Origin of the sequence: Mycobacterium sp. TY815, from assembly GCF_030755135.1 — a bacterium.
Lineage (GTDB): Bacteria > Actinomycetota > Actinomycetes > Mycobacteriales > Mycobacteriaceae > Mycobacterium.
Map to the genome: position 1 here is coordinate 171626 of NZ_JAUFRX010000001.1, position 115343 is coordinate 286968.

Annotated in this window: 94 protein-coding genes and 3 pseudogenes (2 of these 97 running past the window's edge); 53 read left to right on the forward strand and 44 right to left on the reverse strand. The window is 65.7% G+C overall.

Annotated features, from left to right (window positions below; translation table 11 throughout):
* Positions 1 to 256, forward strand: the 3' portion of a protein-coding gene (locus QXK92_RS00700) for an SDR family oxidoreductase (protein ID WP_306244065.1). The gene continues 515 nt to the left of window position 1, outside the view; the window shows 256 of its 771 coding nt (coding positions 516-771); the start codon falls outside the window, past its left edge; its stop codon occupies positions 254 to 256.
* Here QXK92_RS00700 and QXK92_RS00705 read toward each other — a convergent pair.
* Complete coding sequence (locus tag QXK92_RS00705; protein WP_306239759.1) at positions 253 to 771, reverse strand: hypothetical protein; 519 nt, start codon at positions 769 to 771, stop codon at positions 253 to 255. The two genes, QXK92_RS00700 and QXK92_RS00705, sit on opposite strands and share 4 nt — an antisense overlap.
* Positions 772 to 911: 140 nt before the next feature.
* On the reverse strand, positions 912 to 1520 hold the full coding sequence (locus tag QXK92_RS00710; RefSeq protein ID WP_306239760.1) for a PaaI family thioesterase: 609 nt from the start codon (positions 1518 to 1520) through the stop codon (positions 912 to 914).
* 150 nt (positions 1521 to 1670) lie between these two features.
* Between QXK92_RS00710 and QXK92_RS00715 the strand changes: the two genes are divergently transcribed.
* The 5 genes from QXK92_RS00715 to QXK92_RS00735 all read left to right on the forward strand — a co-directional run bounded on the left by QXK92_RS00715 (position 1671) and on the right by QXK92_RS00735 (position 5666).
* The gene (locus QXK92_RS00715; RefSeq protein ID WP_306244067.1) at positions 1671 to 2282 is read left to right on the forward strand and encodes a PadR family transcriptional regulator; all 612 of its coding nucleotides are present in this window, start codon (positions 1671 to 1673) and stop codon (positions 2280 to 2282) included.
* 184 nt (positions 2283 to 2466) lie between these two features.
* On the forward strand, positions 2467 to 3600 hold the full coding sequence (locus tag QXK92_RS00720; RefSeq protein WP_306239761.1) for a Rieske 2Fe-2S domain-containing protein: 1134 nt from the start codon (positions 2467 to 2469) through the stop codon (positions 3598 to 3600).
* On the forward strand, positions 3597 to 3869 hold the full coding sequence (locus QXK92_RS00725) for a ferredoxin (protein WP_306239762.1): 273 nt from the start codon (positions 3597 to 3599) through the stop codon (positions 3867 to 3869). The genes QXK92_RS00720 and QXK92_RS00725 overlap by 4 nt, the downstream gene beginning before the upstream one ends.
* Positions 3870 to 3880: 11 nt before the next feature.
* Complete coding sequence (locus QXK92_RS00730) at positions 3881 to 4864, forward strand: NAD-dependent epimerase/dehydratase family protein (RefSeq protein WP_306239763.1); 984 nt, start codon at positions 3881 to 3883, stop codon at positions 4862 to 4864.
* 4 nt (positions 4865 to 4868) lie between these two features.
* Entirely contained in the window at positions 4869 to 5666 is a 798-nt protein-coding gene (locus QXK92_RS00735; protein WP_306239764.1) for an SDR family NAD(P)-dependent oxidoreductase, read from the forward strand.
* On the opposite strand, the gene QXK92_RS00740 is transcribed toward QXK92_RS00735, so the two are convergent.
* The 7 genes and pseudogenes from QXK92_RS00740 to QXK92_RS00770 form a co-directional block, all read right to left on the reverse strand.
* Complete coding sequence (locus QXK92_RS00740) at positions 5656 to 6657, reverse strand: acyl-CoA dehydrogenase family protein (RefSeq protein ID WP_306239765.1); 1002 nt, start codon at positions 6655 to 6657, stop codon at positions 5656 to 5658. The genes QXK92_RS00735 and QXK92_RS00740 overlap by 11 nt on opposite strands.
* A complete protein-coding gene (locus tag QXK92_RS00745) occupies positions 6654 to 7793 on the reverse strand; it encodes an acyl-CoA dehydrogenase family protein (RefSeq protein WP_306239766.1) in 1140 nt (379 codons plus the stop codon). The genes QXK92_RS00740 and QXK92_RS00745 overlap by 4 nt, the downstream gene beginning before the upstream one ends.
* Entirely contained in the window at positions 7793 to 8569 is a 777-nt protein-coding gene (locus tag QXK92_RS00750; protein ID WP_306239767.1) for a crotonase/enoyl-CoA hydratase family protein, read from the reverse strand. The genes QXK92_RS00745 and QXK92_RS00750 overlap by 1 nt, the downstream gene beginning before the upstream one ends.
* A gap of 157 nt (positions 8570 to 8726) precedes the next feature.
* Positions 8727 to 9647 (reverse strand): alpha/beta hydrolase, encoded by a 921-nt coding sequence (locus QXK92_RS00755; protein ID WP_306239768.1) that lies wholly within the window; start codon positions 9645 to 9647, stop codon positions 8727 to 8729.
* A complete protein-coding gene (locus tag QXK92_RS00760) occupies positions 9644 to 10444 on the reverse strand; it encodes an IclR family transcriptional regulator (RefSeq protein WP_306239769.1) in 801 nt (266 codons plus the stop codon). The genes QXK92_RS00755 and QXK92_RS00760 overlap by 4 nt, the downstream gene beginning before the upstream one ends.
* Before the next feature lie 167 nt (positions 10445 to 10611).
* Positions 10612 to 10788: pseudogene (locus tag QXK92_RS00765) on the reverse strand (2,3-dihydroxybiphenyl 1,2-dioxygenase); the annotation flags it as partial.
* Between the two features lie 19 nt (positions 10789 to 10807).
* Complete coding sequence (locus QXK92_RS00770; protein WP_306239770.1) at positions 10808 to 11992, reverse strand: acyl-CoA dehydrogenase family protein; 1185 nt, start codon at positions 11990 to 11992, stop codon at positions 10808 to 10810.
* A 74-nt stretch (positions 11993 to 12066) separates the two neighbouring features.
* Between QXK92_RS00770 and QXK92_RS00775 the strand changes: the two genes are divergently transcribed.
* Genes QXK92_RS00775 through QXK92_RS00785 form a run of 3 tightly spaced genes read left to right on the forward strand, consistent with a single transcriptional unit; the run spans position 12067 to position 15004 of the window.
* The gene (locus tag QXK92_RS00775) at positions 12067 to 13737 is read left to right on the forward strand and encodes a flavin-containing monooxygenase (protein ID WP_371934250.1); all 1671 of its coding nucleotides are present in this window, start codon (positions 12067 to 12069) and stop codon (positions 13735 to 13737) included.
* Positions 13734 to 14528 carry an SDR family oxidoreductase gene (locus tag QXK92_RS00780; RefSeq protein WP_306239774.1) on the forward strand — a complete coding sequence of 265 codons (795 nt, stop codon included), beginning with the start codon at positions 13734 to 13736 and terminating at the stop codon, positions 14526 to 14528. Before QXK92_RS00775 ends, QXK92_RS00780 begins: the two co-directional genes overlap by 4 nt.
* Positions 14529 to 14530: 2 nt before the next feature.
* The gene (locus QXK92_RS00785; RefSeq protein WP_306239775.1) at positions 14531 to 15004 is read left to right on the forward strand and encodes a nuclear transport factor 2 family protein; all 474 of its coding nucleotides are present in this window, start codon (positions 14531 to 14533) and stop codon (positions 15002 to 15004) included.
* Here QXK92_RS00785 and QXK92_RS00790 read toward each other — a convergent pair.
* Positions 15001 to 15864: an alpha/beta fold hydrolase gene (locus tag QXK92_RS00790; RefSeq protein ID WP_306239776.1), complete on the reverse strand. Its 864-nt coding sequence runs from the start codon at positions 15862 to 15864 to the stop codon at positions 15001 to 15003. The two genes, QXK92_RS00785 and QXK92_RS00790, sit on opposite strands and share 4 nt — an antisense overlap.
* 133 nt (positions 15865 to 15997) lie before the next feature.
* Here QXK92_RS00790 and QXK92_RS00795 point away from each other — a divergent pair, with 133 nt between their 5' ends.
* Positions 15998 to 18307: a heavy metal translocating P-type ATPase gene (locus tag QXK92_RS00795; RefSeq protein WP_306244068.1), complete on the forward strand. Its 2310-nt coding sequence runs from the start codon at positions 15998 to 16000 to the stop codon at positions 18305 to 18307.
* A gap of 6 nt (positions 18308 to 18313) precedes the next feature.
* Here QXK92_RS00795 and QXK92_RS00800 read toward each other — a convergent pair whose 3' ends face one another.
* The gene (locus QXK92_RS00800) at positions 18314 to 18778 is read right to left on the reverse strand and encodes a hypothetical protein (RefSeq protein WP_306239777.1); all 465 of its coding nucleotides are present in this window, start codon (positions 18776 to 18778) and stop codon (positions 18314 to 18316) included.
* A 186-nt stretch (positions 18779 to 18964) separates the two neighbouring features.
* Between QXK92_RS00800 and QXK92_RS00805 the strand changes: the two genes are divergently transcribed.
* Complete coding sequence (locus QXK92_RS00805) at positions 18965 to 20395, forward strand: bifunctional lysylphosphatidylglycerol flippase/synthetase MprF (RefSeq protein ID WP_306239778.1); 1431 nt, start codon at positions 18965 to 18967, stop codon at positions 20393 to 20395.
* Here the strand turns inward: QXK92_RS00805 and QXK92_RS00810 are convergent.
* From QXK92_RS00810 to acsA, 5 genes are read right to left on the reverse strand one after another with little or no spacing between them, the layout of a single operon-like run.
* Positions 20371 to 20631, reverse strand: a complete 261-nt coding sequence (locus tag QXK92_RS00810) for a phosphopantetheine-binding protein (protein ID WP_306239779.1) — start codon at positions 20629 to 20631, stop codon at positions 20371 to 20373. The two genes, QXK92_RS00805 and QXK92_RS00810, sit on opposite strands and share 25 nt — an antisense overlap.
* Before the next feature lie 3 nt (positions 20632 to 20634).
* Positions 20635 to 21879, reverse strand: coding sequence for a dihydrolipoamide acetyltransferase family protein (locus tag QXK92_RS00815; protein WP_306239780.1), 1245 nt, complete (start codon positions 21877 to 21879; stop codon positions 20635 to 20637).
* The gene (locus QXK92_RS00820; RefSeq protein WP_306239782.1) at positions 21876 to 22853 is read right to left on the reverse strand and encodes an alpha-ketoacid dehydrogenase subunit beta; all 978 of its coding nucleotides are present in this window, start codon (positions 22851 to 22853) and stop codon (positions 21876 to 21878) included. The genes QXK92_RS00815 and QXK92_RS00820 overlap by 4 nt, the downstream gene beginning before the upstream one ends.
* The gene (gene pdhA / locus QXK92_RS00825) at positions 22850 to 23824 is read right to left on the reverse strand and encodes a pyruvate dehydrogenase (acetyl-transferring) E1 component subunit alpha (RefSeq protein WP_371934477.1); all 975 of its coding nucleotides are present in this window, start codon (positions 23822 to 23824) and stop codon (positions 22850 to 22852) included. Before pdhA ends, QXK92_RS00820 begins: the two co-directional genes overlap by 4 nt.
* Positions 23821 to 25614 (reverse strand): acetate--CoA ligase, encoded by a 1794-nt coding sequence (gene acsA / locus QXK92_RS00830; protein WP_306239784.1) that lies wholly within the window; start codon positions 25612 to 25614, stop codon positions 23821 to 23823. Before acsA ends, pdhA begins: the two co-directional genes overlap by 4 nt.
* A 229-nt stretch (positions 25615 to 25843) precedes the next feature.
* Between acsA and QXK92_RS00835 the strand changes: the two genes are divergently transcribed.
* The 4 genes from QXK92_RS00835 (at position 25844) to QXK92_RS00850 (ending at position 30859) form a co-directional block, all read left to right on the forward strand.
* Entirely contained in the window at positions 25844 to 26821 is a 978-nt protein-coding gene (locus QXK92_RS00835) for an NAD(P)H nitroreductase (protein ID WP_306239785.1), read from the forward strand.
* 137 nt (positions 26822 to 26958) lie between these two features.
* A complete protein-coding gene (locus tag QXK92_RS00840) occupies positions 26959 to 28986 on the forward strand; it encodes an erythromycin esterase family protein (RefSeq protein WP_306239786.1) in 2028 nt (675 codons plus the stop codon).
* Positions 28987 to 29022: 36 nt separating this feature from the next.
* Positions 29023 to 30057, forward strand: a complete 1035-nt coding sequence (locus QXK92_RS00845) for a 1-phosphofructokinase family hexose kinase (RefSeq protein ID WP_306239787.1) — start codon at positions 29023 to 29025, stop codon at positions 30055 to 30057.
* Between the two features lie 25 nt (positions 30058 to 30082).
* Positions 30083 to 30859, forward strand: a complete 777-nt coding sequence (locus tag QXK92_RS00850) for a universal stress protein (protein ID WP_306239788.1) — start codon at positions 30083 to 30085, stop codon at positions 30857 to 30859.
* 62 nt (positions 30860 to 30921) lie between these two features.
* Here the strand turns inward: QXK92_RS00850 and otsB are convergent, their stop codons facing one another.
* Positions 30922 to 34608 carry a trehalose-phosphatase gene (otsB, locus tag QXK92_RS00855; protein ID WP_306239789.1) on the reverse strand — a complete coding sequence of 1229 codons (3687 nt, stop codon included), beginning with the start codon at positions 34606 to 34608 and terminating at the stop codon, positions 30922 to 30924.
* A gap of 142 nt (positions 34609 to 34750) precedes the next feature.
* Between otsB and QXK92_RS00860 the strand changes: the two genes are divergently transcribed.
* The 6 genes from QXK92_RS00860 (at position 34751) to QXK92_RS00885 (ending at position 42491) form a co-directional block, all read left to right on the forward strand.
* Positions 34751 to 35653 (forward strand): universal stress protein, encoded by a 903-nt coding sequence (locus QXK92_RS00860; protein WP_306239790.1) that lies wholly within the window; start codon positions 34751 to 34753, stop codon positions 35651 to 35653.
* A 3-nt stretch (positions 35654 to 35656) separates the two neighbouring features.
* Entirely contained in the window at positions 35657 to 37186 is a 1530-nt protein-coding gene (locus tag QXK92_RS00865) for a bifunctional aminoglycoside phosphotransferase/ATP-binding protein (RefSeq protein ID WP_306239791.1), read from the forward strand.
* Positions 37183 to 39465, forward strand: coding sequence for a phosphoenolpyruvate synthase (gene ppsA / locus QXK92_RS00870; protein ID WP_306239792.1), 2283 nt, complete (start codon positions 37183 to 37185; stop codon positions 39463 to 39465). Before QXK92_RS00865 ends, ppsA begins: the two co-directional genes overlap by 4 nt.
* Before the next feature lie 60 nt (positions 39466 to 39525).
* On the forward strand, positions 39526 to 40629 hold the full coding sequence (locus tag QXK92_RS00875; RefSeq protein WP_306239793.1) for a 3-oxoacyl-ACP synthase III family protein: 1104 nt from the start codon (positions 39526 to 39528) through the stop codon (positions 40627 to 40629).
* On the forward strand, positions 40613 to 41503 hold the full coding sequence (locus QXK92_RS00880; protein ID WP_306239794.1) for a 3-oxoacyl-[acyl-carrier-protein] synthase III C-terminal domain-containing protein: 891 nt from the start codon (positions 40613 to 40615) through the stop codon (positions 41501 to 41503). Before QXK92_RS00875 ends, QXK92_RS00880 begins: the two co-directional genes overlap by 17 nt.
* Before the next feature lie 106 nt (positions 41504 to 41609).
* Positions 41610 to 42491: a universal stress protein gene (locus QXK92_RS00885; RefSeq protein ID WP_306239795.1), complete on the forward strand. Its 882-nt coding sequence runs from the start codon at positions 41610 to 41612 to the stop codon at positions 42489 to 42491.
* On the opposite strand, the gene QXK92_RS00890 is transcribed toward QXK92_RS00885, so the two are convergent.
* The 4 genes and pseudogenes from QXK92_RS00890 to QXK92_RS00905 form a co-directional block, all read right to left on the reverse strand.
* Entirely contained in the window at positions 42488 to 43282 is a 795-nt protein-coding gene (locus QXK92_RS00890) for a glutamate racemase (RefSeq protein WP_306239796.1), read from the reverse strand. The two genes, QXK92_RS00885 and QXK92_RS00890, sit on opposite strands and share 4 nt — an antisense overlap.
* Positions 43279 to 44049 (reverse strand): class I SAM-dependent methyltransferase, encoded by a 771-nt coding sequence (locus tag QXK92_RS00895; protein WP_306239797.1) that lies wholly within the window; start codon positions 44047 to 44049, stop codon positions 43279 to 43281. Before QXK92_RS00895 ends, QXK92_RS00890 begins: the two co-directional genes overlap by 4 nt.
* Positions 44050 to 44729: 680 nt before the next feature.
* Positions 44730 to 45215, reverse strand: a pseudogene (locus QXK92_RS00900) (cysteine dioxygenase family protein); the annotation flags it as partial.
* Between the two features lie 117 nt (positions 45216 to 45332).
* Positions 45333 to 46388: a cupin domain-containing protein gene (locus tag QXK92_RS00905; protein ID WP_306239798.1), complete on the reverse strand. Its 1056-nt coding sequence runs from the start codon at positions 46386 to 46388 to the stop codon at positions 45333 to 45335.
* A gap of 139 nt (positions 46389 to 46527) precedes the next feature.
* Here QXK92_RS00905 and QXK92_RS00910 point away from each other — a divergent pair, with 139 nt between their 5' ends.
* On the forward strand, positions 46528 to 46884 hold the full coding sequence (locus QXK92_RS00910; protein ID WP_306244071.1) for a VOC family protein: 357 nt from the start codon (positions 46528 to 46530) through the stop codon (positions 46882 to 46884).
* Here QXK92_RS00910 and QXK92_RS00915 read toward each other — a convergent pair.
* Positions 46881 to 47273, reverse strand: coding sequence for a hypothetical protein (locus tag QXK92_RS00915; protein ID WP_306239800.1), 393 nt, complete (start codon positions 47271 to 47273; stop codon positions 46881 to 46883). The two genes, QXK92_RS00910 and QXK92_RS00915, sit on opposite strands and share 4 nt — an antisense overlap.
* A 124-nt stretch (positions 47274 to 47397) precedes the next feature.
* Here QXK92_RS00915 and QXK92_RS00920 point away from each other — a divergent pair, with 124 nt between their 5' ends.
* Both QXK92_RS00920 and QXK92_RS00925 read left to right on the forward strand, forming a co-directional pair.
* Complete coding sequence (locus QXK92_RS00920; protein ID WP_306239801.1) at positions 47398 to 47844, forward strand: SRPBCC family protein; 447 nt, start codon at positions 47398 to 47400, stop codon at positions 47842 to 47844.
* Positions 47845 to 47971: 127 nt separating this feature from the next.
* Positions 47972 to 48758: pseudogene (locus QXK92_RS00925) on the forward strand (SDR family NAD(P)-dependent oxidoreductase).
* Position 48759: 1 nt separating this feature from the next.
* Here the strand turns inward: QXK92_RS00925 and QXK92_RS00930 are convergent.
* A complete protein-coding gene (locus QXK92_RS00930) occupies positions 48760 to 49944 on the reverse strand; it encodes a serine/threonine-protein kinase (protein ID WP_306239802.1) in 1185 nt (394 codons plus the stop codon).
* Positions 49945 to 50058: 114 nt separating this feature from the next.
* Here QXK92_RS00930 and QXK92_RS00935 point away from each other — a divergent pair, with 114 nt between their 5' ends.
* Entirely contained in the window at positions 50059 to 51243 is a 1185-nt protein-coding gene (locus tag QXK92_RS00935; RefSeq protein ID WP_306239803.1) for an acyl-CoA dehydrogenase family protein, read from the forward strand.
* 87 nt (positions 51244 to 51330) lie between these two features.
* On the opposite strand, the gene QXK92_RS00940 is transcribed toward QXK92_RS00935, so the two are convergent.
* On the reverse strand, positions 51331 to 52224 hold the full coding sequence (locus QXK92_RS00940) for a haloalkane dehalogenase (protein WP_306239804.1): 894 nt from the start codon (positions 52222 to 52224) through the stop codon (positions 51331 to 51333).
* Between the two features lie 122 nt (positions 52225 to 52346).
* On the opposite strand from QXK92_RS00940, the gene QXK92_RS00945 reads away from it, so the two are divergent.
* Positions 52347 to 53081 (forward strand): 3'(2'),5'-bisphosphate nucleotidase CysQ, encoded by a 735-nt coding sequence (locus QXK92_RS00945; RefSeq protein ID WP_306239805.1) that lies wholly within the window; start codon positions 52347 to 52349, stop codon positions 53079 to 53081.
* Between the two features lie 34 nt (positions 53082 to 53115).
* On the opposite strand, the gene QXK92_RS00950 is transcribed toward QXK92_RS00945, so the two are convergent.
* From QXK92_RS00950 to QXK92_RS00960, 3 genes are all read right to left on the reverse strand, one after another.
* Positions 53116 to 54522, reverse strand: coding sequence for an MFS transporter (locus QXK92_RS00950; protein WP_306239806.1), 1407 nt, complete (start codon positions 54520 to 54522; stop codon positions 53116 to 53118).
* A complete protein-coding gene (locus QXK92_RS00955) occupies positions 54519 to 55763 on the reverse strand; it encodes a hypothetical protein (protein WP_306239807.1) in 1245 nt (414 codons plus the stop codon). Before QXK92_RS00955 ends, QXK92_RS00950 begins: the two co-directional genes overlap by 4 nt.
* A 61-nt stretch (positions 55764 to 55824) precedes the next feature.
* Complete coding sequence (locus tag QXK92_RS00960; RefSeq protein WP_306244073.1) at positions 55825 to 56586, reverse strand: hypothetical protein; 762 nt, start codon at positions 56584 to 56586, stop codon at positions 55825 to 55827.
* A gap of 172 nt (positions 56587 to 56758) precedes the next feature.
* On the opposite strand from QXK92_RS00960, the gene QXK92_RS00965 reads away from it, so the two are divergent.
* Positions 56759 to 57283, forward strand: a complete 525-nt coding sequence (locus QXK92_RS00965) for a PadR family transcriptional regulator (protein WP_306239808.1) — start codon at positions 56759 to 56761, stop codon at positions 57281 to 57283.
* A gap of 145 nt (positions 57284 to 57428) precedes the next feature.
* Here the strand turns inward: QXK92_RS00965 and QXK92_RS00970 are convergent, their stop codons facing one another.
* Both QXK92_RS00970 and QXK92_RS00975 read right to left on the reverse strand, forming a co-directional pair.
* Positions 57429 to 58592, reverse strand: coding sequence for a MalY/PatB family protein (locus tag QXK92_RS00970; protein ID WP_306244075.1), 1164 nt, complete (start codon positions 58590 to 58592; stop codon positions 57429 to 57431).
* Between the two features lie 133 nt (positions 58593 to 58725).
* Positions 58726 to 59961 (reverse strand): IS256 family transposase, encoded by a 1236-nt coding sequence (locus tag QXK92_RS00975; protein WP_306239809.1) that lies wholly within the window; start codon positions 59959 to 59961, stop codon positions 58726 to 58728.
* A 302-nt stretch (positions 59962 to 60263) separates the two neighbouring features.
* Between QXK92_RS00975 and QXK92_RS00980 the strand changes: the two genes are divergently transcribed.
* The 3 genes from QXK92_RS00980 (at position 60264) to QXK92_RS00990 (ending at position 63226) form a co-directional block, all read left to right on the forward strand.
* On the forward strand, positions 60264 to 61118 hold the full coding sequence (locus QXK92_RS00980) for a hypothetical protein (protein ID WP_371934277.1): 855 nt from the start codon (positions 60264 to 60266) through the stop codon (positions 61116 to 61118).
* A gap of 86 nt (positions 61119 to 61204) precedes the next feature.
* Entirely contained in the window at positions 61205 to 62146 is a 942-nt protein-coding gene (locus QXK92_RS00985) for an LLM class flavin-dependent oxidoreductase (RefSeq protein ID WP_306239811.1), read from the forward strand.
* A 9-nt stretch (positions 62147 to 62155) separates the two neighbouring features.
* On the forward strand, positions 62156 to 63226 hold the full coding sequence (locus tag QXK92_RS00990; RefSeq protein WP_306239813.1) for a dihydrodipicolinate reductase: 1071 nt from the start codon (positions 62156 to 62158) through the stop codon (positions 63224 to 63226).
* Between the two features lie 153 nt (positions 63227 to 63379).
* Here the strand turns inward: QXK92_RS00990 and QXK92_RS00995 are convergent, their stop codons facing one another.
* On the reverse strand, positions 63380 to 64225 hold the full coding sequence (locus QXK92_RS00995) for an SDR family oxidoreductase (protein WP_306239814.1): 846 nt from the start codon (positions 64223 to 64225) through the stop codon (positions 63380 to 63382).
* Positions 64226 to 64367: 142 nt separating this feature from the next.
* Here QXK92_RS00995 and QXK92_RS01000 point away from each other — a divergent pair, with 142 nt between their 5' ends.
* From QXK92_RS01000 to efeO, 3 genes are read left to right on the forward strand one after another with little or no spacing between them, the layout of a single operon-like run.
* Positions 64368 to 65387, forward strand: a complete 1020-nt coding sequence (locus QXK92_RS01000) for an LLM class flavin-dependent oxidoreductase (protein WP_306239815.1) — start codon at positions 64368 to 64370, stop codon at positions 65385 to 65387.
* A gap of 3 nt (positions 65388 to 65390) precedes the next feature.
* Complete coding sequence (locus QXK92_RS01005) at positions 65391 to 66587, forward strand: cytochrome P450 (protein WP_306239816.1); 1197 nt, start codon at positions 65391 to 65393, stop codon at positions 66585 to 66587.
* A gap of 39 nt (positions 66588 to 66626) precedes the next feature.
* Positions 66627 to 67790, forward strand: coding sequence for an iron uptake system protein EfeO (gene efeO, locus QXK92_RS01010; RefSeq protein ID WP_371934528.1), 1164 nt, complete (start codon positions 66627 to 66629; stop codon positions 67788 to 67790).
* A 39-nt stretch (positions 67791 to 67829) separates the two neighbouring features.
* On the opposite strand, the gene QXK92_RS01015 is transcribed toward efeO, so the two are convergent.
* Positions 67830 to 68813: an alpha/beta fold hydrolase gene (locus QXK92_RS01015; protein WP_306239818.1), complete on the reverse strand. Its 984-nt coding sequence runs from the start codon at positions 68811 to 68813 to the stop codon at positions 67830 to 67832.
* A gap of 13 nt (positions 68814 to 68826) precedes the next feature.
* Positions 68827 to 70125, reverse strand: coding sequence for a M23 family metallopeptidase (locus QXK92_RS01020; RefSeq protein ID WP_306239819.1), 1299 nt, complete (start codon positions 70123 to 70125; stop codon positions 68827 to 68829).
* Between the two features lie 52 nt (positions 70126 to 70177).
* Here QXK92_RS01020 and QXK92_RS01025 point away from each other — a divergent pair, with 52 nt between their 5' ends.
* Both QXK92_RS01025 and QXK92_RS01030 read left to right on the forward strand, forming a co-directional pair.
* Positions 70178 to 70582, forward strand: a complete 405-nt coding sequence (locus QXK92_RS01025) for a hypothetical protein (protein ID WP_306239820.1) — start codon at positions 70178 to 70180, stop codon at positions 70580 to 70582.
* 206 nt (positions 70583 to 70788) lie between these two features.
* On the forward strand, positions 70789 to 71799 hold the full coding sequence (locus QXK92_RS01030) for a hypothetical protein (RefSeq protein WP_306239821.1): 1011 nt from the start codon (positions 70789 to 70791) through the stop codon (positions 71797 to 71799).
* Positions 71800 to 71890: 91 nt separating this feature from the next.
* Here QXK92_RS01030 and QXK92_RS01035 read toward each other — a convergent pair whose 3' ends face one another.
* Positions 71891 to 72712 carry a sulfurtransferase gene (locus tag QXK92_RS01035; protein WP_306239822.1) on the reverse strand — a complete coding sequence of 274 codons (822 nt, stop codon included), beginning with the start codon at positions 72710 to 72712 and terminating at the stop codon, positions 71891 to 71893.
* 43 nt (positions 72713 to 72755) lie between these two features.
* Here QXK92_RS01035 and QXK92_RS01040 point away from each other — a divergent pair, with 43 nt between their 5' ends.
* Positions 72756 to 73223, forward strand: a complete 468-nt coding sequence (locus tag QXK92_RS01040) for a hypothetical protein (RefSeq protein ID WP_306239823.1) — start codon at positions 72756 to 72758, stop codon at positions 73221 to 73223.
* Here the strand turns inward: QXK92_RS01040 and QXK92_RS01045 are convergent.
* Together QXK92_RS01045 and QXK92_RS01050 are read right to left on the reverse strand one after the other, a co-directional pair.
* Positions 73220 to 73951 carry a hypothetical protein gene (locus tag QXK92_RS01045; RefSeq protein ID WP_306239824.1) on the reverse strand — a complete coding sequence of 244 codons (732 nt, stop codon included), beginning with the start codon at positions 73949 to 73951 and terminating at the stop codon, positions 73220 to 73222. The genes QXK92_RS01040 and QXK92_RS01045 overlap by 4 nt on opposite strands.
* On the reverse strand, positions 73948 to 74814 hold the full coding sequence (locus tag QXK92_RS01050) for a TIGR03619 family F420-dependent LLM class oxidoreductase (protein ID WP_306239825.1): 867 nt from the start codon (positions 74812 to 74814) through the stop codon (positions 73948 to 73950). The genes QXK92_RS01045 and QXK92_RS01050 overlap by 4 nt, the downstream gene beginning before the upstream one ends.
* A 46-nt stretch (positions 74815 to 74860) precedes the next feature.
* On the opposite strand from QXK92_RS01050, the gene QXK92_RS01055 reads away from it, so the two are divergent.
* Complete coding sequence (locus QXK92_RS01055) at positions 74861 to 75325, forward strand: TetR family transcriptional regulator (protein WP_306239826.1); 465 nt, start codon at positions 74861 to 74863, stop codon at positions 75323 to 75325.
* A gap of 75 nt (positions 75326 to 75400) precedes the next feature.
* Positions 75401 to 76651 (forward strand): cytochrome P450, encoded by a 1251-nt coding sequence (locus QXK92_RS01060; RefSeq protein WP_306239827.1) that lies wholly within the window; start codon positions 75401 to 75403, stop codon positions 76649 to 76651.
* Here the strand turns inward: QXK92_RS01060 and budA are convergent.
* Genes budA through QXK92_RS01085 form a run of 5 tightly spaced genes read right to left on the reverse strand, consistent with a single transcriptional unit; the run spans position 76648 to position 83337 of the window.
* The gene (gene budA / locus QXK92_RS01065; RefSeq protein ID WP_306239828.1) at positions 76648 to 77409 is read right to left on the reverse strand and encodes an acetolactate decarboxylase; all 762 of its coding nucleotides are present in this window, start codon (positions 77407 to 77409) and stop codon (positions 76648 to 76650) included. The genes QXK92_RS01060 and budA overlap by 4 nt on opposite strands.
* Positions 77406 to 79070 carry an acetolactate synthase AlsS gene (gene alsS / locus QXK92_RS01070; protein WP_306239830.1) on the reverse strand — a complete coding sequence of 555 codons (1665 nt, stop codon included), beginning with the start codon at positions 79068 to 79070 and terminating at the stop codon, positions 77406 to 77408. The genes budA and alsS overlap by 4 nt, the downstream gene beginning before the upstream one ends.
* A 10-nt stretch (positions 79071 to 79080) precedes the next feature.
* Positions 79081 to 80580: an FAD-dependent monooxygenase gene (locus QXK92_RS01075; protein WP_306239831.1), complete on the reverse strand. Its 1500-nt coding sequence runs from the start codon at positions 80578 to 80580 to the stop codon at positions 79081 to 79083.
* Between the two features lie 11 nt (positions 80581 to 80591).
* A complete protein-coding gene (locus QXK92_RS01080) occupies positions 80592 to 82187 on the reverse strand; it encodes a Na+/H+ antiporter (protein WP_306239832.1) in 1596 nt (531 codons plus the stop codon).
* 49 nt (positions 82188 to 82236) lie between these two features.
* Entirely contained in the window at positions 82237 to 83337 is a 1101-nt protein-coding gene (locus QXK92_RS01085; protein ID WP_306239834.1) for a DUF5685 family protein, read from the reverse strand.
* Between the two features lie 141 nt (positions 83338 to 83478).
* Between QXK92_RS01085 and QXK92_RS01090 the strand changes: the two genes are divergently transcribed.
* A complete protein-coding gene (locus QXK92_RS01090; RefSeq protein WP_306239835.1) occupies positions 83479 to 83898 on the forward strand; it encodes a protease inhibitor I42 family protein in 420 nt (139 codons plus the stop codon).
* Positions 83899 to 83965: 67 nt separating this feature from the next.
* On the forward strand, positions 83966 to 84661 hold the full coding sequence (locus QXK92_RS01095) for a DsbA family protein (protein ID WP_306244077.1): 696 nt from the start codon (positions 83966 to 83968) through the stop codon (positions 84659 to 84661).
* A gap of 307 nt (positions 84662 to 84968) precedes the next feature.
* Here QXK92_RS01095 and QXK92_RS01100 read toward each other — a convergent pair whose 3' ends face one another.
* A complete protein-coding gene (locus tag QXK92_RS01100) occupies positions 84969 to 86114 on the reverse strand; it encodes an acyl-CoA dehydrogenase family protein (RefSeq protein WP_306239836.1) in 1146 nt (381 codons plus the stop codon).
* A gap of 25 nt (positions 86115 to 86139) precedes the next feature.
* The gene (locus tag QXK92_RS01105) at positions 86140 to 86682 is read right to left on the reverse strand and encodes a TetR/AcrR family transcriptional regulator (RefSeq protein ID WP_306239838.1); all 543 of its coding nucleotides are present in this window, start codon (positions 86680 to 86682) and stop codon (positions 86140 to 86142) included.
* A 30-nt stretch (positions 86683 to 86712) separates the two neighbouring features.
* Here QXK92_RS01105 and QXK92_RS01110 point away from each other — a divergent pair, with 30 nt between their 5' ends.
* From QXK92_RS01110 to QXK92_RS01115, 3 genes are all read left to right on the forward strand, one after another.
* Positions 86713 to 88134, forward strand: coding sequence for a serine/threonine-protein kinase (locus tag QXK92_RS01110; protein ID WP_306239840.1), 1422 nt, complete (start codon positions 86713 to 86715; stop codon positions 88132 to 88134).
* Positions 88135 to 88200: 66 nt separating this feature from the next.
* Positions 88201 to 88431, forward strand: coding sequence for a hypothetical protein (locus QXK92_RS34000; protein WP_371934252.1), 231 nt, complete (start codon positions 88201 to 88203; stop codon positions 88429 to 88431).
* Positions 88418 to 88813, forward strand: a complete 396-nt coding sequence (locus tag QXK92_RS01115; RefSeq protein ID WP_306239841.1) for a type II toxin-antitoxin system VapC family toxin — start codon at positions 88418 to 88420, stop codon at positions 88811 to 88813. The genes QXK92_RS34000 and QXK92_RS01115 overlap by 14 nt, the downstream gene beginning before the upstream one ends.
* Before the next feature lie 4 nt (positions 88814 to 88817).
* On the opposite strand, the gene QXK92_RS01120 is transcribed toward QXK92_RS01115, so the two are convergent.
* Positions 88818 to 90194, reverse strand: coding sequence for an FAD-binding oxidoreductase (locus QXK92_RS01120; RefSeq protein ID WP_306239842.1), 1377 nt, complete (start codon positions 90192 to 90194; stop codon positions 88818 to 88820).
* A gap of 87 nt (positions 90195 to 90281) precedes the next feature.
* On the opposite strand from QXK92_RS01120, the gene QXK92_RS01125 reads away from it, so the two are divergent.
* Entirely contained in the window at positions 90282 to 91682 is a 1401-nt protein-coding gene (locus QXK92_RS01125) for a wax ester/triacylglycerol synthase family O-acyltransferase (protein ID WP_306239843.1), read from the forward strand.
* On the opposite strand, the gene QXK92_RS01130 is transcribed toward QXK92_RS01125, so the two are convergent.
* Positions 91679 to 92926, reverse strand: coding sequence for a cytochrome P450 (locus tag QXK92_RS01130; protein WP_306239844.1), 1248 nt, complete (start codon positions 92924 to 92926; stop codon positions 91679 to 91681). The two genes, QXK92_RS01125 and QXK92_RS01130, sit on opposite strands and share 4 nt — an antisense overlap.
* Before the next feature lie 78 nt (positions 92927 to 93004).
* On the opposite strand from QXK92_RS01130, the gene QXK92_RS01135 reads away from it, so the two are divergent.
* The 9 genes from QXK92_RS01135 to drmA all read left to right on the forward strand — a co-directional run.
* The gene (locus QXK92_RS01135) at positions 93005 to 94249 is read left to right on the forward strand and encodes a Xaa-Pro peptidase family protein (protein ID WP_306239845.1); all 1245 of its coding nucleotides are present in this window, start codon (positions 93005 to 93007) and stop codon (positions 94247 to 94249) included.
* Positions 94250 to 94287: 38 nt separating this feature from the next.
* On the forward strand, positions 94288 to 95403 hold the full coding sequence (locus tag QXK92_RS01140; RefSeq protein ID WP_306244079.1) for a Xaa-Pro peptidase family protein: 1116 nt from the start codon (positions 94288 to 94290) through the stop codon (positions 95401 to 95403).
* Positions 95403 to 95858 (forward strand): VOC family protein, encoded by a 456-nt coding sequence (locus tag QXK92_RS01145; protein ID WP_306239846.1) that lies wholly within the window; start codon positions 95403 to 95405, stop codon positions 95856 to 95858. The genes QXK92_RS01140 and QXK92_RS01145 overlap by 1 nt, the downstream gene beginning before the upstream one ends.
* Before the next feature lie 1260 nt (positions 95859 to 97118).
* On the forward strand, positions 97119 to 100484 hold the full coding sequence (locus QXK92_RS01150) for a DEAD/DEAH box helicase (protein WP_306239847.1): 3366 nt from the start codon (positions 97119 to 97121) through the stop codon (positions 100482 to 100484).
* Entirely contained in the window at positions 100481 to 102433 is a 1953-nt protein-coding gene (locus QXK92_RS01155; RefSeq protein WP_306239848.1) for an AAA family ATPase, read from the forward strand. The genes QXK92_RS01150 and QXK92_RS01155 overlap by 4 nt, the downstream gene beginning before the upstream one ends.
* A 105-nt stretch (positions 102434 to 102538) precedes the next feature.
* Positions 102539 to 106204 carry an ATP-dependent RecD-like DNA helicase gene (locus tag QXK92_RS01160; RefSeq protein ID WP_306239849.1) on the forward strand — a complete coding sequence of 1222 codons (3666 nt, stop codon included), beginning with the start codon at positions 102539 to 102541 and terminating at the stop codon, positions 106202 to 106204.
* Between the two features lie 537 nt (positions 106205 to 106741).
* Complete coding sequence (gene drmD / locus QXK92_RS01165; protein WP_306239850.1) at positions 106742 to 109894, forward strand: DISARM system SNF2-like helicase DrmD; 3153 nt, start codon at positions 106742 to 106744, stop codon at positions 109892 to 109894.
* Positions 109891 to 113904 (forward strand): Eco57I restriction-modification methylase domain-containing protein, encoded by a 4014-nt coding sequence (locus tag QXK92_RS01170; protein ID WP_306239851.1) that lies wholly within the window; start codon positions 109891 to 109893, stop codon positions 113902 to 113904. The genes drmD and QXK92_RS01170 overlap by 4 nt, the downstream gene beginning before the upstream one ends.
* Positions 113901 to 115343 carry the start of a DISARM system helicase DrmA gene (gene drmA, locus QXK92_RS01175; RefSeq protein WP_306239852.1) on the forward strand. 2220 nt of this gene lie beyond the right edge of the window, so 1443 of the gene's 3663 nt are visible here — the first part of the coding sequence; its start codon is at positions 113901 to 113903; its stop codon lies off the right edge, out of view. Before QXK92_RS01170 ends, drmA begins: the two co-directional genes overlap by 4 nt.

Consider the following 115343-nt stretch of genomic DNA (forward strand, 5'->3'; position numbering starts at 1 on the left):
CGGCGAGTGCGCGGGCGGGGAGGGTGATGCGCAGACCGGCATGAATGCCGGGTGGGACCGCGATTTGGCGATGCAGGCTTACCCGCTGTGGGTGGCGCGGGGCTGCATGCCGGGCAGGCTGATGCCCGTCGAGGACCTTGTCGAGGTGGTCCACACCATCCTGCGCACCAACGCATCGACGTCGATGCCGGTCGTGGTCGCCAGAGGCGCTCCCGCTGCCGGGGGAGCGGTGCTCGAATACGGGCAGCTGCCCTAACTCCCAGGACCGGTCACGAAGCAGCGGCCTCTGCTGGTGTCGAACAACACTTCGGCGACGGCGGATTTGTCGATTGCCGGGAACTCGAACCGGTGCACCTGCTGGCCGGCTTCTATTGCGGCGTCTTGAGATTCGGTGCTGCCGTCCTTTTTGCGGACCACCGCGGTGACCTTGTCGGGCGTCGACATGTTCTGCGGCTCCTGGAAGTACCAGACCTCGATGCCGGCGCCGGTCGAGCTGGCCTGCCAGCCGTCGGAGTAGAAGCACGCCGGGTTGCCGTCGGCGTCAGGCGGCGGGGGTGGGCAGATCGAAAGCCCGACGCAGTCCGGCGCACCAGTCGTGGAGGTGGTCGTCGTCGTGGATGGCTTGGTGACCGGGGCCGCGGAGGCTGCCGGCGTGGCCGGTTTTGCCGGGGTGCTGGACGAGGCCGGCGGTGAGGCATGCGGTGATCCGCACGCCGCCAACGTGATCAAGCCCGCCGCCAGCGGGGTCATGAACCGCCTTGCCTTCGACATCGATGTCCTTTCGCCACGGGTGCCCGGAACCCTAGGGCAGCCTAGGGAAGGCTCACCGGATCTGTCCCGGAAACGGCGCGGGTTGTCGCTCCAAGGTGGGCGTGGAGCCAGCCGGATATTCCAGCGGCTGCCACCGGTTACTAGGAGCTCAGATTCCTGGGATGAATGAAGATGCCCTCCGCCGATACCAGGACGCCGTCGGCGCCGCTGATCTGACCGACGGCGAAGGTCTTGACGCCCTCGACCCGGTCCACCCACGCGTCCGCCCGTAACGGCTGCAGCAGCGGGGTCCGCTGGTGATAGCGCAACGTCAACGTGCCGGTGTAGGCCGGCCGGCCGGGTCGGTGCGCGGTGGCTCCGAGTATGTGGTCGAGGATCATCGCCGAGACACCGCCGTGCACGTGCCCCATGGGACCCTCGAACGCGGCGCCGAGAGTGAATTCCGTCCACACCGATCCATCGCCCTCATGGTGGACCACCAGCGGGGGAGCCGACGGATTGCGAACGCCGACAACGACATTGCCCGACGCAATGCCCTGGCCGTCGTCGATTGCGCGTTGGCCGAACGTTCCGGGCATCAGTTCGGCGCTGAGTTCGGCTGTGACGCTGTCAATCTTGGCCGCCGCGGCGGCGATGACCTCGTGGTCCACTTCGGTGCGGATCGTCGCGTCGATCAACCGCCGCACCGATGCCGCCAGCGCCTCGTACACCGGCAACGAATCAGTCATCGACTCAAACGAATCCACCATGTCCGTCACCCTAGAGCAGCGCTCGATGTCCCAGTCAGCGGTCCGTCGTCAGCCACCATCGACCTGCGGGTTGTTAATCTTGGCGGCGTGAACGCGCCCAGCGACAAGGTGAAGTCGGCACTCGCCGCCACCAGCTGGGCCCTGCTCGGCATGATGTCCTACGAAGAGGAAGTCTCCGGCTACGACCTGAAGAAGTGGATCGACTGGAGCGTCGACCTCTACTACTGGAGTCCCTCGTACAGCCAGATCTACACCGAGCTCAAGAAATTGGAAAGCCTGGAGCTGGTGACGTCCCGGGTCGAGCGTGACGAAGGCACCCGCAGTCGCCGGCTCTACAAGATCACCGAGGCCGGCATGGCCGCCATCACCGACTGGACCAACAACGCGCCCCTGGATCCGCCGGTGCTCAAGCACAGCATGCTGCTGCGGATCACGTTCGGCCACCTCAGCAACCCGACCCGTCTCAAGGAATTGCTGCAGGAATACGTGGCCTACGTCGAAGCCCGGCACCGCAAAGCCGTCGAAGACGCCGAGGGCGCCGAAGCCGAGCCCGGCTGGGCGTACTCGGTGATCGCACTGCGTTGGGCAGCAAAGTATTACGCTGCTGAGCGCGAGTTTGCCCTGGAGCTGATGAAAGAGATCGACGAGACCGACGCGATCCTCGGCAAGGCCGGCAAAGGCAGTTTCGGCAAGCCGCGCCCCGCCCCGGGGTACTGGCGTGAGGTCGAGAAGCAGATCGAGGCCAAGCGGGCGGCCGACTAAGCCGCCGCGTCAAGCGCCGCGATGTAGCCGAACACCAGGCCCTGCGCGATGGTCGCGCCGGCGCCAGGGTAGGTACGGGCTCACCCGGGTAACGCTAGGCCCTGCGACAGGTCTGCGAAATGCGTCTCCTGGTCAGTGGAACAGCTGACCGCGCCGCCCGGCGCAGAAGCGTTCAATGGCCGGTATGGGGCTGCAATCCGACACCGGGGAGATTCGGTTCATCGAGGCACAGGCCGCGCCGGCCAGATTCGCCCGCGGCTGGCATTGCCTGGGCCTGATCCGCGATTTCGTCGATGGTAAACCGCACGTCGTCAACGCATTCGGCCAGAAGCTTGTCATATTTCGTACCGGGGACGGAAAGATCAACGTGCTCGACGGCTATTGCCGGCATATGGGTGGAGACCTGTCCAGGGGTGAGGTGAAGGGCGACGCGATCGCCTGCCCTTTCCACGACTGGCGTTGGGGCGGTGACGGCCGATGCAAGCAGGTGCCGTACGCCAAACGCGCGCCGCGGTTGGCCCGCACCGCAACGTGGACCACGCTCGAGCAGGACGGCATGCTGTTCGTCTGGAACGACCCCGAAGGCAACCCGCCACCACCGGAGGCCATGATTCCGCGCATCGAGGGTGCCACCAGCGACGAGTGGACCGACTGGCACTGGTACACCACCCTCGTCGGCAGCAACTGCCGCGAGATCATTGACAACGTCGTGGACATGGCGCACTTCTTCTACATCCACGGGTCGTTGCCCACCTACTTCAAGAACATCTTCGAGGGGCACGTCGCCACGCAGTACATGAACGGTGAGGGCCGGCCCGACATGGCCGGCGAGGGATCGAAGATGCTCGGCACCACATCCGTGGCCTCATACTTCGGCCCCTCCTTCATGGTCGACGACCTCACCTACCACTACACGGCCGGAGACCAGCAGACGATCCTGATCAACTGCCACTACCCGATCGACGCCAATTCCTTTGTGCTGCAATACGGCATCATCGTCAAGAAGTCCGAGAACCTGCCCGCCGAGGAGGCCGTGCGGGCCGCGACCAGGCTCGGCGACTACGTCAAGTTGGGCTTTGAGCAGGACGTCGAAATCTGGCGCCACAAGGCCCGGATCGACAATCCGCTGCTGGTGGAGGAGGACGGACCGGTCTACCAATTGCGGCGCTGGTATGAGCAGTTCTACGTCAACGCCGCCGACGTGCAGCCGGACATGGTGGACCGCTTCGAGTTCGAACTGGACACCAGCAGGCCCTACGAGACGTGGATGAAGCAGATCGAGGCGAACATTGCGGCGAGGGCGGACTCGATGTCATGAACCGCCCGGTGCGGACCGACAACCGGCTCGACGGTATGCCGATGGCACCGGTCGACTGCCTTCGATGCGGAGCGCATGTGTTGGCGCGCAAAGCGAGCTGGAACCAGACCAGCGTGCAATGGAACGCCGACGCTTCTGCCCGGTGTCTTGAGCGGCGGGATGCCGGGACCGCACACCACCAGTCGTTATTCCTGGCGTGTTCGGCGTTGCGTGATTCCATCGAGGCCGCCGTCGCCGCCGGGGACCTGGCCGTCGTTGACACCGATTAGGGTGGCTGGCGATGCGAATCGCGGTGACAGGCGGCACCGGTTATGTCGGTGCCCATATCGTCAATGCGCTGCTGGCCGCCGGCCACGGCGTTCAGCTGCTGGCCGAGCCGGGCTGGTCCAACGATCTGCTGTTGCATCGGCTGCAAACCGTCGGCGAGGTGGCGGTCGTGCGTGGCGATCTGCGTTCCCCGGACCTTCCCGAAGGCTTGCTGGACGGCTGCGACGCGGTGATCCACGGCGCCGGCGTGGTGGGTACCGACGACACCCACGAGCGATTGATGTGGGACATCAACGCGTATGCCAGCGAACGGATCATGCTGCGCGGCGTCGCACTCGGGTTGGACCCGGTGGTACTGGTGTCGAGCTACAGCGCGTTGTTCCCGCCGCCGGGTCCGGTGATCGGTCCGGATTCGCCCACCGCCCACGGCAGATCGGCCTATGCGCGGACCAAGTCCTATGCCGACCGGGTAGCGCGACGACTGCAGCGCGACGGAGCCCCGGTGGTGGTCACCTATCCGTCCAGTGTCGTCGGGCCGGCGATGTACACCGCGCCGGGCATCACCGAACAGGGTTGGCAGACCATCGTGCGGTTCGGGGTGGCGCCCAAGGTCGCGCACGCGGGGATGATGATGATCGATGTCCGCGACGTCGCCGACGTGCACGAACGGTTGATGCGGCCGGGGCGGGGGCCGAAGCGTTATCTGTGCGGCGGGCAGCTGCTGACGTTCGACGACATGATCGCGGCGATCGAGTGCGGCTGCCGACGGCGGATCCGCCGGATGCCGCTGAGCCCGGCCGCGTTTCGGTTGCTCGGCCGCGTGTCCGACCTCGCCGCGTCCGTCCTGCCGCTGGGTAGCGGGTTCAGTTACGAAGCGGCGCAGTTGATTACCGCAGCGATCCCGACCGATGACTCCGCGACACTGCGCGACCTCGGGCTGACCTGGCGATCGGCTCGCGAGGCGATCGTGGCGACGTTCGCGCAACCACTAGTCTGACCAGATGAGCGGTCGGGTTGCGGTGGTGACCGGCGCGAGCCGCGGTGCCGGACACGGCATCGCCGCCGCGTTGGCCGCCCGAGGCTGGCGGGTGTACGCGACCGGTCGCAGCATCTCCGACGCGCCACCGGGCGGTGTCGCAGCTCGGGTCGACCACGCCGACGACGACGCGGTCGGCCGGTTGTTCGAGCGGGTGCGGTCCGAGGAGGGCCGGCTGGATCTGCTGGTCAACAATGCCGCAGTCGTCTCCGATGAACTCGTCAGCCCAAAGCCGTTCTGGGAGAAGCCGCGTGCGCTGGCGGACGTGCTGGACGTCGGATTGCGGTCGTCCTATGTCGCGTCGTGGTACGCGGCGCCACTGCTGGTTGCCGGCGGGCGGGGCCTGGTCGCGTTCACGTCCTCGCCGGGATCGGTGTGCTACATGCACGGCCCGGCGTACGGGGCCCAGAAGGCCGGGGTCGACAAGATGGCCGCCGACATGGCCGTGGACTTCCGCGGCACCGGCGTTGCGACGGTGTCGATCTGGATGGGCATCCTGCTGACCGAGAAACTGCGCGCCGCGTTCGCCGGAAAGCCTGAGGCACTGACCAAGACCGCCGAGCATGCCGAAACACCGGAATTCACCGGCTATCTGCTCGATGCGGTGTTCGACGACCCGGAGTTGGCCGCGCTGAGCGGTCAGACGTTCATCGGCGCCGAGTTGGCCGAACGGTACGGCATTGTGGACGAGGGCGGTCGCCGCCCGCCGTCGCATCGGCACCTAGGTGCCCCGCGGGAGCCGAGCGCCGTCGTCATCCGGTGATCAGACCCCACAGCCCACCCGCACTGGCATACAAAGCCGAGTCCGTCACCTTCTCGTCCCAGTACCGCAGGGAACCGAACTCCGACCGCCAGGCCAGCGCGGCGCGAGTGTACTCGTGCAGCCGATGCTCCCGGGTGGTGCCGATCGCGCCGTGCACCTGATGGGCATTGCGCACCACCACCGACGTCGCGTGTCCCGTGCATGAACGTGCCACGGCAACAAGGAATTCCACATTGTCGGCCGACCAATCGCTGGTGACGGCGACGGCGAGCGCCGCTTCGGTGGCGGCCCGGGCGAGCGCCGCCTCCGCGGCGACATCGGAAACCAGATTCTGGACCGCCTGGAATTTCGCGAGTGGGCGGCCGAACTGGATCCGGGAGCTGACGTGCTCGATGCACAACTGCAGGATTCGGTCCAGCACGGCGCAGACCTGGATAGAGCGCACCAGACCCGATTTCAGCCGGAGCCGATTGACGACGGCCAGGGTGGTCGGTGACCCTTGCAGAGCGGCGAGGTCGGCACTCACCGCGTCGCGGGGTTCGCCGATCAGGTTGGTGCCCGGGGTGATGGTGAGCTCCCCGGCCGCGACGTCGGCGACGCGGAACCCGCCCTCGGCCCGCCAGGCGAGTACCACGCGGTCGGCCGTGGCCGCCCAGGGCACGTCGGTCGCATGACCCTGCTTGTCGAGCATGCACACGGTACGTACCGCATCGTCGACGGGTAGGCCACTGGCCTCCAGCAACCAGCACGCCAATAAATCATGCTCTGCCAACGGGATTCGCACTCCGTGGCGTGCAGCCGCGGCCAGCAGTTCGGCGGCTTCGAACCACCCGGCACCGCTGCCGCCGTGTTCTTCGGAGCCCGTCAGCCGCAGCAGGCCGAGCTCACGCAGGTGCGACCAGAGATCGGACGTGGGCGATTGCTTTTCGCGGTGGTCCGCGAAAACGGCGTCCATCATCTGGACGAGCTCAGGGTCGACGGCAGCACTCATCGCATGCCCAATCCGCGCGCCATCACTCCGCGCAGGACTTCGTTGGTGCCGCCGCGCAGGGTGAAACCGGGCCGCTGGTCAAGTGCAGTCCGAACCAGCGTGGTGAAGATGGCATCGGGGGAGTCGAGCGTGTCGGCGAATTCGGCGATGTCGCCCTCGGCGGTGGTGCCCAGGACCTTGACCACTGCGGCGGGCACGTCCGCGGCTTCGTGGCGTTCCAATGCGCCGGCCACCGCGGTGGACATGTGGTGCAGACCGGCGACCCGGGCGACCAGCCGGCCCAGGTTCGGGTCGCGGGGGACGGCGTTGGCTGCCATCCGGTCGGCGCAGGCCGTCAGCAGCACGAAGGTGGACAGAAAACGCTCTGGACCGCTGCGTTCGAAGGCCAGTTCCGACGTCACCTGTCGCCAGCCGTCGCCGACCTTCCCGAAGACCATGTCGTCCGGCACGAACGCTTCGTCGAAGATGACTTCGTTGAAGTGGTGGGCTCCGTTCATCGAGACGATCGGCCGGATCTCGATGCCTGGTCCGTGCAGGTCGACGAGGAACTGACTGAGCCCGTCGTGCCGGTGTTGCGGATCGACCGGTGCCGTGCGGGCCAGTGCGATGAAGGCGTGGGCCAGATGGGCGCCGGAGGTCCAGACCTTCGTGCCGGAAAGTGACCAGCCGCCGTCGACGCGCTCGGCCCGGGTGCGCACGCTGGCCAGGTCGGAGCCGGAATCGGGCTCGCTCATGCCGATCGCGAAGAAGCATTCGCCGCGGACGATCGGCGGGAGGAAGCGTTGCTTTTGGGTCTCGGTGCCGTACTTGAGCAGCGACGGCACGATCTGGCGGTCGGCGATCCAGTGTGCGGCGACCGGTGCTCCGGCGGCCAGCAACTCCTCGGTGACGACGAAGCGTTCCAGAAACGACCGTCCGTGCCCCCCGTACGCAACGGGCACCGTCATGCCGAGCCAACCCTGCGCCGCCAGCGCCGCGGTGAACTTCTCGTCCCACTGCGACAGCCACGCATCGACCGACGGCGTGAAGGCACCGGCGGCCAGTTGCTCGGCGATGAAGGTGCGCACCTCCGCACGCAGGGCGCCGGTCGCCTCATCTTCGATTCCCGCCGGCGGAACCAGCCTGGGCGCGGTCATCAGGTGGTCCGCCACTTGGCGATGCGCCGCTCGTGTTCGGGGTCGCGATGGGCCAGTGGCTGCATGGCCGCCGCCATACCCAGGGTCGACTCGAGCGAACCGGTGCGCGATTCCTGCAGCAGCCGCTTGGCCATCCGCAGTGCGTGTGAGGGATTCTTGGCGATGCGCTCGGCGAGCTCCTGCGCGGCCGGGAGGAGCTCATCGTGCGGTACCACCCGGCTGACCAGACCCCACTCGAGCGCGGTCGCGGCACCGATCCGGTCGCCGGTGAGGGTCATCTCGGCGGCGCGCTGGTAGCCGATGATGCGCTGCAGGAACCAGGTGCCGCCGTCGCCGGGGATAAGCCCGAGTTGTACGAAGCTCTCGGCGAAAGAGGCACGCTCGGAGGCGATTCGGATGTCGCACATCATCGCCAGGTCGCAGCCGGCGCCGATGGCGGCGCCGTTGACGGCCGCGATCAGCGGGACTTCGAGTCGCGCGAGTGCGCGCGGGATCCGCTGGATACCGTCGATGTAGGCGTACCGCTGGTCGAGGGCACTGAGGCCGAACATGCCGGCCTGGTCTGCCATCTCTTTCACGTTCCCGCCGGAGGAGAAGATCTTGCCCTCGCCGGTCAGGATGACGGCGTGGACGGCGGTGTCAGCGTTGGCGCTGTCGACCGCATCTTCGAACGCGGCGATGACGTCCTTGCCGGTGATCGCATTGCCCACGCTCGGCAGGTTGATCGTCCAGGTCTGGATCGGCCCGGTACCGCTGATCTCCAGAGGATTGCTCATGCAGGCCACTGTGTCATGGCGTCAAGCCGGTTCGTCGCCCGGGCGTGGCACGGCCAGAGGCGCTATGCCGAGCGTGCGCATAATGCCGTTGCGCTCGGCGTGCCGCCGGCATTTTATGCACGCTCGCGACCGAAGCTGTTGATATCAGGGGCGCGCGTCATCCGGCCGAGCCCGCCACCGCTGTCACATGTGCGCAAACTTGTTGGCGTGCTTCACGTGCGATATCCAGAACTGGGATGGACAGGAAGCCGTGGATCGCACCCTCGATGTACATCTGCGTCACCGAAACTCCGGCCGATTCTAGCGCCGTAGCGTAGGCGAGTGCCTCGTCGCGCAACGGGTCGTGGCCAGCGACGACCATGACGGCCGGCGGTAACCCGCGCAGATCGCCGTGGACGGGCGCGACATACGGGTGCACCCGATCGGCGACGCGCGGCACGTACTGGTCCCAATACCACTGCATGGCCGGCTTCGGGTTGTAGTAACCACGCCCGAACAGGCGGTAGGACTCGGTGTCGAAGTCGGCCGCGATGACGGGGTAAATCAGCAACTGTGCCGTCAGCTGGGGGCCGCCGCGATCGCGTGACATCAGCGCGGTCACCGCCGCGAGGTTCCCGCCCGCGCTGTCACCTCCGACCACGAGCCGGCCGCGGTCTCCGCCGAAGATCCCGCTTGCCGCCAAACCGGCAACCGCATACACATCCTCGGCCGCCGCCGGCCACGGATGTTCCGGCGCCAGCCGATATCCGACCGAAACCACAACGGCTGGAATCAAATTCGCGATACTGCGGCACAAACCGTCGTGGCTGTCCAGGTCGCAGAACACGAATCCGCCGCCGTGGGCATATACGAGCACGGGCAGGTCATCTCCGGCGGGGCGATAGATCCGCACCGGGATATCGCCACCGGGTCCGGGAACCAGCTCATCCAGGATCTCGGCGACCGGCTCCGGCTCGTCGGGCAGCACCAGCCGGGAACGGATGACCGCCCGCGCCTGCGCACCCGTCATCGTATGCACCGGGGGAAAGCCGGCATCCAGTGTGTCGAGCAGCTCGGCGACCTGTGGGTCGAGCTTCATACGTACTGCAATGCGGGGCGCAGCGGGCGCAGCGGCTGCAGCGTCGGTGCCACCGAGTCGCTCTCGACATTGCGCCAGATGCCCATCGCGGTCATGCGTACCGGTGCAGTCATCCGCTGGTCGAATCTCATGCGATTCATCGGACCGCACACCGACACGGCGGCGACGGCGTCGCCTGAGGCGCCGATCGGTGCTGCGACGCAACCGAATCCGAGCAGCGACTCTTCTCGCTCGAAGGCGACACCGTGCGCTCGAACCTTGGCCAGTTCAACGGCCAGCTGCGAACTGGTGCAGATCGAGTACCTGGTTCGGCGGACGTGCAGGTTGACCTCAGAAGTGTCGTCGCGGTAGGCGAGCATGGCCTTGCCGACTGCTGTGCAATGCGCGGGCTGGCGGCCACCGACGCGGGTGGGAAGTCCGTCGCAGATGCGGTCGCCGACCTTGTCCAGATACACGACGTCGGAGCCGTCGAGCACGGCGAGGTGCACGACAAGCCCAGTGGCGCGGTGCAATTCGCCCAAGAGCGGCTTCGCCGCGCGCACCAGGCGGTCTTGGTGGACGGCCAGCGATCCCAGCTCGACCAGGCGCATGCCGAGTTCGTAGTCGCGTCCGCTGCGGCGCAGCCACCGCAGTTGCACGAGCCGCTCCAGCATTCGGTGTGCGGAGGAACGCGGCAAGCCGGTGCGCCGCACGATCTGGGCGAGGGTAAGGCGTCCAGGTCCGTCGAAGGCATCGAGGACGAGAGAGATGCGGTCGATGACGGCGCTTGGGGTTGCGGTGTCGGCACTGGCTGACATGGGTCCTCCCGGAAGTAGTCATATTCCTATTAGGAATATGACTACTTGTATCATATCGGTGTGGCCCCTGTCACTCACCACTCTCGTCGAGAGGCAGCAAAGCACCCGTTTGGGCACACGAACGGGTGCTTTGCTGCCTGCTCGCGCAAGGAACTCGCGCACGGAGCTCAAGGGCGCATGGCCACCGGAAGATCTGCCGCCCACTGGTGTCCCCAGTAGCTGTCAGCGGTGATTTCCTCTGCGGTGTAACGGTTTTCGTCAATGCGCATGCCATCGGTACCACACTCGATGTCCCAGTCGCCGGGCGTGCGGATACCGCACCGTGGCATATCTCGAGGGTGGCGCCGCCCGGGTCCAGCCCTCCTAGATCAGCGCGCGCAGCGGCCCCATAGGTGGCTCGACGCCGAACGAACTCAGCGCAGAGGCGTGGTAGGTGGAGCCGGGCACATGGATCGCGTGCAACTGGCCGACATGTACGTCGCGCCAGTACCGCTGCAGGGGCTTGTCCATCCGCGCGGCGTTGCCGCCGGAGCGGGCGAAGATCTCGTCGACGGCGGACACCGCGCGCCACACCGCGCGCACCTGGGTGCGGCGTCCGGCCGCGCGGTCGGCGAACGACACCTCTTTGCCGGCGGCCACCATGTCGTAGATGCGGTCGGCGTTGGCCAGCAGTTCCTGGCGGGCGGCGTTGATGTCGGCGGCGGCCTCGCCGATCGCATACATCACGTAGGGGTCGTCCTTGATCGCGGTTCCGGTGGCGCCGACGCGTTCCCGTTGGTAGTCCAGGTGTGCGGCCAGTGCGCCTTCGGCGATGCCGATGGTCGCCGCGGAGATGCCCAGGGGAAACATCGTCGACCACGGCATCAGGTACAACGGCTCGGTCATGCCGGCCTCGCGTTGCGCGGTGCCATCCATGACCTTCGTCGCGTCCATGGTCCGGTAGCTCGGTACGAATGCGTCCTTGACGATGACGTCCTTGGAGCCGGTGCCGCGCAGCCCCACCACATCCCACGAGTCGTCGACAATCTCGTAGTCCTTGCGCGGCAGGATCATATGCAGCATCCGGGGCGGCATCAGCGGAACGCCTTTGGCGTCGGCGAGCATCGCGCCCAGGATGATCCAGTCGCAATGGTCGGTCCCCGAGCTGAACTGCCAGCGCCCGTTGAAGACATATCCTCCCTCGACGGGCCGGGCCACGCCCTGCGGTGCATAGGGAGAAGCCATCCAGGTGTCGACGTCGTCGGCCCAGATCTCGGCGGACACCTTCGGGTCGGCATAGGCCAACTGGTACGGGTGCACGCCCACCACGCCGACGATCCAGCCGGCCGCCGGGTCGAGTGCCGCAGTGGCCATCGTCGTCTCGGCGAACTCGCGCGGGTGTACCTCGAAACCTTGGTACTGCTTGGTCTGTAGCAACCGGATCAGCCCGGCGGCCTTCATCATCTTGACGGTGTCGTCGGTGAGCCGGCCGATGCGCTCGGCCTCCGGCCCCTGCTCGCGCAGTTGGTCCGCCATCTCCACTACCCGGTCGAGTACCCGCTCGCTCATGCTGTCGTCCTAACGTTCGGTGGGCTACTTTCTGGTTTACCTCAGCCGGTCGCCGAAATCGCCCCCACGGCCCAATGACCGGGAACCTGCTAGGTCTGGGCGAGCACGACGACCTACCGTGGGTTCTTGTGAACGGTGAGCACCCTTTAGACGCATTGGTGGTGGGCGCGGGATTCGCCGGCCTGTACGCCCTGCACACACTGCGCGCCCGGGGCCTGCAGGTGCGGGTGGTCGAGGCCGCCCCGGAACTCGGCGGCACCTGGTACTACAACCGGTATCCCGGCGCCCGCTGCGACGTGGAGAGCGTCGACTACTGCTACTCGTTCTCCGACGAGCTCCAGCAGGAATGGAACTGGACCGAGAAGTACGCGACCCAGGCCGAGATCCTGCGCTACCTGAACTGGGTCGCCGACAAACTCGACCTGCGCCGCGATATCGCGTTCAACATCCGCGTCGCCGCCGCGGTGTTCGACGAGGACGCGCTGCGCTGGACGGTCACCACCGACACCGGGCAACGGATCGAGGCACGCTTCGTGCTGATGGCGACGGGTCCGCTCTCGGATGCCATGACCCCCGAGTTCCCGGGATTGGACACGTTCGCGGGCGAGGTCTACCACACCGCGCGCTGGCCACACGAACCCGTCGACTTCACCGGTAAGCGGGTGGCCGTGATCGGCACCGGATCCTCTGGTATTCAATCGATTCCGATCATCGCCGAGCAGGCCGCGCACCTGACCGTTTTCCAGCGCACCCCCAACTTCAGCGTTCCGGCAGGCAACAAAACGCTGTCCGGCGAAGAACTCGACGAAATCAAACGCGGGTACGCGGAGCGGCGCCGGCTGTCGTGGCGCAGCGGCGGTGGATCGCCGCACCTCACCGCGGCCAAGCCGGCCATGGAGTTCAGTGCCGAAGAGCGCCGCGCGGCATTCGAAAAGCGTTGGCAGCTAGGTGGAGTCTTGTACTCCAAGACCTTCCCCGACCAGACGGTCGACCCGGCCGCCAACGACGCGGCCCGCGAGTTCTACGAAGAGAAGATCCGCGCCGTCATCGACGACCCGACGGTCGCCGACCTGCTGATCCCAACCGACCATCCGATCGGAACCAAGCGAATATGCACCGACAGCAACTACTTTCAGACCTTCAACAAGCCCACTGTGACACTGGTCAGTGTGCGTGACACCCCAATCGATTCGGTGGACAGCACCGGCATCAACACCACCGACCGGCATTACGACCTCGACATGATCGTCCTGGCAACCGGTTTCGACGCGCTCACCGGGGCTCTGGCGAAGATCGACATCGCCGGACGCGGCGGCGCCAGGCTGCGCGATCGGTGGGCCCACGGGCCGTGTAGTTACCTCGGACTGGGTGTCGACGGCTTTCCCAACCTGTTCGTGATCTCCGGGCCGGGGGCGCCAGCCGTGCTGGCGAACATGGTGTTGCACGCCGAGGCGCAGGTGAACTGGATCGCCGACGCCGTCGAATACCTGGACAACCACGGCTACGCCGCAATAGAAGCCGGCGCCGAGGCAGTGGACAGCTGGGGCGCCGAATGTGCGCGACTGGCCGACGCGACGTTGTTCACCAAGGCCAACTCGTGGTACATGGGCGCCAATGTGCCCGGCAAGCCCAGGGGTTTCATGCTGTTCATCGGTGGCTTCGCCACCTACAACCAGATTTGCGCCGAGGTCGCCGATGCCGGCTACAAGGGGTTCGAACTCGTCAAGAAGCCGGGAACGCCATGACGGACGCGGCACGGTACGGGCCTTGGGCGGTGATCGCCGGGGGCTCGGAGGGCGTCGGGGCGGAGTTCGCCGCGCAGCTGGCGCAGGACGGGGTCAACCTGGTGCTGATCGCGCGCAAGCCGTCCCCGCTGGAGGAAACGGCGCGCCGCTGCCGCGACCTCGGCGCGCAGGTGCGCACGATCGCCGTGGATCTGCTTGCGCCCGAATCGATCTCCCGGATCGCCACCGACACCGCCGACCTGGAGGTCGGGCTGTTGATCTACAATGCAGGAGCCAACACCTGCCGCGCTGAGTTTCTCGACGCCGAGCCGACGGACGTCCAGAACGTCATCGACCTCAACGTGACCCGGATGCTGGAGCTGGTCCGGCATTTCGGCCGCCCGATGCGGGAGCGGCGCCGCGGCGGCATCATCCTGGTCGGCTCCCTGGCCGCCACGTACGGGTCGATGCAGCAGTCGGCCTACGCCGGGGTCAAGGCTTTCGGCCGGCTCTTCGCCGAGAGCCTGTGGCTCGAGCTCCGCGAGTACGGTGTCGACGTGCTGGAGCTCCTGCTGGGCGTCACCCGCACCCCGGCGATGGAGCGTGCCGGGTTGAATTTCGATGTACCCGGTCTGATGGTGTCGGAGCCGGCCGACGTGGCCCGCGAGGGATTGGCGAATCTGCCCAACGGCCCGGTGCTCGTCGCCGGTGACAACGCAGCCGCGTTCCGGTGGGGCAGCGGACCTGACCGGGCCGCGATCGTCCTGGGCGCGCACAGCCGCGTTCAGGCCCTACTGGGCGGCGGGAAGTAGGCATGACCGACATCGAAGACCTGCTCGCCCGTGTGCGCCTACTGGAAGACGAACGCGACATCGCCCGGTTGATCGCCTCCTACGGCCCGGCGGTGGATGCGGGCGACGCCGACGCGGCGGCGCGCCTGTGGGCCCAGGACGGCGTCTACGACATCGACCTGATGCGGATGCAGGGCCGCGACGAGGTGCGCGCCATGGCCGACTCCAGCGCGCACCAGAAGATGGTGGCGCACGGATGCAGCCATTTCCTGGGACCGGTGGTGGTGACGGTCAACGGCGACGACGCGGAGGCAGTCTGCGAGTCGTTGGTGCTCGTCCGCGACGGCGACGGCTACCGCGTATGGCGGGCTACCGCAAACCATTTCGCGCTGCGCCGCATCGACGGGCAGTGGCGGATCGGCATCCGCACCAGCCGCGTGCTCGACGGGAACCCCGATGCCCACGCCTTGCTGGCCAAAGCGTGGAACGGCGCTTAACCCCGATTCAAGAACGCCAGGACCGTGCTCTCGAACGCGGCCTTGGCCTCGATCATCGCCCAGTGCCCGCAGTTGGGGAACACATGCAGCTCGGCGTTGGGGATGGTGCGCATCGGGATGATCGCCATGTCCAGGGGACTCACCCGGTCGTCGCGTCCCCACGTCAGCAGCGTGGGGGCGGCCACCTTGTGCATGACCGCCCACGGCATCGGGCGGTCGGTCGCACCCATCGCCGCCATCATCGCCGCGTATGCGGCCTTGCCGTACATGCGACGCGCGGAGGCCAGCGTCTCGGGGCCGGTGGCCAACTGCCAGCGCTCCTCGATCAGTTCGTCGGTGACCAGTGACTGGTCATAGACCATCGACTTGAGCCAGTCGACCAGCCGTTGCCGGGTGGGGTCCTCGGTGAACTCCTGCAACAGCCGGATGCCCTCGCTCGGCCCGGGGCTGAAGGTGTTGGTGCCGATTCCGCCGATCGTCACCAGCCGGTCGATCCGGTCGGCGTACCGGATGGCGAAATTGATGCCGACGCCGCCGCCCATCGAGTTGCCGACGATATGGACACGTTCCACCCCGAGCGCGTCCAGAAACGGTGCCACCACTCCCTGGGCGGTGATCATCGGGTGACCGCCGAAGTCGGCGGTCACCCCGAATCCGGGGAATTCCAGGATCAGGCACCGGAACTGCTCGGCGAAGGTCGGCAGCACGCCACGAAAGTTGCGCCAGCCGCTGACGCCGGGGCCCGATCCGTGCAGGAACAGCACCACCGGGCCGTCGCCGTGGTCGTAGTAGCGCAAAGTGCCTACCGGAGTATCGATTTCACGCAGGTCCGGCCGGGATGTTTCGGGACTGTCAGACACGTGTCTCACTGTGCCATGCCGGCGCGCCGAGCGGCAGTGGGCGTCCCGGCCGCGGCGGACTAAGTTCGAGACCGGCCGGCTAGGAGAAGGGACTGCAGTGCAGACCGCCACAGAATCGTCGCGAGAGCGTCTGATGGCCCGGTTGCGGCTGCTCACCGGGCCCGTGTTGACGGTGTTCGCCGTCGGCGCGTTGGCCCTCGGCGGCGTCGCCTGGTTGGCCGGTTGGCGGGCCGTGGCCGACGCGTGCTGGATCGCGGGCACCGTCAGTGCGATCGTGCCCGCATCGGTGTGGGTGCTGGCCGCGTTGCGCCGGGGCCGCGTCGGTGTGGACGTCATCGCGGTGCTCTCGCTGGTCGGGACGCTGTGGGTGCACGAGTACCTGGCCGGCGCGCTGATCGCGGTGATGTTCGCCGGCGGCAGGGCGCTGGACTCGGCCGCCGAGCGCCGGGCATCGCGGGACCTGCGGGCGCTGCTGGACCGCGCACCGCGATTCGCACGGCGGCGGGTCGGGACGCAGGTCAGCATGATCGATCTGGCCGAGGTGGCGGTCGGCGATGTGCTGGTGGTCGGACCCGGCGAGGTGGTGCCCGTGGATGGGCGGGTCACCGATCAGGTCGCGGTGCTCGACGAGTCCGCGCTGACCGGCGAGCCGCTGCTGGTCGAACGCCCGGCCGGTGACATGGTCCGCAGCGGTGTGGTGAACGCGGGCAACGCTTTTGAGTTCCAGGCTCACGCGACCGCCGCCGACAGCACCTATGCCGGCATCGTCCGGTTGGCGCAGCAGGCGGGCGCGCTGAACGCGCCGATCGTCCGGCTGGCCGACCGTTTCGCGGTCTGGTTCCTCCCGTTGACGTTGCTGGTGGCCGGTGCCGCGTGGTTCGTCAGTGGATCGGCGGTACGCGCCGTCGCGGTGCTGGTGGTGGCGACACCGTGTCCGTTGCTGCTGGCCGCGCCGGTGGCCATCGTCTCCGGACTGTCCCGCGCCTCGCGGGCCGGGGTGGTGATCCGCGGCGGGGGAGCGCTGGAGAACCTCGGCCACGCCAAGACGCTGGTGATGGACAAGACCGGCACCCTGACGATGGGACGGCCGACGGTGGTCGACGTGGTGGCGGGACCGGGGCGCGAGGCAGCCGAAGTATTGCGGTTGGGCGCCTCGGTGGACCAGTTCTCCCCGCACGTCCTGGCCGAAGCCATCGTCACCGAAGCACTCGGCCGCAAGCTGCGGTTGAGCCTGCCCACCGAGGTGGTCGAACAGCCGGGCAGCGGCGTGACCGCGACGGTGGACGGGCATCGGGTCATGGTCGGGAAGTTGCCCGCCGGCGATCTGGACGGCGCGTGGACCACCGCAGCGGTCAGTCGCGCCCGGCTGGACGGGGCCGGAATCGCCTGGGTCAGTGTGGACGGCGCCGCGGCGGGAGCGGTATTGCTGCGCGATCCGTTGCGCCGGCATGCGCCGCGGACGGTGCGGCGGTTGCGCGAAGCCGGACTCGAACGGTTGCTGATGCTCACCGGCGACCGTGCCGAACCCACCCGTGACGTCGCCAACATCCTGGGACTGGACGAGGTCCGTGCGGACCAGACGCCGGAGGACAAGTTCGCCGCGGTCCGTGAGGAGAGCGAACGTGCCGTGACGGTGATGGTCGGCGACGGCATCAACGATGCTCCCGCACTGGCCGCGGCCACCGTCGGCGTCGCGATGGGCGCGCGCGGTGCCACCGCGTCCTCGGAGGCTGCCGACATCGTGCTGACCACCGACCGCCTGGACCGGCTCGCCGACGCGATGGATATTGCCCGGTGGTCACGGCGCATCGCCGTGCAGAGCGCCGTCGTCGGCATGAGCCTGTCGCTGATTGCGATGGTGATCGCCGCGCTGGGCTGGCTGCCGCCCGCCGCGGGTGCGCTCTTGCAGGAGGGGATCGACGTTGCGGTGATCCTCAACGCGCTGCGGGCGCTGCGCGGCAATCCCGCCAACGATATGCAGGTTGACCCAGAAACCGAGCGGATGCTGTTGCGCTTCGCGGCCGAACACGACGCCCTGCGCGACACCCTCGGCCTACTGCGCGAGAGCGCCAACCACCTGGCCACCAGTAGAGATGCCTTGCCGGTGGAGTCCTTGGCCGCCGTGCACTCTCTGTTGGTCGACCGGATACTGCCGCACGAAGAGGCCGAAGAGACACAGCTCTACCCGGCGCTGGCCCGTCCGCTCGGCAGCAGCGAAGCGACCGCCACGATGAGCCGCACCCACGCCGAGATCAGGCGACTCGCCGACCGCATCGGCACCCATCTGACCGAGGCGCAGGCCGCCGGTGCGATACAGCCCGACCAGGTCGACGACCTACTGGCGTGCCTGTACGGGCTGTACACCCTGCTGCGGCTGCACTTCGTCCAGGAAGAGGAGAACTACTTCACCCTCGCCGAGGACGACAACGTGCCGGAGGAGTGAACCCCGTCACGCCGCGCGCGGCAGATCCCGTGGCGCCGCTTCGGTTTTCGGCTCGGGTGCGGCCGGCGTGGGACGCCAGCCGACGTAGGTCAGGTACAACCCGGCCACCGCGAGCAGGATGCTGGCCGTGATCCACATGCCGTCCATACCGATCGTGGCGTTGGCGGCGGCCATGAACGCCTTCGGGAAAGCGAGCAACATCGTTCCGCGAAGCGTGATGGCCCAGCCCATCACCGAAACTATGATCGCCGCCGCGCCCCGCCAGTAGGGGTGCAGTCCCACGATTGCCAGGCCGACAAGGAGTACCAGCGCACCGGTGACCCAGAACCAGACCGGACTGGACTCGAAACCGGTGAGCAGAGCGCGCATTTCGGATCCGCGCGAGACCGTCGTGATGCCGATGATGGCGAAGTAAGGGCCGAGTACGCGGGCGAAGTCACGCGTGCGGGGCTGCAGTGGTGTGGTGCTCATTTCGATACCTCCCGAAGGGAGACACTCGTCTCCCATACCACCATCTGAGCACCGGGAGCGGCCGTACGGGAGGGACCGAAGTCCCGAACCGAACGGACATTGGTCGCCGGCAACCGGTTTGGGGACTAAAGCCTCACGACCCGGACCACCTGGACAGATACCGTTTGCCATGACAAGGAGTCCGGCATGAAAGTCAGTCAGCGCCCGCACCGCGCCGCCGCCGCGCTCGCGTCTGAACGCATCATCCTGCGGACCGACCGCCGCTCGGCCCGGCTGGCGAGTTCGCTGCTGCTGGTCTGCGTTGCGGGTTGGTTGATCGTGGTGACCATGCATGACCGCCCGGCCGCGAACTGGTATGCCGAGGGCCGGTTCGGGTGGTCGGTTGCCCTGCTGGCGGCCGTGGTGCTCATCGCGCGCGGGGTGTTCCTGGGGCGACCGGTCACCCCGCGGCACATGGTCGGCTCGGCGGCGCTGCTCTCGGCGGGCCTGTTCGCTCACTTCCTGGCCTTTGGCGGGTGGGGCAACGTGCTGGTCGCCGCCAGTGGGCTGGTGCTGATGTGGCCCACTTCGGCCGAGCCGCAACCGGAGTTGTTGCAGCGGGTGTGGGCGCTTGTCGATGCCACCGAAGCAGACCCGCTGGCACCCTTCGCCATGCACTCGCTCAAGAGCTACTACTTCAATGCCACCGGCACCGCCGCGATCGCGTACCGGACGCGGCTGGGATTCGCCGTTGTCAGCGGCGATCCAATCGGCGATAAGACGCAATTCGAGCGGCTGGCAATCGATTTCGCCGTTATGTGCCGATCGCGGGGCTGGCGGGTCGTCGTCCTGGCGGGTGCGCAGCGCTACCTCGGTCTGTGGACCAGGGAGCTGATCGGGCAGGCGATGCTGGCGGTCCCGATCGGGCGCGATGTGGTGGTCGACGTCGAGCATTTCAGTCTGACCGGCCGCCGCTACCGCAATCTGCGCCAGGCCGTGCAGCGCACCCGCAATCGTGGTGTCACCACGGAGATCATCGACGAGCGAGATCTGGACGCGCGCCTGGTTTCCGAACTGAGTGAGGTGCTCTATGCATCACACGGCGGGGTGCGCACCGAGCGCGGGTTCTGCATGAACCTCGACGGAGCACTGCAAGGTCGTTGCCCTGGCGTCGCATTGGCCATCGCCCGCGACAGTGCCGGGCGCGCGGTCGCCTTCCACCGTTACGCCAGCGCCGGAGCGGGGTCCGAAATCACCCTCGATGCGCCGTACCGTCGGCCCGACGCCCCCAACGGCATCGACGAGCGGCTCACCGTCGACATGATCGCCGCCGCGAAAAGCGTTCATGCACGGCGCCTTTCGCTGGCCTTCGCGGCCTTTCCGGAAGTGTTCGACGCCGCCCACCCCGGAATACTGCAGCGCATCGCCTACCGGCTGATCCACCTGCTGGACCCGTTCATCTCCCTGGAATCGCTCTACCGTTATCTGCGAAAGTTCCACGCGCTCAGTGAACGCCGGTATGTGGTGTTGTGCACCCACCATATTCCGAGTGCGCTGGTGGTGCTGTTGTCGCTGGAATTCGCACCCAGGCGCCGCCGGCTACGGCCGACGCATCACCGTGTTGACGCCGGCGCGTGACTCTCGACGTAGCCGACCACGTCGGACAGGGTGCGCAGCGACGCGTACTCGGACTCGGGGATGTCGACGTTGAATCGTTTGTGGATGCCCAGCAGGAAGTTGAGCCAGTCCATCGAGTCGAGGTCGACCTGGTCGCGCAGCAGGTCGTCATCGGTGATGTCGTCCGCGTCAACTTCCGGTGCAATCGTCGTCAACACGGACAGGACAATCCCACGAGTGTCTTCTTGTGTTGTCATTCTTCACTTCTCCAATACGTCGGGCTGTTGCAGTAGTTCGTTGACGGCGGCCAGGAACAGGGCACCGCGATGCCCGTCGCTGGCGCGGTGATCGGCGGCCAGGGTGCCCTGCACGGCGTTGACGACCCGGATTCCGCCGTCGATGACGCAGACGCGCTGAGTGGTCTTGCCGAAGCCCACCAGGGCGACCTGTGGCGGGTAAATCACGCCGAACACGGTGTCGACGCCCTGGTCGCCCAGGTTGGTGACGGTGATCGTGGGGTCGGACATCTCCGAGCTGCGCAGGGAGCCGGCGCGCGCCCGCGCCACCAGATCAGTGAGGTCGTTCATCAACTCGTCGAGTTTCTTCTCGGCGACGTCGTGAATGGCGGGTGCGACCAGACCTCCGCCGCGCAACGAGATGGCGACACCGACATGGACGGCGGGGGCCGGTTGGTAGCCGCTATCGCGCCAGAAACCGCTGAACTCCTGGAAACGCTGTGCGGCCAGGGCGACCGCCTTGAGTTGCAGGACGGCCGGCAGTACCCGTTCGGTGATGGGCCGCTGCGCATTTCGTGCCGTGAGCCACGTCAACGCGGTGTCCATCAGGATCTCGTCGGCCAGGTAATAGTGCGGAATCTCGCGCTTGGACCGGCTCATGGCGGCCGCGATCGACTGGCGCATGGCGGCGCCGCGCTCGGCCATCGACATGCGTTCGCCCGCGGGCTTCGGTGCGGGTTTCTTGACCGGTTGCCGGGTGGCGGCGGCGTGCTCGACGTCGATGATCGTCACCGCACCCCCCGGACCGGTACCGCTGACCGCGTCGAGGTCGACGCTCAGGTTCGCCGCCAGCCGCCGCGCGGCGGGGGAGACCCAGCGGCGGTGTTGCGGGCCGCTGGGCCGTGCCGGAGCCGGGCCGCTGGGCGGCGCCGGCGCTGCGGCGGCCGGTTGGGGGGCTTTGCGCGGCGCTTTCGGGGCGCGTTTGGGGGCCGCCTTCTTCGGTGCCTTCTGGACGGGAGCCGCGGGAGTCGCTCCCGCCTCCACCAGCGTGGCCAACACCGTTCCCACTTCCACGGTGTCGCCGACCGGGACCACCAGCTCGTCGATGGTGCCCTCCTGCCAGCACTCGATCTCCACCGCGGCCTTCGTGGTTTCGATGACGGCGACGACCTGGCCGCGGGTCACCTTGTCGCCGGGCTTGACCAGCCACTCGTTGAGCGTGCCTTCGTCCATGTCGGAGCCCAGCGCGGGCATCCTGAACTCGATCATGAGCGATCTCCGAACAGGTCGTGCACGGCGGCGACGATCTTGTGTGGCTGCGGAAGTGCTGCTTCCTCAAGGTGTTTCGCGTACGGGATGGGTACCTCTTCGCTGCAGACCCGGCCGACCGGCGCGTCCAGATCGTAGAACGCCCCCTCCATGATCTGTGCGGAGATCTCGGCCGCCAAACTGCCGCTGCGCCAGGCCTCGTCGATCGCGACGGCGCGGTGAGTCTTACGGACCGACTCCAGGATCGTTTCGGTGTCCAGCGGCCGCAGCACGCGCAGATCCACCACCTCGCAGTCGATTCCGGCCAGGGACAGTTCGTTCGCCGCGTCCAGCGCCTTGCCCACGCAGCCGCCGTAGGCGATCAGAGTGACGTCGCTGCCCTCCCGGCGTACTGCCGCCCGGGTGATGTCCGTGGGCTCCAGCGTGTCGATGTCGGTGGAGGTGTTGTAGAGCTGGACGTGCTCGAAGATGACCACCGGATCCGGGTCGGCCAGGGCCGGTCCCAGCATGCCGTAGGCGTCCTCGACGGTCGCCGGTGCCAGCACCTTGATGCCCGGAATGTGGGCATACCACGGTTCCAGGCTGTGCGAATGCTGCGCGGCGAGTTGCCGCCCGGCCCCGGTGGCCATCCGCACCACGATCGGTACCGAGAACTGGCCGCCGGACATATGACGGAGTGCCGCAGCGGTATTGACGATCTGATCGAGCGCCAGCAGGCTGAAGTTCACGGTCATGACTTCGACGATCGGGCGTAATCCGTTGAGGGCGGCGCCGATACCGATGCCGACGAAACCGAGTTCGGAGAGCGGGGTGTCACGCACCCGGTCCTCACCGAATTCCTCCAGCAACCCTTTGGATGCGGCGTAGGTCCCGCCGTAGCGTCCCACGTCCTCACCCATCAGGACCACGCGGGAGTCGTCGCGCAACGCGTCGCGGATGGCGTCGTGAACGGCGGTGCGGTAGGTCGTCTTCATCGCGCCGCCTCCAGTGGGGTGAGCACGTCGCGGGCCAGATCGGCCACATCTTCCCGGGTTCCGGCATCGGCGTAGGCCACCGCGTCGGCGATCTCGGCGGCGGCCGCCGCTTCGATGTCAGCCACGTCGGAATCGGTGATCAGTCCGTCGCGTCGCCGTCGCTTGACGAACATGTCGATGGGGTCCTTGTCGTTCCACTGCTCCACTTCGGCCTTGTCCCGGTACAACTCCGGGTCGAACATCGAGTGGGCGCGGAACCGGTAGGTGCGGAACTCGATGAAAAACGGCCCCCCGGTGCTGCGCACGTGGTCCACGCCTTTGCGGGTGGCCTCGTAGCATGCCTCGACGTCCATCCCGTCCACCGCCAGCGCATCGACGCGGTAGGCCGCCGCCTTGGCGGTGAGGTCGGTCTGGGACTGCGCGCGATCCAGCGCGGTCCCCATCGCGTAAAGGTTGTTCTCGCACAGGAACAGCACCGGCAGGTTCCACAACACGGCCATGTTCAACGACTCGTGGAAGGCGCCCTCGGCCACCGCTCCGTCACCGAAATAGCACGCGGTGACTCGGTTGCGTTTCAGCATGGCGTCGGCCAGCGCGATGCCCACCGCCAGCGGCAGCCCGCCGGCGACGATCGCGTTGCCGCCGTAGAAGTGCCGGGATGCGTCGAACAGGTGCATGGACCCGCCGCGACCGCGGGAGCAGCCTTCCTGCTTGCCGAACATCTCGGCCATGATCCTGGTCATCGGGATGCCGCGCAGCAGTGCGTGCGCATGCTCACGATAGGTCGCCACCACCGCGTCGTCGTCGGTCAACGCCCGCAGCGAGCCCGCCGCCACGGCTTCCTCACCGACGTAGAGGTGCAGGAAGCCGCGAATCTTGGCCGCGCTGTAGAGCTCCGCGCATTTCTCTTCCATGCGGCGTACCCGGATCATGTCCGACAGCAGCGAATGCGTCAGGTCCTTCTCTGTCACAACGACGCTCCTTGAGGTTGGTGGTGCTGCGGTTGTTCGATCGTGGAGGTATCGCCTTCGGGCAGCCCGAGTTCGCGGGCCTTGAGCAAGCGCCGCAGGATCTTGCCGCTGCTGGTGTGCGGCAGCGAGTCGGCGAACTCGATCTCTTTGGGCGCCACGGCAGGTCCGAGACGCTTGCGGGCATGACCGAGCAGCTGCAGCCGGAGCTCCTCGCTGGCCTGGTAGCCGTCCTTGAGGGTGACGAAGGCTTTGATGACCGAGCCGACCGTCGGGTCCGGTTTACCGATGACGGCGGCCTCGGCCACCGCCGGATGGTCGGTCAGTGCGCTTTCCACCTCGAACGGGCCGATGAGGTGCCCGGCCGACTTGATCACGTCGTCTTTGCGGCCGACAAACCAGAAGTAGCCGTCGGCGTCCCGCTTGGCCAGGTCGCCGGTGAGATAAAGCCCGTTGCTGAAGCACTTTCGGTATCTCTCGTCGGCGTGCAGATAGCCGCGGAACATCGACGGCCACCCTGGTGTGAGGGCCAGTTCGCCCTCGACATCCGGTTCAGCGATCACGGTGACGGTGCCTTCGTCGCCAACGGCGTCGTTGTCGCGCACGATGCAGGCATCGACCCCGGGCAGCGGCCGGCCCATCGACCCCGGCTTGATGTCGAACGCGGGCGTGTTGGCGATCATGATGCCGCCCGTCTCGGTCTGCCACCAATTGTCGTGAATCGGCAAGCCCAGCACCTGTTTTCCCCACCACACGGCCTCGGGGTTGAGCGGTTCGCCCACACTGGCGATGAACCGCAAGTGCGGAAAACTGAAGCGGGCCGGCAGTTCCGGACCGGCCTTGATCAGCATCCTGATACCGGTCGGCGCGGTGTACCAGACCGAAACCCGTTCGTCCTGCAGGATCCGGTACCAGCGCTCGGCGTCGAATTCGGCCTGGTCGATGATGGACGTCACCCCGTGCAACAGCGGGCTGATGATCCCGTAGGACGTTCCAGTGACCCAGCCGGGATCCGCAGTGCACCAATAGATGTCATCGGGGTGGAGATCGAGCGCGTACAACCCCGTGACGTAGTGCATGGTGACGGCGCCGTGGACGTGGATGGCGCCTTTGGGTGTGCCCGTGGTCCCGCTGGTGAAGTGCAGCAGAGCCGGGTCGTCGGCCGTCGTCGGCTCGACCGGGGCGTTGGCGTCGGCGGCGTTCATGCAGTGCCAGAAGTCCAGCGTTCCCGAGGGCGGCTCCCCGTGTGTGCCGTCGTCCACCACGATGACGTGTCGCACCGAGGTCAGCCGGCTGTGGATCTTGGCGATCTTGCGCTGATAGATCGCCTTGGTGGTCACGAGCACGGTGGCCTGCCCGATGTCCACGCGGGTGGCGATCGGTTCGGGCCCGAAGGCGGAGAACAGCGGTGATACCACGCTGCCGTTTCGCAGCGCGCCCAGCATCGTGATGTACAGCTCGGGGATGCGGCCCATGATGGCGAAGACCCGGTCGCCCTTGCCGATGCCCAGAGCGCGCAGCACACCGGTGAACCGGGTCACCCGGTCACTCAACTCGGCATAGGTCAGGTCGTGCGCCGCATCCTCGGTGAGGAAGCGAAGTGCGGTGCGGGCGCCGGCGGGTCCGCTCGCGTGCCGGTCGACGGCGGCATAGGCGATGTTGCATTTCCCTTCGCCCATTCCCTCGCACAGATTCGGCACATCGGTCCAGTGGAAGTTCGCGCGGGCCTGGTCGTAGTCGGCGAGATTGGGCTGGACGCGGTAGTCGCGGGGGGTCTTGTGAATCACATCCATGTGCGGGTCCTCATCCCCAGGGTGTTGGCTCCTCAAGCCTGTTGCGCCAACCCTGGGCGCAATAGGGAACAAGGTCACCGATCACCCCGGCCGGACGTCGCTTACCGGTGTCCTGTGACGCGACGATGGTGACCAAGGACCCTGGCATCGGAGTGTCTGGTGGCGCAGGGTCGTACAAGGAGCAGGACGCGGAGCAGGACCTCGTACTCAAAGCAGAAAGGTGGGTGCGATGACCCGAACGCTGGTCGAGACCGCGGTGATCACGAACGCCCTGGAATTGGCATGCCACGCTCCTTCGCTGCACAACACCCAGCCGTGGCGGTGGGTGGTCCGGGGTGCCGCCGTCGACCTGTTCGTCGACCGGGAACGCATCGTGACCTCCACCGACGGGTCAGGCCGGGAGGCCGTCCTGAGCTGTGGCGCCGCCCTCGACCACCTCCGCGTCGCGATGGCCGCCGTCGGATGGGAGACCCACATCGACGCGTTCCCCAACCCGAACAACCTCGATCACCTGGCTTCGGCCGACTTCACGCCGATGGCATATGTCGGGCGGGCCCGGCGCGACCGCGCGGACGCGATCACGGTTCGCCGCACCGACCGGCGCCCGTTCCGGGCTCCCAACGATTGGCCGTCGCTGCAGCCGCTGCTGCGCAACTGCGTGGACCAGGACCTGGTGGGGCTGCAGGTGTTGGGCGATGACGCGCGCCCGCGGCTGGCGGAGGCCACTCGGCTCAGCGAGGCCCTGCGCCGCTACGACGACAGCTACCACCACGAATTAAGTTGGTGGACAGCGCCTTCCAGAGAAAATGACGGTATCCCGCAGGCTGCTCTGGTGTCAGGCGCCGAAGCCCGGGGCGTCGGTGTGAACCGGGAGTTCCCCACCGAAAGCGACACCGAGCGCGCCGTCAGGCACGATCAGGCCAAGATCGTGCTGCTGTGGACGCCCGCGAACACCCGCGCCGATGCGCTCAGCTGCGGGGAGGCGCTCTCCGCCGTCCTCCTGGAATGCACCATGGCCGGACTGGCTACCTGCCCGATCACGCACGCGACGGAGCTGGAGCCCGGTCGTGCCATCCTGCGCCAGCTCACCGGGGGTCGCGCGTCCGTTCCGCAGGTTCTGATTCGAGTCGGCATCGCACCATCGGGTCCGATACCCGCGGCGACCCCGCGGCGACCCCTGGGTGAGGTGCTCGAGGTCGTCGGCTGAGCCGGACAAATGGCTTCTGTACACCTCAGGCCGGGACTTCGGTCCCTACCGACGGTGCCGGGGGATTGGTCGAATGAAGCATTGCCACCGAGGAATGTGTGCCTCGCAGGGTGATCTGAGTATCAGAGGAGTACGTCATGACCAGTGCAGCCGAGGCCTCGCGGCCCGCACCGCGGCGGGTGTTCCGGGACCGCCGTGAAGCCGGCCAGGTGCTGGCCAACCTGTTGGGCGACTACCGCGACAACCCGAACGTGATCGTGCTGGGCCTGGCACGCGGCGGTCTGCCCGTGGCGTGGGAGGTGGCGGCGGCGCTGCACGCCCCGCTGGACGCGTTCATCGTGCGCAAGCTCGGCGCCCCGGGGCACGAGGAATTCGCCATCGGCGCCCTGGCCAGTGGCGGTCGTGTCGTGGTCAACGACGACGTGCTGCGGGGACTGCGGATCACCTCCGCGCAACTGCGCGACATCGTCGAGCGGGAGGGCCGCGAACTGGTCCGCCGCGAGGCCGCCTATCGTGGCGGTCGCCCGCCGGTAGAGGTGGCCGGCCGGACGGTGATCCTCGTCGACGACGGGTTGGCCACCGGCGCAAGCATGTTCGCGGCCGTTCAGGCGTTGCGCGACGCCGAGCCGGCCCACATCGTGATCGCGGTGCCCGCCGCCCCGGAATCGACCTGCCGGGAATTCGCCAGTCTGGTCGACGAAGTGGTCTGCGCCTCGATGCCCACCCCGTTCATGGCCGTGGGAGAGTCGTACTGGGACTTCCGTCAGGTCAGCGACGAAGAGGTGCGCGAACTGCTGGCCAAGCCCACCACGGGGCTGGCCCTGGTCAAACCCGCGGTCCCGACGGCGGCCGAGCTGATCGCTGACGTGGCCATCGATGCGCCGCAGGGCATTCCGCCGCGCGACGTTCTCGACGCGATCGTCGGTGACGCACGGATCGTCCTGATCGGTGAGAGCTCCCACGGCACCCACGAGTTCTACGAGGCGCGCTCGGAGATCACGAAGTGGCTGATCGAGGAGAAGGGCTTCTGTGCCGTTGCGGCCGAGGCGGATTGGCCCGACGCCTACCGGGTGAACCGTTACGTGCGCGGCCTGGGCAAAGACACGACGGCCGAGCAGGCGCTCAGCGGTTTCGAGCGCTTCCCGGGGTGGATGTGGCGCAACACCGTCGTTCGCGCCTTCGCCGACTGGCTGCGCGAGCACAACAGGGGCGCGCAGCGGCAGGCCGGGTTCTACGGTCTGGATCTCTACAGCCTGCACCGGTCGATGCACGAGGTGATCACCTACCTCGACACGGTGGATCCCGCGGCGGCGGCCCGCGCACGGGTCCGGTACGCGTGCTTCGACCACCCCGCCGGTGACGACGGGCAGGCATACGGTTACAAGGCGGCATTCGGCGCCGGCCCGAAGTGCGAGCACCAGGCGATCGAGCAGTTGGTCGAGCTGCACCGCAACGCGCTGGACTATTTGCGCGCCGATGGCCTGCTCGCCGAAGACGAGCTGTTCTATGCCCAGCAGAACGCGCAGACGGTCCGCGACGCGGAGGTCTATTACCGTTCGATGTTCAGCGGCCGGGTGTCCTCCTGGAATCTGCGCGACAAGCACATGGCGCAGACCCTGGAAGCGCTGCTGCCGCACCTGGACCGCCACGACGGCCCGCCGGCACGAATTGTGGTGTGGGCGCACAACTCCCATGTCGGTGACGCGACCGCCACGGAGGTGTGGGCCGATGGCCAGCTCACCCTCGGGCAGCTGGCCCGGCAGCGCTACCACAGCGAGGCGCGCCTGATCGGCCTGAGCACCTACACGGGCACGGTCACCGCGGCCAGCGAATGGGGCGGCATCGCCGAACGCAAGGTGGTCCGGCCGGCGCTGCCCGGCAGCGTCGAAGAGCTGTTCCACCAGACCGGCAAGGACGCCTTCCTGGTGTCGGCGCGGATCAACGAAAAGGCAGCCGAACCGTTGTCGGCCGTCCGGTTGGGCCGCGCGATCGGTGTCATCTATCAGCCCGCGACCGAACGGCAGAGCCATTACTTCCACGTCCGGCCCGGCGATCAATTCGATGCGATGATTCACATCGACACGACCCATGCGCTGGAGCCGCTCGAGACGACAAGCGTATGGATCGCCGGTGAGACGCCGGAGACCTATCCCAGTGGTCTCTAGCCCCACCACAGTCCACCCTGACGAGCGGAGTTGAGGATGCACGCCGGTTTCACACCGGGGCTACCGCGGATCGTCACCTTGACGATGAATCCCGCGCTCGACATCACCACCAGCGTGGAGGTGGTGCAACCCACCAGTAAGTTGCGTTGCAGCGCAACGCGTTACGACCCGGGCGGCGGCGGGGTGAACGTGGCGCGGATAGCCCATGTGCTCGGTGGTTCGGCGTTCGCGGTGTTGCCGTCGGGCGGGTCGCATGGGGGCCTGCTGACCAGGTTGCTCAGCGACGCGGGTGTGCCCTTCGGTGAAATCCCGATCGCGGGTGCCACCCGGGAAAGCTTCACCGTCAACGAGACCAGCACCGGACGGCAGTTCCGGTTCGTCCTGCCCGGGCCGGTGCTGACCCAGGCCGAACAGGACCGATGCCTGCAGGAGCTGCGGATGGCCGCACGCTCCGCGGACTTCGTGGTGGCCAGTGGCAGCCTGCCCCCGGGTGTGCCCGCCGACTTTTATCAGCGGGTGGCCGACGTCGCGCGCGACGTAGGTGCCCGCCTCATCCTCGACACCTCCGGTGGCGGGCTGCGGGGCGTCTCGTCAGGGGTCTACCTGCTCAAGGCGAGCGTGCGGGAGTTGCGCGAATGTGTGGGACGCGAGCTGGCCACCGAGGCAGAACAGATCGGCGCCGCACGCGAACTCGTGGACAGCGGACGCGCGGAGGTGGTGGTGGTGTCGCTGGGTTCGGCGGGGGCACTGCTGGCGACCCGGCACAGCTGTCAGCGCTTTGCCGCGGTCCCGATGGAAGGCGGCAGCGGCGTGGGTGCCGGTGACGCGATGGTCGCCGCCATCGCGGTCGGCCTGACCCGCGGGTGGCCACTCGCCAAATCCGTGCGATTGGGGATCGCCGCGGGTGCGGCGATGTTGTTGACGCCCGGCACCGCGGTATGCGAGCGCTCGGACGTGGACCGGCTTTTCGAGTTGACCGCCGAGCCTGACGAGGTGGGCGACGGGACGAAGGGCATTGCAAACTCAGGCCCTACGACCCCTGCAGAAACGGCTGACCGCGCCATAGATTGATGGTGAGCGAAAGTCAGGAGCTGACATGAACCAGCTGGACGCGAAGTCGGTGGTGGTGGGTGTCAACGGCTCCCAAGCTGCAGTCAACGCCGCCAAGTGGGCGATCGACGAGGCGCTGAGCCGCCAGATGCCGCTTCGCCTGGCCTACGTGATTGCGGGCTCCGGCAAGGACGCGGGTGCGGCGTCCGAATGGGATCTCGAACGCGCCGAAATGGTGCTGTCGCAGGCGGAAAGCGCGATCCTCAGCGAGGCGCGGGCCCAGGAGAAGCCGGTCGAGATCGAAACCGCGATCCTCTCCGGTGACCCGGCGCAGGCTCTGATCAACACGTCACACGACGCGGCCCTGGTATGCGTGGGTACGTCGCGGCGCGGATGGGCCGCCGACGGCTTGCTGGGCCCCACGGCCGCCGCGCTGGTCACCCATGCGCACTGCCCGGTCGCGGTCATCCGCACCAACCCCGATGGCACACCCACCCAGGTGGGCGTGATCGCGGTCGTCCTCAATGACGACCCCGACAACGACGAGGTGGTCCGCCTGGCCATGGAGGAAGGCCGACGCCGGCACGCGATCGTGCGCCAGATCGACCGCCGCCTGGACAGCTGGGTTCGCCGCTATCCCGACGTGCCCGTCCAGATCGTGGCCTCCGGCACCGGCGCCAGGTCCGTCGAGAACCACAGTCGCGCAATCGATCTGGCCGTCGTCGGGGAGTCCGAGGCGGCCGGGCTGCCCGGACTGGAGACCCCGAACTGCCATCCGATTCTCGGATATCCGGATTGTTCGGTGCTGCTGGTCCGGCACTGACACAGCGCGCCTGAATCCTCTTGGCCGCGGCCCGTGGCGGTTTGGCCGCGGCCCGTGGCGATCTATCCGACTTGGATCGTGCTGCCGGGCAGCAGCCGGTGAATCCGGCCCCGGCACTCGACGTCGATGGGTCCCGCGCCGCCGGATTCCGCGGTCAGGGTCGCGCTGCGCCCGCTGATCTGCAGATGCAGGCGGTGACCGCGGTACCCGAACGGAAACTCGATCGGCCCAAGCCCTTCCGGCCACTGCGGGCTGAGGATCAGCCGGTCGTCTCGCGTTTCCAGCCCGGTGAAGCAGCGCTGCAGCAGATCGATGCTGCCCGCCATCGCCGCTAGGTGGATGCCTTCCGCGGTGGTTCCGCCCTGGATGTCGGTGACGTCGGAATCGAGCACCTGCTGGAAGTACTCCAGAGCGTTGGCGCGGTTGGCGCGCGCCAGCACCCAGGAGTGCACGACTGCGCTCAACGTCGAACCGTCGGAGGTACGGGCCAGGTAGTAGTCGACCGTTCGGGGGATCTGCTCAGGCGCGAAGTGGTAGCCGAGCCGGCCGAACAGGCCGAGCAACTCTTCTGACGACAGCAGGTAGAACAACATCAGTGCGTCGGCCTGCTTGGACGCCTTGTAGTTGTTGACGCTGTCGTTCTCGGCTTCCAGGATGCGGTCGAGTCGCTGGATGTTGTCGTACCGCTGCCGATATCCCTCCCAATCCAGTTCGGCCAGTTCGGCATAACCTTCGAACTGGCTGATGACGCCGTCGTGGAACGGCACGAACATGCGCCGGCTCACGTGGTCCCAGCGCTCCCGCTCCTGAGTGGTCAGGCCGAGCTTGGCGACGAGTTCGAGACGGTCGCGCAGTGGCAGCAGGTCCAGCGCCTCCATCGCCCGCAGGATGACCCAGACCGCCATCACGTTGGTGTACGCGTTGTTGTCGATTCCGTCGTATTCCCTTCCCGGATAACCGGAATGGAACTCGTCCGGCCCGATGATGCCGCGGATCGTGTAGCGGCCGAGGCCGGTGTCGAAGTTGGCCAGGCCCACGAAGAATCGCGCGATCTCGGCCAGCATCTCGGCGCCGTAGTCGACCAGAAACTGGCGGTCACCGCTGACCTGGTAGTTCTGCCAGGTGTTGTAGGCGACAGCGAGCCCGACGTGGTGTGCCCGCGCACTGGCGTCGGGTACCCAGCGCCCCGACTGGGGATTGAGATGCACTTCCTGGCTGACTTCGCGTCCGTCGCTGCCCGACTGCCAGGGGAACATGGCGCCGAGATGGCCGGCGCGGTGCGCCGCCCGGCGGGCTTGCGGCAAGCGCCGGTACCGGTACAGCAGTAGCGACCGCGACACGTTGGACATGCGCAGGCTCAGCACCGGAGAGATGAACAACGAGTCCCAGAACACGTGCCCGCGGTAGGCCTCGCCGTGCAGTCCGCGCGCCGGAACCCCGGCGTCGAGTTCGGCGGTATGCGGTGAGATGGTCTGCAGCACATGCACCTGATGCAGCCGCAAGACCCGCAGCGCGTCGTCGCCGTCGGACAGCCCGACGTTGCACTGCTCCCACAGCCGCGCCCACGCGCGCGCGTGCGCCCGGTGCAGTTCGGCGTAGCGTCCGGCGGCATCGAGGCTTTCCGCCGCGGCCGCGGACGGCTCGGCGATGGCGGCGTCCCGGCCGGTGAAGATGGTGGCGATCTTTTCCAGCGTCACCGGCTGACCGGCGGACACCGCGACTTCGATGTGTTGGCCGCCGCGGTTGTGCTCGCGAATCATGGTGTACTGCGCGTCGGCCGGGCTCATCGCATCGCTGCCCTGCCACACCGTGCTGCGGGCGGCGAATGCGATCGCGATGCGGGACTGCGATGTCTCGGTGCGCAGCACCACGCCGTGCGGCGCGACGTCGTGCATCACCGCCTCGGTCAGGTGCGCGCTGGACAACGGCTTGTAGCGATCGACCATCGTGTTACGTACGGTGGCGTCCAGCAGAGACTCGAACTCCACTGTGCCGGACCAATTTTCCGGATACACGGTGGCCTTCATCGCCAGCATGTGCGGATCGTGCATGGAGGCGAAGCGTTGCTGGTCCAGGGTCGTGATCCGGCCGGCGGCATCCTGGAAGCGGACCTTCCGGGACAAGGTGGCGTGGCGTAGGTCGAAGACCTGCCGGTAGGAGAGAATGTCGGCCTGGTCGATGTCGAACCACGGTCCGCCGTCGATCCGAAGGGTCAGGGACAGCCAGTTGGGCAGGTTGACCAGGCTCTCGTTCTCGATGGTCCGGCCCGCGATCTGGTCTTCCAGGATGTTGTAGACCCCGGTCGCGTAGGTGCCGGGGTAGTGGTGCTGTGACGCGGTGGCCTCGGCGGCGCAGCCGCGGGTGGCGACATAGCCGTTGCCGACGGTGCACAGCGTTTCGCGCAGCCGCTCGGCGGCCGGGTCGTAGTGGTCGTAGACGAGTTCCCACGCGTCGTTGGGGGCCTCCGACTCCTCGCTGAGGTCGTTGGCCAGCCGGTGCAGGAATTCGGTGACGGCAGCCGGACTTTCGAGGCTGAAGGTCGCGGCCGACGGCCGGTCGCCACCCTCGAGGTGGCGGACCGCGATCCCGACCCCGTCGAAGCGAATCGCATCGAATGCGTCTTCGTCGCTGATGTCGTCGCCGATGAAGATCGGCAATGTCGTGGTCGACGCTGAATCCTGGTGATCCGCAAGGCGTTCCAGAACCCAGTGCAGCGTCTTGCCCTTGTCCCAGGACACGTTCGGCCGCAACTCGACCAACTTGCGTCCGGTCGTGACGTGCAGCCCAACCGAACGCCCGAGCCGGCGTACCGCCGCGATCACCCGGTCGACGTCCTGCGGATCGGCGTTGCGGTAGTGCACCGCCACCGCATAGCGCTTGCGTTCCACGATCGTGCCGGGGATGTCTTTGAGCTCTTCTGCCAGATGCGTTGCGGCACGAACCAATGCGCTGATCGACCCGGCAGCCTCGCCGTTCTGGTGCAGCGTGCCGTCGGGTGCGACGAGTTCGAAGCCGTGGCTGCCGGCGAACCACAACCCCTCGACGTCGACGCGGGCCCGAAGGTCGGCAAGGTCGCGGCCGCTGATCACCGCCACCGGACACTGCCGTGTCAGTGCCCGCAACGCCGCGGCGGCGCCGGGCACCAGCTTCGCCGACTCCGGCTGACCGACGATGTCGGACAATGTGCCGTCGAAGTCGACGAAGATCACCGGTTGGCGAGCGGTGACGAGCTCCTCGAGCTGGCTGTAGACCTGCAGGGCGTCGGTGATGGCCGAAATCACCGCGTCGGCATTGCGCACCGAGATTTCGGCGAGGTCGGCGATAACGGCGTCGGCTCCGCGGGAGGTGAGTTCCTCACCGCCGTGGTCGAGCCCGATCACCAGGCTGAAACCGGCGGCGCAGGCATCTTCGACGGCCGCCGGATCGTGCTCGATCACCGCGCACCGGTCCGGGCGAACCTTCAGCCGGGCCGCTGTCCGGGTCAGCACCGAGGAGTCGTGTTCATCGGCGAACTCGATCGCGTCGACCTCGCCGAGGTCGTCGATGACACCCTCGGACAGTTGCGCACCGCCCCGGGTGGTCGAGTAGACCGCCGTACCGATGCCCGCCTCGCGCAGCCGGCGCAGCAGCGGCCCCGTGGAATCGGAGGCGCGGAAGCCGCCCGAAACCGCCGCGGAAAGCACCCCGTCGAGGTTCAGGATCACCGCATCGTGAAAACGCCGGTCAATGGTGGCGGGCCAGTCGGTCACGTCAGTGACGATGCCACAGCGCGAGCTCCAGTTGGCCGCCGAAAAGGCAATGAAGGTCCCACGTCCCTGCACTTGGTGACTAAAGCCCCACGACCCAGGTCGGTTCGGGCAATAGCGTTTTCGGTAACGGAGGGAGAACGAGATGGACGCGCTGGCTGAGCGCCACGGCATCCTCGTCGGCGTCGACGGATCGGAACCATCGAATGCCGCGGTGGTGTGGGCGGCGCGGGAAGCCGTGTTGCGCCACGTCCCCCTCACGCTGATCCACATGGTGACCGCCGCGGTCCCCATGTACCCGGAAATGCCGTTGTCGATGGGCATGGGGATGTGGAGCGACGAGGACGGCCACCGGGTACTGCAACATGCCGTCAAGGTGGCCGAGGACATTATCGGCACCTCCCGGCCCGTTCCGGTCTCCACCGAGTTGAAATGCTCACCGCCGGTTCCGACACTGGTGCGACTGTCCGAGAACGCGGAGCTGATGGTCGTGGGCAGCCACGGCCGCTCGGCAGTGGGGCGGGGACTGCTGGGCTCGGTCAGCTCAGCGGTGATCCGGCGCGCCAACTGCCCCGTCGCGGTGATCCGTGATGAAGACGTGCGGGCGGGCGCTCCGGTCGTCGTGGGAATCGACGGATCGCCCGCTTCCGAGCTGGCGACGGCCATCGCGTTCGAAGAAGCCTCCCGGCGCGGAGTCGAGCTGAAAGCGGTGCACGCGTGGAGCGACATCGAAGCAGTCGAATTGCCCGGGCTGGACTGGACCATCTTCAAAGAGGACGCGGATCGCATTCTGGCCGAACGCCTGGCGGGATGGCAGGAGCAGTTTCCCGACGTGACCGTGCACCGCGTGGTGGTGTGTGACCGGCCCGCTCGACAACTCATCAAGCAGGCGGAATCCGCGCAGCTGGTGGTGGTCGGCAGTCACGGGCGCGGCTCGGTCGGCGCCATGCTGTTGGGGTCGGTCAGCAACGCGGTTGTCCACTCCACCCGCACACCGGTTATCGTCGCGCGACCGGTGCAGACCCCGTCCCGGCGACTGACGGCCTGAGTCATGGAGCTTGCGATTACCGCCGAACGTTCAACTGATTCGACCACAGCCCCGTTTCTGGATGTCCGGGAAACCCACACCGGTGTTGTCGTGCTGGCCGGCGATCGGGCATACAAGGCCAAGAAGCCGGTGCTGACCGATTTCGTCGACTTCCGCACCACCGAAGAGCGGGAGCGCGCCTGCCGGCGGGAGGTCGAGCTGAATCGCCGCCTGTCGCCCGAGGCGTACCTCGGGGTGGCCCACCTGTCCGATCCGGCCGGAGGCGCCGCCGAACCGATCGTCGTCATGCGCCGCTACCGCGACCAGGACCGGCTGGCATTCTTGCTCGGCCACAAGGCGTCCGGCGAATGCGAGCGGCTGTTGGACGCGATAGCCGCGGTGCTCACGGACTTTCACAGCCGGGCCGAGCGCAGCCCGTTGATCAGCATCCAGGGTGAGGCCGGTGCGGTCGATCAGCGATGGCGGGCCAATCTGAACGAACTGCACCAGTTCACCGCGGTTCCGGGAGTGACGCAGGAGACCGTCACCCGCATCGAGCGCCTTGCCGCGGAATACGTTTCAGGCCGGGGCCGGCTGTTCGCCCGCCGCATCGACGAGGACAGCATCCTCGACGGCCACGGTGACCTGCTCGCCGACGACATCTTCTTCGTCGACGGTCAGCCGGTGCTGCTGGACTGCCTGGAGTTCGACGACCAACTGCGCCATCTGGACCGCATCGACGACGCCGCCTTCCTGGCCATGGACCTGGAGTTCCTGGGCCGCAAAGACCTCGGCGACCACTTCATGGCGCGCTACGTCGCGCTGACGGGCGATGCGGCGCCGCCGTCGTTGCAGCACTTCTACATCGCCTACCGGGCGGGTGTGCGGGCCAAGGTCGATTGCGTGCGGTTCCTGCAGGGCAGACAGCAATCCGCCGACGACGCCGCGCGGCACCTCGCGATAGCGGCTGAGCACCTCGCCGCCGGAGCCGTCCGACTGGTGCTGATCGGGGGGAATCCCGGCAGCGGTAAGTCCACCGTGGCCCGCGGGCTCGCCGAACAAGTTGGCGCACAGGTGATCTCCACCGACGATGTGCGACGGGAGCTGCGCGAGTCGGGTGCCATCTCCGGTAGCCCCGGGGTGCTGGACTCCGGTCTCTACAGCCCCGACAATGTCGCCGCCGTCTACGAAACGGTGCTGCACCGGGCCCGCGTACTGCTGCACGAGGGGCGGTCGGTGATCCTCGACGGCACCTGGCAGGACCCGGGTCTGCGCGCCCAGGCCCGGCGCATGGCCGGTGAAACCCATGCGCGGATCGCCGAGATCGTGTGCGCCGTGCCGGTGGAGACGAGCGCCGGCCGCATCGAGCACCGCGCACCGGGCAACTCCGATGCCACCCCCGACATCGCCGCCGCCCTGGCGGCACGACGCGACGCCTGGGAGTCGGCGTATCGAATGGACACCTCCCAGCCGCTCGACGCTTCCGTGGCCCAGGCCTATGAGGTCTGGAGCCGCGCGACCGACGACACTCTGCACCGAAAGGAACGGGCATGACCACGAACAACAGCTACGTCGCGGACATATCGGCGTTGCGCCTGACCGACGCCGAGGAGGCCGGCGGCAAGGGCGCCAATATGGGTGAGCTGGTCGCCGCGGGTCTGCCGGTTCCACCGGGTTTCGTCCTGCTCCGTGGTGGCTATCAGGCGGCGATGCGGGCCGGCGGTGTGGACACCGAACTCGCTGCGCTGCACCGGGAGGCGCTGGCGCAGGTCGACAACAGCGCCCGGCTGGGCGAACTGTGCCAGCGCATGCAGAAGCTGGTGGCCAAGGCGGGTGTCAGTGACGACGTGCGCGTGCAGCTGCTCGATTCCTACGCCAGGCTGGGATCGAATGCCGTTGTGGCGGTGCGCTCTTCGGCCACCGGCGAAGACGGCAGCGACGCCTCCTTTGCCGGGATGAACCGGACGCTGACGAACATCACCGGTGGCGAGGACCTGATCGATGCCGTGACGCAGTGCTGGGCCTCGCTGTTCAGCCCACGGGTCATCACCTACCGGGCCAGTCGCGGTTTCACCGCGGACCCCGCGATGGCCGTCGTCGTCCAGCAGATGATCGCCTCGGAGAAGTCCGGTGTCGCGTTCAGTGCCGACCCCAGCACGGGCGAGCGGGATCACCTGGTCATCGAAGCCGCGCTGGGCCTGGGTGAGGTCGTGGTGTCCGGAAAGGTCCAGCCCGACACCTATGTCATCGACAAGAAGACGCTGGGGGTGCGCGATTTCTCGATCGGATACCAGGCCTTCAAGATCGAACGTGGTGCCGACGGTCACGACGTCATCGTCGAACTGACACCCGAGCAGGCCGAAGCGCGCGTACTCGACGACGACGCGCTGCGGCGGGTCGCGGAACTCGTTGTCGCGGTGGAGAATCACCACGGCTGCCCGCAGGACGTCGAATGGGCGATCGCCGACGGCAAGACCTGGCTGGTGCAGGCCCGGCCGATCACCATGCTGTACGACGACGAGGCCGACGAATCGGGGGAGTCCGGGGAATCCGGGGTGTTGGTGCGCGGACTGCCGGCCGCGCCCGGCTCGGCCTCGGGTCGCATCCGGGTGCTGCGCACCCCGCAGGAGGGTAACCGCCTGCAGGACAACGAGATTCTGGTCGCCCCGATGACCAACCCCGACTGGCTGCCGGCGATCCGCCGCGCCGCGGCGCTGGTCACCGAGACCGGCGGGATGACCTGCCACGCGGCCATCGTCGCGCGCGAGCTGCGGGTTCCGTGCGTGGTGGGCGCCCGCGACGCGACGACAATCCTGCACGACGGTCACGTCGTCACCGTCGACGGCGGCCGCGGCACCGTCACCGCCGGCGCCGCCACCGCACCGGCGCAGGTGGTCGCGGCGCCATCGGCCACGGTGGCGACGGTCAGCGAGACCACCGGCACCAAGATCTACGTCAACCTGGCGATTCCGGACACCGCCGAGGCGGTCGCCGCCCAGGACGTGGACGGAGTGGGCCTGCTGAGGGCCGAGTTCCTGCTCACCCAAGCCCTTTCCGGGCGCCACCCGCGCGACCTGATCGCCCGCGGCGAGCAGGCCGGCCTGGTTGACGCCATGGTGGCCTCCATCGGCCGCATCGCCGCCGCCTTCGGGTCCAGGCCGGTCGTCTACCGGGCCACCGACTTCCGCAGCAACGAATTCCGCGGTCTGCAGGGCGGCGAGGCCTACGAGCCGGTCGAACACAACCCGATGATCGGCTACCGCGGCTGCTACCGCTACGTCAAGGAGCCCGACCTGTTCGCGCTCGAACTCGAGGCGCTGGCCCGGGTGCGGGAGCGTAACCCCAACGTGCACTTGATGATTCCTTTTGTCCGGACACGGTGGGAGCTGGAATCGTGCCTGGCTCAGGTGGACGCCAGCCCGCTGGGCAGGCAACGCGGTCTGCACCGGTGGGTGATGGCCGAAGTGCCGTCGGTGATGTTCTGGCTGCCCGAGTACATCGCGATGGGCATCGACGGGGTGTCCATCGGCAGCAACGACCTCACCCAGCTGGTCCTGGGCGTCGACCGCGACTCCGACATCTGCGCCGAACTGTTCGACGAATCCGACGGCGCGGTGCTCGATGCGATCGGACGCATCATCGCCACGGCGCGCAAGCACGGCATCACCTCGTCGCTGTGCGGCCAGGCACCGTCGACCAACCCCGCATTCGCCGAGCACCTGGTCCGGATGGGCATCACCTCGGTGTCGGTCAATCCCGACGCGGTGACGGCCACCCGGCGCACGGTCGCAGCCGCCGAACGCCGGTTGTTGCTGGAATCGGCTCGCGGTTGACAGCCTGACGGCACGGAAATTCGCGGTTGACAGCCTGACGGCACGGAAAGAGGTGTCACCATGACGCGGCACTGGCTGGTGATGGAAACCGACGGTCAGGGTGTGCGGGCGCCCTTTGCCGCCCGGTTGGCGGGTGCCGGCCGGCACCTTCCCGAAACCCGTTTGACCACAGACGACCTGATGGCGACCACCCGGCACCGCACCCACATCGATCTGGAGAAGCTGACCGGGATCCGGGAGCGGCGGGTGTCTGCGGGGGAGGAGGATTCGCTGTCGCTGGCCACGTCGGCGGCGCTGAACTGCCTGGCCAAGGCGCAGCAGGATCCCGCCGACATCGACGTGGTGATCAGCTGCAGCATCACCAAATTCCGCGGCGGCCTCACCCAGTGGCTGGAGCCCACGATGAGCGGTGCGGTGGCCCGCAACGTCGGGGCCTACCGGGCGATGACCTTCGACGTGTCCAACGCCTGCGCCGGGATGCTCACCGGGGTGACGATCTTGAACAACTGGATTCGTCAGGGCATCGTGCGGCGCGGGCTGGTGGTCAGCGGCGAGTACATTTCGCAGCTCGGCCAGAACGCGGCCAAGCACATCCGCAACATCATGAGCAAGGAGCTGGCCTCTCTGACGCTCGGCGACGCCGGTGCGGCGCTGCTGCTGGAACGGGCCCCGGCCGGCGCGGCGGGTATCGAGCTGGCCGGGTTCACCACGGTCGCCGACTACAGCAGACTCTGCCTGGCCTATCCCCAGGGACACGACCCGGGCGCGCGAATGTTCACCAACTCGCGCGCCATCCAGAAGGCCGCGATCGCCAACACGCCGCTGCTGCTGCACGAAGTGCTTGACACCGTGGGCATTTCGATTCACGACATCGACCATGTGATCACCCACCAGACCTCGGCCCGCGCCATCCGCAAAGGCATGACGCGAATGAAGGAGTCCTTCGGTGACAGCCCGCAGCACGACGCGGTGATCACGGTCGACCGTTACGGCAACACCGCGTCGACGACGCACACGGTGGCCCTGGTCGAGGAACTGGAAGCCGGACGGATCGTGGCCGGCGAGCGGGTGGCACTGCTCGCGTTGGCATCGGGCCTGGAGATCGGTGTGGTCCTGGTGACCCTGGACGAGGATTTGGTGAGCCGTTATGGGCACAGTGATTGACCGCGTCGACGTCGCACACCCGCGGTTACGTGGCCGGCACAGCGCGTTACACCTGGCCGTCGCCGCGGCGAAAGACTGTCTGCGACAGGCCCGATGCGAGCCGCACGAGCTGGACCTGGTGGTCAACGCCGGGATTTACCGCGACAAGAACCTGGGCGAGCCCGCGCTGGCCGCGCTGATACAGGACGACATCGGGGCCAACCCGGAGGATCCGCATTCCGGCGCACACGGCACCTTCTCCTTCGACATTGCCAACGGTGCCTGCGGCGTGTTGACCGCACTGCAGATCGTCGACGGGTTCTTGCGGACCCGCAGCGTGCACCGCGCACTGGTGGTGACCAGCGACGCCGATCCCGGTCACGGTATGAGCGAGCACTTCCCGTTCTCGCCGACCGGGGCGGCGCTGTTGTGCGGCTGGACCGACGACGACTACGGGCTCAGCGACGTGGCGTGGGCGAACGCGAGCGACGCCCTCGACGATCTCGACACCTATTCTGCGACAGTGGGATTCGCCGACGGCCGTAATGTCCTGCGGTTCCGGCAGTCGGCCGACGCGGATGACAGGTTCGCGGCGGTGGCTTCCGACGCGGTACGGGCCTGCCTCGAGCAGTACGACGTGTCGCTGGACGACGTCGACCTGATCATCGCCGCTCCGGCCCGGCCGCGGTACCGGGAGGCGTTGAGCTCGCTGCTCGGCGTGCCCGCCGAAAAGGTGTGCGTGGCAGACGATCACCGCATGCATACCGCGGCGCTCGCCGCGGCCCTCGAGCAGCAGAGCGCCGGCCTGCGCGCGGGCGGCCGGGTGCTCTTCGTCGCCGCCGGCGCCGGCGTTGTCGCGGGTGCTGCTCTCTACCGCCAGCCGCCGCGCCGGTAGTTCACCCAACCACGACGCGATGTTCACGCAGTCGAGGACTTTAGGCCCACGACCGAGCGGCGTTCGCGCAATAGCGTTTTCGTGTGCCGAATGCGAGGAGTGAAAAGTGACGACATCGGAGCAGGGCGGAATAGGGCTCGTCGTCGGAGTCGACGGGTCCGCGGCGTCGAACGCCGCGGTGGTATGGGCCGCCCATGATGCGGCCATGCGCAACGTCCCGCTGACGCTGGTCCATATGCTCAGCACGTATGTGCCGACGTTTCCCCAGATTCCGCTGCCCGGTGGCGTCGCGGTGTGGCAGGAGGACAACGGCCGGCAGGTGCTCGAGGAAGCGGCCAAGCTGGCCCGCGAGACGGCCGGTCAGGCCCTCGAGATAGCGAGCGAACTGAAGTCGTCGCCGCCGATACCGACGCTGGTGCAACTGTCCGAAGCCGCCGACATGATCGTGGTGGGCACTCACGGACGCGGTGCGGTCGGGCGCGTGCTGCTGGGTTCGGTCAGTTCGGCCGTGCTGCGCGGCGCCGCCTGCCCGGTCGTCATCGTCCCCGCCGAGCAGACCGACGTCCGCGACGACGCTCCGGTGCTGGTGGGCATCGACGGGTCCCCGGCTTCTGCGCGTGCGACGGCCATCGCGTTCGACGAGGCATCGCGCCGGGGCGTTGACCTGCGAGCGGTGCACGCGTGGAGCGACGCCGAGATACTCGACCTCGGCGGCCTGGACTGGCCCGCGCTGCAGGTGGAGTCGGAGCAGGTCCTTGCCGAGCGCCTGGCCGGCTGGCAGGAACGCTATCCCGATGTCGCGGTGCAGCGCCTTGTGGTCTGTGACCGGCCGGCCCACGAGCTGATCAACCAGTCGAAGTCCGCGCAGCTGGTGGTCCTGGGCAGCCGCGGTCGCGGCGGCATCGCCAGAATGCTGCTCGGTTCGGTGAGCAATGCCGTGGTGCACTCGGTACACACGCCGACGATCGTGGCCCGCACCGCAGACTAGGACGCCAGTGCACTGCGATCCCGCCGTCGCACCGCTCGGGTGGTCAGCAGGGTGCCCCAAGCACGAGCGGCGTTGTGGCGCATCGCATCCGGGTCACCGGTAGTGAGAAACACCTTGCGGGCCGGGCGTGCCGGCCACGCCATCTCGGGATAGCGGTAGGCGATCGCCGCGGCCAGGTGTTCGGCCGGATCGATGAGCAGGGTGTCGGGGAGGGCGGCCGCGAACCAGCGACTCGCCGCCGGGTAGTGCGTGCAGGCCAGAACCAGGGCCTGTGCCTGTCGCAGCGGGGCGACGATATCGGCCAGGTCGGTCTGGAACTGCGCGGAGCCGGTGCGGCCGGCCTCGATGTGCGCCGACAGCGGCTGCGCCACCCGGGGCCACACCACCCGTCCGGGCCGGGCCAGCCCGCGCTGATAGTGCCCGGCGTCGATGGTGCGCTGGCCGCCCACCACGCCGACCGAGGTGAGGTCTTCGGGAACCGAGGCCAGACCGTGGGTGATGATGCCCTCGACCACCACCGGCGCCGCCGTCAGCCCGGCTACCACCGTGCTGGCCGCGTTGCAGGCGAGCACCACTTCCGTTGCGCCGCGCTCGGCCAGCGCGGTGACCACCCGCATCAGCCGGTCGGTCAGTTCGTCGGCATGCATCCGGCCGTAGGGGGTGGCCCCGGCGTCGGACCAGTACACCACCGGCAGCCCGGGGACCAGCCGGTCCAGGGCGTTCACCAGGCCCACGCCGCCGATGCCCCAGTCGATGATGCCCAGGCAGGCTTCGGTGTCCACGGCGGTCACGGGTAGGAGAGCGGGGCGGTCTGCCCCTTGGCCAGCGGACCGGAATCGAACGCCACCACTCGGGCCGACCTGGTGGTCGTCAAGGTCTGCAGCCTCCGGTCGGGGAAACGGCTGCCGAAATACCAGCGGTATTCGTGCTCCGCGCGGATCGGATTGTGTTGCAGCATGTTCCGCCATTCTTCGTGGTTGGTCAAGGTGGCCAGGTCATGGGCGAACTGGGGGCGCTGTCGCCGGGTGCGCAGGTGCGCGACGGCAGAGCGGGCCAGTATCGGCAGCTCGCGGATCCGCACCGGTTGCTCCACCATGTCGACGACCCACAACCGGCCGCCCGGGGCCAGCACCCGCCGAATCTCGGCCATCACCGGGTCCCAGTCCAGATAGCGGAACGACAGGAACGAGATCACCACGTCGACATGGTTATCGGGCACGTCGAGGTCCGGGCCGTTCACCTTGCCGAATCGCAGCCGGGACCGGTCGCGACTGCGTTCGCGGGCCCGCGTCAGCATCCCTTCGGAACTGTCGACGCCGACGGCGAAGTCAATGTCGCCGTTGTCGTCCAGGGCTCGCAGCAAAGCCCCGTTGCCGCAACCGATTTCCAGCACGCGCACCCGGCGGCCGAGTTCGGCGTGGGCGGCCGCCAGCCGGCCGGCCACCCACTGCCATTCGGCCTCCCGGACCCGGATGTCGGCGTAGGCCCGGTCGTAGAGTTCGGCCACGCGGTCGTAGGAGCGTTCATGTTGTGCGGCGGCGGGCCGGCTTTCCACCATGGGTTCGGCGGTACAGCCGAGGTACTTGCGCACGCTGCCGGCCCAGCCGTGTGACTTCTTGCCGGGGCGGCGATCAGGTAAAGACTCGGGCGAGCCGCCGGTTGACGGCCCGCCCACGCAAACCGGTCCGGGCGGGCGGACACGGTGGTGTAGTTGTGGTTGCCGAACGCGGTCACACCGAACACGTCGGCGAAGAACGGCGTGAACCAGCGCGCCGTTCGGCAGGCGTGAAAATATGCCTGGCCGCCGGGGGCAAAGGGGATCGTCATGTCCCGCCACTCGTGCGGTGAGAACTGTTCTGGCCAGTCCGTGGATCCGAACATCGGGCCGTACATGCCCGAGTGGCTGATCAGGTGCAGCTGGCCGATCACCCGGCCCGACGACGCGAACCCGGCAATTTCTGCGGCGAAGTCGGCCTTGCGGCGCAGACCGGAGACCACCACCTCGGCATCGGGGTGTGCGGCGGCCAGTTCACGGCCCATGGTGGCCGCGGCGACCGCGAACTCGGCCGAACCGCCGCGGTAGTGGGTGGTGTGGGCCACCCAGATCACCGGCTTGGGTTGGGCGACTGCGGGTTTCGCAGCGGCGAACGGGATGCGCGGATGCTCACCCGAGGGGATCCAGGCACCGTAGTTGCCGACGAGTTCCAGCATTTCGGCCCGCTCGACGTCGAATACCCGCATGCCGGCCGGCGGTGGACTGTACAGATGCAGAGACAGCCCGCCGGACGGGGCGGCCATGTCGTGGATGACCTCCGGCGAAATCTGAATGGCCGTACCCTGGTGACGCGCAAGCTGTTCGGAGACGTTCAACCCCGTTCCCGCCCAGCAGAACCGGCGTTCGCTGAAGGAACCCTCGATCGCGATCACGACACCGCCCGCGCCGCCGTGGTCATGCGGCGCGCAGCGGTGGCCCGGGCGCCAGCGGGCTAGCATGATCTCCACCTGGTCGTCGACCCGCAGGATGGAGCGCGAATACGGCTCCCCGTCCCCGGCGTCGCCGGCGAGCGCTGACAGGGCCGGCCGGGCCGCGGCTGCGCGGGCCAGCAGCTGCGCGTCCGGGACCGCGCCGCGCACCGCAACGGCGGCCAGTTCGTCGAGCAGGGGTGCCAGCTCGGCGAGCTGGTCGCGCGTGGTGGCCGGCAGGTGGTGCGCCGTATCGGTCATGTTCTTCCCCCTTTGACGAGCCCGGCCGGGGAGCCGCCGTATTGGTTTCGGTTTGGCAACCAAACGGTCTCGCCAGGCTCTTGGAGGATCCTTGGAGGATTCTTGGAACGCGCGACGTCACTCCCCGACCGCGTGGGCGTCGAGCGGGTTGAGCCGGTTGACGATCAGCGGGTCGGCCTTCGTGAACGGGAAATCGGGCAGGTCGTCGATGTGGGTGTTGAACGTGGCCGCGAGTACTTCGCGAGAGTAGGCGCTCACCGACGCCCGGTAGCCGATGTCGCCGGGAGTCGGCTGGTCGAAGAAGATGCAGAAGTGCATCTCGGGGGCGTCGAAGACCTCGATGTGGTGGGGGTAGGCGCGGGGGATGAAGTACACGTCACCCTGCCGCAGGTGCCAGGTGTCCAACTCGCCGCCCGGCCCCATGACGGTCATCCGCGCCGCGCCCCGGTTGACGTATCCCATCTCCGCGGTGATCGGGTGCCAGTGCGGCTCCCGCATTCCGTCCTCACGGATGCGCAGCGAATACATCGACAGGTCCTTGAGCGCCGGCCAGTACTGCAGCCGCGCGGTCCGGGCCGAGCCGACCGCCAGGCTGACCGGGGGAGTCATCGCCTCGACGGCGAACTTGTGGGGGTCATTGAAGAATGCCGTGGCAGGGACGTCAGGTGCTCCGGCACGCGCCGCCAGCGCGCGGTCGGTGGTGCTGCGGCGCAGCGAGGCGAAGTCCGAGGCCGGCAGGTCGTAGGTGTTTCCCAGCACCGCATCGGTCATGGCGCCGAAGGCGGCGCCCAGGCCGAAGTCTTCGGGACGTTCGTTGCGGAAGGTGATGATGAACTCGCACACGTCGGTGCCGATGTTCTCGATGTGGTGCAGTGAACCCGAGTCGATGTGGAACATCTCGCCGGCGCGCACCACGAAAGAGCTGAATTGGCTGCCGGTGTCGAGCACGGAGACCAGAGCGGTGCCCGACACGCAGTAGGTGAGTTCGTTGGCGTTGGCGTGCCAGTGCGGGGTGCGCATCGCGCCGGGGTTGATCAGCAGCCGCTTGATCGACATGCCCTGCAAGATGGGGAAGTTGTCGGCCGTCAGCCGCTGAATGGAACCGAGGTCGGACTCCTCCACGACCTCACCGTTGACCAGTGATGCCACGTGCGTGCTTGTCTGCGTGAGCATTTCATCCTCCTTAATCATCCTGCCTTCAGGATCGGGCCGGGATGAGCGCACCGTCCAACACCCGTTTTCGATGTTTTGATCGGCGGTGGTTATCAAAGGGGTGCGCGGACGCGGGTGACAGACTCGTGGCATGTCTGACATCGAATTCACGTCGTCGGCGGCAATCGTGCCGGTGCGGGACCTCGACGCCGCTCTCGTTCGATACCGTCGGCTGGGATTCGACGCGCGCGGCTACGCGGGTCCGGAACGCTACGGCTTCGTCGATCGTGGCCCGGTCCAGATGCATCTCACCGAATGGGCCGAGCATGACCCGTTGACCACGTCGTCGAGCGTGTACTTCTACGTCAGCGACGCCGACGCGCTCTACGCGGAATGGAAGGCGTTGGCGGATCTCGGCGGGCGGCTGCACCCGCCGCACGACACACCTTACGGCTTAAGGGAATTCGCTTACGTCGACCCGGACGGCACGTTGCACCGCGTCGGGTCGCCGCTCTAACTGTTGCGGTAGACCCTGAGCGCCGCCGTGATCATCGGAAACTGCAGCGGCAGGCGGGCCAGCGCGAGGACACGCATCGGCCACGGTTTGCCCCACCACAGCCGAACCATGTTGAGGTTGCCCGGGTAGACCCCGATGAACAGCGCGACCGCCGCGGCGGCGGCGGGTCGCCGAGTGTTGCGCGGCAGCAGCAGTGCCCCGATGACCAGCTCGGCCACCCCCGACGCGTAGGTGTAAAAACGTGCGCTGAACGGCAACTCGGCCGGGATGATCTCGTCGAACGGCTTCGGCGCCACGAAGTGCAGGGTGCCTATGCCGAGCAGCATCGCCGCGAGGCGGTAGGCCGTGGTCTGGGCGGGGGCGCGTTCGGCGAGCGATTCGGTGGTCATGGCGCTAATCATGCCCGCGGCCGGCGACCGTTGCGTCGGCGGTGCCGGCCGTCGGCGTGGATCGTCGCACCCGCACGGGCGCGTCACCGTCCCCGAATGTCTACTCGGCCTAACATCAGGTTCCATGGTCGAGATTCACGTGCAGCGCACGATCGCCGCACCCGTGGAGCGGGTCTTCGACTGGCTGGCCGATCCGGTGAATCTCGCCACGGCGCCGCTGGTCTTGAAGTCCGCATGGAGCAAAGACACCAAGGGGCCCGGCGTCGGCGCCGTTCGCGAGGTACTCGGGACCGGCATGTGGTTCCGGGAGGACATCACGGCCTACGACCGTCCGCACAGCTACTCCTACCTGATCGTGGGCGCGTTTCCGGCCTTCGATCACGACGGCGGGACCCTGACGTTCACCCCCTCAGGCAGCTCATCCGGCGAGGGCACCCACGTCGACTGGCTGACCAACTACACCCACCCCGTTCATGCCGGCGGCAAGCTGATGCAGCTGGTCAGCCGGCCGCTGTTGCGGGTGAACTTCCTCGCGATCCTGGCAGCTTGCGATAAAGCGCTTGTGAGTTAGCTGTGAACCTGACCATTCGCTCCTCAAAAAACCAAACCTCGTGCCGTTGCGGTGTAGGACTACCCCTACCCGCCACATACGGTTGCCGAGGGGTCAGCCGTAGTGGCGGCACAAAGCAGGAGCGCCGATGAGCGCCGACCGCGCCAAAGGGCGCACCTTGGTGGTGACCGGGCGCCGCATCGGGCATCGGGTTGGCGACAGCCCGGCGACTGTTGGACGAGGGCGGCACCGTCATCGGCGCCGACCTCGTCCCGCCGCCGGACCTCGGCCCGCAATTCCACTTCGTGGCCGCCGATGTCAGCGACGAGACCGCAGTGGCTTCGCTCTTCGCCGCGGTACCCGAGCGGCTGGACGGGGTGGTGCATTCCGCCGGAGTGGCCGGCGGAGGTCCGGTGCATCTGCTGCCGCAGTCCGAGTGGGATCGAGTCATCCGGATCAACCTCACCGCCACCTTCCTGGTGGCCAAGGCGGCACTGGCCAGAATGATCGAGCAGCCCCGGGTGGACGGTGAGCGCGGCTCGATCGTGACGCTGGCCAGCGTCGAGGGCCTGGAAGGCACCGCGGGAGGCAGCTCCTACAACGCCGCCAAGGGTGGCGTCGTGCTGCTGACGAAGAACATCGCACTCGACTACGGGCCGAGTGGGATCCGGGCCAACGCAATCTGCCCCGGTTTCATCGAAACACCGCTTGCTGAAAGCGTTTTCGGAATACCAGGGATGGAGGGCCCGCGGGCCGCGATCACCAGAGAACACGCACTGCAGCGGCTGGGGCGACCCGAGGAGGTGGCGGCCATGGCGGCGTTCCTGCTGTCCACCGATGCCTCATTCGTGTCGGGTCAGGCCATCGCGGTCGACGGCGGCTATCTCGCCGGCCGCGACCACGAGGTGGTCAAGCTGTTCGGACTGCCCGACTGAGTCAGTCGCCTTTTCCGCCCTTGGGTTTCTTGCCGGATCTGCCTGGCGGCCCGCCCGGAGGCGGCGGCGCGGGTTCCGGCGTGCTGGCGACGGTCGCTGTATCCGGTGTCGTGGCCGCCGGTGGTGGCAGCGGTGCTGTGGTGCCGGCCGGCGACGAGGGCGGCGGGTTCGAGGAGGGCGCGCCCAGTGCCATCAGCATGATCGCGAGCAGCAGCACGGCCAGGATTGCCGCGGCCCACAACTTCCGGCTGACACGCGTCGGCTCGGATTGCGCCGGCACGTACGCGGACGTGGCCACGACCGGAGGCGTCGGCATCACCAGGGTGGCCGGGCGAACCGGAGCCGGACGGGGAGCGGGGGCATTCAAAGCTTCGCGCATGGCGTCGGCCTGGTAGAAGCGCTGGGCCGGGTTGCGGGTCATCGCGCGCTCGCAGACGGCGGCCAGTTCCGGTCGCACGTCGGGCCGCAGCGCGGCGACCGGCGGCGGCGATTCATGCAGGATGGCGTTCGCCAGCGCGGCGAACTGCTGCTGCGGGAACGGCCGCCGTCCGGTCAACGCCTCGTAACCGACCACGCCGACGGCATACAGGTCGTCGGCCGTCGTCGCCGGCTTCCCCGCCAGCCGCTCCGGGCTCAGGTACGCCATCGTGCCGACGACCTGCCCGGTCATCGTTTTCGCTCCGCCCGCAGTCTTGGCGATGCCGAAATCCGCGAGCTTGGCTTCGCCGGACGCGGTGAACAGGATGTTGCCGGGCTTGACGTCGCGGTGCAGGATCCCGGCGCCATGGGCCGCGGACAGCGCGGCAAGTACCGGATCGAGAACCGTCTTGACGAAGGGCTGCGGGAGCGGGCCGCGCGCAATGTGGTCGGCCAGCGACACCCCGGGCAGGCGCTCCATCACGATGAACGGCAGTCCCTGGTGTTCGCCGACATCGTGGACGATCACGATGTTCGAACTGCTCAGCGCGGCGGTGGCCCGCGCCTCGGTCTCGAAGCGCAGCCGCGTTTCAGGCCCGTCCTCGTTGCCTGGACCTGACTGCAGCAGCTTGATTGCCACCGGGCGGCCCAGCTTGAGGTCCCATCCTTCGCGGACTTCGGACATGCCACCCCGCCCCAGGACCTTGCCCAGTTCGTAGCGGCCACCAAGCACGCCGAGCGGCTGCGTCAGCGTTTCGCGATACTCCATGGTCATTTCCCCTGTGAAATAACCACACATGTTCGAGCTGAAACTTGTGGCGTACGGTCGACGTGTCGTTTTTCGTGGCCCGGCCAGGGTCAGCAATCACGATTGGAAGCGCCGATGACGTCGACAACCGAGGTGAGTGGCCAGGTCGTTGCACTGGCCCGGGGAATGCGGGATCTGGTCCGGGCCGAGGCGGGTGCGTGCGAGCAGCTGCGGACGCTGACGGACGCCGTGGTCGACGAGATGTGGGACAGCGGGCTGATGACCGCCCTGAGCCCCGCCGAGGCCGGCGGCAATGAGCCCCCGCTCGCCGAGTTAATCGACACCTGGATCGAAATGGCTTGGCAGGACGGCTCTTTCGGATGGATCGGGATCGCCAACCTGCCGTCCAGATTCGCCGCGGCCACCTATCTCGACGACCAGGGTTTCGCGGAAGTGTTCACCGCGCACGACAACCACGTCACGATGGGCGGACAGTTCTTTCCCAACGGGCAAGGTGTCGTCGTCGACGGCGGATACCGGCTCAGCGGTTCGTGGAGCTTCGGCTCGGGCACCGGCCACTCGCAGTACGTGGCCGCCGGGTTCTTCCCGATGGACAACGGCGAGATGCGCTGGATCAGCGAGGGCATCCCGGACATGCAGGTGGCTCTGGTGCCGCGCGAGGAGATCCAGTTCAACGACGGCTGGCACGTGCAAGGCCTCAAAGGCACCGGTTCCTATGACTACAGCGTGCAGGACGTGTTCGTGCCCAGCAGCAGGACCTTCGGGCTTTTCGACCGCCGGCCGCGCCGCGGGTCGTCGCCGGCCGCGCACATGGGATTGATGCCGGTGACGGCCGCCGGCCACGCCTCGTGGGCACTCGGCGTGGCCAAGAGCATGCTCGACGACGTGGCGGAGTTGGCCGCGACGAAGTACCGGATGAGCGACATGGCGTCGCTGGCGACTCGCCCGACCTTCCAGAAAGGTCTGGCGCACCATGTGTCCGCCTGGCGTGCGGCCCGGCTGCTGGTGCTGGACGCGTTCGGCGCCGCCGAAGCCGCCGTCGCCTCCGGGGACGACCTGAGCCCGATGCTGCGGGCGGACATGCGCGCTGCCGCCGTCTTCGCCACCGACGTGTCGCGCGAGTGCGCGGAATGGGCGCATCTGGTGGCGGGAACCAGTTCGATCCGCGAAGGCAGCCGCCTGGAACGGGCCTTCCGCGACATCTACACCGGCACCCAGCACGCCTTCATCAGCGAGAAGGTCGCGATGGACTCGGCGCAGATTTGGCTCGGCCTCATCGAGGACCAATTCGGGCTCTAGATGTAGCTGCCTTGCGCCGAACGTGAAGCCAGGGCGAAAAAATGCGCCGATTTTCGCCGTGGCTTCACGTTCGGCGCGCAGGGTCCCTCACAGCCAGGCGAGGATTCTCTCGGCGAGTTCCGGTCCGCTGTCCTCCTGAATGAAGTGGCTGGCGTTGATCCGGGCGTGCGGTTGTCCTTTGGCGCCGGGGATGTGCGCGATCAAGGGGCGGTCGGCCCGTCCGAGGATCGGGTCGCGGTCACCGAAGATGGCCAGGCACGGCTTCTGCCATCGCCCCAGCGCCTCCCATGCGGCGCGGTTGGCCGGTATCGCCGGATCGTCGGCCGAGGTCGGCACCAGCTGTGGGAAGGCGCGCGCCCCGGCCTGGTACTTCTTGCCGGGGAAGGGTGCGTCGTAGCCGGCGCGTACCGCCGCCGGAACCTTTCGGACGGTGCCGACCGCGACCAGGCGGCCGGCTGACAGCATCGGGGTGAACCGCGCGAAGGCGCGCCAGACATAGAACGCAGGTGGAGTTCGCCGCGTCGCGGTGGGCAGAAACCCGTTGGCCACCACGATTCGCGCGATACGGTCGCTCTGCTCGGCGGCGATCCGCAGCCCGATCAGCGACCCCCAGTCCTGGACGAACAGCGTCACGTCGCGCAGATCGAGTTCCGCAAACCACGACGTCACCCATTCGACATGCCGTAGATAGGTGTAATCCGTTCTGCGCGTGGGCTTGTCGGACTTGCCGAAGCCGATCAGATCGGGTGCCAGCACGCGGTGACCGGCAGCGGACAACGGGGGGATCATGGTGCGGTACAGGTAGCTCCAGGTGGGTTCGCCGTGCAGCAGGACGATGGGTGAGCCGGCGGCCGGCCCCTCGTCGACGTAGTGCATGCGCAGCGAAGGGGTGTCGCTTGCTGCCACGTCGACGTAGTGCGGCGCGAACGGGTAGCCCGCCAGATTCTCGAAGCGGGAATCCGGGGTTCGCAGGACGTCCATGGGGTTACTCCTTTTGCGTTGACCGCGACTGTGCACCACCGGTGATATCGCACCATGCGTAGCCGGGTAAAGTCGGTTAACATAGCCAACATTTTCCCGGACAGGTGAGGAAGCCGCTTGCCATGAATGACCACGCACTGGCCGCTCAGTTGGCCTCCGAGGCCGGCCGGTTACTGCTGGGGGTTCGCGCGGAGTTCGCCGAAGCTGACGCCAGCGAACGGAAGGCCGCGGGGGACAAGCGGTCTCACGACTTTCTGATGGAGGCGCTGGGCCGGCAACGGCCGGGCGACGCGGTGCTGTCCGAGGAGGGTGCCGACGACCCGGTGCGGCTGCGCAGTGAGCGGGTGTGGATCGTCGACCCGCTGGACGGCACCCGGGAATTCTCCGAACTGGACCGTGAGGATTGGGCGGTGCACGTCGCGCTCTGGGAGTCCGGCGAGCTCGTCGCCGGCGCGGTCGCACTGGCGGCACAGGGGATCACCCTGGCGACGCCCGAGGTGCTGCCGCCGCCGGAGTCTTCGGGCAGACCACGCATCGTGGTCTCACGCACCCGCCCGCCGGCGATCGCGCTGTCCGTGCGCGATGCGCTGGACGGGGAGCTGGTCGAAATGGGTTCAGCCGGAGCCAAAGTCGCGTCGATCGTGCAGGGCCTGTCGGATGTCTACGTGCACGCCGGCGGTCAGTACGAGTGGGACTCCGCCGCACCGGTGGCGGTCGCCCGGGCCGCCGGACTCCACACCTCGCGCATCGACGGATCTCCGCTGCGGTACAACCAGCCCGATCCCAAACTGCCCGATCTCGTGGTGTGCCGACCCGAACTCGCCGAATCGGTGCTGGCTGTCACCCGTCAGTCCTGATCGCCGCTGCAGCAGCGGTACTGCTGCGACGGTGTCAGGCGTTGACGACCGTTCGCCGGCCGATCGCTGCGACAATGATGCGATCACCCGCCAACTGCGATGACAGGCAACGGGTTCCGGTCAGCGTAAGGGCCGCGGCGGCGATGACGACTCCGATCCAGGGCAGCGCGGCGGGCAGGTGCGCCGAGGCCGCCAGCGCAGAACCGGCTCCGCACACGGCAATCCCCATGGCCTGGCCGACCTGGCGTGCGGTCGAGACGAAGGCGCCGCTGGCACCTGCGTAGGCCACCGGCAGCTCGGACATCGCCAGGGTGTTGGTGGGGGTGTTGGCCATCCCCATGCCTGCGCCCAGAGTGGCGGCGACGGCACTGACCAGCGCGGTGGGGGCGCCCATGCCGACGAGTACTGCGACGGCGACGCTGGACGCCAGCATCAGGAGACCGGCGGCGACGACTGCCTGAAACGGCCCGTACCGGCCCATGACGATCGGTGAGATCCGTGCACCCACGGCGTACCCCGCCGCCAGCGGGACCAGCGCGGCACCCGCGGCGAGCACCGAAAGATGTTGGGTGCCCTGGAAATAACCGGTCGCCAGCAGAAAGATGGAGCCTCCCACGCAGATATAGTTGCCGACCGCCACCGACATCGCGGCCCGGAATTCGCGCGACTGGCAGGCCTGCTCGGGGACCGGGAAGCGACCGCTCCGCCGGCGCCGGAAAAGCAGGCAGGCCAGCACCATCGTGACAGCGACGAACAGACCGCCGGCCGCCATCAGATGGCGCTGCCCGACGGCGATGAACCCGCCGATCACGCCGAACATCACCGCACCGAGCGCGGCGATGCCGGTCCAGTCTTGGCTCGGCGAATCGTGCGCCGGGGTGGAAGGCAGCAGCGCAATCGCGAGCACCGCGAAGACCACGGCCAGCAGCGCGGTTGCCAACGGCAGCATGCGCCAGCCCATCGCTCCGGAAATGAACCCTCCGGCGAGTGGTCCACAGGCCATGCCGAGACCTACCACCGCGCCCCAGGCGCCGGTGAACTGCTGCAGTTCCCGCGAGGAGCGAGCGAGCACCCGGACCATGGCCAACCCGACCGGCACCAGGATCGACGCGCCGACTCCCGCCACCACCCGCGCTGCGATCAGCGCAATGGCGTTGGGAGACAGGGCCGTAAATATCGAGCCGGCGATGTAAACGACGAGCCCGGCCACCAGCAGACTGCGTTTGTCGAACCGATCGCCCAGGGCGCCGGCAACGAAATAGAGGGCGGCCAGGGTCAGGATGAACCCGTTGAGGATCCACTGGCCTTGCGCGAAGGTGGCCGGCAGAGTATCGCGAATCTGCGTCAATGCCACCTGATACGCGGTGGTGTCGATGTTGATGATGAACGTCGACATGGTGCAGACGGCGACCGCAAGGCCGCGATGACGAATGTTGATCATGGTGCGACGGCTCCTACCGGTTCGGCCTCGACGAGGCGGGACAGGGCACAGAATCCCGTGCGTTGCCGCACCGCGCGGGGGTCGCTGAGCAGCTCCGATCCGCAACTCTCGACCATCGCTCGCACCTGATGAGCCAGTCCGAGATTGTCGGTCAACGTCACCTCACCAGCGGGTGTGACGATGTACGGGGTGTCTTCCATGCCGGAGCGGATGATGTCGACCTCGCTGTCAGCCTGCGCGGCATAGCACGCCAGCCGCTCCACAGGGCCTGCGAGTTGTCCTTTGCGCGAACCGAATTCGAGTTCCTTGACGTGGTGCTGGGCGTGCTGCGGCAGTACCGCGGCACCGACCGATATCGTCACATTGCGGACCCGGCGACCGGAGAGGTCGTATTCCAGGGACTTGGCCAGCGACACCGCGCGCCGGAAGTCGGCATAGCTTTCCGGGAACGGGAAGCGCGGTGAGAAGCCGAACAGCAGGGTGATGTTGAGCTGACCTTCGGAGCCCAGCCCGATCAAGGGGTGTTCGGTGGCGAACCGGGTCATGGCGTAGCTGCGTTGCAGCTGAACCCATTCCACTTCGTGCAGCAGGTGCAGCCGACGACGCGCGTCCACGGCCTTCCGGTACACCTCGAACTGGGTGTGCGGCGACGTGCTGCCGTAGCTGCCGCCCCCAGAGGTCGAGTGCACGTCGAGCGCGGTCTCGTTTTCACACTTGGACGGGACGTAATGGCGGACCTGGCGCGCGAACTCGGGCTGCGATGCCGCCGCGATGCTGATGTCGTGACCGCCACGCTCCAGGTCGAGGATGACCTGTAGCTCTACCGCGGCCTGCTTGGTGACGAAGTGCGCGCCGCCGAGGTGCAGCGGCATCGCCGCCTGGCTCATGCGCTCCCATTCGCCATAACGCTGGATGGCCTCCTTGACCTCGACGCCGTTACGGCTGGCGCCGAAGCTGATCAGCATGCCCGGCAGCCGGTCCTGCACCTCGAGGCTGACCGCCGAGTAGAGCGAGTTGGCGGTGCTCTGCTCCTGAGTCAATGGGTTGCGCGCGTGGTAGTGGTAGTAGCGAACGCCGATGTCGAACAGGGCAGAAGCCTCGGCGACGAGCTGGCCGACGTCGGACTTGATGGTCTGGCCCTGGGAAACCAGGTCGATGAACGGGTTGCCGGTCTTGGCGTGGTTGCGCGGAGTGAACTTCGCGCCCGTGACAGCTGAACCGAGGATGAGGTCGCCTCGCATCGGAATCTCCTTCAATCAAATGACATAACTACGAATTGCAGTGTTGGGAGCGCCCGTCGCCTCAGAGCTTGGCGAGAATTCCCGACACGAGGCTGCCGCCCGCGATCATCGCGATGGCCACGGCGACATCGATGGATCCGGTGATCAGCCCCACCACACCGGCGGTGACAACGAAACCCGGTAGCCAGTCGATGATTTGCACTGCCGAGGGCACGTCGGCTTCCTCGCCGTTGTCCAGCGCGAACATGGCCGAGGCGTAGTCCGGATAGAACTCGGTGAATGCGACGGCGAAGAAGATGGCCGCCAGCTGCAGGATCCAGCCTGTCCAGAAGTTCTGGGGGTCATGCAGGATCCAATTGCCGGCCAGGCCGACGCCCGCGGCGAAGGTGAACGCGCCCGCCCAGACACCGGTGATCACGCTGTTGATCCGCTTGAACAGCGGGCTGTCCCAATGTTCCTCCGGTGTGCTGTCTTTGGCGTAGGCCTGGGTGAATGGACGGCCGAACAGCAGAGTCAGCCAGGCGAAAATCGCCAGCGAGATGTTGGTCAGTTCACCGGACCACATCTCCAGGAATCGGATCACGGTCCCGTCGGCGAACAGGCCGACCACGGCGAGAAGTGCGAAGAACACCGCGCCGAAGACTTCCAGCGCGTGGATCTTGATGCCGCGTGCCAGGCCGACCAGCATCACGAGCACCGAGAAGCCGAGCGCGGACACGACCGCGATCTCGAAGTGGCCCGGGGTGGCGAGGATGGACAACAGCGCCCACGGCGCGATGCCGGCGAACGGCGACGTCAGGAACCCATCCAGGATGCGCGTGATGCGGTTGTCCTTCCGCGTGATGCGGTTGGTGTTCGTTGCCTGTGCGCCGTGGTTGACGTTTGCTGGCTGGGTCATGATCGACCTCCTTGAACCTTGACATTCCTAAATTGACATGTCGATACTGACATGAGCGTTCGTGACATGTCAATTATGGAAGGTTAAGATGGGTCTCGTGAGTTTGCGACATGCCGCGTTAGGCTTGCTGTCCCAGGAGCCCGGAAGTGGCTATGACCTGCTGAAACGGTTCAAAGAGTCGATGGACAACATGTGGCCCGCGACACAGAGCCAGCTGTACGGAGAGCTCAACAAACTCGCTGCGGCGGGGCTGATCACCGTGTCCGACCTGGGCCCGCGCGGCCGCAAGGAATACGCGATCACCGATGCGGGGCGTGCCGAGCTACATCGGTGGATGTTGTCGCCAGAAGAGGACCCGCCGATCCGCAACGCCGCGTTGTTGCGGGTTTTCCTGCTCGGTGAGCTGGCGCCGGACGAAGCGCGTCAGTACCTGAAGTCGTTGCTGTCGCTGGCCGAGCGGGAGCACGCACACTACGTCCAGATCCTCGAGTTGCACGACTGGACCGACGACGACGCCTTCTTCGCCCGAGCTGCCCTCGAGCAGGGGCTGCGCTGGACGCAGCATGAGATCGAATGGGCCAATTGGGTGCTCGACGCGATGAACAAGCGCGATCTCAACTGACTATGGCGTGCCGCTGCGTGCGGGATCGGCCGGCGCGCGAGGCATCGCCTGATGTCCAGACCGCTACGCCCGAGCGCCGCGGCGGGTGGAATGCACGCTGTCGTATGAATGCACGCTGTCGGATAGGGATTGCGGATTACGCAGTTCAACCTTGCGCGGTGGCCCGGTCGGTCAGCGCCTTCTGCATCCGCAGTACGGCCTCGGTCAGAATCGCCTGGGAGGTGGCGAAGTTCAGGCGCACGTGTCCGGCGCCGCCGGTGCCGAACACATGACCCGAGCTGAGGGCGACCCGAGCATGGTCGCGAAACCATCGGGCCGGTCCGGAAAGGTCCGATACCACCTTGATCCCCTCGGTGTGTTCGTCGGCGAATCCGAGTTCGCGGCAGTCCAGCCATGCCAGATAGGTGCCCTGTGGGCGCAGCAGCCGGACACCGGGAAGATGCTCCTGAACGAGATGTTCGAGGAGGGTGCGGTTCTCGTCCAGTCCGTGCAATAGCGCGTCGAGCCAGTCGCCGCCCTTGCTGAAGGCGGCCGTGTGCGCGATGAGGCCCAGATGGCTGGCGCCGTGGCCGACTTCTTCGGGCATGCGCCGCAATTCGGCCGCTGATTCCGGACCGGCCATGGCAAGCGCTGCTTTGAGCCCGGCCAGATTCCACGCCTTGGATGCCGACGTCAACGCCAGCGCATTCTCGGCGCCAGGAACGCTGAGGTAGGGGGTGAACCGGGCGCCGGGCAGAATGAGTGGTGCGTGAATCTCGTCGGACACCACTCTGATGTCATACTGCCTGGCCAATTCGGCTATGGCGTGTAGCTCTTCGGCGGTATGCACCGCGCCCGTCGGGTTGTGCGGATTGCACAGCAGATAACCGACTTTGCCGGTAGGGCCCGCCGACTTGCGGGCGCGGGCGAACGCATTTTCCAACGTGTTCAGGTCGATTCGTCCGTCGCTGCCCAGCGGCGCCTCGGCGACGGTGCGGCCATCATGCGAGACGAACGCGTAAAACGGCGCGTAGACGGGGGAGTTGACGATGACGGTGTCGCCGCGATCGGTGACCAGTCGCAGCATCTCGACGACACCGAGCATCACGTCGGGCACCACCCTGGTGCGGCCCACCGACAGACCGTCCCATTGCCAACGCCGCCTTGCGAATTCGCTGATCGCCTGGGCGTAGCCCTTGCCGTGCGGGTATCCGGTGTCGCCGGCATCGACGGCTCGGTGGATGGCCTGCGCCACTGCGGGTGCGAGGTTGACGTCCATTTCGGCGACCCACAGCGGCAGCACATCGGGCGGGTACGCGCGCCACTTCATGCTGGTGCGGTGGCGCAGTTGTTCGAGCGTCAACTGCTCGAGCGGGTTGCTTTCCTTGGATAGCGTCCCAGGGAGTGGTGGACTTCGGATCTGGCGTGGTTCACGCGTTGCGATCAGCGAGTCATGTTGAACGCTAGGCGATTTGGTGTTGTTTGGCAAGCGCTGCAGCGGCGTGTTTGGCGGCGAGGACCTTCCGTAGTTCATCCATGGAGACATCGGAGAGGTAGCGGCGGGTGACCTGCCACTCGTCGTGAGCTTCGATGACTACTGCGGTCGCCAGACGCAGGAACGCCGCCGGGTTGGGGAAGATTTCCACGACGTCGGCGCGGCGCTTGATCTCCTTGTTGAGCCGTTCGATCGGATTGTTCGACCAGATCTTCTGCCAGTGCGCCGTGGGGAACGCGGTGAACGCCAGTACGTCGGTCTTCGCCTCACCCATCATGGCGGCCACCTTCGGGAAGCTGGAGGCCAGGGTGTCGGTGACGCGATCCCATTGATCAGCGACCTCGATGGGGTCGGTGTGAGCGAAGATCGTCTTGACCGCCGCAGTCACCGCCGGGGCGTGTTTGGCCGAGACCGCGGTGTGCAGGTTGCGCATGAAATGCACCCGGCACCGCTGCCACGAAGAATTGGTGAACTGTTGTGCCACAGCGGCTTTGAGCCCAGCGTGGGCGTCGGAGATGACTAGATGCACCCCGGTCAGGCCACGGGCTTTCAGCGACGCCAGGAACTCGCGCCAGAACTCGTAGGACTCACTGTCACCGACCGCGGTGCCCAGCACCTCGCGGGTGCCGTCGATGGACACCCCGGTAGCCACCACCAGGGCCTGAGAGACCACGTGCGCTCCGATGCGGACCTTGCAGAAGGTGGCATCGCAGAACACGTACGGGAACTCGGTGTGGGCCAAGCTGCGGGTACGGAACGCCTCGATCTCCTTATCGAGGCCGGCGCAGATCCGCGACACCTCGGACTTGGAGATCCCGGTTTCGACGCCCATCGCGGCCACCAGGTCGTCCACGCTGCGGGTGGACACGCCGTGGACGTAGGCCTCCATGATCACCGCGTGCAACGCTTTGTCGATGCGGCGACGCCGCTCCAGCAGCGAGGGGAAGAACGACCCGGCCCGCAGCTTGGGGATCTGCACCTCGATATCACCCGAGGTGGTCGACACCGTCTTGGGTCGGTGCCCGTTGCGGTGCACCGTGCGCTCGCCCCTGCGCTGGTAGCGGCCGGCGCCGATCACGGCGGTAGCCTCAGCCTCGATCAGCGCCTGCAGCCCGGCCCGGATCAGCTCGGCGAACACCGCCCCGGCATCAGCCGACTTCAGCGCATCAAGCTGGGCGAGCAAGGCAGAATGGTCATGGGTCATCGCGTCGTGTGTCCTTGTCGTGAGTCACTTGGTAGGTAACCCACTGACCACTACGCGATGGCCCACCCCAACAGCGTCAGCGACACACCCAGCAATAGGTCCGGCACCGACGACACCGGATTCCGAAACCCCACCACACCAGGGGACTTACCCTTTCCTTGCGCGAGCAGTCGCGAACTCGCACAGTTTCGTCGGCCATCATGCGATTTTGCGACTGCTCGGCAGTGGTGTCCACAGGGTGACTGGTCCACCACGCGCGGTGTCAGCATGCTCGGGCTGTGCTGGCCGACGCGATAGCGCTCATGGAACAGGGCGGCGGATTCGCCACGACTGCTCAGTTGCTGACGCTCATGACTCGTCAACAACTTGACGTCCAGGTGAAAGCGGGCCGCATTCGGCGCGTGTGGCACGGGGTCTACGCGGCACGCGAGTCGAACCTGTTGGAGCGCTTGAGCGCACTGGACATCTTCGCTGGTCGGCGTGTGGTCGTGTGTATGGGCACTGCGGCTCGCTTGTACGGGTTCGACACAGAGAACACCACCGCTATTCACGTGTTGGATCCCGGCATTCGAATGCGCCCGACTGTTGGTCTGATGGTTCATCAGCGAGTCGGAGCGAGGCTGCAGCGGGTCTCTGACCGTCTGGCGACCGCGCCGGCGTGGACGGCAGTCGAGGTTGCCCGGCAGCTTCGGCGGCCGCGCGCATTGGCCACGCTGGACGCCGCGCTGCGTTCCAGGCAATGCAGCCGTATCGATCTCGAGTGTGCGGTTGCCGAGCAGAAGGGTCGCCGCGGGATCGTCGCTGTGCGAGGCCTTCTGCCCTTTGCCGATGCGCGTGCCGAGTCATCGATGGAGAGCGAAGCGCGACTGGTCATGATCGATTTCGGGCTACCGCCTCCTGAACTTCAATACGAGATCCGTGGCCTGGACGGCGATTTGTTCAGGGTCGACTTCGCCTGGCCTGAGCTGCGCCTGGCCGCAGAATACGAAAGCATCGACTGGCATGCGGGTCGAACAGCGATGCTGCGAGACAAAGCGAAGTGGGCCCAGCTCCAAGAGGTTGGCTGGACGATCATTCCGATAGTGGTCGATGACGTCAGGCTGTACCCGGCGCGGCTTGCCGAGCGCATCCGTATCCACCTGAACCGCGCAGCCTGACGCCGCGGCGCCCAACGCGCCAGGGGGGTGGCGCCTCGCGCGGCCGATCTACAGCTCCGGAACAAAGGTTAGGTTATGGTGCGTAGATGTTCACGCTGCGATTCGACATGCGTGCACCGGGGTGGGGCGCCCCGGCCGTAGACCTGTACTCCGCCGCGGTCGACATGTGTGAGTGGGCGGAACCCAGGGGTGCGGTAATGGTGGTGCTGTCGGAGCACCACGGTGCCGAGGACGGCCATCTGCCCGCGCCGCTGCTGCTTGCGTCGGCGATCGCTGCCCGTACCAATCGGCTGCCGATTCTCGTTGCGGCGGTGCCGATTCCGCTCTGGGATCCAGTGCGGCTCGCCGAGGAGATCAGCGTACTGGACCTGATCAGCCGGGGACGGGTGTCCTACGCCCTCGGTGTCGGCCATCGCCCCGAGGAATACGATCACTTCGGCATCGACATGACCATGCGCGGCCGAACCGCAGACGAAATGGTCGCGGTGCTGGGTGCATTGGTGCGCGGCGAGCCCGTCGACTACCACGGCCGCCGGGTCCGCGTGACTCCCCGCTGCGCGTCGAGCAACGGACCCCCGATGCTGATCGCCGGAGGCAGCAGGGCCGCGGCCCGCCGCGCCGGCACCCACGGCCTCGGTTTCCTCTCTCAGACAGCCGAACCCGGCCTCAAGCAGTACTACGAATCCCAGTGCCTCGAACACGGACATCAGCCGGGCATGTTCCAGGGTCCGTCACCAGGTTCGCCGACAACGGTTTTCGTCGCCGATGATGTCGACGAGGCCTGGGACGAACTCGGGCCCCACCTGCTGCATGACGCTCGCATGGCGGCGTCCTACCGGCCGCACGATGACGGGGTGGCCAGCATCACCCGCGCCCACACTGTTGCGGCCTTGCGTGCCGAAGGCGGCCCGTACCGGATCCTGACGCCGCAGCAGGCCGCCGGTTACCCACAGCCGCTCCCGTTGCATCCGCTGTGCGGTGGCCTGGCACCGGAGGTGGCATGGCGGTATCTCCAACGCGCCGAATGAAAGGGAACAATGCCTGTGCGTGTCGTCGTATGGTCCACCGGGGGAGTCGGGTCCAACGCGATCGAGGCCGTGCGGGGTCGGCCTGACCTGGAACTCGTTGGCGTGTGGGTGCATTCGCCGGACAAAGTGGGCAGGGACGCCGGCGAGCTCGCCGGGGGCGCACCGCTGGGACTCCGGGCCACCGACGACGCCGAGGCGCTGATCGCCCTACGGCCGGACTGTGTGGTGTACGCCGCCAGTGGGCCCGAACGCGACGCAGCCGCGGTGCCCGACTACCTGCGGTTTCTGTCGGCCGGCATCAATGTTGTGTCGACGTCGTCGACGAGCCTGGTGTACCCGCCGTCGTACTTCTCTCCACAGTGGCGCGACGAGTTGCAGCAGGCGGCCCTTGCCGGCGGGGCGTCGTTCTATGCCTCGGGCATCTTCCCCGGCTTCGCTTCGGATCAACTCGCTCTGCTGCTGACCACCCAGTCCAAGAGCATCCGCCGTATCACGGTCAGCGAGGTGTCGCTCAACGACCACTATCCGGTGGCCGACGTGATGATGAACGGCATGGGCTTCGGCCACCCGCTGGACTTCGAGCCCATGCTCAAGACCTCCGGCTTCATCGAAATGGCATGGAGTGCACCGCTACAGCTGATCGCCGACGGACTCGACGTAGGGATCGAGGAGGTGCGCGGCACCCTGGACCGCCGGCTGACCGCTCGGGACATCGACGTCGCGTTCGGCACCATTCCCGCCGGGACCTGCGGCGCCGTGCGGACCAGGGCCGCCGCAGTGATCGACGGCCGGGACGCCATCGTCATCGAACACGTGATCCGGATGGCGCGCGATGTCGCACCTGACTGGCCGGTTTCCGACAGCGACGCCACCTACCGAGTCGACATCGACGGCGATCCGGACGTGCACTGCGTGCTGACGCTCGGCGCGTCCGTCGGCCACGGCGCCGGGCATGCCGCGATGGCGGCCACCGCCATGCGTGTGGTCAACGCCATTCCGTATGTCGTCGAGGCGCGGCCCGGCCTGCTCAGTTCGCTGGATCTGCCGACGACCTTGCCGCGCCGCGTGTTTGGCCGCTGAACCCCCGCTGAGCAGACACAAACTCGCACCGGAACACGTGTTCCGGTGCGAGTTTGTGTCTGCTCGCGCCAGGGACGCGGCCCGCTAGGCCAGTTGGGCGCGGCCCGCTAGGCCAGTTGGGCGCGACCCCCTAGGCCAGTTGGGCGCGGCCCGCTAAGCCAGTTGGACGCGGCCGGTGATCAGGTCCATGATCGCCTTGCCCGGGGCGAACGAGCCGGTGATCGACGCCATGGCGTGGCCCTGGTCGACGTTGAGCGTGATCCCGTTGACCGATGCCGCGGCATCGCTGTTCAGCATGATCATCGCCTTGCCGATGTCCTCGGGAGTCAGCGTCTCGCTGCCGGTGTCGTCGCGGTAGTCCTGGGCGAAGGTCAGCCACAGGTCGGCGTTCGCGCGGGCCAGGGGAGTGTCGGTGGGGCCGGGGCACACGGCGTTGATCCGCACACCCTTCTTCTGGAACGGGTAGCCCTGCCAGGCCACATACCCGTTGATCGCCTTCTTGCTGAACCCGTAGTGGATGATGCCCTGCGGCTCGCGCTCCTGACACCAGTCGTGAGCGGACTTGTAGTCCGGTGAGGCCAGGAAGTCCTGAACGAGTTCCAGGTCGTTCTCCCAGCCCATCCCGGCCACCGAGGAGATGAAGCAGATTGCCGCGCCGCGGGGGAGCAGATCCTTGTCGAACAGTCGCTCGATCAGGTGGCGGTGCCCGATGAAGTTGACCCGCATCAGCTTTGGCCCGTCGGCAACGCCGGCGGCGGAGAACAACTTGTGCACCGGCCCGTCCAGCTCGTCGACCGCCCGGTCGATCGAATCCTGGTCGCTGAGGTCCAGCGAGATCACCCGATCGACGTCGAAGTCCACCGGCGCGAAGTCCATCACGGTCACGTGTGCGCCGAGAGACTTTGCGATCTGTGCTGCCGCGGCGCCCATGCCGGTCGCGCCGCCGACCACCAGGACCCGCTTGCCCTCGTAGCCCAATAAGTCTGACGCCGTCGTCATTTCTTGCCCCTTATTCCCTGGTGGTTCGTGCAACGACGTTACAGTATCCGGACAAGATGTAAGTTTCAATCGGGTGGTTGACCGTGGTCGCGGATCCCACGTAGCCTACGTGGGACAAATTTTAGGTCAGGCGGAATCAGCTGTGTTCACCCTGCGCTTCGACATGCGGGCTCCGGCTTTCGGAGCCGATCCGGCGGCGTTGTACGCCACCGCGCCGGAGATGTGCGCATGGGCCGAAAACCACGGCTGCCTGGCCGCCGTCATGTGTGAGCACCACGGATCAGAGGACGGTTATCTGCCGTCGCCGCTGTTACTGGCGTCGGCGGTGGCCGCGCGGACGCAGCGGCTGGCCCTGAGCCTCATCCTGATTCTGCCGTTCTACGACCCGGTGCGGCTGGCCGAGGACATGGCGGTCCTGGACATCCTGAGCGCCGGGCGGGCGTCCTACATCCTGGCGCTGGGCTACCGGCCGGAGGAATACGAGATCTTCGGCCTGGATCTGGGTGACCGCGGTCGGCTGGCCGACGAGAAATTGGGAATGCTGCGCCGGTTGCTTGCCGGTGAGACCGTGATTCAGAACGGCAGGCGGATCGCGGTGACGCCCCGGCCGCTGACCGAGAACGGGCCCGCAATGATGTGGGGCGGTGGCAGTCTGGCCGCGGCCCGGCGCGCGGGGCGGTACGGGCTGGGCATGCTGGCCAATGCGAATCTGCCGGGGATGCGCGAAGCCTACGAAAACGCCAGCCGCAAGCACGGCTACGAGCCGGGGCCGGCGTTCTTTCCCGACCGCAGCACCCCGTCGGTGTGCTTCGTCGCCGACGACGTCGACGAAGCGTGGGCGGAGCTGGGCGAGTATCTGTTGCACGACGCACGCACCTACGCGGCATGGAATCCCGGCAACGAGGTCTCGGCCGGCTTCACTCACGTCGATACCGTGGACGAGTTGCGTGAGGCCGCCGCCTCGCACGTGATCTACTCAGTGCCGGAGGCTGTTTCGCGGGTGCGCGCCGGCAAGATGCTCGCGATGTCACCGCTGTGCGGCGGGCTGCCGCCGGAGATCGCGTGGCCCTATTTGAAGCGGGTTGGCGAGGTCGTGCTGCCCGAGGCCGCCGAGCCTGCGGACAGCACGCTCGGCGAATTGCTGTCGAACAGGAACGGGTGATTGATGACTGGGGCTAGCACCACCGAGATCTACTACGACCCTTTTGATTTCGAGATCGACGACAATCCGTACCCGATCTGGAAGCGGATGCGTGACGAAGCCCCCTTGTATTACAACGAGAAATACAACTTCTACGCGCTGAGCCGGTACGAGGACGTCGCCCCGCAGCTGACGAACTGGGAGACCTACCGCTCGGGCCGCGGCACCACCATGGACATCATCATGAGCGGAATACAGGTGCCTCCCGGGGTGATCCTGTTCGAGGACCCGCCGCTGCACGACTTGCATCGCCGTTTGTTGTCAAGGGTTTTCACGCCGCGGCGGATGGAGGCGATCGAGCCGCTGACCCGGGATTTCTGCGTGCGGGCGCTGGACCCGCTGGTGGGTTCCGGCCGGTTCGACTTCATCGAGAACCTGGGCTCGACGATCCCCATGCGCACCATCGGCTACCTGCTCGGTATTCCGGAGGAGAACCAGGCGCACATCCGGGATCGCGGTGGGCGCGCCATCAACCTCACCGAAGGAACGTTCCGGGCGGTCGACGACGACCTGTTCGAGAAGAGCTACGAGGTGTTCTCCGACTACATCGACTGGCGTACCGAGCATCCCTCCGACGACCTGATGACACAGCTGCTCAACGCCGAGGTCGAGGACAACGGCACAACCCGGCGCCTAGATCGCACCGAGGTGTTGATGTACACCAGCATGATCGCCGGCGCCGGCAACGAGACGACGACCCGACTCATCGGCTTCATCGGCCAGCTGCTCGCCGAGCATCCCGACCAGCGCCGCGAGATCGTGGCGAATCCGTCGCTGATCCCGAAAGCCATCGAAGAAGTGCTGCGCTACGAGGCGCCGTCGCCGGTACAGGCGCGGCATGTGGCCCACGACGTCGAGTGCTACGGCACCGTGATTCCCGAGGGCTCGATCATGTTGCTGCTTAACGGGTCGGCCAATCGCGACGAGCGCAAGTACGTCGACGGCGAACGGTTCGACATCCATCGCGGCGCCGCGCATCTGAGCTTCGGGCACGGCCTGCACTTCTGCCTGGGCTCGGCGCTGGCCCGCATGCAGGCCCGGGTGGCGCTCGAAGAGGTCATCAAGCGCTGGCCGGACTGGGACGTCGATTACGCCAATGCCGTCAAGGCGCACACCAGCAGTGTGCGTGGCTGGGCGAAACTGCCTGTCCGCACGGGGTAGTGTCGGCCGGTGTCCGCCAACCGGTTGCCTGCCCTCGTCGTGGCGCTCGCCACTGCGGCCGTCGGGTGCAGTCACCCGGACAACCAGGCGCCGAGGACCAGCAACGCCGTCAGAGTGACGATGACCAACAGCGGCGGCGGAAATCGTTGCGTGCTGGACACCACCACCGTGCCGGCCGGTCCGGTGACCTTCACCGTGTCCAACGCGAGTGCGGTGGGCATCTCACACGTGGAGTTGCTCAAAGACCAGCGCGTGATCGGCGAGAAGGAAAGCCTGGACCCTGGCGAGGACCCGGTCTCGTTCACTGTCACCCTGGACGGCGGTGCCTACCAGATCTTCTGCCCCGGAGCGGACATCGAATACCAGACGCTGACCGTGACGGGGCGCGCGCCGGCACCGGCCGACGGCCCGGTGGCAGCGATGTTCGCCAAGGGCGCCAAAGACTTCGCGCCGTATGTGGTCAACCAGATGACTCAGCTCAACGACGCCGTGCGGGCGCTGGACGCGGCCGTGCAGTCGGGCAACGTCGAGAACGCCAAAGCCGCCTACGCGCAGGCTCGACCGTTCTATGAGCGGGTGCAGTCCAGTGTGGACGGCTATCTGCTGCCGGGGTTCACCGTCGGTGACAACGCCGGAAATCTCGACTACCTGATCGACATGCAGGAGGCGACTCCGGTCGATCCCAAGGTCGGCTGGAAAGGCTTTCACGCCATTGAACGCGACCTTTGGCAGGCCGGTGCGATCACTGCCGGCACCAAGGCGCTCAGCACCGAATTGGTCAGCAACATCGGGACGTTGACCACCACTGCGACCACGCTGCAGTTCCGGCCCGAGGATCTGGCCAACGGCGCGGCCGATCTGATCGAGGATGTGTACAACACCAAGATCACCGGGCAGGAGGAAGCGTTCAGCCACCTCGATTTGGTCGATTTCGCCGCCAATGTCGAAGGCGCGCAGCACGCATACTCGCTGCTGCGGCCGGGGCTGGAACGGATCGACAGCAGTCTGGTTCAGCAGATCGACCAGCAATTCCAGGATGTCCTGGCCATGCTGGGGCACTACCGCGATCCGGCGGTGCTGGGCGGCTACCGCGTCTACACGTCGGATCTGCGTGAGCGCGACACCCCGAAACTCACCGCGGTGGTTGTGCCGCTGCATCAAAGCCTGTCCGCCGTCGCGCAGAAAGTCGTCTCGGCGAACTGATCGCCGCGGACCGGCTCAGCGCGGTGGCTCGGTGTCGATCTAGGACTGGTCCACCAGGACCGCGCCCTCGGGCCGGTCGCCGAGAGTCTGCAACTGCAACGCGATGCTGGCACCCTGGGCGGTGAGCCGCACGATCTGGGCCAGCTCTGCGGGTGCGTCACACTGCAGATAGTGGTCGGCACCGGGCACCACCCAGTAACGGCTTCGGCCCGACATGCCCCGCAGGTAGGTGTGCCAGACATGGTTCGCCACCCGCAACGGTGCCACCGCGTCGTGCAGTCCCCACACCAGCGTGACATTCACCGGCAGTGTGGACAGCGCTTCGAGCCAACGTTTCTCGTCGGCTGCCCGCTCATGCAGATACTGGATCGTGTCCGGCAACACCCGCATGCCGTCGTTGAATGCGAAACACTTTGCCAGCGCGGCGATCTCGGGATTTTCCGGCGTGCGCCGGGGCATAAACGTGGTGAACCCCAGCCCGGCGGCCAGCAATTCCGGCGTCGTCTCGGCGGCGGTCGCCCGGCCCGTCTTGTCGTTGAGCAGCGCGGTCTGGAAGGCGGTGAGGTTGGACAGTGGCAGGTAGATGTTGCCGTTGGTGATGATCAGATCTGCTGGCAGTGAGGATTTTTCGGCCAGCATGCCGATCGCGATCATGCCGACGCTGCAGCCCCGGTCATGGGTGATCATGCGGTAGTCGGTCAGTTTCCACACCTCGGTGATGGCGTGGACGAGCAGACGCGCGTCGTCGTAGAGCGAATAGACGTAGGGTTCGGGCGGCTTGTCGGATACGCCGTAACCGGGAAAGTCCAGCGCGAAGATCTCGAACTCGTCCTTGAGCTCACGCGCCAACGGGAAATAGTCGATGCTGGATGTCGGAAAGCCGTGCACGCACACCAGCGCCGGCTTGCCAGGAGTGCCGTAGCGCCGCAGGAACACCGTGACGGATTGCCCGTCGTTGGCTTCAGTGGTTGAGCGCCAGCGCAATTCCGTTCCACCGTTGTTCCATTCGACGAAAATGTCCATGGCTGTGGCCTTTCTAGGAATTCGGGAACGTCACAACGGCCAGCAGCAGCGGCAACTGGTTGCCCTTGAGCTGAGGGCTTGGCAGCATGTCCGGGCCGAAGAACGAGCCGCTGAGGTAGTTGTCGGCACTCCACACCTGTGCTGAGTTGACCTGGCCCTGGTAGCTGAAACCCTCCATGACGTAGGGCTGCCCGTCGGCCTCGAACAGCGAGGGTCCGTTCATCAGCTGGAAGTGCAGATGCGGTGCGTTGGAGTTGCCGGTGTTGCCCAGTTTGGCGATCTGCTGGCCCTTCTTGACCTTGTCGCCGGGTTTGACCAGCAGCGAGCCCTGGATGAGGTGGGCGTACATGGCGTACAGGCCGTCGCCGATGTCGAGAATGATGTGGTTGCCGTCGACGTTGTCGACGGTGAGCTTGGCGGCCAGGACGGGGTCGGAGGCCGGCAGGATGCCGGGCACATTGGCTTCGACGTTGTCGAGCGTGGAGACGACGGTGCCGTCGGCGACGGCGTAGATCGCCGACCCGTAGTCGATGAAGCTCTCGTTCTTGGTCCGGTCGCCGGCGTAGAAGTTGCCCTGGTCGTTCATGCGCATCCAGTCGATCGCGAAGCGCTGGCTGTTGTTCAGCTTCATGTTCAGCGGAAGGATGGCGTCGCGGTGCGCCCAGCCGGGGTCGCAGCAGCCGTTGAACGCCACCCAGTTATTGCCTTTCAGCGGTGACGCGATGACGCGTGGCGTGCCGGCGGAGATGTTGAACGGCGTACCCGTGGTGTCGAAGGGGCCCGGCTCCTTCGATGCCGGGTTCGCCACGCCGTTGCCGTGGAAGCGCAGCATCACGGCCTTGGGGAAGTCGGACAGGTTGTCCTGCCGGAAGTCGATGAGCAGCGAACGCGACGTGCCCGGAGCGATGGTGAAATCGGGCGCGGGAACGGCCGGTAGCACGCGCAACCGGTTGCAGTTGCCGTAATTGCAGGCGGGATCGACCAATTGGTTCCCGGAGAACGACGCGAGCACCTTGTTGGGGTCGCGCCCGTCGACCACATCGACGGCGTTCAGCGTGGCCGGCTGCGCGCTGGAGTTGGTGACCTGCATGTCGAATGCCAGGTGGTATTTGTCGTCGGTGCCCGGGAAGGGGAAGGTCGGCCGGCTGATCGGGGCGACCGTCAACGGCGTGAAGGCATTGGGAACCGTGACGCCGGCTAAGGGGTCTGGCGGTACGGGGGTACTCGTCGCGGCGGGTTGCTTCGGTGACGTGGTGCACGCGGCCACAATGAGTACGAACCCGAGGACCGCCAAACTCCGCCGTTTCGCCATCGGGTGAGCATAGTATTCCCGCCCGCGATTGCTGCTGCTTACCATGCTGGGCATGTTCAACACGCGGGTGATCGGGCTTGCCGAATACCGGATCAGCGCCGGAAAACCCGGTGTGCTCACCGCCCGCTACCTCACCGCGGGTTCCCGCGCGCTCGGCTCCGGTCGTGCCAGAGGGGAAGCCACCAGCGGTTCCGACAGCTTCGCCGGCCTCTATCGCATCCAATACGTCGACGACGCAGGCAAACTCACCGGCGACCTCGATCTGCAGATCCAGCGGACCGGCGAAGGATATCGACTGACCTGGCGGCACCGTCCCGAGAACGTAAGGCTCCCAGTGGCCATCGGTGAGGTGGTTTACGAAGGTATCGGCTTTCTGACGAGCGCGGACACGATGGCGATCACGTACTGGATGGCGGAGAAGCCGTCATCGGCGCTCGAACTTCGTCCGCTGCTGTGAGAAGGGACACCAGTCGTGGAATGTGATCGGCGCGTTCAGCTTTCGCGCAGTTCCCCTTCCGGTGCCGCCGGCGGTGCGGTACCGCACTGGTGTAACGACATGAAATCGCTAGTCAAAGAATGCGATAACGAATCTCCAACTATCGGCCGGGTCGCGCGAAAATCGTTCGTCGGTTACTTCAGCCGCGCCCGCGAGATAGGGGGATCGTGCTCAAACGGTTCCGCGCTGCTCTGGTGGTGGCCGTCGCGCTGGGTCTGGGAGGCGGGCTGGCGACGGCGGATCCCGGGGGTGTGCGGACCGTGGTGACCTCGAGCTGCGAGCAGCGGACGCTGGTGCTGTCGGCGTTTCCGGCCGAAGCCGACGCGGTGTTGTCCCACACCTTGCTCGAGCCCAATCCCGTTGCCGTGTATGACCGGCAGTACTACTACCGCGGTTCGATCGCCGGCAAGAAGGTGCTGGTGGCGATGACCCGGATCGGGCTGGTAAATGCGACGGCCGTCACCGAGGCCGCGCTGAGCCGCTTCACCTGCGCCTCGGGCACCTCCGTTGAGGCAGTGATCTTTTCCGGCGTCGCGGGCGGCGCCGGCCGGACCAGTGTCGGCGACGTGGCCGTGCCGGCGCAGTGGACGCTCGACAACGGCGCCACCTACCAGCCCGTCGACCCCGCGATGCTGGCGGCGGCCCAGACGCTGACCGTCCAACTCAGCAGCGTCAACAATCTGGGCAACCCGATGTGCCTGTGCCGGCACGTCCCGACCGTGAAGCTCAATGATCTGGGGCGTCAGCCGCAGTTGTTCGTCGGCGGCAACGGGTACAGCCACGACGCGAACAACGGTCAGGCGTTCCCATGCGTCCCCAACGCCGGCGACGTCTTCGGTTGCCAGCCCTGCAGCCCACCCGGCCGCTCATTGTTGTACAGCGGCAACTTCTTTCAGGCCATCGGCCCGTGGCTGGCCAAGGGTTTGCTCAGCAACCTCAACATCCAGACCGCGGACAATCCGGCCTACGATGCGGTGGACCAGGAGACGGCCGCGTCGCTGGCGGTCGCGACCGCACATGGGGTGCCGTTCCTGGGCATTCGTGGGATGTCGGATGGGCCGGGGGACCCGCTGGGGCTTCCGGGATTTCCGTTTCAGTTCTTCTTTTACAAGCAGATCGCCGCGGAGAACGCGGCGCGGGTGGTGGAAGCGTTCATGGCGAGCTGGGCGGGCCCGTGACGCGATTTGGTGCTCGAAGGCGGCCAGTCGGTTGGCGTCAGAGGCGGAGGCCAGTGTGCCTGATGGCGGTTGGCTGCCCGTCTCGCAGCGACTATTCGTCTCCGCGGGCGACCGGCCGGGAGGGATCCGAACTCCATTCCGACCAGGACCCGGGATACAGCGCGACCTGCCGGCCCGCGGCCGCGAACGCCGCGACCACCACGGCAGCGGTGACGCCGGAGCCGCAGTAGGTGCCGACCTCCCCGTCGGGCAGCAGCTGATCGTCGACGATCAGCGTCCCGTCCTGCGCGAGCAGCGTCCCGAATGGGAGGTTCCGGGCGCCGGGTATGTGTCCGGCGACGGGGTCGAGGGGCTCGACCTCGCCGCGGTAGCGCTCCGGCGCACGGGCGTCGAACAGCAGTACGTTGCCGGTCTGCTCCGCCGTGAGTGCCGGCTGAGCACCGGCATACAAATCCTCATGCCGCACCGTCACGTTGCCCGGTTCCGGGTCGACGTCACCGGTCTGCAGCTCGCCGCCCGTCGACAGCCACGCCGCCAGCCCGCCGTCCAGCATGCGCACGGTGCGAAGGCCTGCCGCCCTCAACACCCACCACGCCCGCGCCGAACCGGCACGATTCCAGTCGTCATAAACCACTACGGCGTGGTCCTCGCGAACTCCCCAGCGCCGCAACGCGTCCTGCAGCCGGCCACCGGAAGGCAGCGGATGGCGGCCCCGCCCGGTCACCGAATGATCGCTGAGATCGTCGTCCAGCGAGACGTACACCGCCCCGGGAATGTGGCCCTGCAGGTATGCGGGCCGCCCGTCCGGAGTGTCGAGCCGCCACCGCACATCCAGGATCGTCACGGGTTGGCCGGACTCGATCAGCCGGGCGAGCTCGGCGGCGGTGATCAGAACCTCGTCGCGCGCATTCACGCGTTCACCCTATCCTCGGCCGCGTTCACCCTATCCTCGACTGATGATGCGACGGTTACTCCCGTACTGGGCCGCGGGTGCGCTGGCCTGCAGTCTTGCGACGGCAAGCCCGGCCGGTGCCGTGCCCAACCCGAAGTGCACGCTCGCCACCGCCGTGCAGGAGGTGCAACACGTGTCCGAGCTGCCGGCCGAATTGCGCGGCCTGCTGCCGCCGATCGCTGATATCGGTGCGCCGTTCAACAGCACCGATGCGGTCAACGACCCGAACCTGCCGTTTCGCCGCCTGATTCGCGCCGGCCACCGCGGCAGTGACTGGTTCGTCTGGTACGAACACGGCGGAATCGGCTACTTCTGGCAGGCTGTCGTCGCCCGGGTCACGCCCGGCGGTTCGCCCACCGTATTGGCCGATGCCGGAACCATTTCCGACGCCCTGTGCACGGTGACCGACGGGGTCTACGCCGGCACGGTTCCGCCTTATCCACCGGGCACCTGGGAGGCCGGTGCGCTCTAGGCCGGCCAGGCGTCCCAGCGGATCATGCTGCGCAACGGGCCGGCGAACAGTGGCCGCACCACCCTCGATTCCCACCGCTGCTCGACGACCGGCGCGAGCGCCCCGCTGACGGTCAGGGGGTCGTCGTCGAGATAGACGACGGTGACGTAGTGCGGATCGGTGCGCCACCCACGCGGGGGCGGGGCGCAGACCGAGCCGAACGTCCACACTCCGGCCACACCGGCGCAGGCGAGCAGTGCCGGACTGTGCTCGGCCCGCAACCACCCGAGCCAGGCATCGGTTCGCCCGCCGGCGGGCTCCGCCGGTTCTTCCAGGATCAACAGCACGCCGCGGTGCGGCCGGAACGGTACCACCTCCGCCGACACCAGCGCCTGTGGCGCCGAATCCCATTGCAGCAGACGAAGACCGGAGATCTGCAGCAACGGCCGCATGGTGGGCATCCGACCGTTCTCCCGTAGCACGCGGCCGAGTTCGACGAAATCGGCCAGCGTGTCCGCGACGGGTTCACCGGCGAGATAGTGCACGACGTTGCCGATGTCGCCGAGCGGGCCGTGCGCCGCGATGCGGTGGGCGGGGTAGTCGCCGTCGGCGATCCAGCGCAGCGCGTGCACGATGCCGGGCAGCTGGAACTGCTCGGGCATGTGGTCCAGCAGGTGCCAGCGCAGGTATCCGTCGTCGGCCGGCGCCGCGGCGGTGAGGCTGAAGATCCCCGCCCTGACCCGGTTCATCCGGCGTTCAGTTCCGCGAGCGCCTGCAGGTTCTCCAGGTAGTGCTGCAGCGAGTCGTGGCGGAAGGTGGCGCTGACGATGGTGGCGCCGTGAGCGACGGTCTCGGCGATCAGTTCTCGGGCGCGGTCGGGTTCGCCCATGGGATCCAGCCGGTGGGCGGGTCCCAGCACCACGTCGAAATCCGGGGGAAGATCGCAGCGGCCCAGCCATTCTCGCGCCTGCGGCAGGCTCACGTTGAACGGCGCCCAGCCGTCGGCCAGGGTGACGGCCCGCCGCAGGGACCGCAGCGTGCGGCCGCCGATCCACAGCGGCACCCGCGGTTGCACCGCACACGGGTCGACGACCATGCCGTCGAATGAGTAGAACTCGCCATGGTAGGCGGGCTCGGCCACCGACAGGGCCGCGCGCAGCGCCCGCAACGCGTCGTCACCGCGCGTTCCGCGGTCCTCGAACGGGGCACCGATCAGGTCGAACTCCTCTTTCAGCGACCCGACGCCGACCCCCAGGATGAGCCTGCCGTTGCTGACCTTGTCCAGCGTGCCGTAGCGCTTCGCGATCTCCAGCGGGTGGTGGTAGCCCAGCACCAACACGTTGGTGGCCAACCGGATTCGCTGGGTGCGGGCCGCCAGATAACCGAAGGTGGCCAGCGGATCCCAGTAGCGCGCGCCGCGGCGGGCCTGCTCCGCGGCGGGCAGTGCGATGTGTTCGCTACAGGTCAGATGGTGATAACCGAGCCGGTCGGCCTCCTCGGCAACCCGCGCGATGTCCTCGATCGACGCGTCGATCTCCCAGTCGGCACTCACCCCGGGGAACATCGTCACCACCGGTGTGGAGACGGATAACTTTGCGGTCGCGGCGCTCATCGCGCTAGATTCTAACAGTGCTCGAATTGATTCGAACATGGCTCGAATGACGGCGCGGCGCGCATACGGCGAACTCGACCGCACTCAGGTGGTGTCCTCGCTGCACGCACTGGCGCGTCGGGTCGGCGTGCAACAGGTGACGATGCGGGAACTGGCCGCCGAACTCGGCGCCGCGGTGCCGTCGGTCTACTACCACGTGCCCGGAAAACAGGCCGCGCTGGACCTGCTTGCGGAATCCGTGCTGGCCGGCATCCCGGTGCCCGATACCGGCCCGTGGGATATCAGGCTCGCCGAACTGTACTGCGCGGCGCGCGAAGTCATGCTCGATGTGACCGGGCATCGCCGGCATCCTGCAGACCCGCGGCGGCGGGGAGCGCGCCCGCCGCCTGGACCGGCTCAGCCGTTCGCTGCTGGCCGAAGCCGGGGTGCCCAAAGCCGTTGCCGCGGCGGCGCACACGGTGCTCTACACCTACCTGCTGGGCTCGGTCAGTCTGGACGAAGCCCGCGGTAAAGCCAATTCCACCAGGCGTTTTCAGGCCGGGCTGGACGTGATCATCGCCGGTATCAAGGCATCCGAGGGGGAGTCATGACCGTTCCGAAGCTGGGTTCGCTGGTGGTCGAGAACCAGCAGACGCAGGCCGACCGCGACGCCGCGGCGCTGCTGAACCCCGACACCTTCGTCACCGGCGCCCCGTTCGACGCGATGGCCAGGTTGCGTGCGGACGCGCCGGTGCACCCGGTGCAGATGTCCGGCCTGCCCCGGGCGTGGCTGTTGACCCGGCATGCCGACGTGCGGCTGGTCAGCCGCGACACCGACACCTTCAGCAGCAGCAGGGGCAACACGCTGGTCGAGGTGGAGGCCGGTCCCACCTCGGCGATGCTGCCGGGCATCGACCCGCCGCGGCACGTGCACTATCGCAAGCTGATCAACCAGGGTTTCACCGCGCGCAATGTGTTGCGGCTGGAGCCGCACATGCGCCAGGTCGCCCGTAACATCGTCGCCGACATCACCGAGAAGGGCGAATTCGATGCGGTGCCCGACATTTCCGCGGAGATGTCGCTGCAAGTGATCGCCGACGTGCTCGGGGTGCCCGCCGAGGACCGGATGGAGGTGTTCCGGTGGAGCAACGCGATCGGGACGCTGGGCATCGAAGACCCCGACTATGCCCCCACTCCGGAAGCGCTCGGGCAGGCCGCGGCCGAGATGTTCCGCTATTGCGGCGAACTGGTCAAGCACCGCCGCACGCACGGTCTCACCGACGACATCCTGTCGGCGTTGCTCGCCGCCGAGGTGGACGGGCAGAAACTCAACCGCGATCAACTCAACGAGTTCTTCCTGCTGCTGGCCATCGCCGGCAACGAGACCACCCGAAACACGTTGAGCCACGGCATTTTGGCGTTGTCGCAGCATCCCGATCAGCAGGCGCTGCTGGCCCGCGATCCGGAGGCGGTCAAGCCGGCGGTCGAGGAACTGCTGCGCTGGGCGAGTCCGGTGATGCACTTCCGTCGCACCGTCACCCGCGACGTCGAGATCCGCGGCCGGCGCATTCCCGAGGGCGACTGGGTGCTGATGCACTACTTGTCGGCCAACCGGGATGAGGACGTGTTCGACCGGGCCGGTGAATTCGACGTCACCCGCCCGGATGCCGGGCACGCGGCGTTCGGCGGCGGGGGAGTGCACTTCTGCCTGGGGGCGCAACTGGCCCGGCTGGAGCTGCGGGTGATGCTCGAGGAGTTGTATCCGAACGTGCCGGGCCTGACGGTGACCGGCGAGCCCGACCGGCTGCGGTCGTCGTTCTTCCATGGGATCAAACGACTTCCGTGCAGTACGGGTTAGCCGCCTTCGGCTTTCGTGATCTGCTCGCCCATGTCTTCTGCGTTGAGCCGCGCCTGCAGGAATGCGCCCGAGGTCGGCAGGCTCAAGTGCATTTGTGAGGCGCCGCTGACGGCGACCTCGCCGCGCTGAAGCGTGAAGTCCAGGACGTGGCCGCCGGCGGTGCGGTCGTCGTTGAGGAAGTGCAGGTGATAGCCCGCGACAGCAATGCCCTGTTCGAAGTCAGGGGTGCGAAACCCGACCAAGGTGCCCGAGATGTCGGTGAACCGGGTTTCGGCCTGTCCCTCGGTCGCCTGCGTCAGCGGCGGATACGGCTTCTCCTGCTCCATGACGGTGCGGGTGTGTAGGTCGGCGAAGTGGCCGGTGACTTTGACGGCGTAGATGAGGTTGGGGCTGGTGATCCGCTGGTCGATGGCGGCGATCACCGCGGCGCGTTCGGTGCGGGCGTTGATGGCGATCTCGAAGTCACGGTGGAAGCGGGTGACGGCCGCGAACGGGGTGCGGTCGGTTTGTGCTGCGCGCGTGGCGGTTCCGTCGGCTCGCAGCCGGTAGCACACACCGTCGAGGATCACCATCTCGCCGTCGAGGTGGTTGAACGTGCCGAGCCCGAAGTCGCCGTGCTGCAGGATGTCGGCCACCGTGGCGTCGCCGTCGTACACGCCGTCGAGCAGGGCGCTGATGGTGGAGTATTGGTAGACCTCGGACTGGTGCCCGATGAGCCGCGCCGCCCACCGGCGGAAGTGCTCCTGTGCGGTGCTCATTCGAATGTGTCGTCGTGTAGGTGGGCGGCGAGGTCGACGTTGTGGCTGTAGTCGACGGGGACATCGATCAGCGACGGCCCCGGTTCGGCCAGCGCCTGTCGCAGCACCGCGCCGAATTCCTCGAGGCTGCCCACCCGGTAGCCGTGTGCGCCGAATGCCTTCGCATAGGAGACGACGTCGTAATCACCGAGCTGCACCCCGGATTTGCGGCCGTACTTGAGCTCCTCCTGAAAGCCCACCATGTCGTAGCTGTTGTCGCGAAAGATGATGTGGGTGAACGTCAATCCGAGCCGGGCGGCGGTCGCGAGCTCCTGCGCGGAGAACAGGAAGCCTCCGTCCCCGGACACCGACACGACGGGAGTGCCCGGCCGCACCAGGCAGGCGGCCATGGCCCAGGGCAGAGCGACTCCGAGTGTCTGCTGACCGTTGGAGAACAGCAACCGGCGCGGCTGGTACACCCTGAAGTGCCGCGCCATGTAGATGTAGACCGAACCGATGTCGCAGGCGATGGTCGCGGTGTCGTCGAGTTCCTCGCGCAGCCGCAACACGACCGCCACCGGGTTCAGTCCCGGGCCGTCCGGCGGCTGGTCGCGCGCGGTTTCGTCGATGTCGGTCAACGCTTTTCGCTGGGTGTCGATCTCCGCCTGGTAGTCGGGGGTCGGGGCGACCCCGGTGAGTGAGTCCGTCAGTGCGGTCAGTGTCGCCGCGATGTCACCGCGCAGTTCCACCGTCGGCTGGTAGTGGTTGTCGACGTCGGCGGGTACGGAGTCGATGTGCACAATCGGGCGATCGACGTGTTCGTTCCACAGCGCCGGGTCGTATTCCACCGCGTCGTAACCGATGGTGACGATGACGTCGGCATGCGCCACGATGACGTCGCCGGGCTGGTTGCGGAACAGGCCCACTCGGCCCAGGAAGTACTCTTCGAGTTCGCGGGAGATGACACCGGCGGCCTGAAACGTCTCCACCACGGGCAACCCGGTCGCGGCCACCAAAGACCTTAGCGCCGTGCAGCTTTCGGGATCGGCGCCGCGGATGCCCACTAGCAGCGCGGGGCGCTGTGCGGTGCGGATCAGTTCGGCTGCGCGTGCCACGAGATCAGCCGGCGCCGCGGCCAATCGCGGGATCGGCAGCGCCGCGGTGATGCCCGCGGTGGTCGGGGCGGCCAGCACGTCGGAGGGCAGGACCACCGCGGCGGCGCCACAGGGTTCGGTCAGCGCCGCGCGGAACGCCGCCACGGTGGCCTCGGCGGCGTTGTCGGGATGGTCGATCTCACCGGTGAACTTGGTGACCGTGCGCAACAGCGCCGCGGCGTCCATCGACTGGTGGGTGCGCTTGAGCCGGTCCTCTCGCTGCACCGCGCCGCACAATGCCACCACCGGATCCTGTTCGGTGTTGGCGGTGAGCAGGCCGGTGGCCAGGTTGGCGGTGCCCGGCCCGGAGGTCACCAGGACGACGCCGGGGACGCCGGTGAGGCGGCCGACCGCCGCGGCCATGAAGGCGGCGTTCTGCTCGTGCCGGCAGACCACCACCTCGGGTCCGCCGTCGAGCAGCGCGTCGTAGACGGCGTCGATCTTGGCGCCCGGTACCCCGAAGATGTACCGCACGCCCTGCGCGGCCAGCACATCGACGATCTTCTGGGCGCTGCGCACTGGAGTCACCCAGGCGACGCTACCCGGTTCCGGGGCCGAACCACCGTTCCAACGCGGCGCGCAGCCCAGCGGTGGACCCGAATTCATTTGTTGCCCAGGCGATGTAGCCGTCGGGGCGGATCAGCATTGCCGCGGCGTCGGTCAGTTCGGCTTCGACGGTGTCGACCCGGTGTGCCCACCCGCGGGCCGCCGCTGCCGCCTCGCCGCCGCCGAGCAACACGGGACGAGCCGCGTGCAGCAGGCCGGCGACCCGACGCCCGTCGTCGAGGGTCAGATCGGGCACCAGCCGCCCCGACAGCGCATGGTCGTCGCCCACGTCGTAGCGCACGTCGGAGCCGGCGAGCAGCGCGGCCATGTGGGCCGCGACATCGGCAAAGGCGAACAGTTCGGCCATCAGTTCGCGTAGCGCACCGACTTCAGGACCCGGCGTCATCAGCGCGGTCTGGGCCAGTGAGTGCATCATGACGCGCTGGCCCACCGGGTAGCGCTCGGCCTGGTAGGTGTCCAGGAGGCCGGCCGGCGCCCAGCCGTTGATCTGTGCCGCCAGTTTCCAGCCGAGGTTGACCGCGTCCTGCAGGCCGAGGTTCAGGCCCGGACCGCCCATGGCGCTGTGCACGTGGGCGGCATCGCCGAGCAGAAAGACGCGGCCGTCGCGGTATCGTTCGGCGTGCCGGGTGTTCCACCCGTTGATGCGCCGAAGCGCATGCGGGCCAGGCCCTTTCGGCTCTTCCAACGGCAGCTCGACGCCGAGCAGCCGCCGCGCGCTGTCTCGCAGTTCCTGCAGGCTCATCGGCGGGTCTTCAACGGGCGGGCCGAATTCGAAGGTGCCGAACATGGAACGGCCCGGCTCGAATTCGGCGTAGATCAAACCGCCGCGATCCACCCGGGTGTGGCCGAAGGGCAACCGGCCGTACCCCGGAATGACCAGTGCGCCGTGGCCGTCGCGCAGGTTGTCGGGTATGTGCACGTGCGCGAGCCGGCCGACGGTGTCCGAGGTGCTGCCGGGGAAGCCGATGCCCATCATCTTGCGCACCGGGCTGCGTCCGCCGTCGGCCCCCACCAGGTAGTCGGCGGCGATGACGTAGTCGCGTTCGGGGGAGGACATTGAGATGGTGACCGGGTCGGGGCTCAGCCCGACCAGTTCGTGCCCCCAGCGCAGATCGACGCCCAGGTCCCGCGCCCGTTTCTCCAGTAGCCGCACCAGCCGTGGTTGCGGCATCAGCATCGCGTACATCGGGTTGTCCGGCAGGCCGAGGAAATCCAGCGGCATCGCGGCGAACATCCAGCCGAGGGCGGGCCGTGGCGGTTCATCGTCGCCGGTGAACGCCTGGTAGAGGCCGCGTTGATCGAGCATCCGAACGACTTGTCCGACAAGTCCATTGGCTTTGGGTTCGAGGCTGGGTGCCGGCTGCAGATCGAGCACCACGGGCCGTATCCCGGCCAGCGCCAGCTCGCAGGCCAGCATCAGCCCATTAGGCCCGGCCCCGGAGATGACGACCCGGGTGTGTTCGTCAGCCATGCGGTAAACCCCTAGTCGACGTCGGCGGGACCGAGCAGCCGCACCTCTTCGAGGTCCATGGTCTCCTGGATCTCCCGCAGCACGATGTCGTCGATGCGCCGCTGGTTACGCAGTTCGGTGATGGCTTGGCGTTTGCGCTCCAGGACGCGCAGGTGCACCTCGCGGATCTTGTCCCGGGCCTCGGTGAGGTGATTGCTGTCGTCGGAGTCGTCGCCGTCGGCTTCGGCCAGCCGGGCCTTCTCCTCGTACTCCTTCTGCAGGCGCGCCATTAGCTTGGGGCCGATGCCGACCTCGGCCGCGACCTCGGGCAGTGCCTCCAGGGCGACTTCGGCGCCGCGGGTGCGGGCCAGTTGCACCTCCTCGGCGCGGGCCACGTCTTCGGGCAGCTGCGCCCACCGGACCACCAGGGGCAGCGTGCTGCCCTGCATCAGGACGGTCACCAGGATCACCACCGAGACGACGAAGATGATCAGGTTGCGGTCCGGGAACGGGGCGCCGCTGTGCGTTTCCAGCGGGACCGCCAGCGCCGCGGCCAGGGAGACCGCCCCGCGGAAGCCGGCCCAGCTGGTGACGCTGCGCTGCCGGAAGGGGACGTGCCGGGTGGGCCGGTTGGTGGTTCTGTCGATGGCCAGCCCCAGCATGGTGGTGAGTTCGACCCAGAGGAACCGTGTCGCGATCACCACGCCGCACACCACCAGAGCGAGGTAGAAGGCGTGCCGGATTCCGCCGTGCACGTCGGCGATCCCGCGCATGGCGTTGGGGATCTGGACGCCGACGAACACCCACAGCGAACCGTTGAGCAGGAACGTGGTGATGTCCCAGAAGGCGAACGACTGCAGTCGCGAGCGGGCCCGGATGACCCGCGGGCTGACATAGGTGAGCATCAGCGCCGACACCAGCACCGCGACCACGCCGCTGCAGTGGGTCGACTCGGCCAGCAGGAACGCCGCGAACGGTGTCAGCAGGCTCAGCGCGCCCTCTTCCAAGGGCGCGTCGATGCGGCGCCGCAGCAGCGTCACCAGGCCGCCGACGATCAGCCCGGCCAGGATGCCGCCCAGGTAGGAGTAGACGAATCGCAGGGTGAGGGCCAGCGGTCCGACCTCGCTGCCGCCGACGGCCACCGACACGGTGACGCCGAACAGCACCAGTGCGGTGCCGTCGTTGATGAGGCTCTCGCCACGCAGCACCGTCAGCGAGCGGCGCGGCAGTTTCTTCGCCAGGCCGGCGACGGCGGCGGCGTCGGTCGGGGAAAGCACGGCGCCCAGCACCGCGGCCGCGTGCGATTCCATGCCCATCGCGCGGGCTGCCCAGGACACCGCGAATGCGGTGGCGATGACCAGGCCGATGCTGGTCATCACGATGACCCGCATGTTGGCTTTGATCTCCCGGAAGCTGGTGTTCAGGCTCTCCCAGTACAGGATCGCCGGCAGGAACAGCAGCAGTACCAGCTCGCCTTCGATGTGGACGTGGGCGAAGCGGGGGATCAGGCCGAGCAGCGCGCCGAGGAAGATGAGCAGCACCGGGGGACCGACGCGGAAGCGGCGGCCCAGGAGGGTGCCCAGGACCACGGTGGTGACCAGCGCGACGATCAGAACAAGCGCGAACACCTGTCCCATCCTTGCGTAGCGTCACGCCGTCGGCGCGGCGGCTGGTGTTTCAGCTGCAGTCGCAGCAGTCTCCGCAGTCGCAGCAGCAGCTGTCGCCCTCGCAACAGGTGTCGCAGCAGCAGTCGCATTCGCACTCACAACAGCAGGCGTCGGTGCAGGTGTCCCAGCAGCCTCGTTTGGGCTTCGCTTCGGGCGGAAGCTCACCGGGCGGGATCTCGCCGGGGTAGTTGGTGAAGGGCTGGTCGCCGAAGTTGATGCCGTCCTGCTGACCGTGCGGCGTTCCGGACGGCCCGTTCGGATAGTTGTTGAAGGTGCGCGAGACCGAGCGCCTGAGCTCTTTGGTCAACAGCCGCGTGGGCAGCCGGCCGTCGGTGAAGTCGACGTCGGCGAGTGCGAGCTGGATGCCGAGCACCGCGTCGTCGCACAGGGTGCGCGCCTCCTCGATCGGTGTCCCAGTGGCGGCCAACGGGTTCCACTTGCCGTGTGCAACGTCGTCGCGGTAATCCTCGACGGCGTCCAGGAGGTGTGCCACGCGGCCGAAGAGCAGGCCGATCTCGCGCAGCGGCGCCTCGTTGGCCGGGCGTCCGGCCAGCACGGCGGTGTGCGCGAAGGCGGCGGCGACCGCGGTCTCGGTGGGTTCGGTGACCGTGAGCAGTGAGCTGCCGGGGCCGGCTTCGGCTTCCAGCTCGGTCTGGCGGTCCATCGCGGCGACCAGCACGCCGGCGTCGAAGCCCAGCTCGTGTCCGGTGTCGGTGCCGCGGCGCACCCAGCGTTCGGCGAGGCGACGCGCGGTGGGGCGTACCGCGGCCACCCCGACCAGGCCGTCGCGGTCGTCGACGTGGTCGCGGACCTTGGCCGCGGCCAGTGCCAGTGACACCACGGCGGCCAGTCGCACGCATTCGCCGGTCGCCACGTCGGCACGCTTCATGCCGCGCAGTGGGCACGGGCCGGCCGTGCGGCGCGTCGGCTTTGCCGCCGACTGCGCTTCGACCAACAGCGAGACGATCAGGCCGTCGTAGTTGGTCGCGATCCGGGCGGCCTGGCCGTAGTCGTCGCGCAACGCCAGACACAGGCCGCAGAGCTGGGCGCGCCAGGCGGCGGTGAGTTCGCCGCCGAGCCGATGACGGCAGGGCCGAATGATGCCAAACACGCATTGAAAGTACCGGACCGTTTGCTGGTGCGCGGGTATATCCGGGTGCCGTGGCGGCGGGATTTCGCCGGTTTGTGCGCCGTCTGTGAACCTGCAAAGCCGTCGGCGCACACTCGGTCCGCGGGGGTTTATTGTGCACTGATGAAGGTCAAGCTCATGGCCATCCTTGCCGCTTTCCTGATGCTGGTGGGGTGCTCGAGCCCGAGCAAGGCGGCGACCAAGACCATCGAGGTCTCCATCGACGAGGTGCTCAAAGAAAGCGCGATCACCCGGGACGTCACGCTCGCGGTCGGTGACACGCTGAAAATCTCGCTGGGCGCCAATCACAGCACGCCATACCGCTGGACGGCCGATCCGAAGATCGGGGACGCTGCGCTGCTGAAGCAGGACAGCCACGAATATCTGCGCGGCAACACCGACCGGATGGGTGCGCCCGGCACCGAGGTCTGGACGTTCACGGCGCTGAAGTCCGGGAAGACGACGATCGTGGCCAACTACGGCAGCGTGGTGGGGGATGCCGCACCGACGTGCGTCTTCACCGCGAACGTCACGGTGCAGTAGTGCGGTAGTTCCACGCCGCCTGCGTCCCCACCCGTCGCCAGAGAGGAGTCCTGCGATGACCGAGGAACTGAACAAGGTCGACTTCCACTTCGATCCGATGTGTCCGTTCGCGTATCAGACCTCGGTGTGGATCCGGGATGTCCGGGAGCAACGAGGCATCACCATCGACTGGCGGTTCTTCAGCCTGGAAGAGATCAACCGCGTCGAGGGCAAGAAGCATCCTTGGGAGCGTGAGTGGTCCTACGGGTGGTCGCTGATGCGGATCGGGGCGTTTCTGCGCCGCACCGACATGGATCTGCTCGATCGCTGGTATGCCGCGATCGGCCATGAACTGCACGACCTCGGCGGCAAGCCGCACGACCCTGCCGTGGCGCGGCGCCTGCTCGGTGAAATCGGCTGTGACGCAGACGTTCTGGATGCCGCGCTGGCCGATCCTTCGACCCACGACGAAGTCCGCGCCGAGCACCAGCGCGTCGTCGACGCGAGCGGATACGGCGTTCCCACACTGTTTTTCGAGGACGGACAGTGTCTGTTCGGACCGGTGCTGGTCGACCCGCCGACCGGGCCGGACGCGCTGAAGCTCTGGGATGTGGTCACGGGCATGGCCTCGCTGCCGCACGTGTACGAATTGCAGCGGCCCAAGACGCCGGCCGACGCCGAGCTGATCGGTCGCAGCCTGCGCCCATATCTGGACGGGCGCGACTGGGTGAGCATCAACCGGGGTGAGGTGGTCGACGTGGATCGGTTGGCCGGGCGGTCCTAGACCCTCGCGCCAGGGATTTCATTCCCATCGCCCATTCGCCGGCTGACGCTCGGGTTTCTGGAATTTCGCGACCTGAACACCGGGGTCGGCAGCACGACCAACCAACCCGGACTACGGCAACTGCCACTCGGCCAGTGCCGGTACGGGCACAGACGGCCTGCTGTCCGGCTTCTTCACCACCGCTGTCACGAATGCCACAGGTCCGACCAACGCCGTGTTGGTCACTGGTTTGCTGAACAGCGGCAACCCGGGTGGCCTGTTCAGCACCGCGGCGCAGTCGACGCAGCTGACGGCGAAACTGGGCCTGTCACACCATGGCGATCGGCGAGATCTTCAGCCCAATTGCCAAGGCGCCGGACAACTCTCGGCTGGTGTCGTAGTCGAAGATCACGTGCCCGCTAATCACGTCGACGTCGCGCTTGGCCCGCTGCAGGGGGTTGTCGAGGAAGTGCGCGCTGGCGCCGGAGGCTTCGAGCAGATCGGCGATCACGCCGCGGGATTCCTTGACGATGTGCGCGGCCGCCAGGCGTGCGTCGGCGCGCACCGCGCGGGGCACGGTGTTGCCGCTGGCCAAGATGTCGTCGATGCGGTCGGTGGTGTCATGCAGTAGGCCGTGCAGCGCGCGCAGTCTGATGCGGGCCTGGCCGAGGCGCGCCTGCGCTGCGGGCTTGTCCTTCTGGCTGGTGCCCTCGTAGGCGATGACCCGTTCGCTGAGGCGCTGGGTGTAGATCTCCGCGACGCGTTCGGCGGCGCCGAGGGCCGGCATGGCGGCGGTGAGCGCGAGTGCGGGGACCAGGGGCCAGCGGTAGACGTCCGCGTCGTGCAGCCTGGCGCCCGGCGTGGTGCCGGCGTAGATGTCGGTGATCTTGACCAGGCGGTGCTCGGGCACGAAGACACCGTCGGCGACGATGTCGTTGGATCCGGTGGCGCACATGCCGTCGGTGTGCCAGACGTCGACAATGCCGATGTCGTCGGCCGGCAGGAGCGCAAGCGCCGGGTAGATGGCGTCGTCGGGGCCGCAGAGGGCGCCGACGATGGCCCAGTTGCCGTCCATCACGCCGGTGGCCCAGGACCAGCGTCCGCTCAGGGTGACCCCGCCGTCGGCCGGCGTGCCGCGGCCGGTGGGGGCAAGCGGAGCAGCGGCGAGGAACGGCTGGGCCGCGAAGCCCTCGGCCTGGGCCCGCTCGTCGAACAGGGACAGCATCCAGGTGTGCAGGGTGTAGAACGCGGCGGTCCAGGCGGTGGAGGCGCAGCCGTGTGCCATGCGGCGTACCGGGTCGAAAATGGCTGAGAATTCGGCTTGTTGGCCGCCGTAGCCCTTGGGCTTGAGCAGCTCGGTGAAGCCGGATTCGCGCAGCTCGTCGACGGTGGCTTCCGGGAGCCGGCGCAGCCGCTCGGCTTCCTGGGCGCGCTGTTGCAGGCGGACGACGAAATCGTCGGTGATGGTCGTCATGGTTACACCATACCTTTTGGTATGGTCAGGGGCGAAGGAGGAAGTCCAGGAACGTGTCGCGTTGCCGCTTTTCCGGCGTCGCTACGGACAGATGCAGCAGACCGATCCCGGCGGCGAACGTGGTGCTGGCCCGCAGGTCGGCGTCGTCGGCGCCAAACCCGTAGTCACGGAAGGCTTGTCGTACCTGCTTGAACAACCGGCCGTCGGCGGCGCGGACGGAGGCGGCGATGTTCTCGTCGGAGCGCGCCCACTCGCGCATGGCGCGTTCCAGGGTCCAGTGCCGCGGCCTGACGAGCATCGCGATCATCTGCGACAGCCGTTCGCGGGGTTCGACGTCGCCGAGTTGCTCGATCTCGCGAAGTTCGTCGTCTTTCATCCGGGCCCAGGATTCGATCAGCGCCTGGCGGTAGGCCGCCATGTCGGTGAAATGCCAGTAGAAGCTGCCTTTGGTGACGTTCAGGCGGCTGCAGAGCCGGTCGAGTTTGAGAGCGTGGAGTCCTTCGTCGGCCACTGTCGCATACCCGGCCTGTAGCCAGTCGTCCACCGTGAGACGGCTGCTGGTCGCCATAGACGGCAGCCTACGTGGAAGGATCGGGAGATGACTTCGCCGCGTGGCGGGTCGCGTGTGGGGACCCGGTTCGGACCGTATGAGCTGCGGTCGTTGCTGGGTACGGGCGGTATGGGCGAGGTGTACCGGGCCTTCGACACGGTGCGTGGGCGGATGGTGGCGCTGAAGCTGTTGCGCCCGGATCTGGCCGCCGATCCGCAATATCAGCAGCGATTCCGCCGGGAATCCCAGATCGCGGCGCGATTGCAGGAACCGCACGTCATCCCGGTGCATGATTTCGGGGCGATCGGGGGCGTGCTGTTCATCGACATGCGGCTGGTCGAGGGCGGCAGCCTGCGGGACGTGTTGCAGTCGCGCGGTCCGATGGACCCTGCGGATGCGGTGGCGGTGGTGGCCCAGGTGGCGTCGGCGCTGGATGCCGCCCACGCCGACGGGCTGGTACATCGCGACGTCAAGCCGGAGAACGTGCTGATCAATGCCGAAGGTTTCGCCTACCTGGTCGACTTCGGCATCGCCCGTGGCGGCGGAGATCCGAGTTTGACGGGCGTGGGCCTGCCGATCGGGTCGTATGTGTACATGGCGCCGGAGCGGTTCAACGGTGGCCAGGTCGGTCCGGCGACCGACGTCTATTCGCTGACCTGTCTGCTCTATGAATGTCTCACGGGCAGGCCGCCTTTCGACTTTCCTGAACCCGCTGCGGTGATGAGCGCGCACCTGTTCTCCGCGCCACCGCGGCCGAGCATCATGCGCCGCGGGGTTTCCCGGGTCTTCGACGGGGTGATCGCCAAGGGGATGGCCAAACAGCCTGCGGCACGGTTCGTTTCGGCCGGTGGGTTGGCCCGTGCCGCTGGCGCGGTGCTGCGTCCGCCGTCGGGCACGCGTCCATTTCCCACGGATTATCCGAATCCCGAGGACACCGGTTACAGTCCCTATCCTGCTCCGGCGCCCGCGCCGGTCCCGGTTCGGCCGGTGCGGAGGCGCCTGCCGGTGCTGCTGGGTGGATTCGCGGCACTGATGCTGGTGATTGCGGCGGTGTTGGCGGCGTTCCTGGCGTTCGGCAGCCGGTCCGGTCCGTCGACGCCGTCGGCTTTGCCGACGACGTCGTTGGCCCCGTCGTTGTCTCAGCCCGTGGACGGCGCCGACGGGCTCGGCTTCGTCGGGCACACGGCGCGCTGTGACCCCGGGAACCCGCCCGCGGCGGTGCTGCGCACCGCGAAATCACTGGTGGTGGTGTGTCAGCGTGGGTCGGGGAGCTTCTACTATCGGGGTGAGCGGATCAGCGACGGCGCCCACATCGAATTGGGCGGTGCGGTAAGGGCTTCCGACGGATTCGACGTGGTGAATCCGGCGAACGGGGTGCGCTATCAGATTCGTCCGCAGATGCTGACCATTCTGAGTGGTAGCCATGTTGATTCGGCGGAACCGGCGCTGCAGTACGCCTCGGGCGGTTGATCGCCGCCTACGATGTCCGTCGCCAAGCGAATTGCACTTTGGCGCCAGTAGCGCCAAAATGGCGCCATGCCGAGCGTCCAGATCAAGGATGTCCCAGAAGAGACTCACCGGGTGTTGCGGGAACGCGCGGCGCGCGCTCACCAGTCCTTGCAGGAGTACCTCCGCAGTCGGTTAATCGCCGAGGCGAATCAGCCGACGGTGGAAGAGGTCCTCGACCGAGTGGCCGGACGACGTGGGGGTCGAGTGTCGAGTAGGGCGGCCGTCGAACATATCCGGGCCGAGCGTGATCGTCGTTGACGCGAGTGTCTTGGCTGTCGCGCTAGGCGACGACGGAGACGAAGGACAGCGTTTTCGGGAACGGCTCGAGAGTGAAATATTGGTTGCCCCAGAACTCATCGACCTCGAGGTGATTTCGGTGTGGCGCCGGCACGTCAGGGAGAAACTGATGACCGCTCGAAGGGCCAGAGCCGCGGTCGAAGATTTGTCCGACCTCCCGATCCGACGCTGCTCGCATCAACCAGTACTGCAACGCATCTGGGACCTACGGCACACCATGACGTCCTACGATGCCGCTTACATCGCCCTGGCCGAGACGCTCGCTGTCGCCCTGGTCACCGCCGACGCACACCTCGCGCGAGCATCGGGCGCCAGATGTGAGATCGAGACGCTCGGTGGCTGACCGTTTACTCGCCGAAAACCACGCCGGGATTGAGAATGCCCGCTGGGTCGAAGCTTTCCTTGATCCGCCGCATCAACGCCACCTTCGCGGGATCTTCGAGTTTGAGGTAATACGGCGTCTTGGCGCGTCCCAGCCCGTGCTCGCCGGAGATCGCCCCACCCAATTCCATTGCCAGCGCGAAGATGTCGGTCATCAGCTGCTTGCGGGCTACCGGGTCCTTCAGCAGGATCGCCAGGTGCACATTGCCGTCGCCGGCATGTCCGCAGCCGGCCACACCACCACCGGCCGCCGAAGCCAAACCCCGCACCGTGCTGAGGAATTTGGGCATCGCCGAGCGCGGTACCACGGTGTCGATGATGTCGTCGGCCCCGATCGCCTTGGCCGTCCAGAAGGCCTTCTCGCGCGCCTCGATCAACCGCCGCGCCGAGCCGCCTTCCAGCACATACGCGTCCACGGCACCCAGCTCGGCCAGCAGCTCGCCGGTACGTTCGACGTCCTCGTCCAACCGATCTGAGGTCCGGTTCTCAAGTCCCACAACAAGGTACGCCGCACAGCTGTCCCGGACCCGGTCCGGGATACCCAGTTCGAGATTCTGGGTGTGGATGATCGCGGCCATCGTCAGGTTGTCGATGTACTCGAGGATGTAGGGGGCCAGACCGGCGGCCAGCACGGCCGGCACCGCCGTCATCACCTGGTCGAAGTCGGCGAACGGCGCCACCACCGTGGCGCTGTGGTCCAGCCGCGGATACAGCTTGACGGTCACCTCGGTGGCCAGCGCCAAGGTGCCTTCGGAGCCGACGATCAGCTGCGTCAGGTCATACCCCGTCGACACTTTGGCGATCTTGCCGCCGGTGCGGATGATCTCACCCGTCGGCAACACCGCCTGCAGGCCGAGCACGTTATGGCGGGACACCCCGTATTTGACCGCACGCATCCCGCCCGCGTTGGTGCCGACGTTGCCGCCGACGCTGGCCGACAGCTCGCCGGGGTAGACCATGTAGCGCAGGCCGTACTCGTCGGTGGCGGCGTCGAGTTCGGTCAGCGTGATCCCCGGCTGCACGACGGCCACCTGGTTGGTGGTGTCGACCTCGAGAACCTTGTTCATCCGCTCGAACGAGATGAGCAGACCGCCGTCCGCGGGGCGCGCGGCACCCGACAGGCCGGACCCGGACCCGCGGGCCGTCACCGGCACGCCGGATTCGGATGCCGCCTTGAGTAGTTGGGCGACCTCCTCGGCGCTGGCCGGTTTGGCGACGTACGCCGGCCGCACGGGTGACTGGGTCAGTTCCTCGTCGTGGGAGTAGTCCTCGGGGACCGCGGCACCGGCGAGCAGGTGCTCACTGCCGACGATCTCGGCGAACCGCGTTGTCATGTCGCTCATCGGCATCAATCTATCCTTCGTTCGGCCCTCGAAGGTGAGGACTTCTGACTCTCACCAGCGCACCCGTTGGGGCGGATAGTAGCGGCCATGGAGCACCTGTCTGCCCTCGACGCCGCATTCCTTGAAGTCGAAGACTCCGATCCACACGTGAGCCTGGCGATCGGCGGGGTGTCGATCATCGAGGGGCCGCCGCCCACCCATGAGGAGTTCGTCGAGGCGTTCGCCGAACGCGTGCAATCGATTCCGCGCTGTACGCAGGTGCTGCGGACCCACCCGCTCGACATCGGTCCGCCGGAATGGGTGCAGGATCCGCACTTCGATATCTCGCGGCACCTGCACCGGCTGGCGGTCCCGCACCCTGGCGGCGACGTGGAGCTGTTCGACGTGGTGGCCGATGTCATGGAGCGCCGGCTGGACCGCGAGCGCCCGCTCTGGGAGTGCTACATCATCGAGGGTTTGAGCGACGACCGATGGGCGGTGCTGACCAAGCTGCACCACTGCATCGCCGACGGTATCGCGACCACCCAGATGATGGCGAAGTTCAGCGACGAGGGCGGTGGCGAGTCCTTCGCCACCGACATTCACGGTGCCCAGGAGCCGGAGCGGCGGTGGTGGGACGTGAAGGTGAGCCTGAACCCGGTTAGTTGGATGAGTGGCTTGGTACGCGGCGCCCTCAGCGCGGCGTCTGCCGTCGAACATGCGGCGCTGGGCGCGGCCGAGCTGACGGCCAGCATGCTCACTTCGGCGCCGGACACGTCCTTGAGTGGCTCGGTCACCACGCGGCGGCGCTATCGGGCGGCCCGGGTCCGGTTGGCCGATCTGCACGAGGTCGGCGACGCGTTCGACGTGACGATCAACGACGTGGCGCTGGCGGCGATCACCGCCAGCTACCGGCAACTGCTGCTGGACCGCGGGGAGCAGCCCGGACGCAACTCGCTGCGCACGCTGGTGCCGGTCTCGGTGCGCGGGACCAATCACTTCAACCTGACCGACAACGAGGTGTCGGCGATGCTGCCGCTGCTGCCCGTCGATGAGGCCGACCCGGTGACCCAGCTCGAGTTGGTGCACAAGCGGCTGCTGCACGCCAAGGGAAGTGGTCAGAGCGAGGGCGGCAGTGCGATGCTCTCGGTGGTCGGGAATGTGCCATTCGCGTTCTCGGCGTGGGCCGTTCGACTGCTTAGTCATCTGCCGCAGAAGGCCGTGGTGGCGCTAGCGACTAATGTCCCCGGTCCGCGTGCTGAACAACGGCTGCTGGGTCGTCGGGTAGTGGAGATCCTGCCGGTGCCGCCGATCGCGCTGCAGTTGCGCACCGGCATCGCGATGGTCAGCTATGCCGAGCATTTCGTCTTCGGCATCACCGGTGACTACGACGCCGCCCCAGACCTCGACGCGCTCGCCTCAGGGATCGAGGACGCGGCGGCGCGGCTGTTGGAGCTCGGCAGGGCGCTTCGGGTCAAACGCCGGAAGCCACGTAAGGCGTTGGCCTAGGCCACCTTCGGGGCGAAGGTGACGGGCAGCGTGCCGAGGCCGGTCATGGCGGGGTTGCCGAGGTAGACGGCAACACCGTCCTCCTCGACCGCATAGTCGGGAATGCGGTCGAGGACGGCCTTGACCATCACCTCGGCCATGGTTCTGGCCAGGTGCGATCCGATGCAGCGGTGGGGTCCGAGACCGAAAGCCAGGTGGCGGTTGGGGTTACGGTCCAAGACGATTTCGTCGGGCCGGTCGAACTCCGTCTCGTCGTGGTTGGCGGCCAGCCAGCTGATGATGAGTTTGTCGTTCGCTTTCAGGTGTTGGCCATTGAGTGTGACGTCTTTGGTGACGGTGCGGCTGAGTTGCTGATTGACGGAGAAGTAGCGCAGGAACTCGTCGGTGGCGGTGCGGTACAGATCGGGGTTGTGTCTCAGTTCGTCTCGCAGCTGTGGGTGGGTGCCAAGGTGCAGCAGGGTCAGCGCGGTTTGGGAGGTGGTGGTGTCGACGCCGCCGCCGATGAGGTTCCAGATGATGTTGAGCAGTTGCTCGTCGGTGAGTCTTTGATTCTCGAACTCGAACTGGAGGAGGAAGCTGGTGAGATCTTCTTTCGGGTCGCCTCGTCGCAGGGCCGCGTATTCGAGGACGCCCTGCATCATCTCCGGGACTGCGGCGATGGCCGTGGCGTATTCGGGGCTGTCCTGGGGGACGGCCATGACGGCGTGGAAGAGGTTGGCGTAGAGGTGCCAGTTGTCGTAGGGCAGGCCCATCAGCTTCATGGTGAGGATGGCCGGGACGGGGCTGGCGAAGTCGAGCACCAGGTCCATGTGCCCTTCGGTGATGTGTCTGTTGAGGAACTCGTGCGCCTTCTCTTCCATGAACGGCCGCAGTTTCTCGACTGCGCCGGGGGAGAAGAACGGGGCCAGGGCGTGTCGCAGGGCCTGGTGGTAAGGGCCGTCGATTTCGCCGATCCCGAGGGCGGGTTGGCCGTCGGGGCGCGGGACGCCCATCTCACCCTGGTAGTCGATGCCGTCTTCGGCGTTCGGCTCGTATTTGTGCGCGAAAGCGTCGCCGTCTCGGGCGGTTTCCCGCACCGCGTCGTAGCTGGAGAGGTACCAAAATCCGCCGTAGTTGGTGTTCCAGGCGACCGGGCATTTTCTTCTCAGCTCGGCGTTGATGGCGAGTTCGTTGAGGTTGAACTCGTCGGAGTGGTGGTCGAAGTCGACGATGATCTCGGGTGGGATGTCGGGCCGGGCTGTCACTAGTCGGTGCCTCTCAGTGTGCGCGTCGGGGTCGGCGGAGGGTGCGCGGCGGAGCGCACAGCGCTTTTTACGCTATCTTTGCATTATTACGCGCTAGAGAGGTGTGGGGCCATCGAGGACTGGGCGGCTGGGGCGACGATCGGCGGGCAGGTGATCCCGGCGCTGCCCGATCTGGCTCGCATGCGCCGGGAACGTTTCGCTCGGTTGCAGGTCGGTTTGGCTTCTGCCGGCTTGGACGGGTTGGTATTGCTCGGGTCCAGCGCGGTGTCGTATGCGACAGGTGCGTTGACGCCGTCGATGGACGGTGACACGGCGGCGTTGTTGCGTCCCGTGGCGGTGGTGGTCGCGGGGGAGTCGGCGCCGCATCTGTTCACGATGTTCGCGGACGGTGCCCCTGACGATGTGGTGGTGCATGGGCCGTTGTTTCCGGACCTCGACGATGGGGCGTTCGGTTCGGAGCTGGCCTCATTGTTTGGCGCTGGCGCTCGGCTGGGCATTGACCACTTGTCGCACGCCATGTTTCGAGGGCTGACGGGCTATGAGTGGGTGGACGCGTCGGGGGTGTTGGGCTCGGCGCGGGTGTTGAAGACGGTCGACGAGGTGGCGTGTATTCGGCACGCGCAGTTGCTGAATGAGCTGGCGATGGAGGATGCGCTGGCTTTGCTTCGGCCGGGGGTTCGGCAGGTTGACTTGAGTGCGGCGTTTCTGCGGCGGGTGTTCGAGTTGGGGGCGTCGGCGGGCGGGATCGATCCGATCTGGCAGGTGATGGCTCCGTCTCGTTCGTTGGGGCCGTGGACGGTGCATGGTGATCTGGCGTATCCGACGGTGACGTCGGATCGGTTTCTGCGGTACGGCGATGTGATCTGGGTGGACGCCGGGATCATGTACGAGGGGTATGCCTCGGACTACGGGCGGACCTGGGTGGTGGGGTCTGGTTTGGATGCCATGCAGCATGGGCAGTTTCGGCGGTGGCGTGGGGTGGTCGACGCGTGCCTGGACGTGTTGCGCCCAGGGATTTCTGGTTTGGAGTTGTGCAAGGTTGCGGTGGCGGCCAATGACGGGGTGCGGCCGTGGATCGAGCATTTCTATCTGGCGCACGGAGTGGGGACCGATAGCGCGGAGATGCCGTTGATCGGGACGGACCTCGGCGAGGATTTTGATTCTCGGCTGGTGGTGGAGCCAGGGATGGTGATGGTGTTTGAGCCGGTGATCTGGGATGAGGGGTCGGCGGGATATCGCGCGGAAGACATTGTGGCCGTGACGGATAACGGGTGGGTGAAGTTGAGCGGCTCTTCGTATTCGCCGTATGGGGCTTCGGCATGAGTCCGGTGGCGCGGGATTCCGGTGTGCGCGTTGGCGTCATGGCTTTGGAGGACTCGTGTCGGGTTGACTTCGCTGCTTTGCGGGCTGAGCGGCGGGCAAAGGTGTTCGCCGGCATGGACTCTGCTGGGCTTGACGCGTTGATTCTCGGTGGCGCCGGCAATGTGCACTACGTGTGCGGCGCTCGGTTGTTGGGCCGGGCCGGGGTTTTGCCATTCGCGCCGGTGTGTGTGGTGGTGCGCTCGACCGGGCGGGTGCATCTGCTCTCGACGTGGGACGAAGGGGTGCCGCCGGAGATCGAGCGCGAGGACCTGTATCCGCTGAGCTGGAACCCGTCGAATCTCATGCGCTCGGTGGCTTCCATTCCGGGACTGGGGGAGTCGCGGCGGATCGGCACGGATGGGTTGACGGCGACGTCCGGGGCGATGATTGCGTCGCTGGCTTCGGGTGCGGAGCTCGTCGACGGGGGAGCGGTGGTTGAGGCTTGCCGGCGGGTGAAGACGGACGCGGAGATTACGTGTCTTGAAGTGGCGACGGCGATTTCGGAATCGGCGTTGAGTGTTATGGCTTCGGCTTTGGGTCCGGGGGTTTCGGAACGGGAATTGCTGGGGGTTTACTCCGAGCATGTGGCGCGGTTGGGGGCGCCGGTGCCGCCGTCGGAGAGTGTGTGTTTCGTTTCTGGTGACTCCGTCGGGTTCCGTCACGTGCCTTCGGATCGGGTGGTGGGGGATGGGGAGTTGGTGGTGTTGGCGCCGGGGGCGCTGTATGCGGGGTATGAGGCGGGGCTGGCGCGGACGGTTGTGGCCGGCTCCCGGAGTGGTGATGCTAGTACGGCTTTGGGGGAGCGATGCGCGGTGGCGATGGATGCGTTGGTGGGGGCTTGTCGTGCGGGTGGGGTTGGGGCTGATTTGTACCAGGCGTGGGAAAGAGTTGGTGTAGGCCCGGCTTCGGTGGTGCTCGCTCACGGGGTGGGGTTGGGGGCTGAGCCGCCGGTGATCGGGTTGGGGCGTGGGCGCGATGCGGTGTTGGAGGAGGGGATGGTGTTGAGCGTGCAGTCGTGGGTCGTGGAGGAAGGGGTTGGCGGGTGTCTTCAGCGTGACACGGTGGTGATTGGTGCTGGCGGCTCCGAGGTGCTGACGCGGTACGGGAGGTCGTAATGGGTTCGCAGCCGGTCGTTTTCAACCATGTCGGATTGTGCGTGCGGGATCGCTTGGCGTCGCGGCGGTTTTACGAGGGGCTGCTGGGGTTTCAGTTCTGGTGGGAGTTGGACGCGCCGGAGGAGGGGACTGCTGCGCTGTTACAACTGGATCGGCCGGTGGGGTTGCACGCGACTTATCTGGTGCGGGATGGGTTGGTGCTGGAGCTGTTGGACTATTCGGGTCGTTCTGTATCGGGTGGGCCTGAGCGGGTGATGGATCAGGTTGGGCTGACGCACATTTCGTTTTCGGTGTCGGATCTTCGTTCGGTGCTGGCGCGGGTTGGGGAGTTTGGGGGGAGTGTCGTTGAGGGGACGGTGTCGGAGGGGGCCGCGATGGTGCGGGATCCGGATGGGCAGTTGTTGGAACTGCTTTCGGATGGTTGGCTAAGCGTTTTGCCGGGACGTCCTCGATAAGGGCATTCGCCACTCATGCTTTGCAGGAATCCTCTTGACAGCGGCGCTCGCACGGCAATACGCGGGCCCACGATGTCGTCCGGCTTGGCGTGTGGGCCGATCCCTGTGGGAGGGAATGATCGCGATAGTGTCGAAATATGACTTCTGCGAATAGCGACGAAGTGGATGAAGTAACTGACGGACGCTCCAATCCTCACCGCGAGGAACTGGACGAGCCTGTCGACGTCGACCCAGATACTCCCATAGCGACTCGCGCCGGCGTCCCAGGTCCATGGCGCGTATCTGACGGCACGCCTGTTCCGTTCGCCGAAGCCAAAAGGGTGTGGGCTGAGGTCGCCTATAAGGAATTAGTTATAACGGCAAGGAAGTACAACCACTATGTAACGTATTCGGAACTTGCGCATCGAGTCTTGAAAGAGTCGGGTATCAATTACCGTCCACATCAGCGGAATTGGATCGGAAAAGTCCTGGGCTTGGTGGCGCGAAGATGCGTCGAGGCTGGCGAGCCTCCCCTCACGGCACTGTGTGTGTCTACTGGTGACGAATGTGTCGGTGTGGGATACGAGTATGTGCTGAAACTAACGGGCGAGTCTGTGCCGGATGACCTCCAGCCGCATGCGGCTGAAGCGCGGTTGCAGTGTTACCGATTCTATGGAGCGGAGTTGCCGCCTGATGGTGGCAAGCCCACACTAACCCGGCGGGTCGCGGAGCGCCGTACCAAGGTAAATCGACCAGAACCCCCGCCCGCCCGGCTGTGTCCGGTGCATCGAATCCAGTTACCTGCCACGGGAATTTGTGATGATTGCATCTGAGGCAACGACCTTGTTGATCGCGATTTCAGAGGTCACGACGGAGCCGACGGGTCGTCCTTCCGTTCCCACAGGCGGGCGTGGCTGCGGCCGCGTCCGGGCTGGCGTGAGGTGGAGTGCAGCCGGCGGGTTGGACGAATAAACACTTGTGCTGCTAGTTGACTGACATTCAGTGGGCCAGATCGGCGGGAAGTATGACAGCGACACCGACTCTGCTAGGCAGACGATCCAGGTACACGAGATGCCGAAATTTCCAAGAAGCGCTGGGAAGGGCCATGCGGTGCCCAGCTGTGGCACTCAACGGGAGTGGACGCGGAGTCGATTGGCCTGCAAGTTAACGGGAGATGACGAAATCCCAGCAGTGGAAGCCCCAACTTCGTAAACTCGCATCCCGGGAGGAGGGCCCGCTCTTGCTGCACACCGTCTCAGACCGTCAGTTGCTGTCCGTTATATGACAGCCGAGGAAGTATCGACGAGCTCCATACATCCATCGTTCGGCTATCACCCTGATGTCGATGGCCTTGATGTAGCTCTGGCCCGGACATCGTTTCGTCGTGCCCTGGTGCTCGACTACCCCGTACGGGAACTCGTTGACCGCGTAACTGAGTGTCGAGTTTTATGGCAGCCAGAAGTCTCTCTGCCCGAGGGTATTTACTGGTTTGAGGGCATCGAGCAGCCGATGTTATTTCAGGTCGCAGTAGGCGAGCCTCCCGGCGGTTCGATGTTGACAAGCCTGGCAGAGCTTGAAGATGCTCACCCGCTCGCGGCTGCGTGGGGATGGGCAGAAGAGCTTTGGGGCAAAGCTCTACCCGTACCGCGGCCACAGTTTGAAGTTAACGACACCGCGGTCACCAGCCCGGGCGACGTCGACGTGACAATCCGCGAACGCAAATTCCTGACTGACCAGTGGTCGTACACGGTAACTATCGAAGGCCGTCGACAGGACGTCATAGAGTCCCGCCTGAAGCCGCGCCCGCAGCTGGATGACCCAACTACGTGGGTCATGAATCAGCCAACGCCAGCCAGCCGATTCGGGGCGACGCTCACCCGGGCGAAGCTGCTTGGAAAATTCGCCAACACGCTGTTCTCTTTCCGGGCCACACGGACGACGTTCCGACCCTATCAATTCAAACCCGTCTTGAAGTTGCTCCAGACCGGCAAAGCACGGCTCCTCATCGCCGACGAAGTGGGCCTCGGTAAGACGATCGAGGCCGGTCTCATATGGACCGAACTCGAGGCTCGTCAAGAGGCCGACCGGGTTCTGGTGGTCTGTCCTTCGAGTCTGCTCAATAAGTGGAAAGAAGAGATGGCTGACCGATTTGAGTTCGAGCTGGTGGAACTTGATGGAAGCGGTCTGAGAAATTTTCTTGAGAGACACCGCCAGAATCGGTTGCCGCGGAGGCAAGCCTACATTTGCAGTCTTGAGCGGCTGCGCAGCTGGGACGGCATCGATGAGCTAAGGGAGTTTCCGCCGGAGTTTGATCTGATCATCGTTGACGAAGCACATACGATGCGCAACCAGGACACAAAGAGCTACGCACTCGGATCGGAGATCGCGGAGTGGGCCGAGAACCTGATCTTCCTGACCGCGACGCCGATCAACCTCCACCAGCAAGATTTGCTGAACTTGCTGGAATTACTCGCGCCTGAGGATTATGGAGATATCGGAGACCTCGAACTGCGATTGGAACCAAATCGCATTACCAACAGCCTAGCGGCAAAGCTGACGCAAAAAGGCGTGCGTGCAGGCGATCTCCTTGTCGAGCTGGAGAAGCTTGCCGCTACAACTTACGGAGCATCCTTAATGAGGCGTCCGGAATTTGGGCTGCTCCAAGTATTACTCAAACGAGATGAGTTGTCACCGCAAGATATCGTTGAGGCCAAGCGCTACTTGGCCGATCTCAATACCTTGTCGACCGTCATTACGCGGACCAAGAAGGTCGAAGTTGACGATCGCAAAGCCAAGCGCAAAGAAGACAGGCGCAACGTTGAATGGACTGAAACCGAGAAAAACTTCTACGACGAGTACCTGGCATGGTGTCAACGGCGAGCGGCCTCCATGGGGCGGCCGCTGCACTTTGCGATGCAGATGCCACTGCGTCTGGCGAGTGCATGTTTGCCAATGGCGCGTCAGGCTGTCCTTGACCCAGTTAGCTTCGGAGCGCTTTCCGATGCAGATTCCGATGAGTCGTCGCCCCGAATCGAGCCGCACCCAAACCTCATCTCAGCAGCTCAACGGTTACCGCATCACATAGACACCAAGTTCGACCTCCTCTTGGAAGTTCTACGCGAACTTCACAGTCAGCAACGTCGGGCCTTGCTATTTACGCACTCTCGGCCGACTCTTTCCTACCTTAAGGGCAGGCTTGAACAAGACTTTCAAGTGGCACTCATGCATGGTGGTGTTACTCGCGACGAGCGCCGCAAGATCATGGCTGACTTCCGTTCCGGCGAATACGATTTCGTGATGGCCAACAGAGTCGCCAGTGAAGGCCTTGACTTCGAATTCTGTTCAGCGGTCATCAATTACGACCTTCCATGGAATCCGATGGAGATCGAGCAGCGAATTGGCCGAATCGATCGCATCGGTCAGAAAGAGGAATCGATTGTCGTCGTCAACTTTGTTAACGACAGTACGATTGACGAGCGCATCCTAAGCCGGTTGTTAGATCGAATCCAAATTTTCGAATCATCGATAGGTGCGCTCGAACCGATTATCGCCGCCAACGCGCCCAAAGTTTTGCAAGCGGGATTCGACTTCTCGCTGACTGACGCGGAGCGGGAGCAAAAAGTTCACGAGATGCTGACTGCTATGGCGGAGCAGCAGGCCGGAATACAGGATATATCGGATGCTTCGACTGCTTTACTGGTCAGCAATGATGTCGATGTAGCCGGGCTAGAGGACGACCTGGTTCGGACCGGCCGCTACATCGGCCAACGTGAATTGGCGCTTCTGCTTGACGACTGGGCCCGGGTCGATGGTGCTGAGGGCATAACCTTCGCGCGGGACAACTTCACGGTCGAGCTTCGCGGCAACCCAGCTATGGCGGCGCGTGTGGAAGAGCTGGCGAAATCGAATCAACGCACCCGCGCTGAGGTCAGTTCGGCTGCTACATACCTTCGAAACGAGCTGCCAATGCCACTCGTGTTAGACCAGGAATTCGCGAGGACGAGCGGCGGCATGCTGCTGACAGCGACGAGCCCGCTCGCCATGGCCGCCGCAGCCGTCCCGGGCCACCGGCAGGCAAGATTCGCATCACTGCAGCTAGCCGCGTCGGAAGGGGATGTCGTACCCGGCGTTTATGTTGCCGTATTAGCGACTGCTATTTCGGCATCGCGCGCAGGGGACGAAATTTGGGGATGCGCTGTGAACGAACAAGGACGAACCGCCGGCGATGGGCCAGTGAACGCCCTTCTTGCGGCACTTGCCGAGGGAGGCTTGGTTGACGCACCGATCCCGCAGTCGACCGGACGGCTCGATCGGCTCGCAGAGCGAGCATTGAACCAGCTTCATTTTCGTCACGTGCGTGAGCAGGCGAAGAGGGATCACGAGTTCAGTGCGCTTAAAGAGGCGAAGTTGATCAGTCTTCAAGATCAGCATCGTCGCAAACAACAAGCCATCTACAACCGGATTGTCACTGCAGAAAGCCGCGGCCGGGGGCCGCGGTCGATCGAGCTGTTTCGTAGCCAATCACGTAGGGCTGATGAGCGGTTTGCTCGACTTACGGCTGAAGTCCAGGGCCAGTCGCAACCAGAAATCCGGCTAGAGCCCTTAGCGGCATGTGTCTTGACCATAACGTCGCGGGTGTCAATATGACTCAAGCGAAAGACCAGGAGATACAGGACGAGCGCACTGCTCAGAAGCAGTACGCAAAAGTGTTGCGCGACAGAGCGAATCGACCCTCCCCGTATCAAGGTCCTCGCAACGGCTTGTGGACCGGCAGCGGTATCCCCAAGCGGCGCGAGGTATTCAAAGACGAATTGATCGGACGTGTGGCTCTGGTGCAACCAGACGAAGATGTCTTAGACGGCGGTTCTGACTTTTACATAGGTGAGACCTACGCGAATGTGAACGGTATCAATGTGTTTGGTTGGACTACGCCTATCGCGTGCACATTTTTTGGTGGGTCAGACCACCACCCTCTGTGCGACGATGTGGCGGTCGTGCGAGCGTTTCGCCGGGAGGATGGTCAGATTGTTGACCTCATAGATGAAAGATTGCGTGACGATGCTCCCGCGCAACCATTTAAGAAGCGTGAGCTAACCATTCCGGTGCCCCCGCGTCGGCCTGCGCTTCCTTTACCGACTAATTCCGCGTCGGAAGTATCTGTAGTTCCACCTAGCTTTACCGAGGAGCAAGATCGCACGCCGCCACGGGTCACTCCGGTTCCTGACAGTGCAACTGCAGGGGCGGGCCGTGAATTGCCGCGGTTGCGCGCCGAGCCGCTCCTCAGAGCTCAGTTGCTGGCTCCGCGCACGAAAAGTCTTGCGCCGGTGCTGTCGACATTGCAGCCCGACCAGTACGACTTGGTCACCCTTCCAGCGATGGATAGTGTCATCATCGAAGGTCATCCGGGTACGGGTAAGACGATTGTGGCTTCGCACCGTGCTGCATACTTTGTCAACGAAGAGATTCCGCCAGAGAATGCGCTGGACGGAAACGTGCTGTTGGTGGGCCCCACGACTGGATACTCACGGCACGTCCGCCAAGTGATTTCCCGGCTCGCGGGGGGGACGCAACGCATCAGAGTGATGTCGCTCGCCGAGCTCGCCGACCACATAATCGGGGCCAACAGAGCTCCTCATGTCGGCTCATCGCGGACGTACCACGACGTCGGTTGGGAACTGGCCAAGTTCGCACGCTCTGCCATCGCTAAATTGAGAGCTGCAAAAGGCATAACCCCAACAGCTGAACAGACTTATGAGTACCTGCGCGGCAGCCCGGCAACCTTGACCCGTGATCGTGACTGGTCCCAGTATCTCCGTCAAATGCCGCCTTTCAAAGAAGCGCTTACGTTGCGGGTTCATGCCCCATTATTGGCTTTTATCAAATGGGAGATTTCGAAACCCGCAGACTTGAACTTTGTCGAACACATCATCGTAGATGAGGCACAAGACGTCACTCCACTCGAATGGCTGCTGCTAGATGAGATCAACGAAGCTGACGCGTGGACGATTTTAGGCGATCTCAATCAGCGCCGTTCCGACCACACACTGTCCAGCTGGGCGCCGGTCCTGGATGTCATTGCCATCGACCCTGAAACACCAATTCGAACGATGAGGCGTGGGTATCGGTCCACGAAACCAATACTGGAATTCGCCAACAAGCTTCTTCCGCGTGATCAGCGAAAATTTCATGCGCTTCAAGAGCTCGGCCCCGAGCCTCTTGTAAGGAAGGTGCGCCCGAAAGAGTTGGGAGACACAACTTTACGCCAGGTGCAGCGTCTTAACGCAAGCTACCCAGCTGGGACCATCGCAGTGATCAGCCCATCGCTAGCATCGGTAACTGCTGCTTTACGATCAGCTGGGTGGCGAGTTTCTGCTGGCGATTCTCAGCAATGGGAAAAGGATGGCAATGAGGTGACGGTGGCGCTTCCGGATACAGCGCGAGGGCTGGAGTTTGACGCAGTCGTAGTTCTAGAGCCAGCTGACTTTCCGGAGAATTTCGGGCGCAAAGGCCCTCTGTATACCGCCCTGACGAGGGCGAACCGCGAGCTCTGCATCGTGCACGCACGACCCCTTCCCGACGAACTGCGACGGAGGTAGGCGCCGACCATGGTTACCCACCTATCGATGCGCGTGCCTTGGCGTGATCAGCCCTGGGATCACCGAGTTTGTCAAAGCCCACTTGACAATTCGTCATGCCTGCTATTGAAGAATATCGGCGCCAAGCGCGACGACGATTACGAAGTTGCACACGCTCTCGGGGATATGGGGCAGCTGCGCGATATCCCTTGCCTAAGTGAGCGTGGGACTTTCATGTCCTCGAGCGGCTATCAGGTAGAAAAGGTCCATCCGTACGCGACCTATGAAGCACTCAGGGGCCATCTGCAACCAACGGTGCTGAGCATGCCGCCATACGCATTCGAAGCCGTGCCGTTCCGGTGGATGGCACGTGAGACGTTCGAATCAACCCTCTGGCCGAACTGGCGCGGCGACTACGACCCCGATGCTGAAGCACGGGTAAGCCAGATCTTAGGAATAAAGAAGCCGGCCTGGATCATGGATGGGCGGAACCAACAAGCGGTCATCCGTTCCTTCTTCGAACCCGTTGTGCCCGGATCAAGTCTGGTTTTCGTCTATCTGAAGCACTCGCCGTTTCAGGATGAGCGGACCGACCGAATCCTTGTAGGTGCGGCAATGATCGAATCAATCGCATTCCCTGGGTTCTGGACACAATCTGGACAGGAGCCCTTCCCTTCTTCGATGTGGGAAACGAAGGTTGTCCACTCGCTGAGATCTGACCAACAGCGAGGAGTGCTTCTGCCGTATCAACAGCTCGTAGATTTGATGGACGATGGTGTCGACGTTTCGCGAGCGCTGGCCTGGGTGCCCGAAGGCAGAAATGCCGAATTTTCCTTCGTGACGGAACACGTCAGCAGTGACTTAGCCATCGAAGCGTTGACCTCGCTGCGCTCGGCCGCTGAGGGTATGCACGACCTTGGCGTTGACGTGCCCGCGACCGCCCTCTCTTGGATCGACAATCAGATTCACCGACTGTGGGATGAGCGGGGAGCTACACCTGGTCTGGCGGCGGTTCTGGCATACCTGCAAGTCAAACATGCACACATAATTGCGCGTGAAATATCGCTGCTCGGGCCTGATCCCTGGCAGCTATTGGAGGAGGGTTTCGCCGCCTCCGATGCATGGCCCGCTCAGCTGCGGGAGATGATCCCACCGTCAATCGGACTTGAGTGGACTCACACCGAACCTGAGCTCCGGATGGTGCTGAAGCTACTTTCGACGATGGATGTCCGCCCGGATCAGATTGCCCTGGTGATGTCGGCAAGGGCAGCGGGTGATCTCCAACCCCATGATCTGCTTGACGACCCGTATCTTGCTGCCGTTTGCACTTATTCCGATATAGAACAGATCGACGTTCGCACAGTCGATCGCGCCCTCTTCCCTCCTGCACATGCGCGCTGGAGCTCCCAGGTGCCCGACCAGTGTCGGATGTCTGACAATCGTGATTGGCGCCGCGTCCGAGCTCTTATGAACCATGGCCTACATGTTGCGGCTACAAACGGTGACACGATCATGTCGCAAGCGGCGCTGATAGAGCATGTCAATAGCATGGAACTCGTTGAGCCAGTGGCTCTTACGCCCGCGCTGCTACAAGGGTTGAAGCTAGATGCGAAGACACTTGAGCTGGGCGACTATTGGTTTCCGTTCTACGGAGCCACGCTCGGTGACGATCAGCCCGCCTACAAGTTGCTCGAGCTAGTGGACGCAAAGCGCAAGATTCTTGAATGGGTCCTACCACGGCTAGAAAGCTCGCCATACGACGTCAACTTTGATGCGCGAAAACAGATCGATGCCACGCTCGCCGCTGGCGGCCACGACCGGGTTATTGATGAGGACGAGGAAGCAGCTCGCGCGGAGAAAGCCGCAGGGTTGGCTGAGCTTTTTAGTTCTCGCATATCAGTTCTCGTCGGTCCCGCCGGGACGGGGAAGACAACGCTGTTGAAAGCGTTGGCTGATCTCTCGGAGGTCTCCAACAAGGGCGTCTTGCTGCTTGCTCCCACAGGTAAGGCGAGTGTCCAGATGAGCGTGAAGGTTGGTCGCTCCGCACGAACTCTAGCGTCGTTCCTGGTCAAGAAGGGCGGTTACGACCCAGAACGTGACACCTATCGGCAGGTGAATTCGAAATATGCCGAAGATGCTGGTTTGGTGGTCATCGACGAGGCTTCGATGCTGACCGAGGAGATGCTCGCCGCGACGCTGTCAGCGTTGGGAAATGTCCAAAGACTTGTCCTTGTTGGCGATCCTCGGCAGTTACCGCCAATCGGGCCCGGCCGACCATTTGTTGATCTTGTTAACCATCTACGTCCAGCCTCTTTTGGTACCACAGCGCGCGTTGCTCATTCTTATGTTGAGTTGACTGTCTCCCGCCGCCAGGGCGGAAGCAGCCGTGATGACGTTCTGCTTGCCCAGTGGTTCGGTGACGGCGAAGTAGGTGCTGGCGCGGATTCGGTTTGGGAGCGGCTGCGCGCAGGAACCGCTTCACACCATGTCGAACACCGCCAGTGGAGAGATGGCAACGCAGTCGAATCAATCGACGATGTACTACGTGACGCGATTGACTGGACGACGCACGCCGATCGCGAAATCGCCTTCAAACTCAGTTATGGCGGCACTGTATCGGACGATGGCAAGTACCTGAACTGGAAGACGGGCAAGGGCGGCGCGGGCGATCGGGTCGAAGGTTGGCAAATACTAAGTCCTTTCAGGTCGCGAGCCTTCGGAACGGTCGAAATCAATCGGCACATCAAGCGAGTGCTTCGCACGAAGGACCTGGCTGACGCCTTCAGGACAAAGTATGGAGCTTGGCGAAACCCGAAACCGATTGGGCCAGAGCAGATCGTCCGCGGTGACAAGGTAATGCAGACCAGGAATGATTCACGAGCGAAGGCCTATCCCAAGGACGCCGGGCTCAACTACGTGGCGAACGGCGAGATCGGAGTCGTCGTCGGGCGTTGGGGCAATAAGTTCGGCCTTCCCGCGACCGTTGAGTTCTCCTCGCAGGTCGGAGCGACATACACGTATTGGCCTGGAGGCGGCGAAGACCCACCACTCGAACTCGCGTGGGCGGTGACTGTTCATAAATCGCAAGGGTCGGAGTTCGGCACGACCATCCTCGTACTGCCCAAGCGCGTCAGGGTTTCTCGTGAGCTCCTTTACACAGCTCTCACGCGTCAGACGGACCGTGTCATCCTGCTCCATGACGGATCGGTAGACGAACTCGTAGAGCTGGCTCATCCGCGGTACTCGGAAACGGCCCGACGGCTTACAGACCTTTTCGTTGCTTCCACACCGCAGGTCGTCGAAGTTGACGGGGTGCTACAGCCTTTCGATGGAAATCTAATTCATGTTGCGGTCAACGGAGAGATGGTGCGGAGCAAGAACGAGGTCATCGTCGCGGACATCTTAGATAAAGTGGCTCCCGGACGATGGCGATACGAAGTGCTGCTACAAGGCGACGACGGATCGTGGTGCCGCCCTGACTTCACCATCAGCCGGCCGTCAGGTGTTCCTGTCTACTGGGAGCACCTTGGCAAGATGAACCAACCGACTTATGCGAGGCGGTGGGAGGAGAAGCTTGGGTGGTATCGGTCCAACGGCATACTTCCCGCGCTCGATTCCGACGGCCGACCGCTTGCTGAGATCAAAGAGGGACCCAACGGCGTGCTGGTGTGGACGGACGACGCCAAAGGCGTTGACACGCCGGCGTGGACTGAGATGGCGCGAGTAGTTATTGGATCAGGTAACGCTCCGGCCGGACATCGTCGAGGAAGCAAAGTTTCCCGGCCATCATGACTCCGATTGATCCCGAACAGACTCGTATGCCGAAATGTGATGCCCAAGTACAGGTTTAAGTGGTGCAATCTGCCATCAGAGCTGCGCGACGAGCTTCGCGAAGCTCTGATAGAAGGCGATGGCGACTCCACCGAATTGCTAGCTGCCATCTATGGAGCCAGACCCAAGGACGAGTTCGTCAGGGAAGCCTGGCCCACGCTAGTCGATTGCTGGCTCAGTCACGAAAAGCAGTCCCGACACGCAGTTGTTGTATTTATGCGGGAAGCTCGGCGAGAAGATGGCATGATCACCAACCGCAAGGCTCAGTTGGAATACCTCCGCGGGCTGAGGAACTCAAAGACACTAAGGCGAATCGTTCTTCAGGAGTTCATTATCTATGGGCAGACGGCACGAGATTCAGCCAGCGGTCGGCCTACGCCAGGGCGCCCAGCCACCGCTGTCAAGCTTGAGAAGCGATTGCGACCAGGTACCGGGGAAGTAATGACAGGCAGTACAAAGGCCTTGCCGGCCGAGACACCAAGTGTTCGCGCAGGAACGATGACGAGCGAGGGACTGTCAACGGCAGTTCCGGAGGTCGGCCAAATCGTGAATGTCCGGGGATCGAATTGGGCAGTCACCGATATTAATCAGCAGAGCCTGCCTCGGAGTGCTCACGATGACGCGGTGAGACAACTCCAGCACGCTGTGACGCTCCAGTCAGTCGAGGACGACCGACTAGGCGAAGAACTACGCGTCGTCTGGGAACTCGAGCCGGGCCGCAGCCTCAAACCGCCTCAGGATCTGCCCACGCACATTGACGCCGCAAAATTTGACTCACCGGAACGGTTAGCCGCATTCATCGATGCACTGCGATGGGGCGCAGTAACGAGCGCCGATGTGAAAACTGTTCAGGCGCCGTTCCGTTCGGGCGCCAAGGTAGAGGCGTATCAGTTGGAACCGCTCCGTCGTGCCCTGAGCGCACCGCGTGCCAATTTGCTTCTCGCCGACGACGTCGGGCTCGGTAAGACCATCGAGGCTGGCATGGTGATCCAAGAACTTCTTTTACGGCATCGGGCGCGAACGGCGATCATTGTCTGCCCGGCCGGCCTGTGCGTGAAGTGGCAGGATGAAATGCGAGACAAGTTCGGTCTCGACTTCCGGATCGTCAACTCGGATGCAATGAAGGAAGTCCGGCGCACCCACGGGGTGCACGCCAATCCATTCACGCTGTTCCCGCGCATCATCATGTCAATAGCCTGGCTGCCTGGCCCTCGTGCGCAGCGCCAACTCCGCGACGCGCTCATCACCAAGGCGCGCGGCGCAGCATCACGCTTCGCATTCGACATCCTCGTCGTCGATGAAGCTCATCATGTAGCACCGGCTACTCCGACCAGGACCGACAAAGTAGGCCTGCGCAAGGGATACGCCGTCGACTCGCAACGTACGCGGGCCGTCCGCGACCTCGCCGAATGCTCCGAACATCGGCTCTTCCTCTCAGCGACGCCCCACAACGGCTACACCGAATCCTTTACGGCCCTGTTGGAAATGATCGACCCGCAGCGGTTTGTCCGGGGCAAAGTATTTGACGAACAAGCGCTGAAAGACGTCGCGGTACGACGTTTGAAGAAAGACCTTCCAGGACAGTTCAGAGACCGCCAAGTCAAGGCGCTGACGTTCACACCTTCAGCGGACGAGGCCGAAGCCTACGACCGGCTGATCGCCTTTACGAAGCGGCGCGACAAGGCTTCCAAGGGCGATGACCACGGTGCCAAGGACATGGCGACGCTTCTGCTGAAGAAGCGGTTCTTTTCCTCACCGGTGGCTTTCGCCCGGACGATCGACGTCTACAAAGATACCCGCCAGCGCGGCCTAGCCATCGACTTCGACGCGGAATACGACGAAGTTCTCGGCCTCGATGCCGATGAACTCGAGGAAGGCCGCGTCGAACAGCCAGAGACCCAGACCCTTCAACAAACCAAGAGGGCACTACCGCCGCTGACTAGTGAGGACAAAACGGACCTCGACTGGCTCAGCGATTGGGGACACAGCTACGAAGCCCGCCCGGATACCCGGCTCGAAGTCCTCATGGATTACATCGAAGCGAACACAAAAGCCAAGGGCGACTGGCTCAACGAACGTGTGGTCATCTTCACCGAGTACGTCGACACGCTCGAATGGATCCACGGCATCTTTCGTCAGCGTGGATATGAGAATGACCGCGTCGCCGTGATCGACGGCGGCACCGACGCTGATGAACGCGAAGTGATTCGCGCACGGTTCAACACCGACCCCTCACGAGAGAAATTGCGGATCTTGCTCGCGACCGATGCGGCCGGCGAAGGCATCGATCTCCAGGACTACTGCCACCGGCTCGTCAATTTCGACATCCCGTTTAACCCCAACCGGCTTGAGCAGCGTATCGGCCGCATCGACCGTTATGGGCAGACCCACAACCCCGAGATCCGCCACTTCGCGACTGATGACAAGCAGACTCAACTCGCGGAGGACGTCGACCTGCTGGCACGGGTTGCGAAGAAGGTAGCCCAGATCATGGCTGACCTCGGTTCGGCGAACGAGATCATCGCGCCGGACCTGCAGCGCCAGCTCGGCGGTATCGACGCCGCACCCCGCAAGGGGAAGGCCGAGAAAAGCCCAATCGGGCAGATGCTCGCAGGCGGCAGAGACGTCGGTGCTGAGCTGACCAGACTGGCACAGGAGATCGCCGATAGCCGCAACACTCTCCACTTGCGCCCATCGAACCTGCAACGCGTTGTCGACGTCGCGTTCGAGCTTGACCGTCTGCCGCCTATCGAGGAAGTGGGCTCCGACCGCACGGATGTGCCGGTCTTTCGCCTACCGGCGCTCGGCAGCTCGTGGGAGCAGGTCACGCGTGGACTGACGACTGCTCTCGATCGTGAACACCTTCGTCCGATTGCCTTCGACCCGACGGTGCTCGCCGAGGACACCGATGTTGTGTACATGCATCTCGGTAGCCCGCTGCTCCAGCGCGCCACTCGCAGGCTGCGGTCCGCTCTCTGGGGTGGCGAGCGAGCATTGGAACGAGTCACCGCCGTTGTCGTTCCCGGTCTAGAGGAATCCTTCGCTGCGGCGGTCACCCGCCTGGTTCTCATCGGTAAGGCTGGCCTTCGGCTCCACGAAGAAGTGTTTCTCGCGGGCACGCGGTTGGGCCGTCGCCAGGCAGTCGGCGAGCAGCGCGCCGAGGAGTTACTCGAGAAAGCCCTCGATGCCGAAAACCTCAAGCCCGTGCCGAAACACATCGCCGAACAACTGGCGAGAGCCTGGGATGAGGAAACGGATGCTGGCCTTCGAGCGCGTGTAGCCAGGGCGGTCGCGGAGCGGGTCGAACGTCGCCAGCAAGCGGTCACGGCCCAGCTGGAAGAGCGGCGGACGGCGGATCGTGAGCGCGTCATCGTAACGTTCGATCGATTCGGTGCGACGCTCAAATCTGCTCTGGCTGAAGCCGAGGCAATCGAATCCGAACTGACGTTATTCGATGACGAGCGCCGCCAAAGTGAACGCGACCTGCGCCAGATCCGCGCGCGCTTGGATGCATTGGCTGATGAGCGTGATGCGGAGTTGGTAGCGGTAGATGCGCGGTACACCGATGTGCAGGCTCGGACGTTCCATGCCGCGGTGTTGTTCGCCCTGTCCCCGAAGGACATCGAGCGGGGAGAGGTGAGCATCCGATGAAGAAGGTTCGTCGCGGCTCTAGTCCGGATTTCAGTTGGCTGGAGCAGTTCGACGTCGATGGTCCGTTCCTGTCCTTGCCTGTGGTGAAGGGGTTTTGGCCCAGCGGGGTCGACCGGTTGGGGGATGCCGATGACCGATTGGTGACGTTCAAGCAGGGCTTCACGGTCTGGCTGCGCGCCTATGACCAACAATCGCTCAAGAGGCGTGAACAGTACGGTGAGACGGCCCGCGCCTGGGTCGACACGGTGCTCGACGAGCTCGCCGGGTGGAACGACCTTCGTCTTGGCGCCGACGAGTTGCCTGCTCAGTTCGAAATCCATTCACCGGGTGAACAAGTACGGATTCGTGCCCAAGGGGCACTACGCGGCCGGGAAAGTGGTGAGGTCGCGGCCTTGTTGCGGGTTGTTCCGCCTACTGAGGACCTTCGCGGGCCTGGCTTGGATGGGTGGGCGGCAACCGAAATCGACCGGATGGCAGGGCTTTTGCGGCAAGCAGGCGTCCCGATCGGTCTGGTCACGGATGGTCGGTGGTGGGGGATCGTTTGGGCCGAGGAAGGCACGGCGACCGGGTCGGGCATCGTTGACGCCGTCACGTGGGGTGAAGAACCGCTGCTGCGTGATGCCTTCCTGACGTTGATCGACCAGCAGCTGCTTCGGGCGAAGAATCCCGATCATCGGCTACCGCGATTGTTACAGCGAAGCGAACTCGAGGCTGAGGAGATCACCGAGGCCCTCGGCACTCAGGTTCGTAAGTCGGTCGAGCTTCTGGTGCAAGCGTTTTCCGAGGCACGACTGCTTGCGGCCGAGAATGGCGAGCCCGATCCGTTGACTGAGAAGCCTGACGATGTTTATCAGGCAGCGGTCACCGTGATGATGCGCGTGGTGTTCCTGCTGTTCGCCGAAGAGCGGGGGATGCTGCCGACCGAGCGGTTGTATTGGGATTCTTACGCCATTCGCGGGCTTCTTGATGACCTCAAAACACGCGCACTAGACGGCGAGGAACATCTCGAGGAAACACACGATGTGTGGCATCGGCTGCTCGCGGTCAGTGATGCCTTGTACTCCGGTGTGAACTACGACGAAATGCGCATGCCTGCCTACGGTGGCTCGTTGCTGGATCCGGCTCGGTTCCCGTGGCTGACGGCGACTGATCAGCATGGTTTGCGGGTGCAGGTGTCAGATCGTGTAATGCTGCATGTGCTGCAGTCGGTGCAGGAAGCCACAGTTCGCGGTGAGGCTCGTCGGATCTCATTCCGCGACATCGACGTCGAACAGATCGGCTATATCTACGAAGGTCTGCTGGGGTACACCTGTGCGACCGTCACCGACGATGTGGTGGTCGGGCTGGTTGGCAAAGTAGGCGAAGAGCCTGAGATCACGCTCCGCCATTTGAATGAGTTACGCGGAAGCACCAGCAGCAACAAGGCTTTCGTTGAACGGTTGATCGAGTGGGTGAAGAAAGGCCAACCCGCCGCAAGCTTGAAGACGGCTGCACAGTTGGTGAAGTTGACCGACGCAAAGGTTGATGAAGCAGAACTGCGGCGACTTCTCACTCCAATCACCGGGCACGGTTCCGAACTCCTCGCCGATCTGATCGGTTGGGGGAACCTGATTCGCCGTGACCTCAGGGGAATTCCGCTGGTGGTCCCGCCGGGTGGCTTGGTGGTGATGGAGACTCCGTCGCGGCGCAATGCAGGTGCGCATTACACACCGCGTTCGTTGGCAGAGGAAGTGGTCAAGTATGCGCTCGAACCGGTTGTGTATGAGCCCGGGCCGTTGCAGACGAACGATGCCGATGCATGGAAGCTGAAGTCCAGCACCGCAATCCTCGATCTTAAAGTTGCTGACATAGCTGCCGGTTCAGGAGCGTTCCTTGTCGCGGCAGCCAGGTTCCTTGCCAAGCGGGTCACAGAAGCATGGACCGAGGAAGGGATGCTGAGCGACGCTGAGCTCGCCAACCCAATACTGGCGGAGGAACGCGCCATCCGGGAAGTGGTGGCGCGTTGCCTGTACGGTGCGGACATCAATCCGATGGCTGTCGAGATGTGCAAGCTGTCGCTGTGGTTGGTGACGCTGGACAAAACGAAACCGTTCTCGTTCGTAGACGACAAGATCCTCTGCGGCAACTCGCTACTCGGCGTGACGACACTCGATCAATTGCTGCACCTACATATCGACCCCGACCGGAAGCGGAAGTTCCTACAGCCCTTCGTTGATGTCGACGCAGTTTTAGCCGAAGCAACGAGATTGCGCCGGGAACTCGCCTCGCCGGTTGATGAAAACGATCCACAACGCTCGACCTCGGGCAAGCTTCGGCTACTGCGGCGCGTCGAGGAAGTCACCGCACAATTAAGGCTGATGGCAGACGGCATCATCGCGGCTGGCCTTGTCCTCGGCGGAAAGCCGGGTACTCAATTAGAAGATGCCTACAAGTCGTTGGAATGGGCACTGGCGGAAGCTTTTCCAGGCGGTGGGTCGAGCGGCAACCGGGCGAAACTCGACGCTTTACTGAGAAAGGGCCTAATACCTACAGTCGACACCGATTACGAACGCTGGCAACTCCTGCACTGGGCCATCGAAGTCCCTGATGTCATGGGACACGGCGGCTTCGATGCCGTGGTCGGCAACCCGCCTTTCCTCGGCGGGTCAAAGATTTCCGGTGCCATGGGGCATAACATCAGCGATTGGCTCATAAACCGTGTTGCACGATCGCGTAGCGGTGGACGAGCTGATCTCGTAGCGTTTTTTTTCGTGCGAGCGCATCGTCTGCTCAGCCGTCAAGGAGTACTTGGGTTGATTGCGACAAATACAGTTGCGCAAGGAAATACGCGGGAAGTCGGGCTTGACCGTATGGTTGAGACAAGCTTCAAGATCACCCGGGCGATACAAAGTAAGAAATGGCCGGCGGCGAGTGCGAACCTTGACTATGCAGCCGTCTGGGGCACAAATATGCAAGCAGCCGAGAATGTTCTGCTCGTATGCGACGATGTGCCGGTGAAGCGAATCTCGACGCTCCTCGAACCGATTGGACGAGTTGAGGGCCGGCCAAAACGGCTCCCGGAGAACCGGGGAGTCGCATTCGAAGGTTACAAGCCATACGGTCAAGGGTTTGTGCTTGAAATCGATGAGGCGCTGCGGTGGATTGCGGATGACTCGGCTTACGCTGACGTACTGTTCCCATACCTCAATGGCGAGGATTTGAATTCTCGTCCTGACGGTTCAGCATCTCGGTGGGTGATAGATTTTAACGACCGCTCAGAGGACGAAGCTGCCAGATACGCCTTGGCTTACGAGCGTTTGCTTCGGATGGTTAAACCTGAACGGGCCGCTGGCCCACAGGAAGTACGAGAGGCCCCCTGGTGGCTCTATTGGCGGGCACGGCCGGCGTTGCGGAAGGCGATTGCGCCGCTGGACGAAGTGGTTGTCATTGCGAAAGTCAGCAAGCCTGTCATGCCGATGCGGATTAAGACTGGTCAGGTGTTCAGCGAGAAGGTCGATATCTTCGTCACGGATTCCTACGCCGCCCAGGCAATACTGTCGTCTAGTTCGCATCAACTCTGGGTGATTACTTATGGAACAACCACGCCTGCTAAGAGTCTCAATTACTCAATCTCAGCTGGGTTCGAGACTTTCCCTCGCCCAACTGAAAGTGACTTGCTTCGTGCTGTCGGTGAAGCCCTCGACATGGAAAGGAGAGAAACTATGTTGCGTCGAAATTTAGGGCTTACCGATCTTTACAATCTCATCAACGATCCCAACACCGAACGCTCTGGCGACATCAACCGCATGCGCGAGATCCACTGCCAGATCGATGAAGCCGTCATGGCAGCGTATGGCTGGTCCGACCTCAAGTTGGATCATGGCTTCCACACGTACCGTCAGGTGGAGCGATTTACAGTGTCTCCTGCTGCACGAGTCGAGATTCTCGATCGTCTACTCGAAGAAAATCAGCGCCGGGTCGGCATCGCGGGCGACAACCTGCTGGGTGAACAGGAAGAGCTGTTCTCATGACCGTCAGCCGGTCGACTGTCATTCGCGCCGAGCTGGTGCAACTGGTTGAGCGCGAGCTCGTGGGACCGCGCAACGGCGATATGGAAGAGATTAGGGGCACGCCTCGTGCCGCCTATGCGGTTGGCGCGCTAGCGCCGGTGACCGTCGACCCATCTACGGCAATAGGGGTGGACGTCGAATCGAGCGATCCAAATGAGAGCGGCATTGCGGTGAACGACACCGACGTTAAACATGCCGATCAACGTGGCGTGCCGGTAGTCACGGATGAGGAACCGGGTGATGCCCAAGAGGACGAAGAAAGAGACGAAGGCCCTAGAGGTGCGCTGACGCATCCATCCTCGATGGGCATGCGGTTTCAGGTTCCCGTCGACTGCGGAGTACTCGCCGTCAAAACTTCCTGGGGACGGTACGAGACCTTACGGCGAGAAGGCAACGACGGTCGCAAAGTCCAGTGGTCGCGTCGAATCCCTGTCGGAACGATTTCAGAGGTCGATGTCCGCGGCTACAGCAGCCACACGTCATTGCCGCCAATCCCACTTGATGAATTTGTCTCACTGCGGGTCGAACTTTTCCCGCGGGCTGACCGCGTGATCGTCGAGCTGGCGCTCTCCAACGACAAAGTCACCGATATCAACGCACCGCCTGGTGACTGGCTATTTCAGACCAAGCTCAAAGTTGAGGCGAACAATGGTGAACCCGTCTTCCTGCCTACTCGGGACGTGCTGCAGCCGGGTTACGACGAAACCGACGAAGAGCGGCAGCGGCTGGATCTTCAGTACCGTCACCGACTCGAGTTCGCCGTCGGGCGTACGACATCCGTCACTTGGAATGAGCCAACCGACTCCCACGGCAACGGTATTCGTCGTGCTGCCAGCGTCGAGACCACTTGGCTTCCGACGGCTGAAGTCCCGCAAACTATACCCGGGTCGGCGGGTGCGGCCATCACCTCGATGCGTGAACTTGCCGACCTCGCACCGGAACAGGTCATTGACGCATTCAGCCCGCTTATCGACGGCTATACCGATTGGCTCGACCAGCAACGAGCCATTGCTGAGCAGCTTCCCGAACACCTGCAGGAGTCTGCAGCGAACGCCATCGCCGAGGCAGAGCTCGGGGCTGCTCGGTTGCGCGAAGGCGTGGAGTATCTGAATTCCCAGCCCGAAGCGTTGCAAGCGTTCCGATTCATGAATCGAGCGATGCGCGATCAGCGCATTCGCAGCCAGGTCGCCATGCGACGCGCCGCCGATGATTCCGAGACCATCGGGGACGCGCTAAGTGCGATTGACGCCAAAGGCGATGAGGCAGCATCTTGGCGGCCCTTCCAGCTCGCATTCATTCTGCTGCAAATCCCGGCGCTCACAGATCCGGCGCACCCATTCCGCAGCGGTGACGCGGCCAACGTCGAACTCCTGTTCTTCCCCACCGGTGGCGGTAAGACC

Excerpts from the sequence above, each read along its gene's own strand:
- QXK92_RS00745 (WP_306239766.1), bottom strand. The coding sequence starts at position 7,793 with ATGACCGCGCCCAGGCTGGTTCCGCCGGCGGGAATCGAAGATGAGGCG.
- QXK92_RS00805 (WP_306239778.1), top strand. The coding sequence starts at position 18,965 with ATGAAAGTCAGTCAGCGCCCGCACCGCGCCGCCGCCGCGCTCGCGTCT.
- QXK92_RS00905 (WP_306239798.1), bottom strand. The coding sequence starts at position 46,388 with ATGCTCACGCAGACAAGCACGCACGTGGCATCACTGGTCAACGGTGAG.
- QXK92_RS01110 (WP_306239840.1), top strand. The coding sequence starts at position 86,713 with ATGACTTCGCCGCGTGGCGGGTCGCGTGTGGGGACCCGGTTCGGACCG.
- QXK92_RS00930 (WP_306239802.1), bottom strand. The coding sequence starts at position 49,944 with ATGGAGTATCGCGAAACGCTGACGCAGCCGCTCGGCGTGCTTGGTGGC.
- QXK92_RS00835 (WP_306239785.1), top strand. The coding sequence starts at position 25,844 with ATGACCCGAACGCTGGTCGAGACCGCGGTGATCACGAACGCCCTGGAA.
- QXK92_RS00995 (WP_306239814.1), bottom strand. The coding sequence starts at position 64,225 with ATGACGACGGCGTCAGACTTATTGGGCTACGAGGGCAAGCGGGTCCTG.
- QXK92_RS00915 (WP_306239800.1), bottom strand. The coding sequence starts at position 47,273 with ATGACCACCGAATCGCTCGCCGAACGCGCCCCCGCCCAGACCACGGCC.
- QXK92_RS00715 (WP_306244067.1), top strand. The coding sequence starts at position 1,671 with ATGATGTCCTACGAAGAGGAAGTCTCCGGCTACGACCTGAAGAAGTGG.
- QXK92_RS00860 (WP_306239790.1), top strand. The coding sequence starts at position 34,751 with ATGGACGCGCTGGCTGAGCGCCACGGCATCCTCGTCGGCGTCGACGGA.
- QXK92_RS00740 (WP_306239765.1), bottom strand. The coding sequence starts at position 6,657 with ATGAGTGCTGCCGTCGACCCTGAGCTCGTCCAGATGATGGACGCCGTT.
- QXK92_RS00850 (WP_306239788.1), top strand. The coding sequence starts at position 30,083 with ATGAACCAGCTGGACGCGAAGTCGGTGGTGGTGGGTGTCAACGGCTCC.
- QXK92_RS01025 (WP_306239820.1), top strand. The coding sequence starts at position 70,178 with ATGTTCAACACGCGGGTGATCGGGCTTGCCGAATACCGGATCAGCGCC.
- QXK92_RS00755 (WP_306239768.1), bottom strand. The coding sequence starts at position 9,647 with ATGAAGCTCGACCCACAGGTCGCCGAGCTGCTCGACACACTGGATGCC.
- QXK92_RS01060 (WP_306239827.1), top strand. The coding sequence starts at position 75,401 with ATGACCGTTCCGAAGCTGGGTTCGCTGGTGGTCGAGAACCAGCAGACG.
- QXK92_RS01170 (WP_306239851.1), top strand. The coding sequence starts at position 109,891 with ATGAAGAAGGTTCGTCGCGGCTCTAGTCCGGATTTCAGTTGGCTGGAG.
- QXK92_RS00760 (WP_306239769.1), bottom strand. The coding sequence starts at position 10,444 with ATGTCAGCCAGTGCCGACACCGCAACCCCAAGCGCCGTCATCGACCGC.
- QXK92_RS00875 (WP_306239793.1), top strand. The coding sequence starts at position 39,526 with ATGACGCGGCACTGGCTGGTGATGGAAACCGACGGTCAGGGTGTGCGG.
- QXK92_RS01045 (WP_306239824.1), bottom strand. The coding sequence starts at position 73,951 with ATGAACCGGGTCAGGGCGGGGATCTTCAGCCTCACCGCCGCGGCGCCG.
- QXK92_RS00750 (WP_306239767.1), bottom strand. The coding sequence starts at position 8,569 with ATGAGCAATCCTCTGGAGATCAGCGGTACCGGGCCGATCCAGACCTGG.
- QXK92_RS00800 (WP_306239777.1), bottom strand. The coding sequence starts at position 18,778 with ATGAGCACCACACCACTGCAGCCCCGCACGCGTGACTTCGCCCGCGTA.
- ppsA (WP_306239792.1), top strand. The coding sequence starts at position 37,183 with ATGACCACGAACAACAGCTACGTCGCGGACATATCGGCGTTGCGCCTG.
- QXK92_RS00970 (WP_306244075.1), bottom strand. The coding sequence starts at position 58,592 with ATGAAGTGGCGCGCGTACCCGCCCGATGTGCTGCCGCTGTGGGTCGCC.
- QXK92_RS01015 (WP_306239818.1), bottom strand. The coding sequence starts at position 68,813 with ATGGACATTTTCGTCGAATGGAACAACGGTGGAACGGAATTGCGCTGG.
- QXK92_RS01100 (WP_306239836.1), bottom strand. The coding sequence starts at position 86,114 with ATGACGACCATCACCGACGATTTCGTCGTCCGCCTGCAACAGCGCGCC.
- QXK92_RS01145 (WP_306239846.1), top strand. The coding sequence starts at position 95,403 with ATGGGTTCGCAGCCGGTCGTTTTCAACCATGTCGGATTGTGCGTGCGG.
- QXK92_RS00990 (WP_306239813.1), top strand. The coding sequence starts at position 62,156 with ATGCCTGTGCGTGTCGTCGTATGGTCCACCGGGGGAGTCGGGTCCAAC.
- QXK92_RS01020 (WP_306239819.1), bottom strand. The coding sequence starts at position 70,125 with ATGGCGAAACGGCGGAGTTTGGCGGTCCTCGGGTTCGTACTCATTGTG.
- QXK92_RS01090 (WP_306239835.1), top strand. The coding sequence starts at position 83,479 with ATGAAGGTCAAGCTCATGGCCATCCTTGCCGCTTTCCTGATGCTGGTG.
- QXK92_RS01105 (WP_306239838.1), bottom strand. The coding sequence starts at position 86,682 with ATGGCGACCAGCAGCCGTCTCACGGTGGACGACTGGCTACAGGCCGGG.
- QXK92_RS00705 (WP_306239759.1), bottom strand. The coding sequence starts at position 771 with ATGTCGAAGGCAAGGCGGTTCATGACCCCGCTGGCGGCGGGCTTGATC.
- QXK92_RS01050 (WP_306239825.1), bottom strand. The coding sequence starts at position 74,814 with ATGAGCGCCGCGACCGCAAAGTTATCCGTCTCCACACCGGTGGTGACG.
- QXK92_RS01125 (WP_306239843.1), top strand. The coding sequence starts at position 90,282 with ATGGAGCACCTGTCTGCCCTCGACGCCGCATTCCTTGAAGTCGAAGAC.
- QXK92_RS01040 (WP_306239823.1), top strand. The coding sequence starts at position 72,756 with ATGATGCGACGGTTACTCCCGTACTGGGCCGCGGGTGCGCTGGCCTGC.
- QXK92_RS00880 (WP_306239794.1), top strand. The coding sequence starts at position 40,613 with ATGGGCACAGTGATTGACCGCGTCGACGTCGCACACCCGCGGTTACGT.
- QXK92_RS00770 (WP_306239770.1), bottom strand. The coding sequence starts at position 11,992 with ATGAGCGAGCGGGTACTCGACCGGGTAGTGGAGATGGCGGACCAACTG.
- QXK92_RS00785 (WP_306239775.1), top strand. The coding sequence starts at position 14,531 with ATGACCGACATCGAAGACCTGCTCGCCCGTGTGCGCCTACTGGAAGAC.
- QXK92_RS34000 (WP_371934252.1), top strand. The coding sequence starts at position 88,201 with ATGCCGAGCGTCCAGATCAAGGATGTCCCAGAAGAGACTCACCGGGTG.
- QXK92_RS00950 (WP_306239806.1), bottom strand. The coding sequence starts at position 54,522 with ATGATCAACATTCGTCATCGCGGCCTTGCGGTCGCCGTCTGCACCATG.
- QXK92_RS00775 (WP_371934250.1), top strand. The coding sequence starts at position 12,067 with ATGACCGGGAACCTGCTAGGTCTGGGCGAGCACGACGACCTACCGTGG.
- QXK92_RS00725 (WP_306239762.1), top strand. The coding sequence starts at position 3,597 with ATGAACCGCCCGGTGCGGACCGACAACCGGCTCGACGGTATGCCGATG.
- QXK92_RS00980 (WP_371934277.1), top strand. The coding sequence starts at position 60,264 with ATGGAACAGGGCGGCGGATTCGCCACGACTGCTCAGTTGCTGACGCTC.
- QXK92_RS00710 (WP_306239760.1), bottom strand. The coding sequence starts at position 1,520 with ATGGTGGATTCGTTTGAGTCGATGACTGATTCGTTGCCGGTGTACGAG.
- acsA (WP_306239784.1), bottom strand. The coding sequence starts at position 25,614 with ATGGATGTGATTCACAAGACCCCCCGCGACTACCGCGTCCAGCCCAAT.
- QXK92_RS01055 (WP_306239826.1), top strand. The coding sequence starts at position 74,861 with ATGACGGCGCGGCGCGCATACGGCGAACTCGACCGCACTCAGGTGGTG.
- QXK92_RS00720 (WP_306239761.1), top strand. The coding sequence starts at position 2,467 with ATGGGGCTGCAATCCGACACCGGGGAGATTCGGTTCATCGAGGCACAG.
- QXK92_RS00815 (WP_306239780.1), bottom strand. The coding sequence starts at position 21,879 with ATGATCGAGTTCAGGATGCCCGCGCTGGGCTCCGACATGGACGAAGGC.
- QXK92_RS00840 (WP_306239786.1), top strand. The coding sequence starts at position 26,959 with ATGACCAGTGCAGCCGAGGCCTCGCGGCCCGCACCGCGGCGGGTGTTC.
- QXK92_RS01005 (WP_306239816.1), top strand. The coding sequence starts at position 65,391 with ATGACTGGGGCTAGCACCACCGAGATCTACTACGACCCTTTTGATTTC.
- QXK92_RS00865 (WP_306239791.1), top strand. The coding sequence starts at position 35,657 with ATGGAGCTTGCGATTACCGCCGAACGTTCAACTGATTCGACCACAGCC.
- QXK92_RS00810 (WP_306239779.1), bottom strand. The coding sequence starts at position 20,631 with ATGACAACACAAGAAGACACTCGTGGGATTGTCCTGTCCGTGTTGACG.
- QXK92_RS01075 (WP_306239831.1), bottom strand. The coding sequence starts at position 80,580 with ATGGCTGACGAACACACCCGGGTCGTCATCTCCGGGGCCGGGCCTAAT.
- QXK92_RS01140 (WP_306244079.1), top strand. The coding sequence starts at position 94,288 with ATGGCTTTGGAGGACTCGTGTCGGGTTGACTTCGCTGCTTTGCGGGCT.
- QXK92_RS00730 (WP_306239763.1), top strand. The coding sequence starts at position 3,881 with ATGCGAATCGCGGTGACAGGCGGCACCGGTTATGTCGGTGCCCATATC.
- QXK92_RS00945 (WP_306239805.1), top strand. The coding sequence starts at position 52,347 with ATGAATGACCACGCACTGGCCGCTCAGTTGGCCTCCGAGGCCGGCCGG.
- QXK92_RS00975 (WP_306239809.1), bottom strand. The coding sequence starts at position 59,961 with ATGACCCATGACCATTCTGCCTTGCTCGCCCAGCTTGATGCGCTGAAG.
- drmD (WP_306239850.1), top strand. The coding sequence starts at position 106,742 with ATGACGAGCGAGGGACTGTCAACGGCAGTTCCGGAGGTCGGCCAAATC.
- QXK92_RS00955 (WP_306239807.1), bottom strand. The coding sequence starts at position 55,763 with ATGCGAGGCGACCTCATCCTCGGTTCAGCTGTCACGGGCGCGAAGTTC.
- QXK92_RS00935 (WP_306239803.1), top strand. The coding sequence starts at position 50,059 with ATGACGTCGACAACCGAGGTGAGTGGCCAGGTCGTTGCACTGGCCCGG.
- QXK92_RS00820 (WP_306239782.1), bottom strand. The coding sequence starts at position 22,853 with ATGAAGACGACCTACCGCACCGCCGTTCACGACGCCATCCGCGACGCG.
- QXK92_RS00780 (WP_306239774.1), top strand. The coding sequence starts at position 13,734 with ATGACGGACGCGGCACGGTACGGGCCTTGGGCGGTGATCGCCGGGGGC.
- QXK92_RS00845 (WP_306239787.1), top strand. The coding sequence starts at position 29,023 with ATGCACGCCGGTTTCACACCGGGGCTACCGCGGATCGTCACCTTGACG.
- QXK92_RS00795 (WP_306244068.1), top strand. The coding sequence starts at position 15,998 with ATGGCCCGGTTGCGGCTGCTCACCGGGCCCGTGTTGACGGTGTTCGCC.
- QXK92_RS01120 (WP_306239842.1), bottom strand. The coding sequence starts at position 90,194 with ATGAGCGACATGACAACGCGGTTCGCCGAGATCGTCGGCAGTGAGCAC.
- QXK92_RS00920 (WP_306239801.1), top strand. The coding sequence starts at position 47,398 with ATGGTCGAGATTCACGTGCAGCGCACGATCGCCGCACCCGTGGAGCGG.
- QXK92_RS01150 (WP_306239847.1), top strand. The coding sequence starts at position 97,119 with ATGACAGCCGAGGAAGTATCGACGAGCTCCATACATCCATCGTTCGGC.
- QXK92_RS01155 (WP_306239848.1), top strand. The coding sequence starts at position 100,481 with ATGACTCAAGCGAAAGACCAGGAGATACAGGACGAGCGCACTGCTCAG.
- QXK92_RS00895 (WP_306239797.1), bottom strand. The coding sequence starts at position 44,049 with ATGGTGGAAAGCCGGCCCGCCGCCGCACAACATGAACGCTCCTACGAC.
- budA (WP_306239828.1), bottom strand. The coding sequence starts at position 77,409 with ATGAGCACCGCACAGGAGCACTTCCGCCGGTGGGCGGCGCGGCTCATC.
- QXK92_RS00985 (WP_306239811.1), top strand. The coding sequence starts at position 61,205 with ATGTTCACGCTGCGATTCGACATGCGTGCACCGGGGTGGGGCGCCCCG.
- QXK92_RS00735 (WP_306239764.1), top strand. The coding sequence starts at position 4,869 with ATGAGCGGTCGGGTTGCGGTGGTGACCGGCGCGAGCCGCGGTGCCGGA.
- QXK92_RS00940 (WP_306239804.1), bottom strand. The coding sequence starts at position 52,224 with ATGGACGTCCTGCGAACCCCGGATTCCCGCTTCGAGAATCTGGCGGGC.